At 46.1% G+C, this 115,343-nt stretch carries 113 protein-coding genes, 1 tRNA gene, 1 other RNA gene, 1 pseudogene and 4 other annotated features (1 of these 120 running past the window's edge); of the genes and pseudogenes, 103 read left to right on the top strand and 13 right to left on the bottom strand.

Going from position 1 to position 115,343, the window contains the following annotated elements:
- The first annotated feature begins 15 nt into the window (after positions 1 to 15).
- From rpmI to RIN81_RS09475, 5 genes are all read left to right on the top strand, one after another.
- The gene (gene rpmI, locus RIN81_RS09455; RefSeq protein WP_242233281.1) at positions 16 to 213 is read left to right on the top strand and encodes a 50S ribosomal protein L35; all 198 of its coding nucleotides are present in this window, start codon (positions 16 to 18) and stop codon (positions 211 to 213) included.
- 35 nt (positions 214 to 248) lie between these two features.
- The gene (gene rplT / locus RIN81_RS09460) at positions 249 to 605 is read left to right on the top strand and encodes a 50S ribosomal protein L20 (protein ID WP_242233282.1); all 357 of its coding nucleotides are present in this window, start codon (positions 249 to 251) and stop codon (positions 603 to 605) included.
- A 210-nt stretch (positions 606 to 815) separates the two neighbouring features.
- Complete coding sequence (locus RIN81_RS09465) at positions 816 to 1,079, top strand: DUF1294 domain-containing protein (RefSeq protein WP_242233481.1); 264 nt, start codon at positions 816 to 818, stop codon at positions 1,077 to 1,079.
- Positions 1,076 to 1,561 (top strand): dUTP diphosphatase, encoded by a 486-nt coding sequence (locus tag RIN81_RS09470; protein ID WP_251269633.1) that lies wholly within the window; start codon positions 1,076 to 1,078, stop codon positions 1,559 to 1,561. The genes RIN81_RS09465 and RIN81_RS09470 overlap by 4 nt, the downstream gene beginning before the upstream one ends.
- A gap of 20 nt (positions 1,562 to 1,581) precedes the next feature.
- On the top strand, positions 1,582 to 2,667 hold the full coding sequence (locus RIN81_RS09475; protein WP_309089579.1) for a M42 family metallopeptidase: 1,086 nt from the start codon (positions 1,582 to 1,584) through the stop codon (positions 2,665 to 2,667).
- 39 nt (positions 2,668 to 2,706) lie between these two features.
- On the opposite strand, the gene sspI is transcribed toward RIN81_RS09475, so the two are convergent.
- Positions 2,707 to 2,907: a small acid-soluble spore protein SspI gene (sspI, locus tag RIN81_RS09480; RefSeq protein ID WP_242233285.1), complete on the bottom strand. Its 201-nt coding sequence runs from the start codon at positions 2,905 to 2,907 to the stop codon at positions 2,707 to 2,709.
- A gap of 91 nt (positions 2,908 to 2,998) precedes the next feature.
- Between sspI and RIN81_RS09485 the strand changes: the two genes are divergently transcribed.
- From RIN81_RS09485 to pheT, 3 genes are all read left to right on the top strand, one after another.
- On the top strand, positions 2,999 to 3,754 hold the full coding sequence (locus RIN81_RS09485) for a TrmH family RNA methyltransferase (protein ID WP_309089581.1): 756 nt from the start codon (positions 2,999 to 3,001) through the stop codon (positions 3,752 to 3,754).
- Between the two features lie 48 nt (positions 3,755 to 3,802).
- Positions 3,803 to 4,034 (top strand) — a binding site (T-box leader).
- Positions 4,035 to 4,076: 42 nt separating this feature from the next.
- Entirely contained in the window at positions 4,077 to 5,111 is a 1,035-nt protein-coding gene (gene pheS / locus RIN81_RS09490) for a phenylalanine--tRNA ligase subunit alpha (RefSeq protein WP_309089583.1), read from the top strand.
- A 14-nt stretch (positions 5,112 to 5,125) separates the two neighbouring features.
- Complete coding sequence (pheT, locus tag RIN81_RS09495) at positions 5,126 to 7,540, top strand: phenylalanine--tRNA ligase subunit beta (RefSeq protein WP_309089585.1); 2,415 nt, start codon at positions 5,126 to 5,128, stop codon at positions 7,538 to 7,540.
- Positions 7,541 to 7,703: 163 nt separating this feature from the next.
- On the opposite strand, the gene rnhC is transcribed toward pheT, so the two are convergent.
- The gene (gene rnhC / locus RIN81_RS09500) at positions 7,704 to 8,627 is read right to left on the bottom strand and encodes a ribonuclease HIII (protein ID WP_309089588.1); all 924 of its coding nucleotides are present in this window, start codon (positions 8,625 to 8,627) and stop codon (positions 7,704 to 7,706) included.
- Positions 8,628 to 8,719: 92 nt separating this feature from the next.
- Here rnhC and zapA point away from each other — a divergent pair, with 92 nt between their 5' ends.
- From zapA to uvrC, 10 genes are all read left to right on the top strand, one after another.
- A complete protein-coding gene (gene zapA, locus RIN81_RS09505) occupies positions 8,720 to 8,998 on the top strand; it encodes a cell division protein ZapA (protein ID WP_242233290.1) in 279 nt (92 codons plus the stop codon).
- A 67-nt stretch (positions 8,999 to 9,065) separates the two neighbouring features.
- Complete coding sequence (polX, locus tag RIN81_RS09510) at positions 9,066 to 10,772, top strand: DNA polymerase/3'-5' exonuclease PolX (RefSeq protein ID WP_309089590.1); 1,707 nt, start codon at positions 9,066 to 9,068, stop codon at positions 10,770 to 10,772.
- A 22-nt stretch (positions 10,773 to 10,794) separates the two neighbouring features.
- Entirely contained in the window at positions 10,795 to 13,149 is a 2,355-nt protein-coding gene (locus tag RIN81_RS09515; protein ID WP_309089592.1) for an endonuclease MutS2, read from the top strand.
- 14 nt (positions 13,150 to 13,163) lie between these two features.
- The gene (locus tag RIN81_RS09520; RefSeq protein WP_251269626.1) at positions 13,164 to 13,571 is read left to right on the top strand and encodes a DUF350 domain-containing protein; all 408 of its coding nucleotides are present in this window, start codon (positions 13,164 to 13,166) and stop codon (positions 13,569 to 13,571) included.
- 239 nt (positions 13,572 to 13,810) lie between these two features.
- Positions 13,811 to 15,490: a long-chain-fatty-acid--CoA ligase gene (locus RIN81_RS09525; protein ID WP_309089594.1), complete on the top strand. Its 1,680-nt coding sequence runs from the start codon at positions 13,811 to 13,813 to the stop codon at positions 15,488 to 15,490.
- A 106-nt stretch (positions 15,491 to 15,596) separates the two neighbouring features.
- Positions 15,597 to 16,181, top strand: coding sequence for a fatty acid metabolism transcriptional regulator FadR (locus RIN81_RS09530; protein WP_309089596.1), 585 nt, complete (start codon positions 15,597 to 15,599; stop codon positions 16,179 to 16,181).
- A 26-nt stretch (positions 16,182 to 16,207) separates the two neighbouring features.
- Positions 16,208 to 16,981, top strand: a complete 774-nt coding sequence (locus tag RIN81_RS09535; RefSeq protein ID WP_309089598.1) for an electron transfer flavoprotein subunit beta/FixA family protein — start codon at positions 16,208 to 16,210, stop codon at positions 16,979 to 16,981.
- Positions 16,982 to 17,000: 19 nt separating this feature from the next.
- A complete protein-coding gene (locus RIN81_RS09540; protein ID WP_309089600.1) occupies positions 17,001 to 17,981 on the top strand; it encodes an electron transfer flavoprotein subunit alpha/FixB family protein in 981 nt (326 codons plus the stop codon).
- Positions 17,982 to 18,077: 96 nt separating this feature from the next.
- Positions 18,078 to 18,392, top strand: a complete 315-nt coding sequence (gene trxA / locus RIN81_RS09545) for a thioredoxin (protein ID WP_242233297.1) — start codon at positions 18,078 to 18,080, stop codon at positions 18,390 to 18,392.
- Positions 18,393 to 18,547: 155 nt separating this feature from the next.
- The gene (gene uvrC / locus RIN81_RS09550) at positions 18,548 to 20,323 is read left to right on the top strand and encodes an excinuclease ABC subunit UvrC (RefSeq protein ID WP_309089602.1); all 1,776 of its coding nucleotides are present in this window, start codon (positions 18,548 to 18,550) and stop codon (positions 20,321 to 20,323) included.
- Between the two features lie 17 nt (positions 20,324 to 20,340).
- Here the strand turns inward: uvrC and RIN81_RS09555 are convergent, their stop codons facing one another.
- The gene (locus RIN81_RS09555; RefSeq protein WP_309089604.1) at positions 20,341 to 20,775 is read right to left on the bottom strand and encodes a YslB family protein; all 435 of its coding nucleotides are present in this window, start codon (positions 20,773 to 20,775) and stop codon (positions 20,341 to 20,343) included.
- Between the two features lie 220 nt (positions 20,776 to 20,995).
- Between RIN81_RS09555 and RIN81_RS09560 the strand changes: the two genes are divergently transcribed.
- The 11 genes from RIN81_RS09560 (at position 20,996) to RIN81_RS09610 (ending at position 29,497) form a co-directional block, all read left to right on the top strand.
- The gene (locus RIN81_RS09560) at positions 20,996 to 21,604 is read left to right on the top strand and encodes a succinate dehydrogenase cytochrome b558 subunit (protein ID WP_309089606.1); all 609 of its coding nucleotides are present in this window, start codon (positions 20,996 to 20,998) and stop codon (positions 21,602 to 21,604) included.
- Between the two features lie 68 nt (positions 21,605 to 21,672).
- Positions 21,673 to 23,436 carry a succinate dehydrogenase flavoprotein subunit gene (sdhA, locus tag RIN81_RS09565; protein WP_242233301.1) on the top strand — a complete coding sequence of 588 codons (1,764 nt, stop codon included), beginning with the start codon at positions 21,673 to 21,675 and terminating at the stop codon, positions 23,434 to 23,436.
- A complete protein-coding gene (gene sdhB / locus RIN81_RS09570; protein WP_251269617.1) occupies positions 23,436 to 24,203 on the top strand; it encodes a succinate dehydrogenase iron-sulfur subunit in 768 nt (255 codons plus the stop codon). The genes sdhA and sdhB overlap by 1 nt, the downstream gene beginning before the upstream one ends.
- Positions 24,204 to 24,675: 472 nt before the next feature.
- Positions 24,676 to 24,894 (top strand): helix-turn-helix domain-containing protein, encoded by a 219-nt coding sequence (locus tag RIN81_RS09575; protein WP_242233483.1) that lies wholly within the window; start codon positions 24,676 to 24,678, stop codon positions 24,892 to 24,894.
- A gap of 115 nt (positions 24,895 to 25,009) precedes the next feature.
- Positions 25,010 to 25,459 (top strand): MarR family winged helix-turn-helix transcriptional regulator, encoded by a 450-nt coding sequence (locus RIN81_RS09580; protein WP_242233303.1) that lies wholly within the window; start codon positions 25,010 to 25,012, stop codon positions 25,457 to 25,459.
- 10 nt (positions 25,460 to 25,469) lie between these two features.
- Positions 25,470 to 26,264, top strand: a complete 795-nt coding sequence (gene racE / locus RIN81_RS09585) for a glutamate racemase (protein ID WP_285878401.1) — start codon at positions 25,470 to 25,472, stop codon at positions 26,262 to 26,264.
- A gap of 64 nt (positions 26,265 to 26,328) precedes the next feature.
- A complete protein-coding gene (locus tag RIN81_RS09590; protein WP_309089609.1) occupies positions 26,329 to 27,324 on the top strand; it encodes a GerMN domain-containing protein in 996 nt (331 codons plus the stop codon).
- 68 nt (positions 27,325 to 27,392) lie between these two features.
- Complete coding sequence (gene rph, locus RIN81_RS09595) at positions 27,393 to 28,151, top strand: ribonuclease PH (protein WP_309089611.1); 759 nt, start codon at positions 27,393 to 27,395, stop codon at positions 28,149 to 28,151.
- The gene (locus RIN81_RS09600) at positions 28,144 to 28,752 is read left to right on the top strand and encodes an XTP/dITP diphosphatase (RefSeq protein WP_242233306.1); all 609 of its coding nucleotides are present in this window, start codon (positions 28,144 to 28,146) and stop codon (positions 28,750 to 28,752) included. Before rph ends, RIN81_RS09600 begins: the two co-directional genes overlap by 8 nt.
- Positions 28,749 to 29,258 (top strand): metallophosphoesterase, encoded by a 510-nt coding sequence (locus RIN81_RS09605; protein WP_309089613.1) that lies wholly within the window; start codon positions 28,749 to 28,751, stop codon positions 29,256 to 29,258. The genes RIN81_RS09600 and RIN81_RS09605 overlap by 4 nt, the downstream gene beginning before the upstream one ends.
- Before the next feature lie 165 nt (positions 29,259 to 29,423).
- A tRNA-Arg gene (locus RIN81_RS09610) sits at positions 29,424 to 29,497 on the top strand.
- A 270-nt stretch (positions 29,498 to 29,767) separates the two neighbouring features.
- On the opposite strand, the gene RIN81_RS09615 is transcribed toward RIN81_RS09610, so the two are convergent.
- Entirely contained in the window at positions 29,768 to 30,157 is a 390-nt protein-coding gene (locus RIN81_RS09615) for an SET domain-containing protein (protein WP_309089615.1), read from the bottom strand.
- A gap of 133 nt (positions 30,158 to 30,290) precedes the next feature.
- On the opposite strand from RIN81_RS09615, the gene RIN81_RS09620 reads away from it, so the two are divergent.
- From RIN81_RS09620 to yihA, 5 genes are all read left to right on the top strand, one after another.
- Positions 30,291 to 31,238, top strand: coding sequence for a tetratricopeptide repeat protein (locus tag RIN81_RS09620; RefSeq protein ID WP_309089617.1), 948 nt, complete (start codon positions 30,291 to 30,293; stop codon positions 31,236 to 31,238).
- Positions 31,239 to 31,358: 120 nt separating this feature from the next.
- On the top strand, positions 31,359 to 32,645 hold the full coding sequence (gene tig / locus RIN81_RS09625) for a trigger factor (RefSeq protein ID WP_309089619.1): 1,287 nt from the start codon (positions 31,359 to 31,361) through the stop codon (positions 32,643 to 32,645).
- 198 nt (positions 32,646 to 32,843) lie between these two features.
- Positions 32,844 to 34,109 (top strand): ATP-dependent protease ATP-binding subunit ClpX, encoded by a 1,266-nt coding sequence (gene clpX / locus RIN81_RS09630; RefSeq protein WP_309089621.1) that lies wholly within the window; start codon positions 32,844 to 32,846, stop codon positions 34,107 to 34,109.
- Positions 34,110 to 34,365: 256 nt separating this feature from the next.
- Positions 34,366 to 36,690, top strand: a complete 2,325-nt coding sequence (gene lon / locus RIN81_RS09635; RefSeq protein WP_309089623.1) for an endopeptidase La — start codon at positions 34,366 to 34,368, stop codon at positions 36,688 to 36,690.
- On the top strand, positions 36,687 to 37,325 hold the full coding sequence (gene yihA / locus RIN81_RS09640) for a ribosome biogenesis GTP-binding protein YihA/YsxC (protein ID WP_309089625.1): 639 nt from the start codon (positions 36,687 to 36,689) through the stop codon (positions 37,323 to 37,325). Before lon ends, yihA begins: the two co-directional genes overlap by 4 nt.
- A gap of 31 nt (positions 37,326 to 37,356) precedes the next feature.
- On the opposite strand, the gene RIN81_RS09645 is transcribed toward yihA, so the two are convergent.
- On the bottom strand, positions 37,357 to 37,851 hold the full coding sequence (locus RIN81_RS09645; RefSeq protein WP_309089627.1) for a hypothetical protein: 495 nt from the start codon (positions 37,849 to 37,851) through the stop codon (positions 37,357 to 37,359).
- 540 nt (positions 37,852 to 38,391) lie between these two features.
- Between RIN81_RS09645 and hemA the strand changes: the two genes are divergently transcribed.
- The 7 genes from hemA (at position 38,392) to RIN81_RS09680 (ending at position 45,375) form a co-directional block, all read left to right on the top strand.
- The gene (gene hemA, locus RIN81_RS09650) at positions 38,392 to 39,735 is read left to right on the top strand and encodes a glutamyl-tRNA reductase (protein WP_309089629.1); all 1,344 of its coding nucleotides are present in this window, start codon (positions 38,392 to 38,394) and stop codon (positions 39,733 to 39,735) included.
- Positions 39,736 to 39,748: 13 nt separating this feature from the next.
- A complete protein-coding gene (locus tag RIN81_RS09655) occupies positions 39,749 to 40,582 on the top strand; it encodes a cytochrome C assembly family protein (RefSeq protein WP_309089631.1) in 834 nt (277 codons plus the stop codon).
- A gap of 34 nt (positions 40,583 to 40,616) precedes the next feature.
- Entirely contained in the window at positions 40,617 to 41,543 is a 927-nt protein-coding gene (hemC, locus tag RIN81_RS09660; protein ID WP_309089633.1) for a hydroxymethylbilane synthase, read from the top strand.
- On the top strand, positions 41,540 to 42,295 hold the full coding sequence (locus RIN81_RS09665) for a uroporphyrinogen-III synthase (protein ID WP_309089635.1): 756 nt from the start codon (positions 41,540 to 41,542) through the stop codon (positions 42,293 to 42,295). The genes hemC and RIN81_RS09665 overlap by 4 nt, the downstream gene beginning before the upstream one ends.
- A 5-nt stretch (positions 42,296 to 42,300) precedes the next feature.
- Positions 42,301 to 43,278 carry a porphobilinogen synthase gene (gene hemB / locus RIN81_RS09670; protein WP_309089637.1) on the top strand — a complete coding sequence of 326 codons (978 nt, stop codon included), beginning with the start codon at positions 42,301 to 42,303 and terminating at the stop codon, positions 43,276 to 43,278.
- Positions 43,279 to 43,292: 14 nt separating this feature from the next.
- Positions 43,293 to 44,582, top strand: a complete 1,290-nt coding sequence (hemL, locus tag RIN81_RS09675; RefSeq protein WP_309089639.1) for a glutamate-1-semialdehyde 2,1-aminomutase — start codon at positions 43,293 to 43,295, stop codon at positions 44,580 to 44,582.
- Positions 44,583 to 44,688: 106 nt separating this feature from the next.
- Positions 44,689 to 45,375 (top strand): hypothetical protein, encoded by a 687-nt coding sequence (locus RIN81_RS09680; RefSeq protein WP_309089642.1) that lies wholly within the window; start codon positions 44,689 to 44,691, stop codon positions 45,373 to 45,375.
- Here RIN81_RS09680 and RIN81_RS09685 read toward each other — a convergent pair.
- Positions 45,317 to 45,502 (bottom strand): hypothetical protein, encoded by a 186-nt coding sequence (locus RIN81_RS09685; protein ID WP_245629860.1) that lies wholly within the window; start codon positions 45,500 to 45,502, stop codon positions 45,317 to 45,319. The two genes, RIN81_RS09680 and RIN81_RS09685, sit on opposite strands and share 59 nt — an antisense overlap.
- A 312-nt stretch (positions 45,503 to 45,814) precedes the next feature.
- Between RIN81_RS09685 and RIN81_RS09690 the strand changes: the two genes are divergently transcribed.
- From RIN81_RS09690 to pheA, 20 genes are all read left to right on the top strand, one after another.
- A complete protein-coding gene (locus RIN81_RS09690) occupies positions 45,815 to 48,457 on the top strand; it encodes a valine--tRNA ligase (RefSeq protein WP_309089644.1) in 2,643 nt (880 codons plus the stop codon).
- A gap of 62 nt (positions 48,458 to 48,519) precedes the next feature.
- Entirely contained in the window at positions 48,520 to 49,809 is a 1,290-nt protein-coding gene (locus RIN81_RS09695; protein WP_309089646.1) for a bifunctional folylpolyglutamate synthase/dihydrofolate synthase, read from the top strand.
- A 388-nt stretch (positions 49,810 to 50,197) separates the two neighbouring features.
- Positions 50,198 to 50,944, top strand: a complete 747-nt coding sequence (locus RIN81_RS09700) for a prepilin peptidase (RefSeq protein ID WP_309089648.1) — start codon at positions 50,198 to 50,200, stop codon at positions 50,942 to 50,944.
- A gap of 124 nt (positions 50,945 to 51,068) precedes the next feature.
- A complete protein-coding gene (locus tag RIN81_RS09705) occupies positions 51,069 to 51,662 on the top strand; it encodes a hypothetical protein (RefSeq protein ID WP_309089650.1) in 594 nt (197 codons plus the stop codon).
- A 110-nt stretch (positions 51,663 to 51,772) separates the two neighbouring features.
- Positions 51,773 to 52,357 carry a Maf family protein gene (locus RIN81_RS09710; protein ID WP_309089652.1) on the top strand — a complete coding sequence of 195 codons (585 nt, stop codon included), beginning with the start codon at positions 51,773 to 51,775 and terminating at the stop codon, positions 52,355 to 52,357.
- Between the two features lie 18 nt (positions 52,358 to 52,375).
- Positions 52,376 to 53,083: a RadC family protein gene (gene radC, locus RIN81_RS09715; RefSeq protein WP_309089654.1), complete on the top strand. Its 708-nt coding sequence runs from the start codon at positions 52,376 to 52,378 to the stop codon at positions 53,081 to 53,083.
- 136 nt (positions 53,084 to 53,219) lie between these two features.
- On the top strand, positions 53,220 to 54,230 hold the full coding sequence (locus tag RIN81_RS09720; protein WP_309089656.1) for a rod shape-determining protein: 1,011 nt from the start codon (positions 53,220 to 53,222) through the stop codon (positions 54,228 to 54,230).
- 103 nt (positions 54,231 to 54,333) lie between these two features.
- Positions 54,334 to 55,227: a rod shape-determining protein MreC gene (gene mreC / locus RIN81_RS09725; protein WP_242233329.1), complete on the top strand. Its 894-nt coding sequence runs from the start codon at positions 54,334 to 54,336 to the stop codon at positions 55,225 to 55,227.
- Positions 55,224 to 55,736 carry a rod shape-determining protein MreD gene (gene mreD, locus RIN81_RS09730; protein WP_309089658.1) on the top strand — a complete coding sequence of 171 codons (513 nt, stop codon included), beginning with the start codon at positions 55,224 to 55,226 and terminating at the stop codon, positions 55,734 to 55,736. Before mreC ends, mreD begins: the two co-directional genes overlap by 4 nt.
- A 66-nt stretch (positions 55,737 to 55,802) precedes the next feature.
- Positions 55,803 to 56,480, top strand: coding sequence for a septum site-determining protein MinC (gene minC / locus RIN81_RS09735; protein WP_309089660.1), 678 nt, complete (start codon positions 55,803 to 55,805; stop codon positions 56,478 to 56,480).
- On the top strand, positions 56,481 to 57,287 hold the full coding sequence (minD, locus tag RIN81_RS09740) for a septum site-determining protein MinD (RefSeq protein WP_309089662.1): 807 nt from the start codon (positions 56,481 to 56,483) through the stop codon (positions 57,285 to 57,287).
- Between the two features lie 70 nt (positions 57,288 to 57,357).
- Entirely contained in the window at positions 57,358 to 57,795 is a 438-nt protein-coding gene (locus tag RIN81_RS09745; protein ID WP_309089664.1) for a hypothetical protein, read from the top strand.
- Complete coding sequence (locus RIN81_RS09750) at positions 57,788 to 58,609, top strand: site-2 protease family protein (RefSeq protein WP_309089667.1); 822 nt, start codon at positions 57,788 to 57,790, stop codon at positions 58,607 to 58,609. The genes RIN81_RS09745 and RIN81_RS09750 overlap by 8 nt, the downstream gene beginning before the upstream one ends.
- A gap of 47 nt (positions 58,610 to 58,656) precedes the next feature.
- Positions 58,657 to 58,731, top strand: a sequence feature (ribosomal protein L21 leader region).
- A 12-nt stretch (positions 58,732 to 58,743) separates the two neighbouring features.
- Entirely contained in the window at positions 58,744 to 59,052 is a 309-nt protein-coding gene (gene rplU, locus RIN81_RS09755; protein ID WP_251269559.1) for a 50S ribosomal protein L21, read from the top strand.
- Positions 59,053 to 59,064: 12 nt separating this feature from the next.
- The gene (locus RIN81_RS09760; RefSeq protein ID WP_242233336.1) at positions 59,065 to 59,397 is read left to right on the top strand and encodes a ribosomal-processing cysteine protease Prp; all 333 of its coding nucleotides are present in this window, start codon (positions 59,065 to 59,067) and stop codon (positions 59,395 to 59,397) included.
- Between the two features lie 16 nt (positions 59,398 to 59,413).
- Complete coding sequence (rpmA, locus tag RIN81_RS09765; protein ID WP_309089865.1) at positions 59,414 to 59,698, top strand: 50S ribosomal protein L27; 285 nt, start codon at positions 59,414 to 59,416, stop codon at positions 59,696 to 59,698.
- Positions 59,699 to 59,829: 131 nt separating this feature from the next.
- Entirely contained in the window at positions 59,830 to 60,396 is a 567-nt protein-coding gene (locus RIN81_RS09770; RefSeq protein ID WP_309089669.1) for a Spo0B C-terminal domain-containing protein, read from the top strand.
- Positions 60,397 to 60,410: 14 nt separating this feature from the next.
- Positions 60,411 to 61,700 carry a GTPase ObgE gene (gene obgE / locus RIN81_RS09775; protein ID WP_309089672.1) on the top strand — a complete coding sequence of 430 codons (1,290 nt, stop codon included), beginning with the start codon at positions 60,411 to 60,413 and terminating at the stop codon, positions 61,698 to 61,700.
- 33 nt (positions 61,701 to 61,733) lie between these two features.
- On the top strand, positions 61,734 to 62,189 hold the full coding sequence (locus RIN81_RS09780) for an ACT domain-containing protein (RefSeq protein ID WP_050181236.1): 456 nt from the start codon (positions 61,734 to 61,736) through the stop codon (positions 62,187 to 62,189).
- Between the two features lie 32 nt (positions 62,190 to 62,221).
- Positions 62,222 to 63,091 (top strand): prephenate dehydratase, encoded by an 870-nt coding sequence (pheA, locus tag RIN81_RS09785; RefSeq protein WP_309089675.1) that lies wholly within the window; start codon positions 62,222 to 62,224, stop codon positions 63,089 to 63,091.
- Between the two features lie 34 nt (positions 63,092 to 63,125).
- Here pheA and RIN81_RS09790 read toward each other — a convergent pair whose 3' ends face one another.
- Both RIN81_RS09790 and RIN81_RS09795 read right to left on the bottom strand, forming a co-directional pair.
- Entirely contained in the window at positions 63,126 to 63,659 is a 534-nt protein-coding gene (locus RIN81_RS09790) for a transcription repressor NadR (RefSeq protein ID WP_309089677.1), read from the bottom strand.
- Between the two features lie 22 nt (positions 63,660 to 63,681).
- Positions 63,682 to 64,785 carry an IscS subfamily cysteine desulfurase gene (locus RIN81_RS09795; protein ID WP_309089680.1) on the bottom strand — a complete coding sequence of 368 codons (1,104 nt, stop codon included), beginning with the start codon at positions 64,783 to 64,785 and terminating at the stop codon, positions 63,682 to 63,684.
- Positions 64,786 to 64,881: 96 nt separating this feature from the next.
- Here RIN81_RS09795 and nadB point away from each other — a divergent pair, with 96 nt between their 5' ends.
- From nadB to yajC, 14 genes and pseudogenes are all read left to right on the top strand, one after another.
- Positions 64,882 to 66,468: an L-aspartate oxidase gene (nadB, locus tag RIN81_RS09800; RefSeq protein ID WP_309089682.1), complete on the top strand. Its 1,587-nt coding sequence runs from the start codon at positions 64,882 to 64,884 to the stop codon at positions 66,466 to 66,468.
- Positions 66,422 to 67,291 (top strand): carboxylating nicotinate-nucleotide diphosphorylase, encoded by an 870-nt coding sequence (gene nadC / locus RIN81_RS09805; RefSeq protein WP_309089684.1) that lies wholly within the window; start codon positions 66,422 to 66,424, stop codon positions 67,289 to 67,291. The genes nadB and nadC overlap by 47 nt, the downstream gene beginning before the upstream one ends.
- Positions 67,269 to 68,369 (top strand): quinolinate synthase NadA, encoded by a 1,101-nt coding sequence (gene nadA / locus RIN81_RS09810; RefSeq protein WP_309089686.1) that lies wholly within the window; start codon positions 67,269 to 67,271, stop codon positions 68,367 to 68,369. The genes nadC and nadA overlap by 23 nt, the downstream gene beginning before the upstream one ends.
- Before the next feature lie 65 nt (positions 68,370 to 68,434).
- A pseudogene (locus RIN81_RS15840) lies at positions 68,435 to 68,579 on the top strand (LysM peptidoglycan-binding domain-containing protein); the annotation flags it as partial.
- 747 nt (positions 68,580 to 69,326) lie between these two features.
- Positions 69,327 to 70,079: a DeoR/GlpR family DNA-binding transcription regulator gene (locus RIN81_RS09820; RefSeq protein ID WP_251269549.1), complete on the top strand. Its 753-nt coding sequence runs from the start codon at positions 69,327 to 69,329 to the stop codon at positions 70,077 to 70,079.
- Entirely contained in the window at positions 70,076 to 71,005 is a 930-nt protein-coding gene (pfkB, locus tag RIN81_RS09825; RefSeq protein ID WP_309089690.1) for a 1-phosphofructokinase, read from the top strand. Before RIN81_RS09820 ends, pfkB begins: the two co-directional genes overlap by 4 nt.
- A complete protein-coding gene (locus RIN81_RS09830) occupies positions 71,002 to 72,876 on the top strand; it encodes a PTS fructose transporter subunit IIABC (RefSeq protein WP_309089692.1) in 1,875 nt (624 codons plus the stop codon). The genes pfkB and RIN81_RS09830 overlap by 4 nt, the downstream gene beginning before the upstream one ends.
- Before the next feature lie 99 nt (positions 72,877 to 72,975).
- Positions 72,976 to 73,782, top strand: a complete 807-nt coding sequence (locus RIN81_RS09835; RefSeq protein ID WP_309089694.1) for a uroporphyrinogen-III synthase — start codon at positions 72,976 to 72,978, stop codon at positions 73,780 to 73,782.
- 80 nt (positions 73,783 to 73,862) lie between these two features.
- Complete coding sequence (ruvA, locus tag RIN81_RS09840; protein ID WP_251269545.1) at positions 73,863 to 74,474, top strand: Holliday junction branch migration protein RuvA; 612 nt, start codon at positions 73,863 to 73,865, stop codon at positions 74,472 to 74,474.
- A gap of 15 nt (positions 74,475 to 74,489) precedes the next feature.
- Positions 74,490 to 75,494, top strand: a complete 1,005-nt coding sequence (ruvB, locus tag RIN81_RS09845) for a Holliday junction branch migration DNA helicase RuvB (RefSeq protein WP_309089697.1) — start codon at positions 74,490 to 74,492, stop codon at positions 75,492 to 75,494.
- Positions 75,491 to 75,697 (top strand): DUF2905 domain-containing protein, encoded by a 207-nt coding sequence (locus RIN81_RS09850; protein WP_251269543.1) that lies wholly within the window; start codon positions 75,491 to 75,493, stop codon positions 75,695 to 75,697. Before ruvB ends, RIN81_RS09850 begins: the two co-directional genes overlap by 4 nt.
- 16 nt (positions 75,698 to 75,713) lie before the next feature.
- On the top strand, positions 75,714 to 76,772 hold the full coding sequence (queA, locus tag RIN81_RS09855) for a tRNA preQ1(34) S-adenosylmethionine ribosyltransferase-isomerase QueA (RefSeq protein ID WP_309089700.1): 1,059 nt from the start codon (positions 75,714 to 75,716) through the stop codon (positions 76,770 to 76,772).
- Entirely contained in the window at positions 76,759 to 77,898 is a 1,140-nt protein-coding gene (gene tgt / locus RIN81_RS09860) for a tRNA guanosine(34) transglycosylase Tgt (protein ID WP_242233354.1), read from the top strand. Before queA ends, tgt begins: the two co-directional genes overlap by 14 nt.
- Positions 77,899 to 77,934: 36 nt before the next feature.
- Positions 77,935 to 78,204, top strand: a complete 270-nt coding sequence (yajC, locus tag RIN81_RS09865; RefSeq protein ID WP_242233355.1) for a preprotein translocase subunit YajC — start codon at positions 77,935 to 77,937, stop codon at positions 78,202 to 78,204.
- 33 nt (positions 78,205 to 78,237) lie between these two features.
- On the opposite strand, the gene spoVB is transcribed toward yajC, so the two are convergent.
- Positions 78,238 to 79,752 carry a stage V sporulation protein B gene (spoVB, locus tag RIN81_RS09870; RefSeq protein WP_309089702.1) on the bottom strand — a complete coding sequence of 505 codons (1,515 nt, stop codon included), beginning with the start codon at positions 79,750 to 79,752 and terminating at the stop codon, positions 78,238 to 78,240.
- 94 nt (positions 79,753 to 79,846) lie between these two features.
- Here spoVB and RIN81_RS09875 point away from each other — a divergent pair, with 94 nt between their 5' ends.
- Positions 79,847 to 80,164 (top strand): post-transcriptional regulator, encoded by a 318-nt coding sequence (locus RIN81_RS09875; RefSeq protein ID WP_309089704.1) that lies wholly within the window; start codon positions 79,847 to 79,849, stop codon positions 80,162 to 80,164.
- Positions 80,165 to 80,280: 116 nt separating this feature from the next.
- On the top strand, positions 80,281 to 82,542 hold the full coding sequence (gene secDF, locus RIN81_RS09880) for a protein translocase subunit SecDF (RefSeq protein WP_309089706.1): 2,262 nt from the start codon (positions 80,281 to 80,283) through the stop codon (positions 82,540 to 82,542).
- 43 nt (positions 82,543 to 82,585) lie between these two features.
- Here secDF and RIN81_RS09885 read toward each other — a convergent pair whose 3' ends face one another.
- Together RIN81_RS09885 and RIN81_RS09890 are read right to left on the bottom strand one after the other, a co-directional pair.
- Positions 82,586 to 83,518 (bottom strand): response regulator, encoded by a 933-nt coding sequence (locus RIN81_RS09885; RefSeq protein WP_309089708.1) that lies wholly within the window; start codon positions 83,516 to 83,518, stop codon positions 82,586 to 82,588.
- A gap of 6 nt (positions 83,519 to 83,524) precedes the next feature.
- Positions 83,525 to 84,754 (bottom strand): ATP-binding protein, encoded by a 1,230-nt coding sequence (locus RIN81_RS09890; protein ID WP_309089710.1) that lies wholly within the window; start codon positions 84,752 to 84,754, stop codon positions 83,525 to 83,527.
- A gap of 334 nt (positions 84,755 to 85,088) precedes the next feature.
- Here RIN81_RS09890 and gltP point away from each other — a divergent pair, with 334 nt between their 5' ends.
- Complete coding sequence (gltP, locus tag RIN81_RS09895; RefSeq protein ID WP_309089868.1) at positions 85,089 to 86,369, top strand: glutamate/aspartate:proton symporter GltP; 1,281 nt, start codon at positions 85,089 to 85,091, stop codon at positions 86,367 to 86,369.
- 45 nt (positions 86,370 to 86,414) lie between these two features.
- On the opposite strand, the gene RIN81_RS09900 is transcribed toward gltP, so the two are convergent.
- Positions 86,415 to 87,458 (bottom strand): C45 family peptidase, encoded by a 1,044-nt coding sequence (locus tag RIN81_RS09900; protein ID WP_309089712.1) that lies wholly within the window; start codon positions 87,456 to 87,458, stop codon positions 86,415 to 86,417.
- Between the two features lie 127 nt (positions 87,459 to 87,585).
- On the opposite strand from RIN81_RS09900, the gene RIN81_RS09905 reads away from it, so the two are divergent.
- The 10 genes from RIN81_RS09905 (at position 87,586) to RIN81_RS09950 (ending at position 99,478) form a co-directional block, all read left to right on the top strand.
- A complete protein-coding gene (locus tag RIN81_RS09905) occupies positions 87,586 to 87,921 on the top strand; it encodes a LapA family protein (RefSeq protein ID WP_309089714.1) in 336 nt (111 codons plus the stop codon).
- 104 nt (positions 87,922 to 88,025) lie between these two features.
- Positions 88,026 to 90,362, top strand: a complete 2,337-nt coding sequence (gene recJ, locus RIN81_RS09910) for a single-stranded-DNA-specific exonuclease RecJ (RefSeq protein WP_309089716.1) — start codon at positions 88,026 to 88,028, stop codon at positions 90,360 to 90,362.
- Complete coding sequence (locus RIN81_RS09915; RefSeq protein ID WP_309089718.1) at positions 90,359 to 90,874, top strand: adenine phosphoribosyltransferase; 516 nt, start codon at positions 90,359 to 90,361, stop codon at positions 90,872 to 90,874. Before recJ ends, RIN81_RS09915 begins: the two co-directional genes overlap by 4 nt.
- A gap of 118 nt (positions 90,875 to 90,992) precedes the next feature.
- Positions 90,993 to 93,191, top strand: a complete 2,199-nt coding sequence (locus RIN81_RS09920) for a RelA/SpoT family protein (protein WP_309089720.1) — start codon at positions 90,993 to 90,995, stop codon at positions 93,189 to 93,191.
- Between the two features lie 19 nt (positions 93,192 to 93,210).
- Positions 93,211 to 93,654 carry a D-aminoacyl-tRNA deacylase gene (gene dtd, locus RIN81_RS09925; protein WP_309089722.1) on the top strand — a complete coding sequence of 148 codons (444 nt, stop codon included), beginning with the start codon at positions 93,211 to 93,213 and terminating at the stop codon, positions 93,652 to 93,654.
- A 74-nt stretch (positions 93,655 to 93,728) separates the two neighbouring features.
- Positions 93,729 to 93,939, top strand: a binding site (T-box leader).
- A 57-nt stretch (positions 93,940 to 93,996) separates the two neighbouring features.
- Entirely contained in the window at positions 93,997 to 95,274 is a 1,278-nt protein-coding gene (gene hisS / locus RIN81_RS09930) for a histidine--tRNA ligase (RefSeq protein ID WP_309089724.1), read from the top strand.
- A complete protein-coding gene (aspS, locus tag RIN81_RS09935) occupies positions 95,275 to 97,047 on the top strand; it encodes an aspartate--tRNA ligase (RefSeq protein WP_309089726.1) in 1,773 nt (590 codons plus the stop codon).
- Positions 97,048 to 97,138: 91 nt separating this feature from the next.
- Positions 97,139 to 97,325, top strand: a non-coding RNA gene (gene ssrS / locus RIN81_RS09940) — 6S RNA.
- A 39-nt stretch (positions 97,326 to 97,364) separates the two neighbouring features.
- Positions 97,365 to 98,126, top strand: coding sequence for a tRNA threonylcarbamoyladenosine dehydratase (locus tag RIN81_RS09945; protein ID WP_309089729.1), 762 nt, complete (start codon positions 97,365 to 97,367; stop codon positions 98,124 to 98,126).
- A gap of 104 nt (positions 98,127 to 98,230) precedes the next feature.
- Positions 98,231 to 99,478, top strand: coding sequence for an EAL and HDOD domain-containing protein (locus RIN81_RS09950; RefSeq protein ID WP_309089731.1), 1,248 nt, complete (start codon positions 98,231 to 98,233; stop codon positions 99,476 to 99,478).
- Positions 99,479 to 99,546: 68 nt separating this feature from the next.
- Here the strand turns inward: RIN81_RS09950 and RIN81_RS09955 are convergent, their stop codons facing one another.
- Positions 99,547 to 100,821, bottom strand: coding sequence for a replication-associated recombination protein A (locus tag RIN81_RS09955; protein ID WP_309089869.1), 1,275 nt, complete (start codon positions 100,819 to 100,821; stop codon positions 99,547 to 99,549).
- Between the two features lie 122 nt (positions 100,822 to 100,943).
- Between RIN81_RS09955 and cymR the strand changes: the two genes are divergently transcribed.
- The 15 genes from cymR to udk form a co-directional block, all read left to right on the top strand.
- The gene (gene cymR, locus RIN81_RS09960) at positions 100,944 to 101,363 is read left to right on the top strand and encodes a cysteine metabolism transcriptional regulator CymR (protein ID WP_242233371.1); all 420 of its coding nucleotides are present in this window, start codon (positions 100,944 to 100,946) and stop codon (positions 101,361 to 101,363) included.
- Positions 101,364 to 101,375: 12 nt separating this feature from the next.
- Positions 101,376 to 102,509 carry a cysteine desulfurase family protein gene (locus RIN81_RS09965; protein ID WP_309089733.1) on the top strand — a complete coding sequence of 378 codons (1,134 nt, stop codon included), beginning with the start codon at positions 101,376 to 101,378 and terminating at the stop codon, positions 102,507 to 102,509.
- Positions 102,510 to 102,524: 15 nt separating this feature from the next.
- Positions 102,525 to 103,637, top strand: a complete 1,113-nt coding sequence (mnmA, locus tag RIN81_RS09970; RefSeq protein ID WP_309089735.1) for a tRNA 2-thiouridine(34) synthase MnmA — start codon at positions 102,525 to 102,527, stop codon at positions 103,635 to 103,637.
- Positions 103,638 to 103,706: 69 nt separating this feature from the next.
- Positions 103,707 to 104,363, top strand: coding sequence for a tetratricopeptide repeat protein (locus RIN81_RS09975; protein WP_309089737.1), 657 nt, complete (start codon positions 103,707 to 103,709; stop codon positions 104,361 to 104,363).
- A gap of 18 nt (positions 104,364 to 104,381) precedes the next feature.
- Positions 104,382 to 106,748 carry an SF1B family DNA helicase RecD2 gene (recD2, locus tag RIN81_RS09980; protein ID WP_309089739.1) on the top strand — a complete coding sequence of 789 codons (2,367 nt, stop codon included), beginning with the start codon at positions 104,382 to 104,384 and terminating at the stop codon, positions 106,746 to 106,748.
- 48 nt (positions 106,749 to 106,796) lie between these two features.
- Positions 106,797 to 106,961: a hypothetical protein gene (locus RIN81_RS09985; RefSeq protein ID WP_242233376.1), complete on the top strand. Its 165-nt coding sequence runs from the start codon at positions 106,797 to 106,799 to the stop codon at positions 106,959 to 106,961.
- A gap of 50 nt (positions 106,962 to 107,011) precedes the next feature.
- Positions 107,012 to 107,220: a binding site (T-box leader), on the top strand.
- Between the two features lie 66 nt (positions 107,221 to 107,286).
- Positions 107,287 to 109,917, top strand: coding sequence for an alanine--tRNA ligase (gene alaS / locus RIN81_RS09990; RefSeq protein WP_309089741.1), 2,631 nt, complete (start codon positions 107,287 to 107,289; stop codon positions 109,915 to 109,917).
- 80 nt (positions 109,918 to 109,997) lie between these two features.
- A complete protein-coding gene (locus tag RIN81_RS09995) occupies positions 109,998 to 110,273 on the top strand; it encodes an IreB family regulatory phosphoprotein (protein ID WP_242233378.1) in 276 nt (91 codons plus the stop codon).
- Positions 110,270 to 110,686 (top strand): Holliday junction resolvase RuvX, encoded by a 417-nt coding sequence (gene ruvX / locus RIN81_RS10000; protein WP_251271100.1) that lies wholly within the window; start codon positions 110,270 to 110,272, stop codon positions 110,684 to 110,686. Before RIN81_RS09995 ends, ruvX begins: the two co-directional genes overlap by 4 nt.
- Positions 110,687 to 110,700: 14 nt before the next feature.
- Positions 110,701 to 110,988, top strand: coding sequence for a DUF1292 domain-containing protein (locus tag RIN81_RS10005; RefSeq protein WP_242233380.1), 288 nt, complete (start codon positions 110,701 to 110,703; stop codon positions 110,986 to 110,988).
- Positions 110,989 to 111,086: 98 nt separating this feature from the next.
- A complete protein-coding gene (gene mltG / locus RIN81_RS10010; RefSeq protein WP_309089744.1) occupies positions 111,087 to 112,184 on the top strand; it encodes an endolytic transglycosylase MltG in 1,098 nt (365 codons plus the stop codon).
- 113 nt (positions 112,185 to 112,297) lie between these two features.
- Positions 112,298 to 112,945, top strand: coding sequence for an O-methyltransferase (locus RIN81_RS10015; RefSeq protein WP_309089747.1), 648 nt, complete (start codon positions 112,298 to 112,300; stop codon positions 112,943 to 112,945).
- On the top strand, positions 112,942 to 113,871 hold the full coding sequence (locus RIN81_RS10020; RefSeq protein WP_309089749.1) for a peptidase U32 family protein: 930 nt from the start codon (positions 112,942 to 112,944) through the stop codon (positions 113,869 to 113,871). The genes RIN81_RS10015 and RIN81_RS10020 overlap by 4 nt, the downstream gene beginning before the upstream one ends.
- Before the next feature lie 17 nt (positions 113,872 to 113,888).
- A complete protein-coding gene (locus RIN81_RS10025) occupies positions 113,889 to 115,160 on the top strand; it encodes a peptidase U32 family protein (RefSeq protein ID WP_242233384.1) in 1,272 nt (423 codons plus the stop codon).
- Between the two features lie 5 nt (positions 115,161 to 115,165).
- Positions 115,166 to 115,343 carry the 5' portion of a uridine kinase gene (gene udk, locus RIN81_RS10030; RefSeq protein ID WP_242233385.1) on the top strand. It continues 458 nt past the right edge of the window, so the window shows 178 of its 636 coding nt (coding positions 1-178); the start codon lies at positions 115,166 to 115,168; its stop codon lies off the right edge, out of view.

A 115,343-nucleotide genomic window follows, 5' to 3' on the forward strand; every position in this document is an offset into this window, starting at 1 on the left:
GAGGAGGAAGACGAAATGCCAAAAATGAAAACTCACCGTGGTTCTGCCAAACGTTTCAAGAAAACAGGTTCAGGTAAACTGAAACGTTCACACGGTTACACAAGCCACTTGTTCGCGAACAAATCTCAAAAACAAAAACGTAAATTGCGCAAAGGCGCTCTTGTATCAAAAGGCGATTTCAAACGCATTCGCCACATGCTTGACAATCTGTAAGAAAATTAACGTAACATCATTAGGAGGGAAATAGTATGCCACGCGTAAAAGGCGGTACTGTAACACGCAAACGTCGTAAAAAGGTTCTTAAATTAGCAAAAGGTTATTTCGGTTCGAAACATCGTTTATATAAAGTTGCCAACCAACAAGTTATGAAATCCCTGCAATATGCATACCGGGATCGCCGTAACAAAAAACGTGATTTCCGCAAATTGTGGATCACTCGTATTAACGCAGCTGCTCGTACAAACGGTCTTTCTTACAGCCGTTTAATGCACGGTTTGAAGCTTGCTGGTATCGAAGTAAACCGCAAAATGCTTGCTGATCTTGCTGTTAGCGATGCGCAAGGATTTGCACAGCTTGCAGACGCTGCAAAAAAACAACTAGGTTAATAACCTCAAAACCGTCCTGATCCGTCAGGGCGGTTTTTTTATACCTATTGGTTTAACGGCCTGTAAAAGCAACGAGCCGAATGAACAGTTTTTTACATCATCAGCTTCAGGAAAGCAGCCGGCTGATAAAAAATTTGTTTCGCTTGTTCTCCAAATTAGGCTGTTATGGGAAAAGTTTGTTAAAATAGGGAAGGAGGAGAGCAGATAGTGATGGTCTTCATTTATTTTATTTTTATTAATATGATTGCCTACATAACAATGGCAAATGATAAGAAAAAAGCGCAAAAACGGCTGTACCGAACCCGGGAAAGGACGCTCTGGCTGCTGGCTTTGCTTGGCGGTGCACCGGGCGGATGGGTGGCCATGCAGACGTACCGGCATAAAACGAAGCATGCATCCTTTAAATACGGAATGCCGGTTCTTGCCGTTATGGATTTAATGGTGTTAGCAATGATAGGAGGAACAGCCATTTGAATATGAATACATTGTTTGAAATGCAGCGCGGGCTCGATTCATACATAGAAAAGGAACACAATCTGGAAGGAACGGATTTGTTTAACCAAAAAGTGCTCGCTCTGCTTGTTGAAATTGGTGAACTGGCTAATGAAACGAGATGCTTTAAATTTTGGAGTACAAAAGGGCCGTCAGAGCGGGGAATCATTTTAGAAGAATTTGTAGATGGCGTACATTTTATTCTGTCACTCGGCATTTTAGCTGACCTGACAGATGCAGTGCCGGCGTCCCAGCAGCCTGCAAAAACGGCAACGGACCAGTTTTTGCTTGTCACAGAAGCCGTTCATACCTTCCACCGTGATAAAACAAAAGAAGCGTATCAATCCCTGCTTGACCGTTTCTTTACATTGGGGGATATGCTTGGATTTTCAGCAGAAGAAGTGGAACAGGCGTATATCGCCAAAAATGAAGTAAACTATAAGCGCCAGCAGTCGGGCTACTAAGAAAGGGGACTTTACTTATAATGAAGAAACTCGATGAAACGTTAACGATGCTAAAAGAGCTGACGGATGCAAAAGGGGTTGCCGGGAATGAACGTGAAGCGCGGGAAGTCATGCAAAAATACATTGAGCCATTTGCGGAAGAAGTGACAACAGACGGCCTTGGCAGCTTGATCGCCAAAAAAACCGGGGATGCAAACGGCCCGAAAATCATGGTGGCTGGGCACCTGGATGAAGTCGGCTTTATGGTTACACGCATTGATGACAAAGGGTTTATTCGTTTTCAAACCGTCGGTGGATGGTGGAGCCAGGTAATGCTCGCCCAGCGCGTTACGATCGTGACGCGTAAAGGAGATATTACAGGCGTGATCGGCTCAAAGCCGCCGCACATTTTGCCGGCTGAAGCACGCAAAAAACCGGTTGATATTAAAGACATGTTTATCGATATCGGCGCATCAAGCCGCGAAGAAGCTTCAGAATGGGGCGTGCGTCCTGGCGACATGGTCGTTCCTTACTTTGAATTTACTGTTATGAACAATGAAAAAATGCTGCTGGCTAAAGCTTGGGACAACCGAATCGGCTGTGCGATCGCCATTGATGTGATGAAGTACGTAAAAGACAAACAGCATGCGAATATCGTGTACGGTGTTGGAACGGTACAGGAAGAGGTCGGTCTGCGCGGTGCGAAAACATCCGCTCACCAAATTGGCCCGGATATCGCATTTGGCGTCGATGTTGGCATTGCCGGCGATACACCAGGGGTAACAGAAAAAGAGGCAATGGGAAAAATGGGCAAAGGTCCGCAGATTATTTTGTATGATGCATCAATGGTATCCCACAAAGGACTGCGTGACTTTGTAACGGATGTAGCCGATGAATTAAATATTCCTTACCAGTTTGACGCTATGGCAGGCGGCGGAACAGATTCAGGGGAAATTCATAAAACAGGCAATGGCGTTCCGACGCTGTCTGTTACCATTGCTACACGCTACATCCATTCTCATGCGGCCATGCTTCACCGTGATGATTATGAAAACGCCGTGAAGCTGCTTGGAGAAGTAATCCTTCGCCTTGACCGCGATACGGTTAACACCATTACATTTGATTAAAAATAAAACCGCTCACAGTGCTGTGAGCGGTTTTTTGTGTTACTGAAGAGCAGATGACATGCGTTCTAATACGACTTTTTGCTCTTCTGTTGTGCTTTTTTTCCAGAAAAGTTCAAGCATCACACCAAGACCTGGCAGCGTTTTTTCTTCGCCATTTGAAATCGCGTCTTGAATTACAGCCGATAATTCATTTGGATTTTGTCCGTTTAAATTTTGAATAATAGCGCCTCGTAAATCCATGTTTATCCCTCCTTGTTTTGATTATTTTTACCACTGTAGCGCCCATTATACAGAGAAATGCTATAATGAATACGGCGAAAGGAGAATCACATTGACGTACATTCAATCCGCAAATAATACACATATAAAACAGCTGAATAAACTATGGACAAAAAAAGAACGGGATAAAACAGGTCTTTATATGCTCGAAGGATTTCATCTCGTTGAAGAAGCGCTTCGCTACAAAGAGCAGATAAAGGAACTTCTTTTATCAGAGGAAGCGGCAGTACCGGCATCGTGGAATATAGATGGCCTCGACGTGACCATGATTTCGGCCGAGGTGGCGAAAAAGCTTTCTGATACGGAAAACGGCCAGGGCGTTTTTGCGGTATGCCAAAAACAGGAAGCAGCGGAACTGCCGGCAGGGAAAAGCTTTTTGCTGCTGGATGCCGTGCAGGATCCGGGTAATATCGGCACGATGATCCGGACAGCCGATGCCGCTGGAATTGATGCGGTGCTGCTCAGCCATGGATCTGCTGATCTGTATAATCCAAAAGTGCTTCGTTCGGCACAGGGAAGCCATTTTCACCTGCCTGTTTTAAGCGTAGATTTAACCGAAGCGGTTGAAGAGCTGAAAAAACGAAATATTCCGGTGTACGGAACGGCTTTGGAAGGAGCGTCTGATTACAGAAAGGAACAAGCAGGGCCGTTTGCGCTGCTCGTGGGCAATGAAGGAAACGGCGTACGTCCAGAGCTTCTTGAGAAAACAACCAAAAATGTTTACATTCCAATTTTCGGCCAAAGCGAGTCGCTGAATGTCGCGGTTGCGGCCGGTATCCTTCTTTATCATTTTCGGGAAAACAATTGAATTTCAAAAATGGGTTGTCTATAATAAGAAAGTATAAAATTTGATAATTAAAAGGCAATGACGGAGAAAAGTACGCCATCCCTCTTTTTTTAGGAAGAAAATGCCCCGACTGAAAGCATTTTTAAAAAGAGCTGGCCGAAGTTCACCTCCCGAGCCGGTGCTTGGACCACATTTGTGTAAAGGCATACCGGTTTTTACCGTTATCTGAATGAAGTGAACGCGTGTTTTTCTAGCGCGTTAAAAAGGGTGGTACCGCGATATCAGAAGCCTCGTCCCTTTCCGGGAACGGGGCTTTTTTTGTTGCCAAAAAGGAGGAAAAAACGTGGAAGAACAGTTAAAAGTGCTGCAGGAAGAAGCGATTAAGAAAGCGGCAGCCGCACAGGATTTAAAAGAACTGAATGATGTACGCGTTGCGTACCTTGGCAAAAAAGGACCTGTTACAGAAGTGCTAAAAGGCATGGGCAAGCTGTCTGCAGAAGAACGCCCGAAAATGGGGGCGCTTGTCAATGTTGTGCGTGAAGCCATCACAAAAGCGATTGAATCGAAGCAGGCCTCATTAGAGTCCGAAGCTATTCAAAAGCAGCTGGCAGAAGAATCCGTTGATGTAACCCTGCCGGGCCGCCCGGTCAAACTTGGCGGACATCATCCGCTTACACGTATTACAGAAGAAATTGAAGACTTATTTATTGGCATGGGCTATACAGTGGCTGAAGGGCCCGAAGTGGAACAGGACTACTATAACTTCGAAGCGCTCAACCTGCCAAAAGGCCATCCGGCGCGTGATATGCAGGATACATTTTACATTACACCGGAGCTTTTAATGCGTACACATACCTCACCCGTACAAGTACGAACGATGCTTCAGCATGAAGGCAAAGGGCCGGTTAAAATTATTTGCCCGGGTAAAGTATACCGCCGTGATAGTGATGACGCGACGCACTCCCACCAATTCAACCAAATTGAAGGGCTTGTGGTGGGTGAAAACATCCGCATGAGCGACTTAAAAGGCACGCTGGATGTGTTTGCGAAGAAAATGTTTGGTGCAGAGCGCGAAATCCGCCTTCGTCCAAGTTTCTTCCCATTCACTGAACCGTCTGTTGAAGTAGATGTGAGCTGTATGTGCGGCGGCAAGGGCTGCTCAATTTGTAAAGGTACCGGCTGGATTGAAGTTCTGGGTGCCGGCATGGTGCATCCAAACGTGCTTGAAATGGCCGGATTTGATTCAAATGTTTATTCCGGTTTCGCATTCGGCATGGGGCAGGAGCGCATTGCCATGCTGAAGTACGGCATTGATGATATTCGCCATTTCTACACAAATGATCTTCGTTTCTTAAAGCAATTTTCTGTACACGAATAAGGAGGAATTAACCCATGTTTGTTTCATATAAATGGCTGTCTCAGTACGTGGACATTGCCGATCAAACCCCGGAAGAACTGGCGGAAAAAATCACACGCGCCGGTATTGAAGTGGAAGGCGTTGAAATGCCTGCTTCTGAGATGAAAGGCATCGTAGTCGGGTATGTGCAATCACGTGAACAGCACCCGAATGCTGACAAATTAAGCAAGTGCCTTGTGGATGTAGGCGAGGAAGAGCCCGTGCAAATTATTTGCGGAGCCAAAAATGTAGATGCAGGCCAATTTGTAGCTGTAGCCCGAACAGGTGCGGTTTTGCCTGGCAACTTTAAAATTAAGCGTGCCAAGCTGCGCGGCGAAGAATCAAACGGCATGATCTGCTCGCTGTCCGAACTTGGTATTGAAAGCCGCTTAAATCCGAAAGAATACGCGGAAGGTATTTTTAATTTTCCAAATGACGTTACACCAGGAGAGGATGCGCTCGCTGCCTTGAATCGTGACGACGCCATTTTAGAGCTGTCTCTGACACCAAACCGTTCAGATGCACTCAGCATGATCGGAGTAGCTTATGAAGTAGCGGCCATCCTGGGCCGTGACGTGAAACTGCCGGAGCCAAAGCCGGCTGAAGCGGATGAAAAAGCATCAGACGCTGTTCGCATTCAAATCGACGCGCCTGAAGATAATCCGCTTTATATTGCACGAGTAGTGAAAAACGTAAAAATTGGTCCGTCACCGCTATGGATGCAGACACTGCTTATGAATGCAGGAATCCGCCCGCACAATAACGTGGTTGATATTACGAACTATGTCCTGATGGAATACGGACAGCCGCTTCATGCCTTTGACCTTAACCGGGTTGAAACCGGAGAAATTGTGGTCCGCCATGCCGAGGAAGGTGAAACATTCACCACGCTTGATGACGTAGAACGGACATTATCGGCTGATCAGCTTGTGATTACAAACGGCCAGAAGCCAATCGCCCTTGCCGGCGTAATGGGCGGTGCAAATTCAGAAGTAACAGAGCAAACGGTAAATGTACTCATTGAGTCTGCTTATTTTAATGGCCAAACGGTCCGTGCAGCATCTAAAGCACATGGTCTTCGTTCAGAAGCGAGTGCCCGCTTTGAAAAAGGGGTAGATCCAGCCCGCGTGCAGGCCGCATGTGACCGCGCAGCAGAGCTGATGGCAGAATTGGCAGAAGGCACAGTTTTGTCGGGATCGGTTGTGGCTGGCGAATATGCACCTGAGCCAAAACAAGTATCGATTACACTTGACCGTCTAAATACCCGCCTTGGCACAAGCTTAACAATGGAAAACGTGGAAGAGATCTTCAGCCGTTTGAAATTCGAAACAGAAACAAATGGAGACACGATTACTGTAACGGTTCCAACGCGCCGCGCGGATATTACCATTCCAGAAGATTTAACAGAAGAAGTGGCCCGCCTTTACGGTTATGATCACATCCCGCTTACGCTGCCGGAAGGAGAAGCGCTGCCGGGTGCTTTATCACCGTACCAGCTTGGCCGCCGTACGGTGCGCCGTTATTTGGAAGGAGCCGGATTTAACCAGGCTGTTACGTATTCTTTAACGTCCCAAAAGCGGGCTGCCCAGTTTGCGCTTGAAGTACGCGAGCCGGTCGCACTTGCGATGCCGATGAGTGAAGAGCGTGCGTACTTGCGTGAAAGCCTGCTGCCGCATTTAATCGAAGCGGCTGCTTACAACAACGCCCGTCAAATGGGTTCTGTCGCTCTTTATGAAACAGGCTCTGTTTACTTAAATGAAGGTGAAAACGTGCAGCCGAAAGAAGAAGAACGGCTCGCGGGTATCGTTACAGGCTTATGGCAGGAGCATCTGTGGCAGGGAGAAAAAACAGCCGTTGATTTCTTTGCCCTTAAAGGCGTAATCGAAGGAATCGCTGACCGTCTTGGCTTAACAGACCGTCTTTCTTTCCAAAAAGCTGCGCCGGAAGGCTTCCACCCGGGCCGGACAGCTGCTGTTTTACTTGATGAGCAGCCGGTCGGAGTCATCGGACAGCTTCATCCGTCGCTCGCAAAAGAAGCAGATATAAAAGAAGCGTATTTGTTTGAGTTGAAGCTTGATGTTCTATTGAATACAGATCGTTCAGCACTTGCTTATACGCCAATTCCGCGCTTCCCATCGATCAGCCGTGATATTGCGCTGGTTGTAGATAGTGCAACGGAAGCGGGTTCGCTGGAGGCTGTCATTAAAGAAGCAGGCGGAGCGCTTTTAACGAATGTTCACGTGTTCGATGTGTATGAAGGAGACCGGATGGAGGCAGGCAAGAAATCAGTTGCCTTTGCCCTGACGTATATGAATCCCGAAAAAACACTGACAGATGAAGAAGTCACAGCTGTACACGAAAAAGTGCTTACGGCATTGAAAGAAAAAGCAAACGCTGATTTGCGCGCATAAAAGAAGAAAAGCAGTCCCTCGTATAGCGGGACTGCTTTTTTGATAAAAAATGTACTTTTTAGGCCGGAATCCATTTGTTTAAGCGGTAATTTTCAAGTGGCAGGCCGGATTTTAAAGGAATCCGGCCCTGCTTTTTATATTCCGGCTCTGCAGGCATAAACCATTATAACCCCCGCACGATCCGTCTTGCTTTTTCCGTATTGGCAAAATGAAGCTTGGTAAAATGGCGCAGCACGCTTTCATCATATGTTCGAATGAGGCGAGCGGCCGCTTCATCCACCTTTGGACCGGCCCCCTTGGGAATGGTGAAGCCTGCTTTTTCGGACAGTGTCTCCATTTCTTTCAGGAATGCATAACGCGCTAGAATCGAAGCCGCTGCAACCGCTAAATGAATGCTTTCCCCTTTTGTACTGAAAAAGACATTTTCCTCTATAATCCGTTTTTGTCCTTTTAAGTGCCGGTAATAAATGGATTTTTCGGCGAATTGGTCCACCAGCACCGCTTCTGGTTTTTCGGGTGCCATTTTATCCTGCAGCTTGCCAAGCGCCTGATTATGCAAAATGGCTTTTATTTTTCCCTGCGACATGCCGCTTTCCTGTAAATCATTGTATTTTTCATTGCGTAAAACGAGCAGACTGTATGGAATCGTCCGGAGCAGTTTTTTGGCCACTGATACAATCTCAGGATCTTTCATATCTTTGGAGTCCCGTACACCAAGCGCGGCAAGCTCCGGAATCCGGTCCGCTTCAACGTAGGCGGCCACAACCGTAATCGGCCCAAAATAATCACCTGTGCCGACTTCATCGCTTCCAGCCACCGACATACTCGCAAACCCAGCAGGCAGCTGGCCGCTTGGCGGAGATACCTTCTTCGGTGTTGGGGCGGCTGCCTGACCTTCCCATTTGGCAGACTCTGTTTGAGCCTGCTTTCCTTGAAACAGCACTTTTCCTGACCGGTAGCCTGTCACAGAACAGCCGTCCACCTTTGCTGCAAAAACAGCGCCAGCGGGAAGTTTGGCTGGTATTCCATAATGATCTTTCATTTTTTGCAGTGTAGCTTCGTTTACAATAAGGACAGTATGACTCAATTCGACACGCCTCCAGACTTTCTTCCTTTTCACGGTAAATGACTCATGGTATGATATATAACAGAATTGCAACAGAAATGGGGGCCTTGCATTTGTCAGATCGACAAAAGACTCGCCTAACAGTTGACATTTACGGTTATCAGTACACGATTATCGGAACTGAATCAGAATACCATATTCGCCGTGTAACGGAAATGGTTGATGATAAAATGCGTGAAATCGGCAGCCGCAATGCCTCGCTCGATACGCAGAAAATTGCGGTGCTGACGGCTGTTAATATGGTGAATGATTATTTAAAAATGGAAGAAGAATTGGAACAAATGAAAATGGAAATGAGCCGTATGAAAAGCCGCAATGCGGTGAATGGCTGAAAAACTTCTCTCCTATTTGGTAGAGAAGTTTTTTTCTGCTACTATAAAAGAAAAGCAGGTGACCTGTATGGTAAATAAAAAAGATATCATTCGATTGCTTGAAAAAATCGCTGTTTATATGGAGCTGAAAGGGGACAATCCTTTTAAAATATCCGCGTTTCGAAAAGCGGCTGCGGCACTTGAGCATGATGACCGAAGTTTGTCGGAAATTGATGATGTAACGAAGCTGTCCGGTATCGGTAAAGGAACGGCTGCTGTGATTACCGAGTACATGGAAACAGGCAAATCTACTGTTCTGACCGAGCTCTCCAGCGAGGTGCCGGAAGGGCTTGTGGCACTGCTTGGACTGCCAGGGCTCGGCGGCAAAAAAATTGCCAAGCTGTACAAGGAACTGGGCATCACCAATATGACTGAGCTGAAAGCAGCTTGTGAAGAACATCGTGTCCAGCAGCTTGCCGGGTTTGGCGCTAAAACAGAAGAAAAGATTTTGGCGGCGGTAGCAAAAGCGGGAACGCAGCCTGAACGGCTGCCAATTATGTATGTTATGCCCGTTGCGGAAGGGATTGAAGCTTATCTCGACAGTTTTGAGGAAATCAGCCGCTTTTCACGTGCAGGCAGCTTGCGGCGCCTCCGCGAAACAGTCAAAGATCTTGACTTTATCGTTGCGACCGAACAGCCGGAACGGGTAAAAGAACATCTTTTAGCCATGCCGGACATTAAAGAAGTGATTGCTGCCGGGCCGACAAAGGTATCAGTGGTCATTGGAGGGGAATTTGATCTATCCATTGACTTCCGCATCGTCACACCGGACCAGTTTGCGAGTGCACTCCATCACTTTACCGGTTCTAAAGACCATAACGTGAAGATTCGTCAAATTGCAAAAGAACGGGATGAGAAAGTAAGCGAATACGGCATTGAGCAGCCGGACGGCAGCGTCAAGACATTCGACAGTGAAGCGTCGCTTTATCATCACCTTGGGCTGCCATACTTTCCGCCGGAAATACGCGAGGACGGAACAGAAACGGATAAATATAAAGAAGGCACATTAATCGAGCTGTCTGATATTAAAGGCGATCTGCATATGCACACTGCCTGGTCGGATGGGGCATTTTCCATTGAAGAAATGATTGAAGCATGCCGGGCACGCGGATATGAATACATGGCAATTACAGACCATTCCCAATATTTAAAAGTAGCAAATGGCTTGTCTGTTGACAGGCTGCTCCGACAAAACGAAGAAATTAAAGAGTGGAACGCTAAATACAGCGATATCGAAATCCTCTCTGGCATTGAAATGGATATTTTGCCTGATGGAACACTTGACTATGAGGACGACGTATTAAAACAGCTTGATTTTGTGATTGCATCGATTCATTCAAGCTTTTCACAGACGCAGGAGCAGATTATGGAGCGATTGAAAACAGCTCTGCACAATCCATACGTGAAACTGATTGCTCACCCGACCGGACGGATTATCGGCCGGCGCGACGGCTATTCAGTCGATATGGAAGAATTAATTCGTCTTGCGGCCCAAACGAACACAGCGCTTGAATTAAATGCAAATCCGCATCGGCTCGATTTGTCTGCTGAGCACTTAAGGGCGGCTCAGGAAGCCGGCGTGAAAATTATGATCAATACAGATGCCCATGCCATCGAGCATCTACAATTTATGGAAACTGGCGCGAGCGCTGGCCGAAAAGGGTGGCTGCGGCCGGAAACGGTCGTGAATACATGGCCAAAAGCGGAACTGATGTCATTTATCCGCCGCTTGTAGCTTTTAAAGGAGTCGAAACACGTTGAATAAAAAAGTGCTTGCCACACTTGAATTTGATAAAATTATTGCCAAACTGGCCGAACATGCTTCTTCCGAAGTCGGCCGTTCGTTTGCGGAAGAATTAAAGCCTTCACTGAACCCGGAAGAGGTACAGCAGTGGCTCGATGAAACAGAAGAAGCAGCCGCTGTGATTCGCATTAAAGGAAATGTCCCGCTTGACGGCATTTATGATATCCGTCCGCATGCCAAACGCGCGCAAATCGGCGGCGTACTCAGTGGTACAGAACTAGTGCGGATTGCCAGCACAATCGCTGCAAGCCGCCACATCCGTAATTTTATTGAAGATGTGCGTTCAGAAGGACAGGTGACCCTGCGTATTTTACCGGAAAAAACAGCCGTGATTCCGGTTTTAACAGACCTTGAACATAAAATTAAACATACAGTCGACGAAAATGGCCGCGTCCTTGATTCAGCAAGTGACAGCCTGCGGCATATTCGTCACGGCATGCGTTCGGCGGAATCGCGTATCCGGGCCAAGCTTGAAAGCCTGACACGCGGGCAAAGTGCACAAAAAATGCTGTCGGATGCCATTGTGACTATTCGAAACGACCGCTATGTTATTCCGGTAAAGCAGGAATACCGTTCCCACTATGGCGGTATCGTACATGACCAGTCGTCTTCTGGACAAACCCTGTTTATTGAACCGGCATCGGTTGTCAGCTTAAACAATGAACTGCGAGAGCTGACCGTAAAAGAGCAGTATGAAGTGGAAAAGATTCTGCAGGAGCTGACCGCCCAAACGGCTGAGCACGCACCGGGTCTTTTCACCATGACAAAGATGCTGTCTGAAATTGATTTTATTTTTACAAAAGGAAAGTTTGCCCGCTCGATGAATGCCACAAAGCCTCTTTTAAATGAGGAAGGCTACATTCATTATATTGGCGCGCGGCATCCGCTTTTGCCTGCGGATGAAGCGGTAGCAAGTGACATTGAGATCGGCCGCGAATATACCGCGATTGTGATCACGGGTCCGAATACCGGTGGTAAAACCGTTACGCTAAAGACAACGGGTCTTTCTGTGCTGATGGCGCAGTCCGGGTTGTTTATCCCTGCTAAAGACGGATCCGAAACAGCGGTTTTCCAATCCGTGTTTGCCGATATCGGTGACGAGCAGTCGATTGAACAAAACTTAAGTACCTTTTCTTCTCATATGGTTAATATCGCCGCCATGCTCAAAGAAATTGACCATGAAAGCCTTGTCCTATTCGATGAGCTTGGATCAGGAACGGACCCGCAGGAAGGATCCGCTCTGGCGATTTCGATTTTAGATGAAGTGATCAGCCGAGGGGCACGGGTAATCGCAACAACGCATTATCCAGAGCTAAAAGCCTACGGATATAACCGTGATAGAGTCATTAACGCAAGTGTGGAATTTAATGTGGAAACATTAAGCCCGACATACCGCTTGCTGATTGGCATTCCGGGACGAAGCAACGCATTTGAAATTTCGAAGCGGATTGGGCTTGATCCTGCGCTTATCGAAAATGCCCGGAATTTAATCAGCGCCGATTCGCACGAAGTGGATAATATGATTGCAGCGCTTGATGAGAGCCGCCGCAAAGCTGAACAGCATGAACAGGAAACACGTGCTTATTTGCGTGACACAGAAAAACTTCATCGTGACCTGCAAAAAGAAGTGATTGCTTATCACGAGCAGAAAGAAAAAATGGAAGAAAAAGCGCGTGCGGAAGCAGCCGAGATTGTAGAAAAAGCACGTGCAGAAGCAGAAGAAGTGATGAAAGAGCTTCGCGCACTTCGCCTGGCAGGCGGAGCGAATGTAAAAGAGCACGAGCTGATCGAAGCACGTAAAAGGCTGGAAGGCGCGGTGCCGGAACGCAAAACGAAAAAGCCGGCTATTGAACCAGCGAAACGCCAGTGGAAACCAGGCGATGAAGTCAAAGTGATCAGCTTCGGCCAAAAAGGCAGCATCATTGAAAAAGCCGCCGGCGATGAATGGATCGTTCAGATGGGGATCATCAAAATGAAGGTAGCCCAATCGGATATGGAATTCATTAAATCCGAGAAAAAGAAAGAACCAAAACCAATTGCGACGATCCGGGGCAAAGATTTTCACGTTTCCTCTGAACTGGATTTACGCGGTGAGCGATATGAAGATGCACTGAAGCGAGTGGAAAAGTACCTGGATGACGCGCTTTTAGCGGGGTATCATCAAGTGTCGATTATCCACGGAAAAGGAACGGGTGCGCTTATGAAAGGGGTACGCAGTTACCTGACAAAACACCGGATGGTCAAAAATATACGATTTGGCGGAGCGGGCGAAGGCGGACTGGGTGTCACAATCGCTGAGCTGAAATAAGAGGGGGCCGGGTTATGACAGGTTTTTGGGAAAACCAATATGTGCAGATGGCGGGCTATTACAGCATTGCAACCATCTGTATTATTATCTGCCTGGCTATATTTGAACTGGTCACATCCTATCGGAATTGGGAAGAAATTAAAAAAGGCAATATGGCAGTAGCCATGGCAACTGGAGGCAAAATCTTCGGTATTGCCAACGTTTTTCACCACTCTATTTTGCATAATGATTCTGTTTTAACCATGGCGGGGTGGGGCATTTTCGGCTTTATCCTGCTATTGGCCGGCTATTTTATGTTTGAGTTTCTGACGCCGAGTTTTAACGTAGACAAAGAAATCCAGCGTGATAACCGGGCTGTCGGCTTTATTTCATTTATCATTTCTGCAGGCCTCTCATACATGATTGGCGCTGCGCTTTTGTAAAGAAAAGAGGAGCACAAACATGGAAACATTAGCAAAGATCTTGATGGCCTGCTGTGCAGCTTTTTTGATTGTTGGCATCATTTATATGGTGATGAACTCATAAAATAAAAAAGAAATAAAACCGCTTATGGCGGAAAGAAAAAGCGGCTCAAGAGCTGCTTTTTCTTCTCTTGTAAAATGAATTTCTGTTCATTATACTGAAGGCAGCACCTATTCTTTTTGCAAAGGGGCAGATGAAGATGTCCGAAAAACCGTGGCTGATTCATTATCCGAAGGAAATTCCCGCTGCGCTCGATTACCCGAAGGAGCCGCTGTCATCGTTTCTAACGAAAGCCGCTGCGAAGTATCCCGACAAAACGGCTATTCATTTTCTCGGGAAAGAATTATCCTATAAAGAGCTTCATGAATCCGCACTAAAACTTGCCTCCTATTTAAAAAAACTCGGTATTCAAAAAGGCGATCGTATCGGTATTATGCTTCCCAATACGCCGCAGGCTATGATCAGCTTTTACGCTATTTTGTACACAGGGGCAGTTGTTGTCCAGTTCAATCCGCTTTACAAAGAACGGGAAATTGAGTATCAGTTAAAAGATTGTGGTGCCAAAGTGATGATTGTCCTCGATCTTCTTTATCCACGCGTTCAAAAAATCATTCACCATACAAACGTGCAGCACTTGATTGTAACCGCTATCAAAGACTATCTGCCCTTTCCAAAAAACGTCCTTTATCCCTTCATTCAAAAAAAGCAAACTGGCATCTCGGTAAGTATAGAAAACCGTTATAACAATCACTTTTTCACATCTATCATGGAAGAGATCGAAGCAAAAGAAGAAGCCATGGAAGTGGATATTGAAAACGATCTGGCTGTTTTGCAGTACACAGGAGGTACGACGGGCTTTCCAAAGGGTGTGGTCCTAACTCACCAAAATCTTGTGGCAAACGCTTCGATGTGCGGCGCATGGATGTACAAATACCGCCCTGGCGGGGAAGTGATTTTAGGCGTCATTCCTTTTTTCCATGTATACGGCATGACAACTGTGATGATTTTAGGCGTTATGCAAGGATATAAAATGGTACTGCTGCCGAAGTTTGATGTGAAAACAACCTTAAAAACGATTCATAAGCAAAAGCCGACTATTTTTCCGGGGGCACCGACGATTTACATTGGTCTGCTTAACGCTCCACGCTTACAAAAGTACGATTTATCTTCTATTGATTCATGTATCAGCGGTTCAGCGCCGCTGCCGATTGAGGTGCAGGAAAAGTTTGAGCGGGCCACAGGCGGAAAGCTTGTTGAAGGATATGGGTTAACAGAAACCTCTCCCGTTACCCACGCTAATTTTATTTGGGAAAAGCGTGTAAAAGGAAGTGTCGGCGTTCCATGGCCGGATACAGAAGCAGTGATTTTATCACTGCAAACCGGCAAGCCGGTGGATCAGCCGGGAGAACATGGAGAAATTGCTGTCCGCGGCCCGCAGGTGATGAAAGGATATTGGAACCGGCCGGAAGAAACGGAACAGTGTTTTCAAGACGGCTGGCTGTTAACGGGAGACATTGGCTATATGGATGAAGACGGCTTCTTTTATGTAGTCGATCGAAAAAAAGACATGATTATCGCAGGAGGATTTAATATATATCCGCGCGAAGTAGAAGAAGTACTGTATGAGCACGAAAACGTCCAAGAGGCCGTGGTGGTGGGTGTTCCGGATCCATATCGCGGTGAAACAGTCAAAGCTTTTATCGTCTTGAAAGAAGGACGGCATACAGCTGCAGAAGAGCTCGATAAATACTGCCGGGCACATTTAGCCGCTTTTAAAGTGCCCCGTATTTATGAATTCCGTGACGAGTTGCCGAAAACAGCTGTCGGTAAAATTTTACGCCGCGTGCTCATTGAAGAAGAAAAGCAAAAAACGGACTAAACAAGCTGAAGGGGCTGCCTGCTTGACGAAATCAAAGAATAAGAATAAGATAAATTCATGAATGAATGGTCATTCATTACTGATTTCACAGGAGGCGGCTTGCTTCATGCAGCGAAACAAACCAAAATACCATCAAATCATCGATGCCGCCGTTGTCGCTATTGCAGAGAACGGCTACCATCAAGCACAAGTATCGAAAATAGCCCGGCAGGCCGGTGTCGCGGATGGAACTATCTATTTATACTTTAAAAACAAAGAAGATATTTTAATTTCATTGTTCCAGGAAAAAATGGGGACATTTATCCAAAAAACAAGTGAAATTATTGAAACGAAGCAAACAGCAGCTGAGCAGCTGGAACTGCTTGTCCAAAACCACTTCGGGCTTCTTGCAGAAGACCCCCATCTGGCGGTTGTAACCCAGTTAGAACTGCGCCAGTCCAACAAGGAGCTGCGTTTGAAAATCAACGAAGTGTTAAAATCATACTTGCAGCTGATCGAACAAATTTTACAAAAGGGGGTCCAAAACGGCGAGTTCAACGCGGCCTTAAATATACGCCTGTCCCGGCAAATGGTATTCGGAACTCTCGATGAAATGGTCACTACCTGGGTGATGAATGATCAAAAGTATAGCCTGGCTGCTTCAGCGGAAGAAGTAACCAGGATGCTGTTAAATGGTTTTTCCGGCCGTTAATTGTCTGAACAGAAGGAGGAAATCAAATGAACTTATATGTTTTAATGAAAAGAACATTTGATACAGAAGAAAAAATCTTTATTTCAGACGGAAGTATTCAAGAAGACGGAGCCGAATTTATTATTAATCCATATGATGAATATGCAATTGAAGAAGCCATCAAAATCCGGGATGCGCATGGCGGAGAAGTAACCGTTATAACTGTCGGCACAGACGAAGCCCAAAAACAGCTTCGAACAGCTCTCGCCATGGGTGCAGACAAAGCCGTGCTTATCAATATAGAAGAAGAGGTCGAGGATGGGGATGCCTTTACCACAGCCCGGGTTTTGACCGAGTATTTAAAAAACAAAAAAGCAGATCTTATTTTGGCAGGAAACGTCACGATTGACGGAGGAAGCGGCCAGGTCGGACCACGTGTAGCAGAGAGTCTCGGCATAGTCTGCGTGTCGACCATTATAAAAATAGAAATAAACGGAAGAGAAGTTTTGATCACCCGGGATGTAGAAGGTGATACCGAAAAAGTAAAAACAACACTGCCGCTTCTTGTAACCTGTCAGCAGGGGTTAAACGAGCCCCGTTATCCTTCTTTGCCTGGCATTATGAAAGCGAAAAAAAAGCCGCTTGAAGAATGCGAGCTCGACGACCTTCAACTGGGGGAAGACGATGCAGCGCCCAAAACAAAAACCGTTGAAGTATTTATGCCGCCCCAAAAAACAACCGGACGCATTCTGCAGGGAGATTTAGCCGGACAGGTCAGTGAGCTGGTCACATTGCTCCGCTCTGAAGCACATGTCATTTGATTTCTAGGGAGGGGTTATTATGCCAAAGAAAATCATGGCAGTAGGGGAAATAAGAGAAGGACAGATCCGCCGCGTTTCTTTTGAAACCATTGCCGCTGCAAAAGCCGCTGCAGAGGGCGGGGAAGTGGTCGGTGTTCTGATTGGTAAAGAGGCCGGTGCTCTTGCTGAAGAAATGATTCAATATGGTGCAAACCGGGTGCGGACAGCAGAAGATGAAAAGCTCGGTCACTACACATCAGACGGATTTGCCAGCGCGATGATTGCGGCTGTTGAGCAGGAGCAGCCAGATGGCATTTTCTTCGGGCATACAGCGCTCGGCAAGGATTTAGCTCCCAAAATCGCTGCACAGCTGGATGCAGGGCTCGTTTCGGATGTGACGGCTCTCGAAGTAAGGAGCGGGGAGTTTGTATTTACAAGACCTATTTATGCGGGCAAGGCTTTTCAAAAAGTAACCGTTCCTGAAGGCCTTTTGCTGGCGGCCATCCGGCCGAATAACTTTGAGCCATGCCCAAGGGATCGGACGCGTTCCGGAGATGTTTCCCCTCTTTCTTTTCCGGTTAAAGATATCCGCGTTGTGATCGAGGAGGTCGTTCGAAAATCAGCAGGAAGTGTGGATCTTTCAGAAGCAAAAGTGATTGTAGCCGGCGGACGAGGGGTAAAAAGCGCGGAAGGCTTCCGGCCGCTGCAGGAGCTGGCAGATATTCTGGGCGGAGCGGTTGGTGCTTCAAGGGGAGCCTGTGATGCCGGCTATTGTGACTATTCTCTGCAAATTGGACAGACGGGCAAGGTGGTAACCCCTGATTTATACATTGCCTGTGGCATTTCCGGAGCCATTCAGCATTTGGCCGGAATGTCCAATTCAAAAGTGATTGTAGCGGTCAATAAAGACCCGGATGCAGAGATTTTTAAGGTGGCGGATTACGGAATTGTCGGTGACTTATTTGAGGTAGTCCCGATGCTGACGGAAGAGCTGAAAAAAATAAAGGCGGTGAGCCCCTGAGTTTGGGGCTCTTTTACTTAGGGTAAGCAAAATAATAGCTAACCCCAAAAAACGGTGATATACTTTCCGTACAGAAACTTTAGGAGGTATTTATACATGGCAATTGTAAAAGCGACTGATGCAAACTTCTCGACTGAAACAGGAAGCGGACTTGTTCTCGCGGATTTCTGGGCACCTTGGTGCGGACCGTGCAAAATGATTGCGCCTGTTCTTGAAGAATTAGATTCTGAAATGAGCGACAAAGTAAAAATCGTCAAAATTGACGTTGATGAAAACCAACAAACTGCTGGCGAGTACGGCGTAATGAGTATCCCGACACTGATCTTGTTCAAAGACGGCCAGCCGGTCGATAAAGTGATTGGATTCCAGCCAAAAGAAGCGCTTGAAGAACTAATCAACCGCAACGCGTAAAGAAAGAAAAGGCGTCCCGCATTGACGGGGCGTTTTTTTTACGTTATTTCCTTAAAAAGCTCCTTCGTTTTCCTGCCAGGCAGCCAGCCTTCCGGTAAAGAATGCTGCCTGGCTCGTCCGCCGTATGCTTTTTTATTATAAAAGGAGTGAAAAAGATGAATGAACTGATCCAGCATAAACTGGCTCTCCTGCCGGATGAATCTGGATGCTATTTAATGAAGGACCGGCACGGGACAGTGATTTATGTGGGAAAAGCAAAAGTGCTGAAGAACCGGGTCCGTTCCTATTTTACCGGCTCGCATGATGCGAAAACAACGAGACTGGTCAGTGAAATTGTAGACTTTGAATATATTATTACCTCTTCGGATCTTGAAGCACTTATTTTAGAGCTGAACTTAATTAAAAAATACGATCCAAAGTATAATATCATGCTTAAGGACGACAAAAGTTACCCGTTTATTAAGCTGACTGCAGAGCGGCATCCACGCCTCATTATCACGAGGAAGGTAAAAAAAGACAAAGGGAAGTACTTTGGCCCGTACCCGAATGCGTATGCTGCATCGGAAACAAAAAAGCTCCTGGACCGCTTGTATCCGCTTCGCAAATGCTCAACGCTGCCTGACCGCGTTTGTCTGTATTACCATATGGGGCAGTGTCTCGCTCCTTGTGTAAAAGAAGTTCCAGCTGATACGTATAAAGAAATGGCAGCGGAAATTACCCGCTTTTTAAATGGCGGCCATCAAGAAGTGAAAAAAGCCTTAACCGCAAAAATGGAAGAAGCAGCGGAAAAGCTTGAATTTGAACGCGCAAAAGAATATCGTGATCAAATTTCTCATATCGACACCCTGATGGAAAAGCAAAAAATCAACATGGCCGACCTTACGGATCGTGATGTTTTTGGCTATACAGTCGATAAAGGCTGGATGTGTGTGCAGGTGTTTTTTGTGCGTCAGGGACGCTTAATTGAACGGGATGTGTCCACTTTTCCTATTTATAGTGAGCCTGAAGAAGAATTTTTAACATTTCTTGGCCGCTTTTATGAGGCGCCGGAGCATTTTAAGCCGAAGGAGATTCTTCTTCCAGACGCTGTTGATGCAGATCTTGCCGGCCAGCTGATCGGTGTGCCGGTTACAAAGCCCCAGCGGGGCAAGAAAAAGGAATTGGTGGAGCTTGCAGGCAACAACGCAAAAGCGGCTTTAAAAGAAAAATTTGCGCTAATAGACCGGGACGAAGAAAGAACAATCAAAGCGGCTGAGCAGCTTGGCGAAGTCATGAATATTCATGTTCCCCGTCGAATTGAAGCATTTGATAACTCAAACATCCAGGGAACAGCTCCGGTATCCGCGATGATTGTTTTTATTGATGGGAAGCCCGAAAAAAAAGAATATCGAAAATATAAAATTAAAACCGTAAAAGGGCCTGATGATTACGGCTCTATGCGGGAAGTAGTGCGGCGCCGTTACACGCGTGTGCTGCGAGAAAGCCTGCCGCTGCCTGATTTAATTATTATCGATGGCGGAAAAGGGCAGATAGAAGCAGCGCGCGATGTATTGCTAGATGAGCTTGGGCTTGATATCCCGGTCGCCGGCCTCGCAAAAGACGAGCGTCACCGCACCTCTCAGCTTCTTTATGGAAGCCCGCTACAAATTGTGCCGCTTGCGCACAACAGCCAGGCATTTTATTTACTTCAGCGTATTCAGGATGAAGTGCACCGGTTTGCGATTACCTTCCATCGGCAAATCCGGGGCAAAGGTGCTTTCCAATCTATTTTAGATGACATAGAGGGCGTGGGGCCGCAGCGGAAAAGGCAGCTGTTGAAAGCATTTGGCTCTCTTAAAAAACTAAAAGAAGCCTCAAAAGAAGAAATCATGGCGGCTGGGATTCCAGCCAAAACAGCCGAAGCCGTTATGGCAGCCTTAAATGAAGAATAGACCGCTCAGCGAGCGGTCTATTCCCATTTTACCGTAATTTCGACATGCTTATTTTTCTTATGTAATTGACAAATTGCTTCAGCGTTCGACTCAAAACGGGCTGCTGCCTGTTCCGCAATAAAGCCGCTTTCAAGTGTAAAAGCAGGATTTGCCTGCACGGTAAACCGCCGTTCAACTAAACTTCCAGATAAGCGGTAGACCCATTCTTTTCTCGTTTCTTTTACAAGTTCAATTGTACCCCAGCCGGCTTCTTTGAAAAAAGCTGTCAATTCTTCTGTATTTGCACAAGGAAAGCGCCGCGCCAGCATTTTTCCGCCCCAATATAAGATTTCAGCCGCGTCATTTCCGAGCAGATCGCCAAGTAAAACATCCCGTATCAGTTCATAGCCAAAGACAGAAACGGACGCTTTTGGTGCTTCAACGAGTCCCTGTTCTTCGTTTTCAATAGTCAAAGTGAATTCCTCGCTTTCTCTCTCGTTATTATATACAATTGACCGTCTCAAAAAAAGCATATTCCGCATGAAAAGCCGGACAAAAATGTCCCCACCTTACCTTGACGCTCTTAATTTATGGGAGTAAAATGAATTTGTCACATCGTAAGATTACTAGATGAAGCAATGTGCGAATAAACAAAATATTTGTCGGATGCTTCAAATTTAAGGGGGGAAAATGGTGGCTGACAATCGAGAGTTTTTTTACCGCAGGCTGCACTCATTGCTCGGTGTCATTCCAGTCGGGCTTTTTATGACGCAGCATTTAGTCGTAAATCATTTTGCGACGAAAGGGGAAGAAGCGTTTAACCAGGCGGCAGGCTTTATGGGAAGTTTACCTTTTGTGCTTGTGCTTGAAACGTTAGTGATCTTCCTGCCACTTTTGTTCCACGCGATTTATGGGCTTTACATTGCGTTCACTGCGAAAAACAATCCTGGACGCTTTGGGTACTTCCGCAACTGGATGTTTGTGCTGCAGCGCTGGACAGGCGTGATTACACTGATCTTTGTTGCATGGCACGTATGGGAAACACGGGTTCAAGCTGCGCTTGGTGCAGAAGTGAATTTTCAGATGATGGAGAATATTTTAGATAATCCATTTATGCTCGTTTTTTACATAGTTGGAGTGCTTTCAGCAATTTTCCATTTTGCAAATGGTTTATGGTCGTTTTGCGTGAGCTGGGGAATCGCAGTATCGCCACGTTCACAACGCATTGTTACATACGCAACATTGCTTGTATTTTTAGCTTTATCGTATGTCGGATTAAGCGCTATCTTTGCGTTTGTATAAAACCCGGCAATGAATGGAGTTTTGTCAGATAGATAGAAGGCAGGACTGAAAAGGGAGTGGACCTCACAATGAGTAAAGGTAAAGTTATCGTAGTCGGCGGCGGTTTGGCCGGTTTGATGGCTACGATTAAAGCAGCAGAGTCAGGTACGCCTGTCGAGTTATTTTCGCTCGTTCCGGTAAAGCGTTCTCATTCCGTTTGTGCGCAGGGCGGCATTAATGGAGCAGTTAATACAAAAGGGGAAGGCGATTCTCCGTGGGTACATTTTGATGACACCATTTATGGAGGCGATTTCTTAGCGAATCAGCCGCCGGTAAAAGCGATGGCAGAAGCGGCACCGGGTATTATTCATTTGCTTGACCGTATGGGCGTTATGTTTAACCGGACACCAGAAGGTCTTCTTGATTTCCGCCGTTTCGGAGGCACACAGCATCACCGTACTGCTTTTGCAGGTGCCACTACAGGCCAGCAGCTGCTGTATGCGCTGGATGAGCAGGTGCGCCGCTTTGAAGTAGCAGGTCTTGTGACAAAATATGAAGGCTGGGAATTTCTCGGTGCCGTAGTTGATGACGAAGGAATTTGCCGCGGGATTGTTGGGCAAAACCTGGCAACGATGGAAATTCAATCGTTTCCAGCAGATGCGGTTATTATGGCAACAGGCGGCCCTGGTATTATCTTTGGTAAGTCTACAAACTCGATTATCAACACAGGCTCGGCTGCATCAATTGTGTATCAGCAGGGCGTTCATTACGCAAATGGCGAGTTCATTCAAATTCACCCAACAGCGATTCCAGGGGATGACAAACTTCGCCTAATGAGTGAATCGGCGCGTGGTGAGGGTGGACGTGTTTGGACATATAAAGATGGAAAGCCTTGGTACTTCCTCGAAGAGAAGTATCCGGCTTACGGAAACCTGGTACCGCGGGACATTGCAACACGTGAAATTTTTGACGTTTGTGTAAACCAAAAACTAGGTATCAATGGTGAAAACATGGTATATTTGGATCTGTCCCATAAAGATCCACACGAACTAGACATCAAGCTGGGCGGAATTATTGAAATCTATGAAAAGTTCATGGGTGATGATCCGCGTAAAGTACCGATGAAAATCTTCCCTGCTGTTCATTACTCTATGGGCGGACTATGGGTTGATTATGACCAGCAGACCAATATTCCAGGTCTTTTTGCAGCTGGTGAGTGTGACTATTCACAGCACGGTGCAAACCGTCTTGGGGCGAATTCTCTCCTTTCCGCTATTTATGGCGGTATGGTAGCAGGACCAAACGCAGTACGGTACATTAACGGACTAGAGAAAAGTGCCGAGGCCGTTTCTTCGTCTGTTTTCGACAATCATGTGAAGCAGGAGCAGGCAAAATGGAACGATGTCATGTCCTTAAACAAAGGATCTGAAAATGCCTATGTTCTTCACAAGGAATTGGGCGAATGGATGACTGCTAATGTGACCGTTGTTCGATATAATGATAAGTTGCAGCAGACAGACGATAAAATTGTTGAGTTGATGGAACGCTATAAAAACATCGACATTAACGATACAGCCAAGTGGAGCAATCAGGGTGCGATGTTTACCCGCCAGTTGAAAAACATGCTTCATTTAGCACGCGTCATGACGATTGGTGCTTTGAACCGGAACGAAAGCCGCGGAGCACACTACAAGCCGGACTTCCCGGACCGTAATGACGAAGAATTTATGAAAACAACGATGGCCACGTTCACAGGTGAAAACACGGCGCCTTCTTTCCATTACGAAGACATCGATGTATCGCTCATTCCGCCTCGTAAACGGGACTACTCGAAGAAGAAGGAGGAGAAATAATGAGTGAGCAAAAAACAGTTCGATTTCTCATCACACGTCAAGATGCCGCTGATTCTACTCCGTATGAGGAAGAGTTCGAAATACCCTACCGTCCGAATATGAACGTGATTTCCGCCCTAATGGAAATCCGTCGTAATCCGGTAAATAAAAAAGGTGAAAAAACAACACCGATTACCTGGGACATGAACTGTCTTGAGGAAGTATGCGGTGCCTGCTCTATGAATATCAATGGCAAGCCGCGCCAGTCTTGTACAGCTCTCGTTGACCAATTGGAACAGCCGATTCGCCTGGCTCCAATGAATACGTTCCCAGTTGTACGTGACCTCCAGGTAGACCGCAGCCGTATGTTTGATTCATTGAAGCGTGTTAAAGCGTGGGTGCCAATTGATGGAACCTACGATTTAGGACCTGGACCGCGTATGCCGGAACGGAAGCGCCAATGGGCATATGAACTGTCTAAATGTATGACATGCGGTGTATGCTTGGAAGCTTGTCCGAATGTAAACAGCAAATCAAACTTTATCGGTCCGCAGCCATTATCGCAGGTTCGTTTGTTTAATGCGCACCCAACAGGTGCCATGAACCGTGATGAGCGCCTCGAAACGATTATGGGAGACGGAGGACTTGCCAACTGCGGTAACTCACAAAACTGTGTTCAGTCCTGCCCGAAAGGCATTCCGTTAACGACATCGATCGCTGCGTTAAACCGTGAAGCTACATTCCAGTCGTTCCGTAATTTCTTCGGAAGCGACCACGCAGTAGATTAATAGAAAACCTCCAGCTTATGCTGGAGGTTTTTTTGTATGGAAAGATACCATGACCGTTGTCGGTGAATGAAAGCAGCTGCGTATGTGAGGCTTTGAAAGAATGGGCATGTCTTCGTCATACAGCCGTGTTTATATGTTCTGGAAAAGGTCTCGTTTGCTTTTTGCGGGCGGGCGGCTCTAAAAAAACAATCGTAGACCTCATTACAGCTGTAAAAGCTGATTTATAAGTGACTATAGGGAAAGGTGTTCTATCGTAATGAACTAAAATGTAAGTTTAAACAGCTTCCCTTGTCACTTTCCCGGTGGTTTTTATGGCGAAAAAGTAACGTGACGATGCCCTTGATAAAATCTATGGCCGGTCTGTTTCTTTTACCGATAATACAAAAGAGCTTCTTATGTAAAACCAATTACGTATAGCGCGCATATGATAAGGGTAGTGGCGGCTAACCGACACAGGCTGCTCTTTGAAAGGGTGACGTTGTTTGTGGCAGCTCTGATTTTGACGAAGCGCGAAAAAGACGTATTCAAGAGACTGGTTGACGGAAAATCTACACACGACATTGCAGAAGAATTGGGAATCAGTGAAAAAACGGTCCGGAACCATATTTCAAATGGCATTCAAAAGCTGGGCGTCAAAGGACGGGCGCAAGCCATTGTAGAATTGCTTCGGATCGGGGAGCTTACGTTATAAAGCTAAAGCCGTGCCGAGAAGGGCGCGGCTTTTCCCTTGCTTGCATTTTGTTTGAAAAAAAGCGAAAATAAAAGAAGAATGGCATATTGTTTTACATATGAAAGGGTGCAAAAACATGTCTCTCACACGAAGCAGTTCGGGAGAAGCGGTCGCCGATATTGAACGGAACCTGCGTCATATTGACAGCATTATCAAGCAAAAAGGCCGTGAAATTTTAAATGATTATATGATTACGCCGCCACAATTTATTGCCTTGCATTCATTATATGAAAAAGGGGATACAACTATTGGCGATCTTTCTTCAAGAATGTTTTTGGCATGCAGCACGACAACGGATTTAATTAACCGAATGGAAAAAGCCTCCCTTGTTGCGCGCGTCCGGGACACAAAAGACCGGCGCATTGTCCGGATTCATCTTCTAGAAGAAGGCGAAAAAATTATTAAAGAAGTTATTAAAAGGCGCCGCCAATATGTGGAGGATGTGCTGGATAACTTTTCGGAGGAAGAAACAGCGCAATTAAATGCCCTTTTAAGTAAAATGCACATTGAAATGAAAGTGGAATGAGGCGTCGGTGTTGAACAGACCAATTGGAGTAATTGATTCAGGTGTCGGCGGGCTGACGGTTGCAAAAGAAATGATGCGCCAGCTGCCTAAAGAAACCATTTATTATATAGGGGATACAGCGCGCTGTCCGTACGGCCCGCGGCTGCCCGGAGAGGTACGGCAGTTTACTTGGGAAATGACCCGTTTTTTAGAGCGGTATGATATGAAAATGCTGGTGATTGCCTGCAACACGGCTACCGCCGTTGTGTTAGATGAAATCAAACGCCAGCTTCCTATTCCGGTTGTCGGTGTTATTCAGCCAGGCTCCCGCGCGGCTATTAAACAAACCAAGAACCGTCGTATTGCTGTGCTTGGAACCGCCGGCACGGTGAAAAGCAAAGCTTATGAAAAAGCTATTGCTGCTATTGATCCGGGAGCAGAAGTATATGCTCTTGCCTGCCCGGGGTTTGTCCCGCTTGTTGAAAGTGGAAAATATCGCAGTGAGCGGGCCAAGCAGGTGGTGGCCCATACGCTTGAACCGCTAAAAGAAACGCCGTCTGATACGGTTATACTTGGCTGCACACACTATCCTCTCTTGGAACCGATTATTGCGGATTTTATGGGGGAAGAGGTGTCAGTCATTAGTTCTGGTGATGAAACCGCCCGTGAAGTCAGTGCGATTTTAGAGTTTAATGAGATGCTTTCAGATAGCGAACAGGCGGATCACCGTTTTTTTACAACCGGAAGTGTCCGGGCTTTTAACGCGATTGCAGCAGACTGGCTTGGGGATGTTCCATTAAATACGAAAAAAATTCAGCTGGCATAAATGCCGGCTTTTTTTCATTTGTCTGCATATATTTGTATGAATGCAAATGAAAGGGGCGGTTTAAGTGCAGAAAAAATGTGGCTTGCTGTTGCTGCTTATACTTTCAGGCTGTTCAGCGGAACCAGAGGAAGGACTGCCGGTGAAAGTGGTGTATACCGAAGAAGAGGGAGACAAGCCGGTCGCAGCAGAAGAAAAAGTGATGGCAGAATTGTATGTTGTGGACGAAAATGGACTTCTTGTTCCCCAAATAGCGGCAGTCGAAGGGAACGGGCAGGAAGAGCAAGCTGCGCTTATCGCGCTGGCGGAAGGGAACATTCCAGCCGGCTTCCGTTCTCCATTGCCTGAAGGAACCGTTATTCAAGATGTCGAGCTCGATGGGAAAACGGCCATCGTAAGTGTGGGAGGCGCTTTTGCCAATTATCCGGCAGAGGAAGAGGAACTTGTCGCAGCAGCCATTACGTGGACGGTTACTGGAATGGGCCAGGCAGATCGCGTTCAAATTAAATTTAACGGCGAAACACTGGAGTCCATGCCGAAAGCAGGACTGCCGATTGCAGCCGGAGGCATGAAGCGGGAAGATGGCATCAACTTAAAAGCGGGCTATACCGATCCTGGAGCAACAAAACCGATTACCGTGTATTTTACCGGACAAAATGAACAGGGACCTTATTTAGTGCCGGTTACCCGCCGCATTTCAGAGGATGAAACAGACCTTATTGCTGCTTCTGTAAAAGAGCTTGCGAAGGGACCTGCAGCAGGCAGCGGGCTTATGACAAGCTGGCCGGCTGATGCAAAGCTGACAAAAGAACCAGAAGTAGAAGATGGACGGGCTGTTCTTCAGTTTAACGAGGCCATTTTGGAAAACAACGGAGAAGCTCTTGTTTCAAGCAGTCTGCTAAAGCCGTTATCACTGACGCTGGCTGCTACCGCCCAAATTGAAAGTATAGGGGTTGAAGTGGAAGGCCACCCAGAGGTGAAAATGGAAACAGGGGCCCCTCTGCCGGCTTCCTTGACGACTCCTTTATTTGTAAATGAAGAAAGTCTTCCATCTGCCGAATGAATATTTGACAGACGCGTATAATTTTTGGAAAATGGACAGCGGAAGCAGGAAAAAACGGAGGAATGTATATGCGCACAGATGGACGGACAGAAAAAGAACTTCGGCCGGTTGACATTCAAACCAGCTTTTTAACACATCCGGAAGGGTCCGTGCTGATTTCAGTTGGAAATACAAAAGTAATTTGCACCGCGACGATTGAAGACCGGGTTCCGCCTTTTATGAGAGGGAGCGGAAAAGGCTGGGTTACGGCAGAATACGCGATGATTCCGCGCGCGACCGGCCAGCGCAACATGAGGGAATCAACAAAAGGAAAAGTAACCGGACGGACGATGGAGATTCAGCGGCTGATCGGCCGGGCGCTGCGCGCAGTCGTAGACCTTGATGTCATTGGAGAGCGCACTATCTGGATCGACTGCGATGTGATTCAGGCAGACGGCGGAACCCGGACTGCAGCCATTACAGGCGCATTCGTAGCCATGACCCTGGCTCTGCATGATTTGGCGATCGAAAAGGATTTTTCCGTTTATCCGATTACGGATTTTCTTGCGGCCACAAGTGTCGGCATTGTCAAGGAGCACGGAGTTGTTGTAGATTTAAATTATGAAGAAGACAGCACTGCAGAAGTAGATATGAATGTCGTCATGACAGGGACCGGACAATTTGTTGAAGTGCAGGGAACAGGAGAGGAAGCCACTTTCTCTATGAACGAGCTTCAAGAAATGCTTCAAGCAGCACAAAGCGGCCTGGAAACGTTATTTGATATTCAAGCAGAGGCGCTTGGCGTTGCAGCAGAGTTAATCTACGAAAGGAAGTCAGTCAATGAATGAAGTCATCGTGGCTACACGTAATGCTGGTAAAGCAAAGGAATTTATTCGCATGTTTGAGCCTGTCGGCATCACGGTGAAAACACTGCTTGATTATCCCGATCTTCCGGATGTAGAGGAAACAGGCAAAACCTTTGCGGAAAATGCCTTTTTAAAAGCTGATTTTGCCGCCCGGTCAACAGGCCGGCCGGCGATTGCTGACGATTCAGGCTTGATCATTGATGCGCTTGATGGACGTCCGGGCGTGTATTCAGCACGGTATGCCGGAGAAGAAAAAAACGATCAGGCGAACAATGACAAAGTACTGGCCGAAATGAAAGACGTACCGAGAGAAGACCGGACCGGCCGTTTTATGTGTGTGCTCGCTGTAGCGTTTCCGGATGGGCGTGACCCGATTTATGCAGAAGGGCGCTGTGAAGGAATCATTGGTTTTGAAGAAGCGGGCCAGCATGGGTTCGGGTATGATCCATTGTTTATTCCGGAAGGGTACAATGTGACAATGGCACAGCTTGATCCGGAAGAAAAAAACCGAATCAGCCACCGTGCAAATGCCCTTCAGTCATTACGGGCACAGCTGCCGGAATTGGCAGGTGAACCGGAATGAAGATGCTTGTCGTAAGTGATAACCATGGATGGAACAGCATTTTGTCGGATTTAAAGCAGCGCTATGCAGGTAAAGTTTCGGTGATGATTCATTGCGGAGATTCCGAAATGAGGGCAACAGACCCGGAAGTCGTCGGCTATACGATTGTCCGCGGCAATTGCGATGATGAGGACAAGTTCCCAAACGACATCTTAGAAAGTGTAGAAGACTGCCGTGTATTTGTGACACACGGCCATCGCTACAATATCAAGATGACGTTAACGAACTTAGCTATGAAGGCAAAAGAAACCGGAGCCGATTTTGTTTTTTTCGGTCATTCTCATACCCCGGGTGCTGAAATGGAAGACGGTGTTTTGTATTTGAACCCGGGAAGCATTTCCCTGCCAAGAGGACGCCGTGAAAAAACATATGCTATTGTCGATGTAAGCAAATCGGCGATTTCCGTTCAATTTTATGATGACACACATCAAGAAGTAAAAGAACTAAGCTATACATTCAGCCGTTGAGCGAACAGAACGTCCTGCTGTTCGCGCAGGGCGTTTTTGTTTTAAGTCAAAAATCGAGCGGTATAACAAATAATTTATTTTAAAATGAAACAATTTATTTTAAAATGAAACAAGTGTTGACAGGTGATATATGGAGTGATATTATAGATATTGTCTTCAGAGGAAGTCTCAGTAGCTCAGCTGGATAGAGCAACGGCCTTCTAAGCCGTCGGTCGGGGGTTCGAATCCCTCCTGGGACGTAATAAAAAAAGCGCCGCAGGGCGCTTTTTTGTATTTATAGGAATCTATCTCTATTTTTATTATATTAAGTAAAGCTGCAGATCAAAGCATGGACCAATGCTTTGATTTTTTTTATAGAACGAAAAAAGAAATCTGGCAGTCCAATATATAAAACAAAGCAAAAGCCATACAGGGGATGTATGGCTTTTTTGCAATGCATGATGCAGGACGAGAGGGCTTATTATAAACTGGACATAGAGAGCCGCCCTGAAAGTACGGCAGCTTTGCTCTTATTGCTCCAGGCTGTCATCATTAAACCAAAGCGGAGCGTTGTCATCCACATCACCGTTGTAATTAATTAAAATCTCTTCACCGGCCTGAATATCCCGATATGCATAAAATTTAAAAGAATGACTTTCAAAATGAATGTCATATGTAGCATTAGGGTCATAGGAATGATTAAACAGCATACCATAACCAAGCAGGATAGCTGAGTGATTGATGCCGTATTCAAAAGCATAATCGGCTAACAGGGTCTTTTCGATATGGATGTGCTGGTCGTTCGGGTAGGGAATAACAGGTGCCTCGTGAAGCATCTCTCCCTTTTTTATATCACGGACAGCGAAAACGCCGCGGTTCAGTTCACCGTCGCTTAATGTAGATGTTTTAACTTCGATCATGATTGGATCTCCTTTTCATTGTATTCATACTAACAGCATGACAGTCGGAAGAGGCAAGAGCAACTGTTTTCTCTGTTCAACCGTCCGGTACCATGCTACACTCAACTATTATAAGAGCTGGCGGGTGAGAACGTTGAAGAAAAAAAGAAGAAAAAAATCAGGCAATGTCGTTCAATTCCCCGGCACCTCAGCCCGGCTCCAACAGCAGGGACAGAAGGCGCTGGAGGAAAAGCGGTTTGATGAAGCCATTCGTCTGTATACCGAAGCGCTCCGTTTTGACGAAGGGCACCAGGAAGAAATTAAAACAGCTCTCTTAATTGCTTATCACGAAAGCGGGAACCACGATGAAGGGATAGAGCTTTCACGTGCGATGCTGCATGCAGGAGAAGGCCATTATTTTGACGTGCTTGACCTGCATGTGTTGATGCTCATTCAAAAACGGCGGTATAAAGAAGTCGCGGATACATTATCTGTCCTGCTTGAAGAAGGGCTTCCGCCAGATCGTTACGAGCATTTTGCACACTTAAAAGCACTGGCAGACCGAATGAGTGTAAAAAAAGAAGAAACGCTGTTTAAAACGGACGATTCCTTTCAGGATAGAATGATGAAGCTGGCAGAACTGGCCAAAACGGATGCCGCTCCTTTTGAAAAAGAGCTGATAGACCGAGCGGGCGATCAAACCGAGCATCCTTTCATTCAAACGATGGTTCTTGGGCTGCTGCGGGATATAGGAACTGCCGAAAGGGTGTTGGTGCGTAAATTTCACTTTGAAAAAGAGGTCACTCCTGTGATGGAAGGGGAAGTGTTCAGCCATCCTTTTTTCAGAGGTGTAATACAATACTTAGAAGAAACCGCCGGCCAAAATGACCCCGCCCTGTGCGAGCAGGCTGTAGAGCTGGCCAGACAGTATCAGTTTTTGCTGTATCCTTTTGCTCCCCCTGCGTCTGTAGAGCAGTGGGCGGAGGCATTGGTGCTGAAAATAAGCCGCCTGTACGAGATGAGCAGTACAGAGGAAGGTACTTCAGAAGGCGAAGCAGCGATTCAATTTATGAAAGAACTCGATGAAATTTCAGCCTTTTAGTTGAAACAAAGCGGCTGTATGGTATAATGTAAAAGTCGTATTGTGTCCTTTTTATATCAATCCAGAATATACATAGGACGAACGTTCATATTTATTAATAGATTGTTGGAGGGAATTTTTATGTCAGCAAAGTGGGAAAAACAAGAAGGCAACGAAGGCGTACTAACAGTTGAGGTTGACGCTGAAACCGTTGATAAAGGCCTTAACACAGCATTTCAAAAAGTAGTTAAAACAATTAACGTTCCAGGATTCCGTAAAGGAAAAATGCCGCGTCCGTTGTTTGAACAGCGTTTTGGCGTAGAAGCTCTTTACCAGGATGCGATTGATGCGATTCTTCCTGAAGCATACGGGAAAGCGATCGACGAAACAGGCATTGAGCCAGTTGACCGTCCAGAAATCGATGTAGAGCAATTCGAAAAAGGCAAGCCGTTTATTTTCACTGCGAAAGTTACGGTAAAACCTGAAGTAACACTTGGCGACTACAAAGGCCTTGAAGTAGAAAAAGAAAACACAGAAGTAACAGAAGAAGATGTGCAAAATGAATTAAAAGATCTTCAAAAACGTCATGCTGAGCTTGTTGTAAAAGAAGACGGTACAGTTGAAAACGAGGACACAGTTGTAATCGATTTTGAAGGCTTCGTGAATGGTGAAGCATTCGAAGGCGGCCAAGCTGACAACTATTCAATCGTAATCGGTTCTGGCACATTCATCCCAGGTTTTGAAGATCAATTGATCGGCATGAAAACAGGCGAAGAAAAAGACGTTGAAGTAACATTCCCTGAAGAGTACCATGCAGAAGAGCTTGCGGGTAAACCAGCAACGTTCAAAGTAAAACTTCATGAAATCAAAGCGCAGGAACTTCCTGAGCTGAACGATGAATTCGCAAAAGAAACAGACGAAGAAGTAGAAACATTAGAAGCATTAAAAACAAAAATTCAAGAGCGTCTTGCAGAGCAAAAGAAAAACGCTGCAGAGCAAAAGCTTCGTGACGATCTTGTTGAAAAAGCAGTTGCCAACGCACAAACAGATGTGCCTGAAGCAATGATCAACACGGAAATCGACCGTATGCTTCAAGAATTCACGCAAAACCTTTCTATGCAAGGTATGAATCTTGACTTGTACTATCAATTCTCTGGACAAACAGAAGAAGACCTTCGCAGCCAAATGAAAGAAAATGCTGAAACACGCGTACGTACAAGCTTAACGCTTGAAGCGATCGCAGAAGCAGAAAACCTTGAGCCAACAGACGAAGATGTAGATGCAGAAGTAACAAAAATGTCTGAGCAATTTGGTCTTTCTAAAGAAGACGTTCAAAAAGCACTTGGAAGTCTTGAAGGCATGAAAGCAGACTTGAAAATTCGTAAAGCAGTCGAATTTCTTGTAGAAAACAGCACAGTTGGTGCATAATAAATAAAGAACAAACTGACAGGGCGCGACGTGATCGTGCCTTGTTTTCTACCCAAAAAGAGCTGAGAAACGCTTTTTCGTTTTGGTTTTGTGGCAGATGTGCTACAATGCGATACATAACTTAGTTACGGCGCAGTTAATAAGCGGACTATTAAAAAGGGCTCCCAGCTGCACCAACATAGCATAAGGGGTGAACAGATGTTTAAGTTCAATGAAGAAAAAGGACAATTGAAATGCTCGTTTTGTGGAAAATCACAGGACCAGGTGAGGAAACTCGTCGCGGGACCTGGCGTTTATATTTGCGATGAGTGCATTGAACTATGCACAGAGATCGTGGAAGAAGAACTGGGTACAGAAGAAGAAGTAGAATTTAAAGATGTGCCAAAACCAACTGAAATTCGTGAAATTTTAGGTGAGTACGTTATTGGTCAGGAGCGTGCGAAAAAATCGCTTGCTGTGGCAGTGTATAACCACTATAAACGTATTAATTCAAACAGCAAAATTGATGATGTTGAATTGGCAAAATCAAATATTTGCTTGATTGGCCCGACAGGAAGCGGGAAAACGCTTCTTGCTCAAACGCTGGCGCGTATTTTAAATGTGCCATTTGCCATTGCAGATGCAACATCACTGACAGAAGCTGGTTATGTAGGGGAAGATGTTGAAAATATCCTACTTAAGTTAATTCAAGCGGCTGATTATGATGTGGAAAAAGCTGAAAAAGGGATTATTTACATCGATGAAATTGATAAAGTAGCCCGTAAATCAGAAAATCCATCGATTACACGTGATGTATCCGGTGAAGGTGTTCAACAGGCGCTGTTGAAAATCCTGGAAGGAACAGTAGCGAGCGTACCGCCGCAAGGGGGACGTAAGCATCCGCATCAGGAATTTATTCAAATTGACACAACGAACATCCTATTTATCTGTGGCGGAGCGTTTGACGGCGTCGAACAAATTATTAAACGCCGCCTTGGTCAAAAAGTCATTGGATTTGGCTCCGAGCAGAAAAATGATCAAGGCGAGGAAAAATCCTACCTTGCTCAGCTTGTACCGGAAGACTTGCTTCGTTTTGGATTAATTCCGGAATTTATCGGACGTCTTCCAGTGATTGCAAGCCTGGAGCAGCTAGATGAAGACGCGTTGATTGAAATTTTAACAAAGCCGAAAAATGCGCTGATCAAGCAGTACCAAAAAATGCTTGAGCTTGACAATGTAGATCTTCAATTTGAAGATGCGGCTTTAAGTGAAATTGCGAAAAAAGCGATTGAGCGGAAAACAGGTGCCCGTGGTCTTCGTTCCATTATTGAAAGCATTATGCTCGATGTAATGTATGAATTGCCGACACGTGAAGATATTAAAACATGTGTGATCACGAAGGAAACCGTAACCGACCTTGCGCCGCCGCGTCTTCTTGATGAAAATGGAAACGATGTCGGCTCTGCCGATAAAACGTCTGCATAAAGACGGCTCATTTTAGGAAGGGACAGTGCCTCTCGGGGTGCTGTCCCTTCTTTTCAATCGACATTTTCTGTCCGTTTGCGTTAAGATAGGAAGAAAGAAAGGGAAGAAAAGAGATATTTTGGACGTTATACAGCTTCAGGCGCCGCCGGGGATCCGCTTATGTAAAGCATAAAAGCGCCGCGGTATGATATGGTGGCTTTTGTTTGGATGGATAAACGGGCGCCTTGCGCTTTTCTTACTGGGAGGGAGATTTGTCATGAAGGCAGATACAATTTATACTGTGCCATTGCTTCCGCTGCGCGGAATGCATGTATATCCGACAATGGTTCTGCACTTGGATGTAGGCCGTGATCGGTCGATCGAAGCACTTGAAAAAGCCATGATGAACGATCAGCTTGTTTTTTTATCCGCTCAAAAAGACCCGGATTTAGATGATCCATCTGGGGATGATGTATACGAAGTCGGTACATTAACGAAAGTAAAGCAAATGCTGAAGCTGCCAAATGGAACGATTCGTGTGCTTGTTGAAGGGCTAGACCGGGCAAAGCTGATTTCTGTTGTAGACCAGGGAGCATTTTATGAAGCGGTCGTAGAAGTGCATAAAGAAGATGTGACTAAAGATGCAGAAACAGAAGCACTGATGCGGATGCTGTTAAAGCAGTTTGAGCAATATGTCAAGTTGTCCAAGAAAGGTTCGGCGGAAACGATCAGTTCAGTGGCTGATATTGAAGAACCGGGAAGACTGGCTGATATTGCCACATCTCACATGTCACTAAAAGTAAAAGAAAAGCAGGAGATTTTAGCGACATTCTCTATAAAAGAGCGACTGGAACGATTAATTTCCCTTCTTCACAGTGAACGGGAAGTATTGAATTTAGAAAAGCAAATCGGACAGCGTGTGAAAACATCGATGGAAAAAACGCAGAAAGAATATTATTTGCGTGAGCAGATGAAAGCGATCCAGCTTGAACTTGGCGATAAAGAAGGAAAAACAGGTGAAGTTGAAGAACTAACCACACGCATTATGGCTGCAAATATGCCGGAGCATGTGGAAAAAACAGCGATGAAGGAGCTTGACCGTTACGAAAAAATTCCGCAAAGCGCCGCGGAAAGCGCGGTTATCCGCAACTATCTTGAATGGCTCGTTACACTGCCATGGTCCAAGGCGACCGAAGATGACCTGGATGTATTAAAAGCCGAGGACGTGTTAAACCGCGATCATTACGGTCTTGAAAAAGTAAAAGAGCGGGTGCTTGAATTTTTAGCTGTCCGTCAGTTAACGCAGTCACTGCGCGGGCCGATTCTTTGCCTTGGAGGTCCTCCGGGCGTGGGGAAAACAAGCCTGGTCCGTTCTATCGCGGAATCGCTTGGCCGGAATTTTGTACGCATCTCACTTGGCGGCGTCCGTGATGAATCGGAAATCCGCGGTCATCGCCGCACGTACGTAGGTGCTATGCCGGGCCGGATTATTCAAGGCATGAAAAAAGCAGGTACGATCAACCCCGTTTTCTTGCTTGATGAAATTGATAAAATGTCGAGTGATTTTCGTGGTGATCCATCTGCTGCGCTTTTAGAAGTGCTTGATCCGGAACAAAACCATAACTTCAGTGACCATTACATTGAAGAAACATATGACTTATCGAATGTCATGTTCATTGCAACAGCCAATGATTTGAGCGCTATTCCAGGACCGCTGCGTGACCGCATGGAAGTAATCTCTATCGCCGGCTACACAGAAGTGGAAAAAATCAATATTGCAAAAGACCATTTATTCCCGAAACAAGTAAAAGAAAATGGCCTTTCACGAAATCAGCTTCGTTTAAAAGAAGAAGCGATTCGGGATATCGTCCGCTATTATACTCGTGAAGCCGGCGTGCGGGGTCTTGAACGCCAAATGGCTGCCATCTGCCGCAAAGCCGCTAAAAAAATCGTATCAGGCGAGAAAAAGCGGATTACGGTTACAGACAAAAACTTGCAGGAGTTTCTTGGCAAGCGTATCTTCCGCTATGGGCAGGCTGATACCGAAGATCAGATCGGCGTAGCAAATGGTCTGGCTTATACCTCTGTCGGCGGCGATACGCTGCAAATCGAAGTGTCACTTTCTCCGGGGAAAGGCAAGCTTATTTTAACCGGAAAACTGGGAGACGTGATGAAAGAATCCGCGCAGGCTGCATTCAGCTATGTGCGTTCAAAAGCGGATGAGCTCGGCATTGAAGCAAATTTTCATGAACATCATGACATTCACATTCACGTTCCAGAAGGGGCGGTTCCGAAAGACGGGCCATCTGCAGGGATTACAATGGCGACGGCACTTATTTCGGCTCTTACGGGACGTCCAGTACGCCGGGATGTGGGCATGACGGGAGAAATTACACTGCGCGGCCGTGTATTGCCTATCGGCGGTGTAAAGGAAAAATCGCTCGGTGCGCACCGTGCCGGTTTAACAACGATCATTCTGCCTAAAGACAATGAAAAAGATATCGATGATGTTCCAGAAAGTATCCGTGAAGGCATGACGTTCCTGCCTGTTTCGACCATGGATGAAGTATTGGACATCGCGATCGGAGGAAGCAATTCATGAAAGTAAACAATGTGGAACTGGTGATCAGTGCCGCGAAACCGCACCAATACCCGACGGATGGACTGCCGGAATTTGCACTTGCCGGACGGTCAAACGTGGGAAAATCATCTTTTATTAACCGCATGATCGGCCGTAAAAGCCTGGCCCGTATTTCATCAAAACCCGGCAAAACGCAAACACTGAACTTCTATAAAATTGAAGACACCGTATTTTTTGTCGATGTGCCGGGTTACGGCTATGCAAAAGTGGCTAAAACAGAGCGTGAAGCCTGGGGACGCATGATCGAAACGTATATGACGGACCGGGAGCCGCTTGCTGCCTGCATTCATATTGTCGATTTGCGTCATGCTCCATCTGCTGACGATGTAGCGATGTATGAGTTTCTAAAATATCATGACATTCCAGCTATTGTGATTGCGACAAAAGCAGACAAAATTCCAAAAGGAAAATGGCAAAAGCATTTAAAAGTGGTAAAAGAAACCCTTGATTTCGATCCGCTCGATGATATCATTGTCTTTTCATCAGAGACAGGCCTTGGAAAAGATGAAGTGTGGAAAGCTGTGAAAAAACGGATGCTCGATCAAAAAGAATATCAAACAGAGCTGCGTAAAGAAGAAGAATTCGGAGAAGAATAAAAACAGCCTCCCAATAAGGGAGGCTGTTTTTTTATGTTTTTTTGCGGGCCGGTCCGCTGTTTTTTTTTACAAACAGCAGGTATCCGCCCACCACAATTAAAATCAGCGGCCAAAACTGCCAAAAGGAACCCACCGGTCCCAGCCATTGTTTCACAGTCCCATAAAAAAGCATGACGGCTGCTAAAGCCAAAAATAAAACACCGTTTAAAAGGCCGCGGCCGGTCTGCTGATGCTGCAGCAAAAAGCCTACGGCAATAATGAGAAGAAAAACACCGGTATCATTGGCCCACCAGCCGAGGTAGTCGACTACATAAAAATGAAAGCCAAATCCCGAAAGTACGACACCGGGAACTAGTCCGCTTCCATCACCTTTAAACCCTTGGGCAAGAAAAGCAAGACCTGTAATAAAGAGCAGAGCCGGCCAGCCAAGATAAGGCTTAACCCACGTAAAAGCTGATTGGTGGAGAAAAAAGTACAAACCAAAGCCAATTAATAAAACTCCTGGGAAGATACGCTGTTCATTCATATCGATTAAGCCCCCCGCTTTCCAACACATTTAATAGAACGCCCACAGGAAGTGGGCTATGAAGATGGTCTGACAAGACGCCACATTCTTAGTCTTTATACAATGATTTCAACCCATTGCTAAAATAATTTTTATTTGAGGCCCACAGGAAGTGGGTCACGAAGACGTTGTGACAGGACGTCACGTTCTTAGTCTTTGTACAATGATTTCAAGCTATTGCTAAAATGATTTTTATTTGATAATATTTATAAACAAGAAACCAAACAAAACGTCGTTTGAAAAAATACGGCTCCGAACTTATATCATTTTACCTGTTGTTCAGCGCATTAGCTCATGCGTTATAACGGTGATCGGTGACGCCGTAGTTTTAGCATTGGAGTTTCTGTCTAAAGTACAAACAGAAACAGGAATACGTGGACATATGTGTTAAAAGCATGACTGTCTTTTATGTTAGCATATGTTCACAATTTATAAAAAATAAAAACGTTACATTATGGTATAATGAAACCTACAATGAATCGTTTTCGGGGGTGCAGTGACGTGCATATCATCACGGTGGGATTAAATTATAAAACAGCCCCGGTAGAAATTCGTGAGCGCCTTTCATTTAGAGAAGAAACGCTCGCGGCAGCGATGGCGGAGCTCCAAAAACAAAAAAGTGTGCTTGAAAATGTCATCGTATCGACGTGTAACCGTACAGAAATTTACGCGGTTGTTGATCAGCTGCATACCGGCCGTTACTATATAAAAGAATTTTTGTCGAAATGGTTCGATATTCCTCAGGCAGACTTTACGCCGTTTTTGTTTATTTATGAGCAAGAGGCCGCGGTTGAACATCTTTTTCGTGTGTCTGCCGGATTAAATTCAATGGTTCTGGGCGAAACACAAATCCTAGGACAGGTCCGCCAAAGCTTTTTGCAATCACAAGAAGTAAAAGCGGCAGGTACCGTTTTTAACCATTTATTTAAACAGGCGATTACATTGGCTAAACGGGCGCATGCCGAAACAGATATTGGCGCGAATGCAGTATCTGTCAGCTATGCAGCAGTGGAACTTGCCAAAAAGATTTTTGGCCGCTTGTCCGGCCGTCATGTTTTAGTTCTGGGGGCTGGTAAAATGGGCGAACTGGCCATCCAGAACCTGCATGGCAGCGGTGCGACAAAAGTGACTGTCGTAAACCGGACGTTCGAAAAAGCAGAAGCGCTTGCTGAGCGGTTCCAGGGCCGGGCTAAAACAATGGACGAGCTGCAAGGCGCATTGGTTGAAGCGGATATCTTAATTAGCTCAACCGGCTCAAAGGATTACGTCATCACAAAAGAAATAATCGAGGGTGTTCAAAAGCTGCGCAAAGGGCGTCCTTTGTTTATGGTCGATATTGCAGTTCCTCGTGATATTGCTCCTGAGGTTGCAGATTTGGACAGCATTTTCTTATATGATATCGATGATTTGGAAGGCATTGTCGAAGCGAACCTGGCTGAACGAGAAAAAGCCGCTGCAAAAATAGGCCTTATGATTGAAGGGGAAATCGTCGCGTTTAATGAGTGGATTAATTTGCTTGGTGTTGTGCCGGTTATTTCGGCTTTGCGCCAAAAAGCACTTTCGATTCAAGCGGACACGATGGAGAGCCTCAACCGGAAACTTCCGCATTTATCAGAGCGTGACCGGAAAGTATTAAGTAAACACACAAAAAGTATTGTCAATCAGATGCTGAAAGATCCGATCTTGCAGGCAAAAGAATTAGCCGGTGACAAGCGGGCAGCTGAAAAGCTTGAGCTTTTTATGCACATTTTCAATATTGAGGAAGACGTTCAAGAACTGAAACGTGCACAGGAAGAGGAAGAGTGTGTTCAGAGGGTTCAAACAAAGCCTTTACTCCAGTTTTAAGTGAGGTTACGTGATGTTGGAGCAAGGAATGATCCGCCTTCATGAACTTATGATTATTTTGTACGCTGTAAGCGTATTGCTTTATTTTCTTGATTTTGTTCAAAAAAACCAGCGGGCGAATCGAATCGCCTTCTGGATTTTAACACTGGTTTGGAGCCTTCAAACTATTTTTTTAGGCTTGTATATGTATAATACAGGCCGATTTCCTGTATTGACTCTTTTTGAGGGTCTTTATTTTTATGCATGGGTGCTAGTTACGTTTTCTCTTGTTTTAAATAAGCTGCTTCGGATGGATTTCACGGTTTTCTTTACGAATGTGATAGGATTTATGATCATGACGATCCATACCTTTGCGCCGGTTCAGGTAGAGTCGCAGGCGGCAGCGGAAAAACTGGTATCGGAACTTTTGCTTCTTCATATCACGACAGCGATTTTGTCGTATGGAGCGTTCTCGCTGTCGTTTATTTTTTCAGCCCTATACCTGCTTCAATACCGGCTTTTAAAAATGAAAAAGTGGAATGAACGCCTCTGGAGGCTTGGAGATCTTGGCCAGCTTGAAAAGCTGTCAGTCATCTGGAATGCAATAGGTGTTCCGCTTTTGCTGCTGAGCTTAATTTTAGGACTGGTTTGGAAAACGATTAAACTGCCGGATGTAAGCTGGTTTGATTTGAAAATTGTTACTTCTTTTGTTTTACTGTTTATATATAGTGCTTTTTTGTATGTGAAAGTGCGAAAAGGAGTCTCGGGAAAAACCCTTGCATCGATCAATGCAGCGGCTTTTCTCATCATCTTAATGAACTTTTTCCTCGGAAGCCGGCTGTCCACATTCCATTTCTGGTATTCGTGACACCGGCTTTCGGGCGGTTATGGAGGGAATCATCTTGCGGAAAATTATTGTCGGATCGAGAAGAAGCCGCCTGGCGCTCACACAAACGAATCAAGTGATCGATCAGCTGAAGGCATTGTTGCCGGGAACAGAATTTGAAGTAAAAGAAATCGTGACAAAAGGCGACCGTATTCTGGATGTGACGTTATCAAAAGTGGGCGGTAAAGGCTTGTTTGTAAAAGAAATCGAACAGGCACTGCTTGATGGCGAGATTGATATGGCTGTTCACAGCATGAAAGATATGCCGGCTGTCCTGCCGGAAGGTCTGGTAATTGGCGCCGTGCCGGAGCGGGAAGATCATCGCGACGCGCTTATTTCAAATGGGCATGTGAAGTTTCATGAATTGCCGGCCGGCTCCATTGTTGGTACGAGCAGTCTTCGCCGGAGCGCCCAGATTTTGGCGGCAAGACCGGATCTTGAAATCAAATGGATTCGGGGCAATATTGACACGCGGCTGACCAAGCTCCAGAACGAAGAATATGATGCGATTATTCTTGCTGCCGCAGGTCTGGCACGTATGGGCTGGTCTGCAGATACCGTAACAGAATTTTTGAGTGAAGAACTGTCTGTTTCTGCTGTCGGTCAAGGGGCTCTAGCGATTGAGTGCCGTGAAGATGACAAAGAATTACGGAATTTGCTGGACCAATTTACTTGTGACAACACGAAACGAGCCGTTACGGCAGAGCGTGCTTTTTTAGGAGCAGTAGAGGGTGGATGTCAGGTACCGGTAGCTGGTTTTGCTACAATAAAAGGTGAAGAGCTGTCTTTAACAGCACTCGTTGCTTCACCGGATGGAAAAACCATTTTAAAAGAAACCGTCTCCGGAAGTAACGCTGAAAAAGTGGGCTTAGAAGCGGCGCATCTTTTAAAGGACCGGGGTGCGCTCGAATTAATCCAGGCGGCGAGGGCGGCAGCCGAATGAAGCCTCTCGCTGGTAAACGAATCGTTGTAACCCGTCCGAGGGGACAGGCAGCACCGTTTATTGGTAAAATAGAAGAAGCGGGCGGCACAGCATACGCAGTGCCGCTTATCGCATTCCGGGTGTTTGAAGACGGGCAGGAAGAGGCCATTTTGGCCAGCTTGCATACATATGATTGGATTTTGTTTACAAGCAAAAACGGCGTTGATTTTTTTATGCAAAAAGCCGGTCATCTTTTGCACAGAATAAGGGCAAAATGGGCGGCGATCGGCACACAGACGGCTAAAGCAGCAGCATCCTACGGACTTTCTGTTTCTTATATGCCCAGACGGTTTTCCGCGGAGGATGTTGCCGAAGACATACGAAAAGGATGTTTTTTGCCCGAAAAAGTGCTGATTCCAAAAGGCAGCATGGCGCGCAGCTTAATAGCGGATACCGTTCGTAAGGCAGGCAGACAGGCAGACGAATGGCTTGTTTATGAAACCTACTTTCCAGCCGATGAGCGGGCACACTTATTAAAGCTGATTCGGACGGAAAAAGTAGATATGATTACATTCACAAGCCCATCTGCTGTCCGGCATTTTATGCAGATTCTGAAGCAGGCACAAGAGCCGCTGCCAAGAACAGATTACGGAGTGATTGGCCGGGTAACAGAAAAAGAAGCAGCCGCATGCGGCATACCGGTTTCGGTCTGTCCAACCGTCTTTACCATTGATGCGCTTGTAAAGGAAATGAGCAGATTTTATAAGGAGTGATACAAATGGAATTGAATTTTGAACGTCACCGCCGTTTACGTCAAACTGCAAATATGCGGGCACTTGTGCGGGAAACACATCTTCATGTGAATGATTTTATATACCCGCTTTTCATAGCAGAAGGGGAGGGAATCCGTAACGAGGTTCCATCTATGCCGGGCGTTTTTCAATTGTCTATTGATCAATTAAACGAGGAAATCGAAGAGGTAATCGGGCTTGGCATTAAATCGGTTATTTTATTCGGTCTGCCTGATGTAAAAGATGCAGTTGGAACAGGCGCTTATCATAATGATGGCATTGTCCAGAAAGCCACACGCCATATTAAGAACCACTATCCAGACCTTATTGTGATTGCGGATACATGTTTATGTGAATATACCGATCACGGTCATTGCGGCGTTATCGAAGGAAGCCGCATATTAAACGACCCGTCTCTTGACCTTTTGGCCAAAGCGGCAATCAGCCAGGCAGAGGCAGGTGCCGACATCATCGCGCCATCAAACATGATGGACGGGTTTGTCGCAGCAATCCGCAAAGGGCTGGATGAAGCGGGCTTTACAGAAGTGCCAATCATGTCTTACGCGGTAAAATATTCTTCTGCTTATTATGGACCATTCCGTGATGCGGCGGATTCTACACCGCAGTTTGGCGACCGGAAAACGTATCAAATGGATCCGGCAAACCGGCGTGAAGCGATTCGGGAAGCGCGGGCTGACATTGAACAGGGTGCGGACTTTTTAATCGTTAAGCCGGCTCTTTCCTATTTGGACATTGTCCGGGACGTACGGAACGAATTTGATGCACCAGTTGTGGCCTACAACGTAAGCGGTGAATATGCCATGGTGAAAGCCGCTGCTTTAAATGGATGGGTTGATGAAAGGGCGATTGTTCTTGAAACATTAACCGGCATGAAGCGCGCAGGTGCAGATTTAATTATGACGTATCATGCAAAAGATGCGGCACGCTGGCTAAACGAACAATAAGAGGAGGCTTTTTCATGCGTTCATTCGAAAAATCAAAAGATGCTTTTAAAGAAGCGGTACAAATGATGCCGGGCGGCGTAAACAGTCCGGTTCGTGCGTTTAAATCGGTCAATATCGATCCTATTTTCATGGAGCGGGGTAAAGGGTCAAAAATTTACGATATTGATGGGAATGAGTACATTGATTATGTGCTGTCATGGGGTCCGCTTATTTTGGGCCATTCAAATGACCAGGTAGTCGAAGCATTGAAAAAAACGGCGGAAACGGGTACGAGCTTCGGCGCTTCTACGCTGCTTGAAAATGAAATGGCAAAGCTCGTCATTGAACGCGTACCGTCGATTGAAGTCGTTCGAATGGTATCAAGCGGTACGGAAGCTACAATGAGTGCGCTTCGGCTGGCACGGGGGTATACAGGACGCAACAAAATCCTTAAGTTTGAAGGGTGCTACCATGGACATGGAGATTCACTGCTCATTAAAGCCGGTTCCGGTGTTGCAACGCTCGGACTGCCGGACAGCCCGGGTGTGCCGGAGAGTGTTGCCAAAAACACCATTACGGTTCCATACAATGATTTGGAAAGTGTTCGTTTTGCATTTGAACAATATGGTGAGGATATTGCCTGTATAATTGTCGAGCCGGTTGCCGGCAATATGGGCGTTGTTCCTCCGCTGCCGGGCTTTTTAGAAGATCTGCGTGAAATTACGAAGCAAAATGGTTCACTGCTTATTTTTGATGAAGTGATGACGGGTTTCCGTGTCGGTTACAACTGTGCACAGGGGCACTTCGGCGTTACGCCGGATCTTACCTGTCTTGGCAAGGTGATCGGCGGCGGTCTTCCGGTTGGTGCTTACGGCGGCAAAGCGGAAATTATGAATAATGTGGCGCCGGCGGGAACCATTTATCAGGCGGGCACGCTGTCCGGAAACCCAATGGCTATGACTGCCGGAATCGAAACACTTCGTCAATTGACGCCGGCATCCTACGAGGAGTTTGGACGCAAAGCGGATATGCTTGAAAAAGGGCTGACGGATGCGGCACGTAAATATGGGATTCCAATTACGTTTAACCGTGCTGGCTCGATGGTCGGCTGCTTCTTCCATGAAGGACCTGTTCAAAACTACGAAGATGCAAAAGGATCAGACCTTGCTCTGTTCGCTGATTATTTCCGCGAAATGGCGCTTGAAGGTGTTTTCTTGCCTCCGTCCCAATTTGAAGGGCTGTTTTTATCAACAGCGCATTCAGATGAGGATATTGATCAAACCATTCAAGCAGCCGGAAAAGCGTTTAGCCGCTTGGCAAAATAAAACGATGTGGTGTCTATAACAAAGCATTCAAGGCTATGTTATAGACACCTTTTTTTCATGTTTCCGTTTCTGCGCGCATACACTAGCGCGAAAGGGAGGGGTGTGCATGGAAGAGTTATTTTTCGTTGCGCTTCAGGAGGACGTTGTATTTCCAGAAGGAGAAGAAGTGGATGAACTGCTGTCCATTTCCCTTGATCCGCAAGTTGCGATTCAAGGAGCAAGTGTGCAGGGCTCTATTGAGGTAACAGGCGAGTATCGTATACACGATTATTTTGGTCTGGAAGAAGATTCTATCCGCCAGTTTTTCCGTCATATTCCGGTGCAGGCCGTCTTGCCTCCGGACCAGCGTGCGGCGGAGGGGGCAGATATTGAAATTCACACCTTTGATTATACAGTAGAAAAGCCGGACCGGCTTATTTTAGAAGCGGAGCTTGCTATTGCAGTGTCCACTGTCAGAAAAATAGAGGAAGAACCAGCGCCAATCGTGGCAGCTGCATACGAGTACGAGCCAGAAAGAAGCTTAGAAGGCGACGCAGAAGAGCTTGGGGAGAGTGAAGCAGAAGAAAGCGCAGAAGCCGAAGAAGAGCAGGAAACAGCCGAAATGGAATCAGAAGATGCCGCTGTTCAAGTTCAGAAACGGGCGGAAGACGATGCTTCCGTTTTTAGCTGGCTTGAAGAGCGGCCTGCACAAAAAGCAAAATGGCGGTTCCAGGTATCCTCCGGCAATGTGGAACTTATAACCACTCAAGATGAAGAGCAGCCGCAAGAAGAATCAAGAGAGACAACAGAATAACATCAAACGTCGTCGGCAAAAAAAGCGTGCGCAGCCCTTGAAAGCAGCAAAGCGGAATAATAATCCGGCAGCACATAAAGCGGCAGCGGCGCAGCCACGGCGGCCACCTGTCGTAATGGCGCATCATGGAAAACACTCCTTTTTGACATCATATGAATTGCACGAAAAAAGGTGCGTAAGGTTGACGCATTGAAGCATTTTCGGCTAAGATAATGGTATTGAAAAGAAACGTGTGGACCGGGAAAAGGTGGTACCGCAAGCAGCCTCTTCGTCCTTTTCAGACGGTGGGGCTTTTTTTTATGATGTCCAAGCTCCAGGCGCCATCAGCAAGGGCGTAAGCCGGTTCCTTCAGGAGGTACAAAACGTCTCTGTGAGAGGTTGTCTTAGGCTTGCCGCTGAAAAACGTGTGCCCTGCGCTTTTTTACAAGGAGGAAAAACAATGTCACAACAAGAAACAACGATGCCGACAAAATATGATCCACAGGCGATCGAGAAAGGCCGATACGATTGGTGGACAGCCGGCAAATTTTTCGAAGCAAAAAACGATGAATCCAAAACCCCTTATACGATTGTTATTCCGCCCCCGAATGTTACAGGTAAGCTTCATCTTGGGCATGCATGGGATACAACACTGCAGGATATTTTAACGCGCATGAAGCGCATGCAGGGCTTTGACGTTCTATGGCTTCCAGGAATGGACCATGCCGGTATCGCGACACAGGCAAAAGTAGAACAGAAGTTAAAAGAAGAAGGCAAGACCCGCTATGATCTTGGCCGTGAGAAATTCCTTGAAGAATCATGGAAATGGAAAGAAGAATACGCCGGGCATATCCGTGCCCAGTGGGCAAAGCTTGGTCTTGGCCTTGATTACAGCCGGGAACGCTTTACGCTGGATGAAGGGTTGTCAAAAGCCGTTCGTGAAGTATTCGTAAAGCTGTATGAAAAAGGGCTCATCTACCGTGGTGAGTACATTATCAACTGGGATCCGTCTACTAAAACGGCGCTGTCAGATATTGAAGTTATCTATAAAGATGTACAAGGTGCTTTTTATCATATGAAATATCCGCTTGAGGACGGGTCGGGCTCTATTAAAGTTGCCACAACACGCCCGGAGACGATGCTTGGTGATACGGCCGTAGCGGTTCATCCGGAAGATGAGCGTTACAAACATTTAATCGGCAAAAATGTTGTCCTGCCAATTGTCGGCCGGGTAATTCCAATTATCGCTGATGAGTATGTAGATCCAGAATTCGGAAGCGGTGTTGTAAAAATTACGCCAGCGCATGATCCGAACGATTTTGAAGTCGGAAACCGTCATGATCTTCCGCGTATCCTTGTGATGAACGAAGACGGAACAATGAACAAAGAAGCCGGTACATACAGCGGCATGGACCGTTTTGAATGCCGCAAGCAGATTGTCAAAGATCTTCAGGAACAAGGTGTTCTATTTAAGATTGAAGACCATTTACATTCAGTCGGCCATTCGGAAAGAAGCGGCGCTGTTGTCGAGCCGTACTTGTCTACCCAGTGGTTTGTTAAGATGGGTCCTTTGGCTGAACAAGCCGTTGAGCTTCAAAAAAATGAAAACAAAGTAAACTTTGTACCGGATCGTTTTGAAAAAACATACCTGCATTGGATGGAGAACATCCGTGACTGGTGTATTTCCCGTCAGCTTTGGTGGGGGCACCGCATTCCAGCCTGGTACCATAAAGAAACAGGTGAAGTTTATGTAGGGCAGGAAGCGCCTCAGGATGCAGAAAACTGGGAGCAGGATACCGACGTACTCGATACCTGGTTCTCATCAGCTCTGTGGCCGTTTTCAACGCTGGGCTGGCCGGATGTAGATTCTGCTGAATTCAAGCGCTATTACCCGACCGCAGCCCTTGTAACGGGGTATGATATTATTTTCTTCTGGGTATCCCGAATGATTTTCCAGGGGCTTGAATTTACAGGTGAACGCCCGTTTGAAGATGTTTTAATCCACGGTCTTGTTCGCGACGCAGAAGGACGCAAAATGTCGAAGTCTCTTGGCAACGGTGTGGACCCGATGGAAGTCATTGACCAGTACGGTGCTGATTCACTTCGCTACTTCCTTGCAACGGGAAGCTCGCCTGGACAGGACTTGCGCTATACAACCGAGAAAGTAGAAGCAACATGGAACTTTGCCAATAAAATTTGGAATGCGTCTCGATTCGCCCTGATGAATATGGGCGGCATGACATATGATCAAATTAATTTGACGGGCAAAAAATCAGTTGCAGATGAATGGATTTTAACACGCTTAAATGAAACGATTGAAAGTGTGACACACTTATCGGATAAATACGAATTCGGGGAAGTCGGCCGGACGCTGTATAACTTTATTTGGGACGATTTCTGTGACTGGTATATTGAAATGGCGAAACTGCCGCTGTACGGGGAAGATGAACAGGCGAAGCAAATGACCCGTTCGGTTCTTGCTTATGTGCTCGACAACACAATGCGTCTTCTGCATCCGTTTATGCCGTTTATTACCGAAGAAATTTGGCAGAACCTGCCGCACGAAGGAGAAACGATTGTCGAAGCATCATGGCCAACCGCAGATGATTCTTTAACAAACAAAGAAGCAGCAGCCAGCATGAAGCTGCTCGTTGATATTATCCGTGCTGTCCGCAACATTCGTTCAGAAGTGAACACGCCGATGAGCAAGAAAGTACCGCTTGTTTTAAAAGCAAAAGACGAAGCAGTTCTTTCTACTTTAACAGAAAACCGCTACTACATTGAGCGATTCTGTAACCCGGATGAGCTTGTGATTGATGCAAATCCGGCAGTACCTGAAAAAGCGATGACAGCTGTTGTAACGGGAGCCGAGCTCTTTATGCCGCTTGCAGGCCTATTAAATATTGATGAAGAAATTGCCCGTCTTGAAAAAGAAAAATCGAAGTGGCAGTCCGAAGTAGACCGCGTACTGAAAAAGTTGTCTAATGAGCGGTTTATCTCAAAAGCACCGCAAAAAGTCGTTGATGAAGAACGCGCGAAAGAAGCGGATTACCGTGAAAAACTCGCTGCTGTTGAAGCACGCATCGAAGATTTAAAGAATTAATCGAGAAGACGAACCCGCCTCAAGGCGGTTCGTCTTTTTCGTACATAAGGAGAAGAAATGGCATGAATACGTACGAAGAAGCACTTGCCTGGATTCATGGACGTCTGCGCGTAGGCATTAAGCCGGGTCTGATGCGAATGGAATATATGATGGAACGGCTTGATCATCCCGAGCGCCGCCTGCGTGCAGTCCATATTGGCGGAACAAACGGAAAAGGCTCGACTACCGCTATGCTGCGGTCGATTTTAACGGAAGCCGGCTTTGAAACAGGGACGTTTACATCACCTTACATTGAACAATTCAATGAGCGGATCAGCGTTAATGGGACGCCTATTTCAGATGAAGAGATTACAGCTTTGGCAGTGAAAATTAAAACGATTGCAGATGAAATGGAAGAGCTGGAAATGGGCGGGCCGAGTGAATTTGAAATCATTACGGCTATGGCTTTTTATTATTTTGCTTATATGCACCCGGTTGACCTTGTTTTATTTGAAGTCGGTCTTGGCGGCCGCCTGGATTCAACAAACATTGTTCATCCGCTGCTATCGGTGATCACCACGATTGGCATGGATCACCTTCAATTCCTTGGTGATACGCTGGAAGAAATTGCGCGGGAAAAAGCAGGCATTATTAAAAGCGGTGTGCCCGTTGTAACAGCGGTTCATCAGCCGGAAGCTCTTGCTGTGATTGCCGAGACGGCAAAGCAAAAACGTTCAGCACTTTACCAGTACGGCCGGGATTTCACGGGCAGCTGGACCGCTTCAACGGAAAAAGGGGAACAATTTGACTTCACGTCTCTTTACAGCAGCCGTTCTGCTCTCGAAACGGGACTTGCCGGGCTGCACCAGGTGCAAAACGCGGCGACAGCTGTGATGGCAGCTGACTTTTTACGTGTATTTTACTCATTTTTAATCGAAGAACACCATATTGAGCAGGGGCTCCAAAAAGCTGTATGGCCGGGCCGGTTTGAAACACTGTCGGACGATCCGCTGATTATTGCAGACGGCGCTCATAATGAAGAAGGGGTAGAAGCACTTGTGCGGACAGCCGGCCAGCGTTTTCCGAATAAAAATATAACGGTCCTGTTTGCGGCAATGAAAGATAAACCGCTGGATGGAATGATTACACGTTTAAATCAAATGGCAGATCAGCTGTACCTGACTTCGTTTGACTTTCCAAGAGCCGCAGGGGCAAAAGAATATGCACCGTTTCAAAGCGCGTCAGTTATATTTGACCCAGATTATATGAGGGTTATTCGAGAATTCCAGCAAAATTCTGCGGTTCAAGATATTCTTATTGTTACGGGTTCTCTTTATTTTATTTCTATGATAAAACAAGAACTAACCATTTAAATGGTTAGTTCAAAGTGGAAAAAAGGAGCAAAAGGATTATTTGCTCACTAATTTACATCGTTTTAATGTTCTCCAAAAGATATTACTACCAGTGTTATTATCTTCTTTTCTTTTTTTGGATTAAAGACCAACTGTATAAGTTCTTTAGATAGAGAGAGGGAAATGGTAAATATATGGGTGGAAATACGCCATTTCTATATTTCATCACCAGAAAAATTTAAAGTATAGTGAGCATAAAGTAAAAGAGGTGGAGGAAGAACATTAGAATGATTAGGTTAATCAAATATAAACAAAATAAGAATTTCATGTATCCGTTCATTTTTCAGAAGAAGGCCAACAGATCAAAAGTTTACAATAAGTCTATGCATGTTTCTAATGATCAAGTTTAATGACAAATTCTTTAGTGATTTTTCTATATGGAGTTGTTTTCAGTTCGTTTTATAATGTAATAGGTATTCGTGTTCCAGCCGGAAAGTCAATTCTTTACCCGCCAAGCACATGCACTCACTGTCAGTATCGCTTAACTTTTGCTGACTTATTGCCTCTTATATCCTATATCCTGTTAAGAGGCAGGTGTAGAAAGTGTAAAAAGAGTATTTCTTCTCTTTATTTTATAATGGAGCTTGTTACACCACTGCTTTTTGTATTTGCCTATCAAACTTTTGGCTGGTCGTTATCTTTTTTATACGCCTTTCTGCTTATTTCGTTACTTAGTATTCTTATTGTTTCAGATCTTGTTTATATGCTTATCCCAAATAAAATCTTACTGATCTTTGGAAGTATCATATTTCCTATATGGCTTATTAAGCCTCTAGAATCTTGGGGAAACTCTTTATTAGCCACTTTTTTCACTTTTGGTGTATTAGCAGTATTTGCTGTGTTATCAAAGGGAGGAATTGGCGGAGGAGATATTAAATTGTTTGCGCTGCTTGGATTTATATTAGGATTTAAATTGATTCTACTAGCTTTTTTCCTTGCTTGTTTCTTTGGAGCCGTCATAAGTCTTATTCTTTTATTTTTTGGGATAATAAAAAGAAAAGAACCTGTCCCTTTCGCTCCATTTATTTCGATGGGTGCATTGCTAGCTTATTTTAAAGGTAATTTATTTATTGATTGGTACTTAAGTTTCTTTTGAAAAACAAGTGTAAAGAAACGTATCTAGTGATCATCTTGTCTATTAAAAATTTAAGAACAGAATAGTATTTATTCTGTTCTTTTTGCTTTCTATAAGCCGTATGTTTAAGAGAGGAGGGATAAACATGGAAGAGCCGGACTGGACACGCCGGGATGGAGAAGTATTGATTTGGCAGCTTCCCGGTGAAGAAACGGTGCTGCCGAAGCCGAAGAAAAAGCCTGCTTTAAAAGCAGGGACGGGAATTTTAATTATTTTTGCTGCTCTTTTAACAGGCAGTGTGTTCGGGCTGTTAATGATGAGCGCGGTTCCGGATCAAAAATCAGCCAAACAAGTACAGGCATCGGGTACGCCTTCTGAGCAAGCGGCGCCGTCAGCAGAGGAGCCAGCCGAAAAAGGAACAGCCGCTTCCGAAAAAAACATTTCGCTGTTTGTTCTTCAAGGAGGGCTTTATTCTACAAAATCGGCGGCAGACGAAGCAGCTGCTGCATCAGAAGAGCGGGCTGCTGTTCTTTCATCGGAGAAGCAATACAGCATGATCTACGGTGTTTTTTTCTCCAAACCCGAAGCAGATCAAGCCGAGCAGCAATTGGAAGCGGGCGGAACAGCCGCTTATGTAAAAGAAACGAAAGTCACTGTTTCAAGCGAAGAAGAAAAAGCGTTAAAAAAAGCGGCAGAGGATCAGCAGCTGGAAGAAGCTGCCTCGATTCTGTCGCCCTAGCCTGCCCCCATCCGGCGGGTTTTTATTGTTTGCCGGTACGTTGTCTGATATGATAAACGCGTAACTCCCAATGACTCTTTATATCCAACTAAAAGGAAAGGTGATCCTCTTTGACCCACATTATTTTGGCTTCATCATCGCCCCGCAGAAAAGAATTGCTTGCTCATGTAAACATTCCTTTTACCGTTCATGCGGCCAATACGGACGAAACCATCGTACCTGGAACGCATCCGGCTCAGGCAGTTGAACAGCTTGCTCTTCGGAAAGCAGAAGCTGTTTTGGCGGCGTACCCGGATAAAGTAGTGATCGGTGCGGATACTGTTGTAGCAGTTGACGATCGTATTCTTGGAAAGCCGGAAACCGAGCAGGAGGCGATGGATATGCTTTGTATGCTTTCCGGCCGTCATCATGCCGTTTATACCGGTGTTGCCATTCTCTCGAGAAATGAAAAAGTGGTCTTTCATGAAAAAACCGACGTTGAATTTTGGGACCTGACAAAAGCGGAGATTGCGGCTTATATCAAGACAGGCGACCCGTTTGATAAGGCAGGCAGCTATGGAATTCAAACAGCTGGCGCGCTTTTTGTTAAAGCGATTCACGGTGATTACTTTAATGTAGTGGGACTGCCGGTTTCCTCACTTCACCGCCGATTGAATCAATCGGGCCTTCTTGAGGACGGGCCGGTCCGCGATTAAAAGAAGGGAAGAATCCAAATGACCCATGATAAAACAATCCCGTCTCAGCCGCTGATGATACGGGATGTCCCGCCGCACGACCGCCCGCGTGAAAGAATGATTGCGAGCGGTCCGCACAGTTTATCCAACCATGAACTCCTCGCTATTTTACTTCGTACCGGTTCAAAAGAAGAATCGGTTCTGCAGCTGTCCAACCGTATTTTAATCCACTTTGAAGGCCTTCGCCTGCTCAAGGATGCCTCACTTGAAGAAATTACGTCCATCAAAGGAATAGGGAGCGCTAAAGCGATTCAGCTGATGGCGGCCGTTGAAATAGGGCGGCGTATAGAACGCTTAAAGTATGATGAGCGTTTTACCATCCGCTCTCCGGAAGATGCCGCTAATTATATGATGGAAGAAATGCGCTTCTTAAGCCAGGAGCATTTTGTCGCGCTTTACTTAAACACAAAAAACCAGGTGATGCACAAACAAACCCTGTTTATTGGCAGCTTAAATGCCTCGATTGTCCATCCGCGCGAGGTTTTTAAAGAAGCATTCCGCCGCTCCGCCGCCTCGATTGTCTGCCTGCATAATCATCCATCGGGCGACCCGTCTCCGAGCCGTGAAGACATCGAGGTAACTAAACGGCTGGTGGAGTGCGGAAAAATATTAGGCATTGATATCCTCGACCATTTGATTATAGGTGAGAAGAAATATGTGAGTTTGAAAGAAAAAGGTTATTTATAACGCTATGCTTTTTTTTTTCGTTCCGCTATAATATAAGTTATGGTTTTTGAGAAGCTTTTCACACATTTTGAAACAGCCATATCTAGTGAAATGATCACGATAAAAAGGGTCTATTGAGGAAAGGGAGATACACTACATGTTTGGAATTGGGAGCCGTGACCTTGGCATCGACCTTGGAACAGCGAATACACTTGTTTATGCAAAAGGAAAAGGTGTTATTGTACGGGAGCCATCTGTTGTTGCATTGCAGACAGATACAAAACAGATCGTGGCAGTTGGAAATGATGCACGCAACATGATCGGCCGGACGCCGGGTAATATCATTGCCACACGCCCGATGAAAGACGGTGTTATTGCCGACTATGAAACAACAGCCACGATGATTAAGTACTACATTAAGCAGGCGACAAAAGGTGCAAGCGGCTTCCTATCAAGCAAGCCGTACGTAATGGTTTGTGTGCCATCTGGTATTACAGCCGTTGAACGCCGCGCGGTGATTGATGCAACACGCCAGGCCGGGGCACGGGATGCTTATCCGATTGAAGAGCCGTTTGCAGCAGCCATCGGGGCCAATCTTCCTGTATGGGAACCAACGGGAAGCATGGTAGTAGATATTGGCGGCGGTACGACAGAAGTCGCGATTATTTCGCTTGGCGGTATTGTGACAAGCGAATCACTTCGGGTTGCCGGTGATGAAATGGATGATGCGATTATCGCGTATATCCGCAAGCAGTACAATTTGCTGATTGGAGACCGGACAGCAGAAATGATTAAAATGGAGATCGGGTCAGCCGGCGATGCGGAAAGCATTCCAAACTTGGAAATCCGCGGCCGTGATTTGTTGACAGGATTGCCGAAAACGATTGAAATTACCGCACAAGAAATAGCAGATGCGCTAAAAGACACAGTTTACGCCATTGTAGAAACGGTAAAAAGCACCTTGGAAAAAACGCCTCCGGAATTAGCAGCCGATATTATGGACCGCGGTATTGTACTAACGGGCGGCGGTGCGTTGCTGCGCAATTTAGACAAGGTGATCAGCAAGGAAACCAATATGCCAGTTATTATTGCTGAAAATCCACTTGACTGTGTTGCAGTAGGAACGGGTCTTGCATTGGATCACATTCATCTGTTTAAAAACAAATAATCCTTGACGATGAGGCCGGTTCTCCGCGCGTCTTAACCGGTTTTCCGGTGCGCGTTGAACCAGCCTCACCGTTTTGAATGCTTAGAAAACTGAGGTGGAATTCATGCCGCACTTTTTAACAAACAAGCGGTTGATTATATTGCTCGGCAGTATTATTCTTCTTGTTGCTATGATTGGTTTTTCCATGCGGGACCGGGAGAACATCACTTGGCCGGAAAAATTTATTAAAGACGTAACAGGTTTCGGGCAGAATATTGTGTCGAAGCCCGCGGGTGCTGTGGAGTCTTTTTTTGACGATGTAAGCAGGTTGCGCCATACATATGAAGAAAATGAAAAGCTTCGCACTCACTTGGAAGAGCTTGCCCAGCTGGAAAGTGATGTGGCGCGTCTTGAAAAAGATAATGCCGAACTCCGTAAAGTGCTTGAGAAAGAAGACAGCCTGGCTGATTACGAGCCCGTGCAGGCAACGGTCATTGCCCGCAATCCTGACCGCTGGTATGAGTTGATTACCATCGATCAAGGAGAATCAAATGGGATTGAGCCGGATATGGCAGTGATGACAGCGAGCGGCTTGGTTGGAAAAGTACAGAGTACGTCAAAGTTCACGTCTACTGTGCAGCTTTTGTCGGCTCACGATTCAAACAACCGCGTTTCGGCGCTTGTCCAAGGCGACAAAACCGTTTATGGGCTTATTGAAGGATATGATGAAGAAAAACAAATGCTTCAATTAACGAAGATTCCATCCGATGCGAAAGTAAAAAAAGGACAAGCTGTCACAACATCCGGCCTTGGCGGCGTTTTCCCGAAAGGCCTGGTGATTGGAAAGGTATCAGAGCTTGTTCCGGATGAGTTTGGTTTAACGCAGACAGCACTTGTCAAACCGGCCGCAAGCTTTTACGATTTGGAACACGTTATGGTGTCCAAGCGTAAAATGACAAAAGTACTGCCTGAAGAAGAAGACCGCCAACAGGTAGTGGTTGAGGAGGAAGGAATGTGAAAAAAGCGCTCCTTCCTCTTTTAATGACCGCCCTGTTTTATAGTGATAGTGTGTTTATGATCTTTTTTTCAGAACAGGCCTTTGACGGGGCTTACATGCCGGTTCCGCGTTTTTTTATCATTGGCCTTTTGTTTATGTCTGTTTTCTTTGACAGGAATACAGCTATAAAATATGGCTTTTTCTTCGGCTTTTTATTTGATATGTTTTATACAGGGCTTCTAGGCGCCTATTTCTTTTTCCTGCCGCTTATGGTTTACATAACATCCATGCTGACGAAATGGCTTCATGGTACGCTGCCTGTTTTTCTCGTTATCGTGCTGTTTGATATTGCCCTGCTTGAATTGGTCATGTACGGATTGAATGTGCTCGTACAGCGGACAACCTTTTCATTTGAGCAGTTCACCTATATGCGGCTTTTGGCAACGCTTGTGTTAAACGCTCTTTTCTACATTCTGTTTGCCATCCCGCTTCGAGGTGCTTTTTTGAAATTGAAAAAAGTGTTCGATTAAGAGAGAAAAAAGGAATATCGGATAGCGCTGTCGAATACTGAGACGTACAGAGGTGGGATACTTTCTATGAAACAAAGTCAAAATGTCGTCATTAAAGGGACGAAAGACGGCCTGACTCTTCAGTTAAGTGATAAATGTTCCTATAGTGAATTAATAGAGGAATTAACCGAAAAATTAGATGCCGTTACAAAAGACGGCGAAAATGCACTCATTACAGTCACGGTTCAAACGGGGAACCGATATTTGACTGAAGAAGAAAAAGAAGAACTGCGTCAGCTGATCAGGCAGCGCCGTCATCTAGTTGTCGAAGATATCAAGTCCAACGTGCTGACAATTGACGAAGCTATACAATGGAAAGAAGAAAATGAAATTGTTTCATATACAGGCCGTATCCGTTCCGGTCAGGTGCTGGAAGTGCCAGGAGATTTACTGCTGATTGGGGATGTAAATCCTGGCGGTGCTGTGATGGCAGGAGGAAGCATTTTTATCATGGGGGCGCTAAAAGGCATGGCGCACGCGGGCTGCTATGGAAATGACAATGCGGTGATTGCCGCCGGGAAAATGATGCCGTCCCAGCTGCGGATCAGCAGTCATTTAACCCGTTCACCAGACCGATATGATGAAGAAGACATTACAGAGTCGGAATGCGCGTTTATTAATGAAGCACAACAATTGGTGATTGATCGGCTGCAGGTATTGAAATATTTGCGTCCTGATTTATCGACGTTTAAAGGGGGCTTTTAAGTGGGGGAAGCAATTGTCATTACTTCTGGAAAAGGCGGAGTCGGCAAAACAACAACGACCGCCAATCTCGGTACAGCGCTTGCGCTGCAGGAGAAAAAAGTATGTCTCGTTGACACAGATATCGGTCTTCGTAACCTGGATGTAGTCATGGGACTTGAAAATCGGATTATTTATGACCTTGTTGATGTAGTGGAGGAGCGGTGCAAAACGCACCAGGCTCTTGTAAAGGACAAGCGTTTTAATGATCTCCTCTATTTGCTGCCGGCTGCCCAAACGACCGATAAGTCTGCTGTTACGCCTGAGCAAATGAAAAAATTGGTCGATGAATTAAAACAAGATTACGATTATATTTTAATTGACTGCCCCGCTGGAATAGAGCAGGGATATAAAAATGCTGTAGCTGGCGCAGACCGCGCCATTGTCGTGACTACACCGGAAAAATCATCCGTCCGGGATGCAGACCGTGTAATCGGTCTTTTGGAAAAAGAAGAAGGCATGGCACCGCCAAAGCTTGTGGTGAACCGGATCCGCAATCATATGGTCAAAGAAGGTGACATGCTGGATGTGGATGAAGTAGCTGCTCATTTGTCGATTGAGCTGATCGGGATTGTAGCCGATGATGATGAGGTCATTAAATCGTCTCATAACGGAGAGCCGGTTGCTCATAACCCAAATAACCGTGCTTCCATCGCATATCGGAACATCGCCCGCCGTATACTCGGCGAGTCGGTTCCGCTTCAGCCGCTTGAGCAGGAAAAAGATACGTTCTTCACGAAGTTCAAACGATTTATCGGCATGAGCCGATAAAAAAGCCGCTTTTTTAAAGCGGCTTTTTTTCTTTAGACGGCATATACATAAGCAGGCGGGAGGGATTCTGATGATCAAGAAAGTCCTCGTTTCTGTTTGCTTATTTGCGGCCGTATATGTTAATCAGCATACCCCCTTTGTGCAAACCATCTTTACCCGTGACTTTTCGTTTGCCGTTTTTTCGGCCGCATATGAGGAACAATTCGGTCCTTTATTGCCGGCTATGCATCAAACAAATGACAGGCAGACTTTCGTTGCCAGCACAAACAGCCTGCTCGCCGCGGAACAAAACGGCGTAGTGGTACGGGTTGGCGCTGAATATATCGTCATTCAGCAGGAAGATGGTTCAGAAATGGAGGTGAAGGGACTGCGTCCTCATTCGTATCGTCTTTTTGAACGCATTAAACAAGGAGAGCCGGTTGGAGCCGCTTCTGGAAAATCCGTTGAATTCATCGAACGAAAAAACGGCCAGGTTCTTTCTTCCAGAAAAGTGAATGTAAATGAATAAGGTTTGCATTCATCCAATCACCTGGCTGTTTGGGGCTGTTGCTGCTGCCACAGGTCTTTTTTTAGAAGGGCTTTGTGTCGCCCTCATTCTGTTTGTCCATGAAATGGGGCATGCTGCTGCCGCTAAAGCAGCAGGCTGGCGCATCATCAAAGTGGAGTTCCTGCCATTTGGCGGAAAGCTTGAAACAGATGAGCATGCGGGACGGCCGCTTGTCGAGGAATGGCTCGTTGTCATCTCTGGTCCTTTTATGCATGTCCCCATGCTTGCGGCAAGCACACTTATGCAAAAAGCCGGCTGGATCAGCGCAGATGTGTCGCAATTGCTGTTTCAATTAAATGCTTTTATTTTTTTGTTTAATCTGCTTCCGGTCCTGCCGCTTGACGGGGGAAAAATGATTCAGCTCCTTCTATGTACACTTCACCCTTACTACAAAGCGTACAAGCAGTCGATCTTTTTTTCATTTGCATCACTTGCTTTGCTAATGGGGGCAGCTGTTGTTCTTCTTCCCTTTTACGTCCAGCTCGTTTTAACGGCTTCCTACGTGGCCGTCCAGCTTCTTGTCATGTGGAAAGAAAAAGAGGTAATGTTTATCCGGTTTTTAACGGCCCGCTATTATGAGCCGGTTTCACTGCGCCTGCTTGATCTGCGGGTATTGAAATCAGACCGCCTGCTTTACACGGTCAGAAGGTTTAAACGAAACCGGACGCACACGCTTAAAGTGAAAGGCGGCGGGGACATGACAGAAGAACAGCTGCTTCAATCCTTTTTTGCCGGAAAAAAATACATCCGGGAAGTTGATGAAAATATGGATTGACACTTCTTTTAAAAGATGATAGAATTCATATGTTATTGTTTGTAGCACCCGTGCTACAACCGCGCACAGCAGGTTTTAAGTATCGATCGATCACCTGTTAAGTGGCGAGTCTGAGTAAACAGGGAGGTGCAGAAATGTACGCAATTATTGAAACAGGCGGCAAGCAGGTTAAAGTTGAAGAAGGTCAAGCAATCTACATCGAAAAATTGAACGCACAAGATGGTGACACTGTCACTTTTGATAAAGTTCTTTTCGTTGGTGGCAATGACGTGAAAGTCGGCAGCCCAGTCGTAGAAGGCGCAACTGTAACGGCGAAGGTTGAAAAGCAAGGACGCGCGAAGAAAATCATCGTTTTCAAATTCAAAGCGAAGAAAAACTACCGCAAAAAGCAAGGACACCGTCAGCCTTACACGAAAGTAGTCATTGAAAAAATCAACGCATAAGGCGATGATGCAATGATCTATGTAGATGTGAATAAAAACGAGGCCGGGCTCATTCAGTCATTTACGATGAAGGGACATGCCGGCTTTGATGAAAGCGGCAAAGATCTTGTCTGCGCCGGTGCATCAGCTGTTTCGTTCGGCGCCATTAATGCAGTACAGGCATTGACCGGTATCACACCTCATATCGAACTGGGGGAAGATGGCGGCCTGCTTTACTGCAAGGTGCCGGACGGACTGCCTGAAGACAAGCGCAGCCAGATTCAGCTTCTGCTCGAAGGCATGGTCGTTTCACTGCAGACGATTGAAGAAGGGCACGGACAGTATATTAAGATAAATTTTCTATAGGAGGTGAAATCACATGTTGTTGAAATTGGATCTTCAATTTTTCGCATCCAAAAAAGGGGTAGGTTCTACAAAGAACGGACGTGACTCTGAAGCAAAACGCCTTGGCGCTAAACGTGCTGACGGTCAATTCGTTACAGGTGGTTCAATCCTTTACCGTCAACGCGGTACAAAAGTTCACCCAGGTGAAAACGTTGGCCGTGGCGGCGATGATACATTGTTTGCGAAAACAGACGGTATCGTTCGTTTCGAGCGCGTTGGACGCGATCGTAAAAAAGTAAGTGTTTATCCTGCTGCTCAATAATTGGATGAACGAATGGAGGCGTTCTGAAAGTCAACCTTTCGGAGCGCCTCTATTTTTTTATGTGCAGGCTTTGAGGTTTTCCCGTTCAATTGGGACATTTTTCTGCTATACTAAAAAAGAATGTGTGAACGTTGGAACAAGCGGGGGGTGTGATCAGCCAAGTGGAAAATGAAAAATGGACGTTGTTAAAAACGCTTCGTCATGCGCGTCATGACTGGATGAATGATATACAGATTGTCAAAGGGTATCTTTCTCTTAATAACATTGATGCCGCAGCCCGAGCTGCAGATCATATCATTTTAAAGGCTGTACAGGAGTCGAGGCTGTGTAATCTTGGCATGCCGGGGATGGCGGAGCTGTTTATGACGTTTAACTGGTCGCAGCACTTATTCCGGCTTGAATATGAACTGGATGAATCCGTTGCAGCCGGCACGGCGGACGACCAAAAAGCGTGCCGTTTCTTTAATCGGTTATTTTCGCTGCTGGAGCAGCATATAAAAGAATTTAACGAGCACGAGCTGTTTGTTCATTTATCTGAAAAACAAGGCTCCCTTGCTGCAGAGATGGAATGGATGGGAGAAGTGGCTAACCGGCCGCTGCTTCTGAAGAAAATAAAGGAATTTGCGCATAGTCTTGAGCTTAAAAGTGCTGTGTGGGAAACGGATTCCGGGGATATACTAATGGAAGTGACATTTTAGGAGGAACAGACAATATGTTTGTAGATCAGGTTAAAATATATGTTAAAGGCGGCGACGGAGGTAACGGGATGGTCGCATTCCGCCGTGAAAAATACGTACCGAACGGCGGACCGGCCGGCGGCGATGGAGGAAACGGCGCGAATGTAGTGTTTGAAGTGGAAGAAGGACTCCGCACATTAATGGACTTCCGTTACCAGCGCCATTTCAAAGCGCCGCGCGGCGAGCACGGCATGAGCAAAAACATGCACGGCCGTAATTCAAAAGATATGATTATCAAGGTTCCGCCGGGCACAGTCGTAACAGATGATGAAACGGGAGAAGTGATTGCGGATCTGGTAGAACATGGACAGCAGGCCATTATTGCACGCGGCGGCCGCGGCGGCCGTGGAAACAGCCGCTTTGCGACACCGGCTAATCCGGCACCGGAAATCTCTGAAAACGGGGAGCCGGGTATCGAGCGTAATGTTACGTTAGAATTAAAGCTTTTGGCAGATGTAGGACTTGTCGGTTTTCCAAGTGTGGGTAAATCCACTCTTCTTTCAGTCGTAACGGCGGCTAAGCCGAAAATCGCGGCCTACCACTTTACAACGCTCGTTCCAAATCTCGGCATGGTTGAGACCGAAGACGGCCGCAGTTTTGTTATGGCAGATCTGCCAGGATTAATTGAAGGTGCGCATGAAGGAACCGGACTTGGCCATCAATTCCTGCGTCATATCGAGCGGACGCGCGTCATTGTTCACGTACTTGACATGTCTGCGATGGAAGGCCGTGATCCGTATGAGGATTACGTAACCATTAACAATGAGTTAAAAGAATATAATCTTCGGCTGACAGAGCGTCCGGAAATTATTGTAGCCAATAAAATGGATATGCCGGAAGCAGAAGAAAATTTAAAAGAGTTCAAGGAAAAAGTAGGAGAAGATGCGGTTATTTTCCCAATTTCTGCGCTGACACGCAGCGGGCTGCGCGACTTGCTGTTTGCTATTGCCGATAAAGTGGAAGAGACGCCCGAATTCCCGCTTGATCACGAGGAAGAAGATTTGTCTGTAAACCGGGTGATGTACCGCCATGACAAGCAAGCCGCTGAGTTTGTGATTACACGTGGTCCAGATGGAGCGTTTGAGCTGACAGGCAGCAAAATTGAAAAATTGTTTAAAATGACGGACTTCTCGCGGGAACCATCCGTTCAACGCTTTGCCCGCCAGCTACGTTCAATGGGGGTAGATGAAGCGCTGCGTGAACGGGGTGCTGAAAACGGCGACATCGTCCGTCTGCTTGATTACGAATTTGAATTTGTCGATTAAAAGCTGCAGCCGGCGGTTTTGAGGGGGAGCGACATGGGGAAGAAAGAACAGAATGAAAAATTTTATCTTGTCCGCGAAGATGTACTTCCGGAAGCGATGAAAAAAACGCTTGATGCAAAAGAATTAATCGAACGGAAACGAGCAGACTCTGTCTGGGACGCGGTTCAACAAGTGGATTTGAGCCGCAGTGCTTTTTATAAATACCGCGATACGGTGTTTCCGTTTCACACCGTTGTCAAAGAGCGGATCATTACTTTATTTTTTCACCTGGAAGACCGATCGGGTACCTTATCTGAACTGCTGGCCGTTGTCGCGAGCTGCGGCGGAAACGTGTTGACGATTCACCAGACGATTCCGCTTCAGGGACGCGCAAACGTGACGCTGTCCTTGAATGTGACCGGCATGATCACCGGGCTGGACGAGCTATTATCTCAATTAAAAAAATTGGAATTTGTTGATACAGTAGAAGTGCTCGGTTCGGGCGCATAAGTTGTTTGAAGAGAAGACTGGAGTGAACTGTTTTGAGGAAAATTGCTTTTTTAGGTCCCGCGGCTACATTCACTGATATTGCGGTATCAGAAGCATTCCCGAATGACGAGCGGATTCCATGTGTAACCATTCCGGAATGCATGGACTATGTTATTGAAGGAAAAGCAGATCTGGCTGTTGTACCGATTGAAAACGCCTTAGAAGGCACGGTCAATATGACTATCGATCATTTGTTTCATGAAGCGGATCTAACCATTGTCGGCGAACTAACGGCTCCGATTCAGCAGCACCTGCTTGTTCATCCGGACAATGCCGATAAATGGACAGAAGCTAAAAGAGTTTTGTCGCATCCGCATGCCATTGCGCAATGCCACAAATTTTTGCACCGTCATTTTTATGGCATTCCATCGCAGCAAATGACTTCGACGGCGGCCGCAGCGAAATATGTAAGTGAGCATCCGGAAGAATGCATTGCAGCCATAGCCAATTCACTTTCAGCAAGAGAATATGGCCTGTATACAGCAAAAACAGATATTCATGATTTTGCGTTTAATCATACTCGTTTTCTTGTTTTATCTAAAACACACGAAGAGTTATCGTTTTCACTTCCTAAAACAGGCGGTAAAACAACCATTGTTGTTACGCTGCCGACAGACCGGCCAGGGACGCTTCATCAAGTACTGGCAACGTTCGCTTGGCGAAATCTGAACCTTGCGAAAATTGAGTCTCGCCCTCTTAAAACAGGTCTGGGCAATTATTTTTTCATTATTGATGTTGCGCAGCGCATTGACGATGTGTTAGTGCCGGGCGCTTTTGCTGAGATGGAAGCACTCGGATGCAAGGTGCAGGTGCTCGGAAGTTATTACGGCTATGAAGTAGGACAAGCCGCGGAAAAAGCATAAAAAAGAAGCCTGTTTCAAAACGGGCTTCTTTTTTTTATTGAAGCAAAAATCCGGCTTCACGCAAAGCTTGCTCAGCTTCATCAAGTACCGCGGCTTCTTTGGCGGACAATGTATGCAAATGAACGCCTTCTGTCAGCTCAGACAAGTAAGCCGCACTTGTTTGATTGATTTTATCCAAAAACTGCATCGCTTCTTTTCGATTTGATACCATAATGGACGCGGTTAAATCACCATAAACCGGATGTTCAATTTTAACGTCTTTAACAAGAACACCAAGGTCTACGAGGAGAAGAAGCTCTTCTTTTGTTTGACCGGGCAGATGCGAGCAGGCAACGACCCGTTCCACTTGTCCGCTCTGAGGTGAATCCATATATACATACCCTTGGCTTGTCGCCACAATTGGAATGCCGCGGGCTTTAAGCAGCGTAATATCTCCGACTACAACCTGACGGCTCACTTGTGCCCGTTCGGCCAGCTCACTCCCGGTCAGTGGATTCTGGCTCGATTGAAGCCAGTGCAAAATCTGCTCACGCCGATTTTCGCCGATCAGTTTTCTTTTATCTATCATGATGCAATCCCTCCACCGGTAATCATAGCACAACCGCTTGTTTTGCAACATGAATAAGTGCCTGTCCGAGCTGCCGGACTTCGTCTTCTGTCGTCTCGGAACCAAATGAAACACGGAAAAACTGCCGTGCTTCTTCCATGGACATTCCCATCGCAAGTGCTGCTTTCATGCCTGATGCAGAAGAAGCGTCACAAGCACTCCCGGTTGAGATATACATATTCCGGGCATTTAAAGCCAGCATCACCAGCTGCCCTTCCACGCCGGGAATACACATACCAATTACACCCGGGTACTGCTTGCTGTCTGGCCCTTCAATCCACCGAATCGAAGAGTTCTTCAGCTCCTGTTTCAGCAGACGACGCAGGGAGGAAAGTTTCTCAAGACATGAATTCGTTTGGGCAGCTTCTGCAAAAGCCGCAGCAGCCGGTGAATCCACTGTACCGCCGCGGACGCCTTTTTCATGCGTTAAACCGGGAAACACAGGCTTTAACGCATGAAACGGAGACAGATAAATTGCTCCGCAGCCTTTTGGGCCGCCGACTTTGTGAGCTGAAAAAGTCATGGCATCGGCGTGAATGGAATGAAGAGGCATTTTGCCAAACGATTGAACACAGTCTGTATGAAAAAAAATCCCTCGCTTCTTTGCCTCCACAGCCAGTTCTTCCACCGGCTGAATCGTGCCGATTTCCGGGTTAATATGCTGAATTGAAATGAGCCCGGTTTGGGGGGTGATCGATGCTTTTACCGCTTCTGCAGCAACAATTCCTTCCCTGGTCATTGGCAGCTTCGTCACAGAGAATCCTTCTGATTGCAGAACAGACATCGCAGAATGCACAGATGTATGCTCTGCCATAGATGTAATGATATGTTTTTTACCGCTGCTTCGCGCTAAAGAGAGAATCGCCAGCAAGTTCCCTTCCGTTCCGCTGCCTGTAAAGTAAATCCCCTCTTTTTGCACACCAGCCCGTTCGGCAATAAGAGCTCGGCTTCTTTCAAGCAGGAGGGAGGCGCGTGTTCCTTCATCATGCGGACTGGAACTGTTTCCCCAAAAACGACTTGCTGCTTCTATATATATATCGAGTGCCTCTTTTTTCATTGGAGAGGTGGCTGCATAATCAAAATACATATTATCCCTGCTTTCTGAGCAAAAAATTAAGGCTTGTCTTTCTTTTTATTTTATGTAAAGATAGGTGTCAAGACAACTGTAAAGTGAGGGTGGGCAATGAAAAAAATGCCACAGGCGGTCATTATCGGCTCCGGGATTGCGGCGCTGCAGGCCGCTAGACATTTAGCGCTGCATATGAATGTGATTGTTATCACAAAGACGACGATTCGGCAAAGCAACTCTTACTATGCGCAAGGCGGTATTGCAGCCGTTTTGTCTTTATCTGATACAAATGAATCTCACATACAAGATACTCTCGCGGCGGGTGAATACCACCACAATAAAGAAGCCGTCAGAGAGCTGGTTGTAAAAGGAGCTCGTGAAGTAAACAGCTTATTAAGGGAAGGGTTCCCGGCCGATCGGCAAGCAGATGGAAGTCTCTCATTCGGTTTAGAAGGAGCACACAGCACAAGCCGGATTATTCATGCGGGCGGCGATGCAACCGGGAAGTGGACAATTGAGCATTTAATCGCACACCTGCCGGAGCAGGTCACGATCCGTGAAGAAGAAATGGCGATTGAACTCATCGTTCATGATGGTATCTGCACGGGTGTTAAAACAAAATCAAGTCAAGGGGCTTTGTATCACTATGATGCAGACCATATTGTGCTGGCAACGGGCGGGGCCGGAGCTCTTTATTCGTTTACCTCTAACCAGGAGACGATTACGGGTGACGGGATTGCTTTGGCCTGCCGGGCTGGAGCCGCAGTAACCGATATGGAATTTATGCAATTTCACCCGACTCTTTTATTTATAAATGGCGAAACGAAAGGACTCGTTTCAGAAGCGGTCAGGGGAGTGGGGGCTGTACTGGTCGATGAGCAGGGCCGCAAAATAATGAAGGATATACATCCGCTCGAAGATTTAGCACCCCGTCATGTGACAGCTTTTGAGATTTACAAAGCCCGGCAGCAGGGAAGAGATGTTTTTTTGGATATATCGATGATCGAACAGTTTGACCGCCGCTTCCCATCCATTGCCGCGTTATGCCGCCGGCACGGCGTAGACGTCACAAAAGGACGCATCCCTGTTGCACCGGGAAGCCACTTTTTAATGGGCGGCGTAAAAACAGACACATGCGGCCGTACAAGCGTAAAAGGGCTGTATGCAATTGGAGAAACAGCCTGTACAGGTGTGCATGGGGCAAATCGTTTGGCAAGCAATTCTCTTCTTGAAGGCCTTGCTTTCGGAAAACGTTTTGTTGAAGCGGTACTTCACGACGAAGAAGAGAAAACAAGTATTTATGAACCGGGACCGGTGATGCCGGCTTCCCCTCCGCCGCTCTTACAAAAAGAAGAGCTTCAGGCGGCTATGATGGAGGGAGCCGGTATTATCCGGACAAAGAAAACGCTTCAAGAACTCGAAGACTGCTTAAAGCAGGCAAGAATACAAAAAGGGGACATCAGCGGCTGGCCGATCGAGAAAATCGAGCGTTTCTTTATGCATATAACCGCTTATTTGATTGTTTCTGCTGCGTTAAAACGTACTGAGTCACGCGGCGCTCATATTCGGGCTGATTACCCGGAAAAAAATGAGCAATGGGCAAAAACATGGATTACCTTTCAAAATAAATGGCTGTATACAAGGAGTGAAGAACATGAATGGCATGAAACTGGACGATATGCTGAAAGCTTTTTTTATTGAGGATATAGGAGATCGCGACCTGACAGGGGAGAGCATTTTTAGTGAACACGAAGCAGGGACGTTTTCTTTTTGGGCAAAAGAAGCCGGTATTTTTTGCGGAAGAGCTGTGATTGAACGGGGGTTCCGTCTCGTAGACGAAACCATTTCAACAAGTGTACTGAAACAAGACGGCGACCGGGTGAAAAAAGGAGAATGCCTTGCAAGAATTACAGGGCCGTATCGATCGCTTTTAGCAGGAGAGCGGGTCATTTTAAATTTGGCTCAGCGAATGAGCGGGATTGCCACGGCTGCGGCAGCCGCGGTAAAAGAAACAAAAGGAACAAGGGCGAGAATATGTGATACAAGAAAAACGGTTCCCGGCCTTCGTATGCTTGAAAAGTATGCAGTTCGGACAGGCGGTGCATTCAATCACCGCAATGGGCTCTATGATGCCATTATGCTAAAAGATAACCATATTGCATTTGCAGGCGGGATTAAGCAGGCTGTTACAAAAGCGAAGCAGTCATGCGGACACACCATCAAAATTGAAGTGGAAATTGAATCGGAAGAACAGCTCAAAGAAGCTGTGCAGGCAGGCGCGGATATTATTATGTTTGATAACTGCACGCCGGCCCAGATCGAAGCGTGGCTGCCTCTTGTACCGGCGCATATTGAAACAGAAGCATCAGGAGGCATTGAGCTTGAAACAATCCGTGACTACGCGTTAACGGGAATCGGATGGATTTCGCTTGGCGCATTAACACATTCCGTTCAAGCACTTGATATTAGCGCAAGAGTAGAAATGAAGGGAGAGGTTTTGCATGGCATTAACTGGACTGGTTAAAGGGATGCTGCCGAATCAGTATCGGCAAATGGCGCAGGAGGATATGGAAGCACGGGTGCGGGAAATTAAAAAGGAAATGGGCAAATCGTTATTTATTCCTGGCCACCATTATCAAAAAGATGAAGTCATTCAATTCGCAGATGCAGTAGGAGATTCTCTTCAACTTGCACAGGTCTCAGCAGCGAACCGTGAAGCAGAACATATTGTGTTTTGTGGCGTTCATTTTATGGCGGAAACAGCCGACATTTTAACAAGTGAAAAACAAACGGTTTACCTGCCGGATATGCGTGCAGGATGCTCCATGGCGGATATGGCTGATATTTATCAGACAGAGCGCGCGTGGACAGCCCTTCAGGCGTTGTTCGGTGACACGATGATTCCTCTGACTTATGTCAATTCAACCGCAGCGATAAAAGCTTTTACCGGACGCAATGGCGGGTCGTGTGTCACTTCATCAAATGCAAGGTCAATGGTAGAATGGGCATTTACGGAAAAGCCGCGTATTTTGTTTCTGCCGGATCAGCACCTTGGGCGCAATACAGCCTTCGACATTGGTGTGCCGCTTGAAGAAATGGCGGTCTGGAACCCGATTACCGATACATTGGAATATGAAGGAGATATAGAAAAAGTCCGGGTTATTTTATGGAAGGGACACTGCTCGGTTCACGAAAATTTCACGGTCGCTAATATTGAAGAACTGCGCCGCACACGGCCGGACATGAAGATTATCGTTCATCCGGAATGCCGTAGAGAAGTAGTGGCCCTGGCAGATGATAACGGCTCCACCAAGTATATTATCGATGTGATTGAGCAGGCAGAGCCTGGTACACTCTGGGCTATCGGAACAGAAATGAACCTTGTCAAACGGATTATGGCGCAGCATCCGGACAAAGAAATCGTCTCGTTAAATCCGAATATGTGTCCGTGCCTAACCATGAATCGGATTGATCTGCCACACCTGCTTTGGTCACTGGAAACCATTGCAGAAGGAAAGAGCGGAAACGTTATTCAAGTGGATGCACGCACGGCCCAAGAAGCCAAATGGTCGCTTGACCGTATGCTGGCACGAGCATACTGATTTTTTCGCACACCGGCCTACCGGGCGCATACAATATGGGTGAATGATCATTGAGGAGGGACACAATGAAGATCCATATTGTGCAGCGCGGTGATACGCTATGGTCGATTGCCGAGAAACATGGAGTGACGTTTGAAGAAGTACAAAAACTAAATGCCCATTTGGCCAATCCGGATATGATCGTTCCGGGTATGAAAATTAAATTACCCGACACGGCTGCGATTATGGAAAAAAGCCATCCATATGCAAACAACAAGCCATTTGCATATCCACCTTTAATGGAAGAAACAAAAGGAATGGAAGAAGCAAAGGGAATGGAAGAAACAAAAGGAATGGAAGAAGACATGAAATCTGAACCTGAACTGACCATGCCGGAAGACTGGATGACAGAGCCGGTACCGGCACCAACGGCAGAACCAGTACCAACGCCAGCACCAACACCATCGATGCCGTCTGTGCCGCCGATACAGTCTATGCCATCGATGCCATCTGTACCGCAGGTGCCATCGATGCCATCCGCACCGCCACAGCTTGAACACGAGATGATGATGCCTTGTCCGCCAATACCATGTTACTTTGTGCCGGTGCCTTGCCCAGTGCCGTATATGCATCAGCCTTACGGGTTGATGCCAGAGATGGAAGATGAGGAAGAACAAGAGCATCATGATAACATGCATTATCCGGAAATGATGATGCCAAAATGCCCATACTGTCATCGTTGACTGAAAAGACGTGCGTTTTCGCACGTCTTTTTTTGTATGGATGGAAAAAAGTAGGTTTTTGTATATTCACATAATTTTCAGATAAAATAGTGCGGAAATTGCCCGTTTTTTTCATGAATCAGTCACAAATAATCAAAGTATGAATGTTTTTGAGAAATAATGATTGAAAATGATTGTTTTTATATGAAAGCGGTTATATAATGAGAGTAACAAAAACAAAGGAGGGATGCAGCCAGTGCTGACAGAAGAACGCCACGCCACGATTTTAAATCTTTTAAAAGAAAAAGAAGTGGTTAAGATTCAAGAACTAACGGAAGCAACAGGGGCGTCAGAATCTACCATCCGCCGCGATTTAACGGATCTGGAAGAATCAGGGCTCCTTAGGCGGGTTCACGGCGGCGCTGCAAAAGTATCCAGGAAACGTATTGAACCATCGATGGGTGAAAAAAGTAATCGTTTCTCAGAAGAAAAACGTGCGGCCGGACGCCTGGCTGCATCCCTTATTGAAGACAATGACTGCGTGTTTATTGATGCGGGAACAACAACACTTGCTCTTATTCCATATATTCAAGCGAAAAACATTGTCGCCGTCACGAGCGGTTTTGATCATTTGCGTCTCTTAGCTGAACAGGGAATTGAAGCGTACGGAACCGGCGGCCGGTTAAAGAAGTCTACGGAAGCTTTAACGGGAACTGGAGCGGTACACGGCCTTCAGCAATATTGGTTTGACAAAGCATTTCTTGGTGTAAACGGGATTCATTTAAAAGCAGGGTATACTACACCGGATCCGGAAGAAGCAGCTGTGAAAACAGAGGCCATAAAGCGTGCACAGCAGCCGTTTATTTTAGCGGATGCGTCGAAGTTTCAGGAAAGCACGTTTGCTCATATTGCTAATCTTGAAGACGCAGTCATTATTACGGGCAAAATCCCAGAGAAAACAAGACGGATGTTCGAGAAAGTAACGGACATCAAGGAGGCACTATCATGATTTACACATGCACACTAAACCCGGCCATTGATTACGTGATACGGGTCGATCAATTTCAAGCAGGCGGATTAAACCGCTCTGAAAGCGCCGATATGTATGCCGGAGGAAAAGGAATTAACGTATCGCGTGTTCTGAAGCGCCTTGAAAGCGACACGTGCGCGATTGGTTTTGCAGGAGGATTTACAGGAGAGTTTATCAAAAGCGAACTGGATCGCGAAGGGGTATCTCACCGCTTTACACCTGTTGAAGGCGCCACGCGTATTAATGTAAAACTGAAATCAAATAGCGAAACAGAAATCAATGGTCCATCACCCCTTATTTCAGACGAGAATGCGAATCAGCTGGTTCAGCTAACGAGCGAATTAACGGATCGGGACTGGCTTCACATCGGCGGAAGCGTACCGTCTTCACTGCCAGCAGACTATGCAGGAACATTAATTGATGCGGCAAGAGCAAAAGGGGCGCGGGTTGTCGTTGATACAAGCGGCGCAGCTCTCAAAGCACTTCTACCATACAAGCCGTTTTTCGTGAAACCGAACCATCATGAGCTTGGTGAATTGTTCGATACAAAAGTAGAAACAAAAGAACAAGCCGCTTCTATTGCGAAAAAACTCGTAGATGAAGGCGCTCAAAACGTGATCGTTTCAATGGGCGGCGATGGTGCTGTTCTTGTTCATAAAGAAGGCGTTTATTTCGCTTCTTCACCAAAAGGCACAGTGAAAAACACAGTCGGATCCGGTGACTCCATGGTAGCAGCATTCATGGCTAAAATCGATGCGGGTCTAGCACCTCATGAAGCGTTCCGCTGGGCGGTTGCAGCAGGAAGCGCAACAGCGTTTTCCGATGATCTGTGCACAAAAGAAGAAGTAGAAGACGTGTACAGCCGTGTGACGATTGTAAAATCAGAGCAGGAGGGATTAGTATGAAAATCACAGACTTACTGAAAAAAGACACAGTCATCATGGACTTGTCTGCAACAGATAAAGCGTCTGTTATTGATGAATTGGTTGCGAAACTAGATCAAGCCGGCCGTTTAAACGACCGTGCTGCCTATAAAGAAGCCATTTTAGCCCGTGAAGCACAAAGCACAACAGGTGTTGGAGAAGGCATTGCGATTCCGCATGCGAAAACAGCAGCAGTTAAAACACCGGCTGTAGCATTTGGCCGTGCGAAAAATGGAATTGATTATGAATCATTAGATGGACAGCCAGCTACACTTTTCTTCATGATCGCGGCTCCAGATGGCGCAAACGAAGCGCACTTAGAAACACTTTCAAGCTTGTCCGGCTTTTTAATGGATCCTGGCTTCCGGGATGAGCTAATGAACGCTAAAAATGAAGACGAAATTATTCAAGCGTTTGACCTGCGTGAAAATGTAGAAGAAAAAGAAGAAACAACTGCTCCTGCTGAGGCGGATGCACCGCTTGTACTAGCGGTAACAGCCTGCCCGACAGGGATTGCGCATACGTATATGGCAGCAGACTCACTGAAAGCAAAAGCGAAAGAAAAAGGCTTAAACTTTAAAGTGGAAACAAACGGTTCAAGCGGCGTGAAAAACGCGCTTACAGCCGATGAAATTGCGAAAGCGTCAGCCATTATTGTCGCAGCGGACAAGCAGGTAGAAATGGAGCGCTTTAAAGGCAAGCATGTGATTCAAGTGCCGGTGGCACAAGGGATTCGCAACCCGGATGGACTGCTTGACCGTGCCGTAAAACAGGATGCACCTGTATTCCAGGGCGGCGGTGGTGCTGCAGCGTCTTCATCGAAGAGCGATTCTTCAGCTGGCAACGCATTCTATAAGCACTTAATGAGCGGTGTATCCGCAATGCTTCCACTTGTAGTCGGCGGCGGTATTTTAATCGCGATTTCATTCTTCTTTGGTATTAATGCAGTAAATCCTGATGATCCAACATACAATCCGTTTGCAAAAGCATTAATGGATATCGGCGGCGGCAGTGCATTTGCTCTTATGATTCCGATTCTTGCTGGATTCATTGCAATGAGTATTGCGGATCGTCCTGGCCTTGCTCCTGGTTTAGTTGGTGGTATGCTGGCTGCGAATGGCGGCTCTGGTTTCCTTGGTGGTTTAATCGCCGGTTTCCTTGCTGGATATGCAGTTGTATTGTTGAAAAAAGTCTTTGCTGGCCTTCCGCAGGCATTGGATGGAATTAAGCCAGTTCTGTTGTACCCGCTATTCGGTATCTTTATTACCGGTATGGCAATGGTTTATGTGATTAATGGTCCTGTAAGTGCCCTGAACCAATGGCTTGTAGATGCCCTTGGCGGAATGGGAACAAGCAATCTTGTTCTTCTTGGTGTGATTCTTGGCGGTATGATGGCTGTTGATATGGGTGGTCCGATTAACAAAGCCGCTTTCACATTCGGTATTGCCATGATTGATGCCGGCAACTTTGCACCGCACGCAGCGGTTATGGCTGGTGGTATGGTTCCGCCGCTTGGTATCGCGCTTGCGACAACATTCTTTAAAAATCGTTTTACTGTACAAGAACGCGATGCAGGTAAAACAAACTACATTATGGGTCTTTCTTTTATCACGGAAGGAGCGATTCCGTTCGCTGCAAAAGATCCGGCACGCGTAATTCCAGCGGCAGTAGCCGGTTCAGCAGTAGCCGGTGCGCTGACAATGATTTTTGGCGTTAAATTGCCTGCACCACACGGCGGAATCTTCGTTTTCCCTGTTGTACAAGGCAACCCGCTTCTTTACCTGGTAGCAGTCCTGGTAGGCGCAGCTGTAACAGCTCTCCTTCTTGCTGTTTTGAAAAAGCCAGTTAAATAAGAAACTAAGGCGGTTCAACCGAGGTTGAACCGCCTTTTTCTATGGAAAAAAGTCGGGGAAACGGATAGTATTAAAAGAAAAGAGAAACGGAGAGATAAAATGGGAAACTTGCATGGGAAAAAAATTGCCATTACTGGCTCACGGAAAATGGCAGAAATGAGCATGATGGTTCAAAAAAAAGGCGGCACGGCTTACGAACGGCCACTTCAGGAAACAATAAAATGTAAGCCGGAGGATATGCAGGGAATTCTTGAAGCTGTGATCGCAAGCGGAACAGATTGGAGTGTTTTTACAACGGGTGTCGGCACAGCGGCTCTTTTTGAAGCAGCTGCCTCGCTTGGCCTGAGTGAGCCGCTTCAAAAAGCGGTAGGGGCTTCCCGAATTGCAACGCGCGGCTACAAAACTGTGCAGGAGTTAAAAAAACATGGGTTAGCTCCGGAAATTATTGATGGTGACGGCACAAACGCCGGCTTGCTTGGGGCGCTTGAAGAAGTGGATTTAGCTGGACAGCGCGTGTTCTTGCAGCTTCATGGAGAGCGGGTGCCGGCTCTTGAGCAGGGGATTGCAGAAAAAGGAGCAGATTTAACATGTATTATGCCGTACGAAACGACGGTTCCATATCCTGAAGTAGTTACGAAACTGGTCCATGAAATCATTGACGGTGACATCGATGCTGTTTTATTTACGGCGACACCACAAGTGCGTGTTTTGTTTAAAGAAGCGGAAAAACAAGGGCTGGCCGGGCAGCTGGCGCAAGCTTTTAATGAAAAAGCGGTTGCCGGCTCGATTGGCAGGATTACAACTGGAACGCTAAGCGAATATGGCGTCACCCGGGTGGTAGCACCGGAACATGAGCGAATGGGAGCGCTTGTTGTAGCAGTTGATGAGTTTTTTAAAGGTGACTGAATATTCAGGGAACAAATGTTTCTTTTTTAGCGCTGATATGATATGATACAATGAACAAGCGTATAAAAGGAGACAGGAATTTGTACGAGTATATTAAAGGATTTATTACATTTGTAGGGCCAGAGTATATTGTTGTTGAAAACAATGGTATCGGCTACCGGGTGCTTACACCGAACCCATTTGCTTTTTCAAAACATGAGCAGGAAGAAAAAACGGTTTATTTGTATCAGCATGTTCGTGAAGATGCTCATGTTCTATTTGGATTTGCAACGATGGAAGAAAAAAGGCTATTTGAAAAGCTGATTAGTGTGTCCGGCATTGGTCCAAAAGGAGCGCTGGCGGTTCTGGCTTCTGGAACACCATCACACGTTGTCAGTGCAATCGAGCGCGAAGATGAGCCCTATTTGGTGAAATTCCCGGGGATCGGCAAAAAAACGGCGCGCCAAATGATTTTAGATTTAAAAGGAAAACTGGATCACGTTGTATCGGATTCTTTGACCGGTTTATTTGCTCCAAAACAGCCGGAACCTGCTTCATCGGGGAATGCTGCGCTTGATGAAGCGCTGCTTGCGCTTGAGGCGCTGGGCTATTCAGCGCGGGAAATCAAGCGCATTACGGGCCGGCTTGAGAAAGAAGCAGCCATGTCTACTGATGAATACATCCGAAAAGGACTGCAGCTGCTGCTTGGATAAGAAGGAGGGACTGGATTGGAAGATCAGCGGGTATTATCAGGCGGAGCCGGAGCAGAAGAACGATTTGAAGAGCAGTCGCTCCGGCCGCAAACGTTACGTCAATATATTGGGCAGGAGCAAGTTAAACAAAACTTGTCTATTTTTATTGAAGCAGCATTGAAACGGGAAGAAACACTGGATCACGTGCTTCTGTATGGGCCTCCCGGACTTGGCAAAACAACGATGGCAGCGGTCATTGCCAACGAAATGGGGTCCGGATTCCGGACAACATCCGGTCCTGCCATTGAACGTCCAGGAGATTTAGCCGCAGTATTAACAGCCCTTTCCCCGGGCGATGTGCTGTTTATTGATGAGATTCACCGGCTGCCACGCTCGATTGAAGAAGTCCTTTATCCGGCAATGGAAGACTTCTGTCTTGATATTGTGATTGGAAAAGGGCCGGAAGCAAGGTCAGTGCGGCTTGACTTGCCTCCGTTTACGCTTATTGGCGCAACCACACGGGCCGGGGCACTTTCTGCGCCGCTTCGTGACCGGTTTGGCGTCCACTCCCGGTTAGAGTACTATACGCCTGATCAGCTCAAGGAAGTAGTCGTGCGGACGGCCGATATACTTGGCACTTCAATTGATGCAGAAGGAGCCGGTGAGCTGGCGCGCCGCTCACGCGGTACACCCCGTATTGCCAATCGATTATTAAAACGGGTGCGCGATTATGCGGAAGTCCGTGGAGAAGGGCACATTACGATCGAAAAAGCGAACGAAGCGCTTGAGCTTCTGCAGGTCGACCGCCTTGGCCTTGATCATATTGACCATAAATTGCTCAACACGATATTAAGCCGTTTTAAAGGCGGTCCGGTGGGGCTTGATACGCTGGCTGCCAGCATTGGCGAAGAATCTGCTACAATAGAAGACGTATATGAACCTTATTTATTGCAAATTGGTTTTCTGCAGCGGACGCCGCGTGGAAGAATCGCCCTGCCGGCTGCTTATGAGCATTTTGGAATGGAGCTGCCTGCATTATGACAAGTATGGGCAAAATGCTGATGGCAGCTGGGGCCGTTTTATTCCTCATTGGGCTTCTTGTCCAATTTGGAAAGCTCGGCCGGCTGCCGGGCGATATTGTAATTAAAAAAGAAAACGCAACCTTTTATTTTCCGATTGTAACATCGATCGTGGCAAGCATTGTGCTGTCGCTTCTTTTTTATGTAATTGGAAAATGGAGATAAATTAGAGGTGTAAGAAATGAAAGTAGAAGATTTTGATTTTGAGCTTCCTGAAGAGTTAATTGCACAGACACCGCTGAAAGAGCGGGCTAAGAGTCGTTTGATGGTGCTCGATAAGGGCACGGGAAGCGTCACTCATGAAACGTTTCAAAATGTCACAAACTATTTGCAGCCGGGCGACTTACTTGTGTTAAATGACACGAAAGTGCTGCCGGCTCGTCTGCATGGCGTCAAAGAAGAAACAGGCGCTAATATTGAAGTGCTTCTTTTAAAGCAGGATGAAACGGATGTATGGGAAACATTGGTGAAGCCGGCCAAGCGTATTAAAGAAGGCAGTGTCATCTCATTCGGAGACGGTAAACTAAAAGCGGTCTGTGTCGGAGAAAAAGAGCAGGGCGGACGGATGCTTCGCTTTAAATACGAAGGAATCTTTTATGAAGTGCTTGACGAGCTTGGTGAAATGCCCCTCCCTCCGTATATTAAAGAACAGCTTGAAGAACGGGATCGCTACCAGACCGTATATGCGAAAGAGCGCGGCTCTGCGGCTGCACCGACAGCGGGTCTTCATTTTACTGAGCCGCTTTTAGCCGAGTTAAAAGAAAAAGGGGTGCGAATCGAGTTTATTACGCTCCATGTCGGCCTTGGGACATTCCGTCCGGTTTCGGTTGAGTCAATCGAAGACCATGACATGCATGCGGAGTACTATACCATTTCTGCCGAAACGGAAGAAGCGATTCGCGAAACAAAACGGGCAGGCGGCCGGGTTATTGCGGTCGGAACAACTTCAGTTCGTACGCTTGAAACGGCTGCACGCGACCACGGGGAAGTGAAACAATCAAGCGGCTGGACCGATATTTTTATTTATCCGGGATTTGAATTCCGGGCGATAGACGGCATGATTACGAATTTTCACTTGCCAAAGTCTACGCTCATTATGTTAATCAGTGCCCTGGCCGGACAGCAGCGTGTCCTCGCAGCTTATGAAGAAGCCGTAAAGGAAAAATACCGCTTTTTCAGTTTTGGAGATGCGATGCTTATTATCGATGTGAAAGGTGACAAAACGAATGACAGCCATTAAATATGAACACATTAAAACATGTAAACAAACAGGAGCGCGTCTTGGCCGTGTACATACACCGCATGGCAGCTTTGAGACGCCGGTTTTTATGCCGGTTGGAACGCTTGCCACTGTTAAAACAATGGCGCCGGAAGATATTAAGGCAATGGGCGCGAACATTTTGCTCAGCAATACGTACCACCTGTGGCTCCGCCCTGGGCACGATATTGTGAAGGAGGCAGGCGGCCTTCATAAATTCATGAATTGGGATGGCGCTATTTTAACGGATTCCGGCGGGTTCCAGGTATTTTCGTTAAGTGAATTCCGGAAAATTGAAGAAGAAGGCGTTCATTTCCGTAATCATATTAATGGCGACAAACTGTTTTTATCTCCAGAAAAAGCAATGGAGATTCAAAATGCGCTCGGTTCTGATATTATGATGGCATTTGACGAGTGCCCGCCGTATCCGGCAGAGTATGAATATATGAAAAAATCTGTAGAGCGCACATCCCGCTGGGCAGAACGCTGCCTTACTGCACACCAACGGCCGCAGGATCAGGGGCTGTTTGGTATTGTACAGGGCGGTGAGTATGAAGATCTTCGTAAACAAAGCGCTCGTGACCTCGTGTCGCTTGACTTCCCGGGTTATGCCATTGGCGGCTTATCGGTCGGCGAGCCAAAAGATGTCATGAATCGTGTACTTGAGTTTACAACGCCTCATTTGCCAGCAGACAAGCCGCGCTATTTAATGGGGGTAGGATCGCCAGACTCGTTAATTGATGGAGCAATACGCGGAATCGACATGTTCGACTGCGTACTGCCGACACGCATTGCCCGCAACGGCACCCTAATGACAAGTGAAGGAAGACTTGTCGTGAAAAACGCCAAGTATGCCCGTGATTTTGGGCCGCTTGATCCAAATTGCAGCTGCTATGCATGTAAAAATTATTCTCGTGCGTATGTCCGCCACTTGCTTCACTGTAATGAAACATTTGGAATTAGACTTACGACTTACCATAACCTACATTTTCTGATAAAATTAATGGAAAACGTACGTCAAGCGATCCGAGAGGACCGGCTTGGTGATTTCCGCGAGGAGTTCTTTGAGCAATACGGGTTCAATCGTCCGGATGCAAAAAACTTTTGACGTTGTTTGTTTTTTTGAAAGGAGTGAAGAATACGAATGGAAGCATTAGCTCAGTTTCTCCCTTTGATTATTATGTTTGCACTGTTTTATTTCCTATTGATCCGTCCACAGCGAAAGCGTCAGCGCACGGTGATGGAAATGCAGAACAATTTGCAAAAAGGAGACAAAATCGTTACAATTGGCGGTCTTCACGGTATGATTGAATCAACCGACGAAACAACGATCACTATTGTAGTCGGCGATGGTACACGTTTAACATTTGACCGCTCGGCGGTACGTGATGTAGTAAACAAAACGAATGCCTAACATGCAAAAGCCCGGATAAGAATCCGGGCTTTTTTATGTGCGCCAAAAAAGAAGCGTGGACAAGTCGTCTTTTTTAAAGATACCAAGTACAACAGCACCAGCCACATAAACGAGCAGGCAGCCGGCCATTCCGCCTCCTACATAAAGGAAGGTACTCTCTTTAAGAAAGGGAAGAAACGCCTGGGCGCTGAAAAAGGTAAAGAGAAGCAGCAAACCGATTTTTGCGTATAAGCCATATTGAAGGGAAAATGGTACGGCTTTTAGCATAGACGCTGTGTGAAGAAGTGTAACAATCACGATGCCGGCCGCTATAGCAATAGCTGTGCCGCGAATACCAAACACAGGCTGGCTTGATAAAAGAAAGATGATGAGAAGCTTTACCACAGCGCCATAAAAGCTGTTCAGCATGGCAGCACGTGACAAGTTAAGTGCCTGAAGAACTGCCTGGAGCGGTCCCTGGCAATAATAAAGAAGGAAAAAGGGTGCCATAAGCTGAATTAAATCGGCTCCTTTTTGGGTATGATACATCACCAGCATAAAAGGCTCCGCAAATAAAAACAGAATAATCGTAGCGAATCCGCCTGAAAACAAGCAAAAGCGGATGGATTCATTTACCCGCCAGGCAATAGTGCTGAATCTTTTTTTACTGAAAGACTCGCTAATATCTGGAACGAGCGAAGAGGAAAGAGCAACCGTTAAAAAAGACGGCAGGAACATGAGCGGCAGCGCGTAGCCCGTCAACACTCCGTATTCTTTCATCGCTTCACTTGAAGCAAGACCTGCAATGGCCAGGCTCTTCACGACGACAATCGGCTCTAAAAACCAGGCACCAGACCCAATCAGCCGGCTTCCAACAGCAGGAAGGGCCGTTTCCGCCAATTCGCCAAAAAGAGGCCGGCTTGTCCGCCTGCCGGGATACTTCTGGACTTTCCGCCACTCCGAACGAAAGGAGCCGAGAAGATAAAAGAGGGAAATCAGCTCTCCGGCTGAAGCAGCTGCCATAGCACCTGCTGCAGCATACTCGATTCCATAAGGCAGAAGAAGCCGCCCTGATACGATAATCAACCCGATTCGGATGATCTGCTCAATCAGCTGTGAAAGAGCAGCCGGCTTCATATTCATCTTTCCTTGAAAATAGCCGCGCACAATAGATGAAACGGCGATAATTGGAACGGATGGTGCTATTGCATAAAGCGGCAGGACTGCCCGTTTATCATGAAATAAGTTTTCAGCAAGATAAGGTGCCAGCAAACAAAATAAAGGTGTTAAAACGGCTGCCAGTGAAAGGGTAATAAAAAGCGATGTGCAGAAAATATGCTTTCGCTGTGCATCATTTTCTGCAGCGGCAACGCTTCGTGTAACAGCCACCGGCAGTCCGAACTGGACGGCTGTAATTGTTAATATAAAAGCTGGAAATACAGCCATATACAAGCCGACGCCTTCTTCGCCAATTAACCGGGCAATGACCATCCGATTGACGAAGCCAAGGATTTTAACAAGGAAAATAGCGCCTGCAAGCCACATCGTTCCTTTTATAAATGATGACAATCTGCCACCGCCTTTTCTAAGAAAGTAATTGTGAGAAAAGTATTGTATAATGAGATATATGTACAAAGATGGACGAGCATGACAGGGGGCATTCATGATGGGAAATCATCCGTACGATGTGTATTACGACAAGCTGCTGCCAGCACTAATCAGCAAGGTGGAAGAGCTTCGGCTGCTTCACTATGAAACTGCAGAAACGGGTATGCTATGGCGGTTTTTGAAAGAAAAAAGGTGGAAATCAATGGACACAGAGCGTCCGCTTTCCCGTTTAGTAGGAGATATCTTATCAGTGAAGCCAGGGGAATATATGAATTACACGCAGCTGACGGCCTTTAAAGCGCCGGAATGGAGTGAACCGCTGTCTGATAAGGAAATAGCTGATTTGTTTGCTCCGCCAAAAGAAAGGGAGTAAATTGACAGCCTGTTTGTTCTCATTCATAATGTAGAGGGCTGAGGGATTCTGGTATTCGTTACCGGAATTTTTTTTATCAACTGGTTTTTATATATCATAAGGAGTGGGAATGTAGAATGGTAAAACGGAGCCGGATCGTTGCTTTTTTGCTCGTGGTCCTCGTTTTGTTAGGAGCGATGAGTACAACGGCAAAAAACATCGTCCAGGATATTAAGCTGGGACTTGATTTGCAGGGTGGTTTTGAAGTGCTGTATGAAGTACAGCCTGCAAAAGAAGGCCAGAAAATAACAGAAAGTGTAGTAGCGGATACCGCTGAAGCGCTGGATAAGCGAATTAACGCTCTCGGTGTCAGCGAGCCAAGCATTCAAGTGGAGGAAGGCAATCGGATTCGTGTACAGCTGGCTGGTATAGAGGATCAGGAGCAGGCACGAAGCATGCTGTCTACACAGGCAAATTTATCTTTTCGCGATGTAAACGACAAGTTGATGATGGATGGAAGCGATCTTGTCGAAGGTGGAGCTGAGCAGTCCTTTACGGAAACAGGGCAGCCCAACGTCGCTGTTAAGTTAAAAGACAAGGATAAATTCAAAGAAGTAACGGAAAAAATTGTTTCCATGGCACCAAATAATCAACTGGTCATCTGGCTTGATTTTGAAGAGGGCAAAGATTCCTTTGCCAAGGAAGTTCAAAAAGAAAATCCGAAGTTTTTGTCGGCACCAAATGTTGACGAGGTATTCAATACAACAGAAGTCACCATTCAAGGGGATTTTACAGTAGAAGAGGCACAGGAACTTGCAGCACTGCTGGATGCAGGGGCTCTTCCTGTCAAGCTGAAAGAAATATATTCAACGTCTGTTGGGGCGCAGTTTGGTGAACAAGCACTCAATGAAACGATGCTTGCCGGTATTGTTGGTATCGGGATCATCTTCTTATTTATGATTCTATATTACCGCTTGCCGGGATTCGTAGCAGTCATTACACTGACAGCCTTTCTTTACTTAACACTGCTTATTTTTGATTTGCTTGGTGCAGTCATGACGCTGCCGGGTATCGCGGCTCTTATACTTGGGGTTGGGATGGCAGTAGATGCGAACATCATTACCGCAGAGCGGATTAAGGAAGAAATTAAGATCGGCCGGCCGATCAAAGCCGCTTTCAAGACAGGAAGCAGCAACGCCTTCCTGACCGTCGTTGACGCAAACTTAACGACACTGCTGGCAGGCGGCGTTTTATTTTACTTTGGGACAAGCTCTGTAAAAGGCTTTGCGACAACTTTGATTATCAGTATTCTTGTCAGCTTTATTACCGCTATTTGGGGTGCAAGGGTGCTGATGAGCATTCTTGTGAAAAGCAACTGGCTGAATAATAAACCGGGATGGTTTGGCGTGAAAAAAGCAGATATTCATCCGATCAGTGAAGGATATGATGCACTGGATCTGCCAACTAAATTTGACAAGCTGGATTTTGTTAAACCGCATAAAAAGCTATTTGCATTGTCGGCTGTGGCGATTATTGCCGGCATGATTGTACTGGCTGTGTTCCGTTTAAACCTGGGTATTGATTTCTCCAGCGGCTCCCGGATGGAATTGCTGTCCGAGAAACCGTTAACCGAGGAGGCGGTTGAAGCAGAGCTCGACAAGCTTGGTTATGACGTAAATGTAACGCTTGGCGGGGACAATCAAACCATCGCTTCTGCCCGGTTTGATGAAGCGCTGACGCAGCAGGAAATTGCTAAAGTCAAAGCAGGCATGAATGAAAAATTTGGATCTGAGCCAAATATCAGCACCGTTTCGCCGGTCGTTGGAAAAGAGCTGGCGAAAAATGCAATGAAGGCACTTGCCATTGCCACAATAGGAATTATTTTATATGTGGCGTTCCGCTTTGAATTTTATATGGGCCTTGCTGCCGTTCTGGCACTTTTGCATGACGTATTCTTCATCATTGCGTTTTTCAGTTTAACGCGTCTTGAAGTCGATATTACCTTTATCGCGGCTGTATTGACGATTGTCGGGTATTCGATTAACGATACGATCGTTACATTTGACCGGATTCGCGAAAATATGACGAAAGCCAAGAAAATCACGGTACCGGAGCAACTGGACGTTATTGTCAATAAAAGTATCCGGCAGACGCTGGCCCGTTCTATCAATACGGTTTTAACTGTCGTCATTGCCGTTATCGCGTTGATTATGCTTGGAAGCCCGTCGATCTTAAACTTCTCTATTGCGCTTTTGGTCGGCTTGATTGGTGGGGCATACTCCTCTATCTTTATTGCTTCCCAGCTATGGCTGATTTGGAAAAAGAAAGAATTAAAGAAAAAAGGCAAGTTAATTACGTACAAAGAAAAAGCAGCAAACAAAGACGAATTACAAGTATAAAGGCAAAAAACCTGCAGACGCATCAGTCTGCAGGTTTTTTCTGTTAATATGGATGGTTCGTTTCGGTTCTTAAGCGTTTCGCTTCGAAAAAGAACATTTGGATAAATTTTTTCATATTCACTTTAACGGGAGCAGAAGCGGCATTTGGGTCTTTTTGCAGTTCCATCATTTTTTGGCGGACGGTCATAAAGTCAAAAAACTTGGCCGCATAAAACTCAAATTTAGGATTGGTGTAATCAGTCAGCCCGAGTGAAGCGAAATGAACGATGGAGTGAATAATAGCGCGGCGGACCCGCTGTTCCGAAGCTTTTATTTCCCTGTTAACCGCCTGGGCGGAAGCAGATTCACTCAGTCTTTTTTGAATCGTCTTTTCAAAAATGGTTTTTAAAGAAGGGAAGTTTTGATCAAAAGCCGCTTCCTCGTCTGAAAATAAAAAAGAAAGAATATCAAGCAAATCCTTCGCGCCGTTATGGCCGACAATCCCCAGTTCAGCCAGCAGGTATTCTCCTGTGTCGATTAAGCTCGTTTCGCTTTGTACGGTGCGTTTGTCCGCTTCTTCGGGCGGCAGCAGGCTGTTTAAGGATGTTTTAATCGTCTGGATTGATTTTTCAAGCTGAATCCGCTCTTTTACTTTTCGAATAACGGTAATGATTTCAATTCGGTTGATCGGTTTCATAACGTAGTATTCTACACCGAGGGCGTATGCTTCACCGATCAGCTCCTTCGTTTCCACTTGTGAAATCATAATCACTTTGCCGTTGTACCCTGCCAGGTCACGAATTGTTTCCAGGCCGTCTTTGATCGGCATCAGCAAATCAATAAAAAGGATATCAATTTTTTGCATGTTCAAAAACGCGCCGGTTAATCCATCGCCATCTGCTTGTTCTCCGGTTACTTCTCCCAAATCCTCATCTTCAATAATTTTCGTCAGCGTAAGACGAATCGCATCATCATCATCTAAAAGAAAAAAACGCATATGTAATCAACCTTTCTGCATAAACGCCTGGACCGGAATGTTAATTTGAAACAAAACACTGCCCGGTTCATTTTTTAATTGAATACTGCCATGAAAGCCATTCACGATCTCCTTTACATGGGTAAGCCCAATGCCTGTTGAAGGATTTCCTTGTTCGTCATACTTTGTTGTAAAGCCCGGCTCGAAAATCACCTTCTGATATTTATCGGAAATAGGAAGACCGCTATTGCGCACCTGAAGCTCAATATGCTCCTGCTGCGATAAAAGTTTGATTTGGACAAATCCTTCCCTCGGTATGGCCTCGACGGCATTTGAAACCAAATTATTGAGAAGGGACAGGAACGTATAAGCATGATATGGAGGATGCTCCCCCGATACTGCAGATAAAAAGGTCACCTTCTTTTTTAGTGCAACAGCATACTTTTCATTGATCTGGACTGTTAATTGAAGAAGTTCCTCAGCACTCATGGAGTCTTTCGGGCTTTCGTTTGTAATCACATTGGAAAGCCCGGCATAAATCCGCTGATTATCTTTTTTAATATCGTGAATTTTACCTGCCAGCTTCAATGCCTCCTGGCTTGCCGGATGATCTTCCTGTTTTAGAGAGCGATAGAGATGATAGGATTCTTTTGTCGCTTCTTCTGCATCAGTGAGTGTTTTTTTTAAATAAACGGTTTCTTCATATAAGCTGGAAACAAGCATGAGCATATACTCATTTCGCTCCGTGATATGCTTTTCTTTTGTATACGCTTCATTTAGTTTCAGCATGTTCAGCAAACTAACAACGATAAAACTGCGTGCAAGTGCAATAAAAACAATTTCTTTTATGTCGTCGAAAGAAAGAGAAATCTCAAACAGCAGATAATCAACAAACAGCTCAATAGAATTGGAAGCCAAGTCAATTCCAAGCATGGCAAATCCGACGCCAAGCAGATGATGTCGATGACTTTTTACGTAAAAAAGGCGGAACAAACATGCGTGTGAAAAATAATAAATAAAAGCTGGAACATGGTGTGAAAAAGAAAGGATGAGATCTTGTTCGTGTAAAGAGGCTGTCTCAAGTCCGGTGCGAAATAAAAAGACCGCTGCAGCGGTAAGCAGGCCGGCCCATATGATTCGTTCTTTCCTTAAATATAACAAAAAGAAAAACATAACCGGCGGACCCAGGCCAATCCGGAACACCTCTCCAAATGGATAAATCTTCAGCTCTCCTGCTGCTGGAACCGCCAAAATCATGATGAGTATCAGGAGCCGCTCATTTTTCAAAAAAGCGCGGGAAGGAAAAATAAAAAACCCCTCCTTTTGTTTCCATTCATGAAGAATAGTATACAATTGGGCGATGCGTAATACAACATAACGTTTTTTTTATAAAAAAAAAACGCTCCCTTTGTAGGTAATTGTATGATTTTGTAGGTAGTGAAATATAGTTATACACATGGAAGTATACCTGTCATCTGGATGTAAACAAAAAAGCGCGGCTGACAGCTGTTTTTGAGGGAATAACCAGCCGTATTTGGCGGACAGCTGAATGCAGCGATGGATGATGAAGAAGGGGAAGGGGATTGATGAAATGAAAAAAATAGGTTTAGCATGGCAGATTTTAATTGGTTTAATTCTTGGTATAGCAGTCGGAGCCATGTTTTATGGAAACCCGCATGTTGCCACGTATCTGCAGCCAATTGGCGACATTTTTCTGCGTCTCATTAAAATGATTGTTATTCCGATTGTCATTTCCAGCATTATTGTCGGGGTAGCCGGTGTTGGCGATACGAAAAAGCTTGGAAGACTGGGCGGTAAAACCATTCTTTACTTTGAAATTATTACAACAATCGCAATTTTGGTTGGTCTTGCTGCCGCCAATATTTTTCAGCCGGGTGCTGGAGTTGATATGTCCAATTTGGATAAAACCGATATCAGCAGCTACGTAGACACAACAGAAGAAACATCCAGCCATGGGTTTGCGGAAACGTTTGTTAATATTGTGCCGTCAAACTTATTCACGTCTCTTGCAGAGGGTGATATGCTGGCCATCATCTTTTTCTCTGTTGTATTTGGTCTTGGTATTGCCGCAATCGGTGAAAAAGGAAAGCCGGTTCTGCAATTTTTCCAGGGAACGGCAGAAGCAATGTTTTATATTACAAACCAAATCATGAAATTTGCACCGTTTGGTGTATTTGCCTTGATTGGTGTAACCGTATCTAAATTCGGGGTTGAGTCACTGATCCCGCTAAGCAAACTGGTTATTCTTGTATACGTGTCAATGATTTTCTTTATCCTTGTTGTATTGGGAATTACAGCGAAAATCGCTGGAGTAAACATTTTTAACGTATTTAGAATTTTAAAAGACGAAATGATTCTTGCGTATACAACGTCAAGTTCGGAGACGGTGCTGCCGAAACTAATTGAAAAAATGGAGAAGTTCGGCTGCCCGAAAGCAATCGTTTCATTCGTTATTCCAACGGGTTATTCATTCAACCTTGATGGATCTACCCTTTACCAAGCGATTGCAGCTTTGTTTATCGCGCAAATGTATGGAATCGACTTGTCGATGGCAGAACAAATCTCACTTGTACTTGTGTTAATGGTTACTTCTAAAGGGATTGCAGGAGTTCCAGGTGTTTCCTTCGTCGTGCTTCTTGCTACACTTGGAAGCGTGGGAATCCCGGTTGAAGGCTTGGCATTCATCGCGGGAATTGACCGGATCATGGACATGGCCCGTACAGTGGTTAACGTTGTAGGTAACTCTCTTGCTGCTATTGTAATGTCTAAATGGGAAGGACAGTACAATGAAGTGAAAGGGAGACAATACCTCGAGGAAGTGCGTCAAATGCAGCAATCAAAATCTGCATAATAAGAAAAGACAGGCTGAAAAAGCCTGTCTTTTTTTATGCGCTCATTACATATGCAAAAACGACTCCTTCGAATCAATTTTTCCAAACAAACGGGTAATGGGAAGCCGCTCTCCAGCCAGCCAGCGGCCGAAGTCAATGGGAAGAGGATGGGCGCTTTCGCCGACGCCAAGAAGCATCCGGAGAGAAGCCGGTTCATATACGGTTGTATGAAGTGTTCCCGCCCAGCTGGCGTATTTCTTTTTGAAAACCCCATAAGCGGGGTCGTTAAAAAGCATGTATCGTTCAATGGAGCTTTGTGAGGTTTCAGAAAAGTGCTGCAGCGTCTGCAGCCGTTCTTTAGACTCAGCTGTATGGTGGCGGTTTTCGGACGATAAGGTGTCCGAGAGAAAATGATTCGCGCACGCTGCAGCTTGCTTGTGCACTTGTACCCCTCGTGGTGACGCTTCGACAACTGCACTATGCATGGAGGCATCGTAAAGAGAGTAATTAAATGCATGGCGATGCGGAATAGAACGAAGCAGGTCGATCGCCTGGTCTGTTGTCGCACACGAGTCCAGCACCATGCGAGCGATAACACTGCAAGTAAATCCATCTTCAGCACGGCGCCGGTTTACAAAGTGAAAGCCAATCACAAGCCCTTTTTCATTCATGCCGTCAATACGCCCAATCATCCTGCCGCTTATACCGACTGAAGCGTAGCCGTGATCAGGCTGCCACAATAAAAGTCTGCCTTCATAGGTTTTCGGGTGATAATCATAGTTTCTTGCGAAAACGCCATTGTTCATCAGGGCAGAACAGCCGCTGTTTACATCATCGGCTTGAAAACCGCTGTATTCGTGAACCACCTCATATAAAGACCAGCCAAGGGACTCTGCAAGGCCCTCAAGCTCTTCCCATATAAGAGGAAGAAAGGATTGAAAGTAGGCTTTTACCTTTTTGAAATCAATATCATAAGAACGAAGAGACTTTTGGCGCCGTTTTTGATGAGCCGCAAAAAGCGGCGATTCCTTTAATTTTTCGCCGGCAAGCAGCCCGAGCTCATAATAACTCCCTCTTCCTTGGAGAATGTCGATATAAAAACGCTGCATGCTACTCCTGCTTTCTTTTTCTCTTATCGTGCCTGTTTTGGAAAAAGAATTCAAGAGAGAAACGGCCGGCCGATGTTTGAAGTGAATTCGAAAAAGGAAAAGTAAGGACATGTAGGGAGGGGAAAAGATGAAAACACAAACAGCTCTTATTTTAGGATTGATTTTTGCACTTGTTATCGCTGTTTTTGCTGTCATTAATGTAAATCCGGTAACGGTAAATTACCTATTTGGTTCTGCACAATGGCCGCTTATTCTTGTTATTTTGTTTTCTGTGCTGCTTGGCGGACTCGCTATCTTTATGTTTAGTTTGTTTCGTACATTGGCGCTTAAGCGGCAGCGTAAGGAGCTGGTCCGGCAAAATGATCAGCTAAAAAAAGAATTGCACGAATTAAAGCTTGAGCACCGGGAGCAGAGAACACCCGCTGCTACGTCAACCCGGCTGGCGCCGGACGGTGATTCATAAAAGAAAAAGGGGAGCTGAGTGAAATCCACTCAGCTCTCTTCTTTTGAATCATATTGTCATTTGTTCAATTGACCCGTATAATAAGTACGTTATGGGGTGAAATTATGCTGAAACCAAAAATGCGCTGGTCCTTGAAAGAAGTGGACCGCAAAAAAAGTGAAGCGTTTGCGGAGGAAGTTGGAACAAGCCCTCTCGCTGCATCGCTTTTATTGGGACGGGGAATCACAGAAAAAGAAGAAGCACGTGCATTTTTGTTTGATGAAGGTGTCGCTTTTCACGATCCTTTTTTGTTAAAAGATATGAACAAAGCAATCGACCGCATTCGTCAGGCGAAAGAGCGGGAAGAAGCTGTCCTTGTTTTTGGTGACTATGACGCTGACGGTGTCAGCAGTACGTCGCTGCTTTTAACAGCGCTTCGCGATTATGGTGTTCTCGCTGATTATTATATTCCGAACCGGTTCACTGAAGGCTATGGTCCGAATGAGCCGGCTTTTCGTCATGCGAAAGAAAGTGGCTTTGGTTTAATTATTACGGTTGATACCGGAATTTCAGGCGTTCATGAAGCACAGGTAGCCAAGGAGATTGGCATTGACTTAATTATTACCGATCACCACGAACCCGGGCCTGTACTGCCGGAGGCATTAGCGATTATCCACCCGAAGCATCCAGAGGGCACGTATCCATTTGGATATCTTGCCGGTGCAGGGGTGGCGCTGAAGGTGGCACATGCGTTATATGGGAAAGTGCCGGAACATCTGCTTGATTTGGCTGCGATTGGCACCATTGCCGACCTGGTGCCGCTGTACGGAGAGAACCGGCTTATTGCCAAAAAAGGTCTATCCGCCCTGCGCCAGACAGAGCGGCCGGGTATTGTCGCGCTTTGCAAACAGACCGGCACAGAGCAGTCATCTATTGATGAAGAAACGGTTGGATTTATGATCGGACCGCGTATTAATGCAGCCGGCCGCCTTGATGATGCGGGCCCTGCTGCAGAATTAATGTTAACGGAAGACATAGAAGAAGCGATGATGCTTGCAGAAGAAATCGACGCGATGAATAAACAACGGCAGTCTATCGTCAACGACATGGCAAAAGAAGCAATTGACATGGTAAACCAGGAGTTTCCATCGGATGAGTACCCGGTCATTGTGGTAGGCAAGGAAGGGTGGAATCCCGGCGTTGTCGGAATTGTTGCGTCCCGTTTGACTGACACATTTTATCGGCCGGCTATCGTGCTTGGTTTTGATTCTGAGAAAGGCATTGCGAAAGGCTCAGCGAGAAGTATTAAAGGCTTTGATTTGTTTCAAAGCCTGTCAACGTGCAGGGATATTTTGCCACATTTCGGCGGTCATCCAATGGCTGCCGGCATGACCCTGTCGATTCATGATGTAGATGAGCTGCGCAGACGTATGGTTCGTATCGCTAAGGATACACTTACGGAAGAGGATTTTACGCCGATTGTTCAAGTCGATGCGCAGGCCTCGGTGTCTGATATTACAGTGCAGGGGATTGAGGAGCTGAATAAGCTGGCGCCGTTTGGCATGAACAACCCAAAACCGCTTTTTGTGATCCGGGATACTAAAATTGCTTCGATGAAAAAGATTGGCGCCAACCAAACGCACTTAAAAGCAGCGTTTGAACAAAACGGACAGACTATTGACGGAGTCGGTTTTGGCATGGGAGAGTACGTCGATCAAATAGCGAAAACATCAGACATTTCGGTGATTGGCGAACTGTCTATTAATGAATGGAATAATATGCGCCGCCCGCAGCTTATGCTTCGCGACCTTCGAGTGGACGAATGCCAGCTGTTTGATATGCGCGGCGGAAGAAATATTTCAAGCTGGTACAAGAACGTACCCGATGTAAAGGTCGCTGTGTCCTTCAGCCGTGCATCAGGGGATCCTAATGTCGTATTTGTTCAAAACGAACAGGATGCCCAAGCCGTTGAAATGGATGGCAAAAATGTAGTACTGTTAGATTTGCCGGAAAGGGAAGAAGTGATCAAGTCACTCCTAGGTGGAAAGTCGCCGGCACGTATTTATGCCCATTTCAGCACGCAGGAGAATCATTTCTTCAGTTCGATGCCAACACGGGATCATTTCAAATGGTACTACGCGTTTTTATTGAAAAGAGGCTCATTTGACGTGAAACAGCATGGCGAGCTGCTGGCAAAAAAGCAGGGCTGGTCTTATGCTGCTGTTCGTTTTATGTCAAACGTGTTTTTAGAGCTTGGATTTGTTAAACTAGAGAATGGAAAGATTGAAGTGCAAAGAGAAGCGGACAAGCGTGATTTGAGCGAGTCGCCTGCCTACATACGAAAGCAGACGCAATTTAACCTTGAACAAAAGCTGCTGTACTCATCCTACCGTGAATTAAAAATGATTCTGGATGAATGGATGAAGCAACCCGCTAGACACTGGGAGGAACGATTAACATGAATTTAAAAGAGTATATTAAAATTGTGCCGGATTGGCCAAAGCCGGGCATTCAGTTTAAAGATATCACACCACTTATGGACAATGGCGAGGCATTCCGTTATGCAACGGATCAAATTGTCACGTATGCAAAAGAGAAACAAGTAGATTTAATTGTAGGTCCGGAAGCGCGTGGCTTTATTGTAGGCTGCCCGGTTGCCTACTCTCTTGGTGTTGGCTTTGCGCCCGTCCGTAAAGAAGGCAAGCTGCCGCGTGAGACGATCAAAGTACAATATGGGCTTGAGTATGGAAAAGACGTGCTGACGATCCATAAAGACGCTGTTAAGCCGGGTCAGCGTGTTCTTATTACAGATGACCTGCTGGCAACAGGCGGTACGATTGAAGCGACAATCAAGCTTGTAGAGCAGCTTGGCGGTATTGTAGTAGGTATTGCATTTTTAATTGAATTAAATTACTTGAACGGGCGCGAAAAATTGGACGGATATGATATATTAACCATCATTCCGTACGACTGATTCGACAAAAATCGCCTAATTCACAAAAAAAGTGCAGGATGACTTTACATCCTGCACTTTTTTTTCGATAATAAGAACAATCAGTTTTTTTCGGAAAGGGCGAAGGTGAACAAAACATATGGCGAAAGACCAGATATTAACCGCCGACCAGGTCATCGACCGGACCCGTGCCTACCTGAACGAAGAGCATGTCGGATTTGTCCGGCGTGCGTTTGAGTACGCAAAAGAAGCGCATAAGCACCAGTTTCGTAAATCGGGCGAGCCGTACATCATTCATCCTATCCAGGTTGCGGGCATATTGGCTGATCTTGAAATGGACCCGGCAACGGTCGCATCCGGTTTTCTGCATGATGTGGTAGAAGACACGGATGTGACACTGCAGGATTTGGCGAATGAATTTAATGCGGAAGTAGCAATGCTGGTAGACGGTGTCACAAAGCTTGGGAAAATTAAATATAAGTCAAAAGAAGAACAGCAGGCGGAGAATCACCGGAAAATGTTTGTCGCAATGGCACAGGATATTCGTGTGATTTTAATCAAGCTGGCAGACCGTCTGCACAATATGAGAACGTTGAAACACCTGCCGCAGGAAAAGCAGCGCCGTATTTCCAACGAAACGCTGGAAATTTTTGCGCCTCTTGCCCATCGTCTTGGAATGTCGAAGATTAAATGGGAGCTGGAAGATACAGCACTTCGTTATTTAAATCCACAGCAGTATTACCGGATTGTCAACTTGATGAAACGTAAGCGCGAGGAGCGGGAACAGTATTTAGATGACGTCATTGATTTAATGAGAACACGGCTCGATGAGATGGATATCAGCGCGGAAATTTCCGGCCGTCCTAAACATATTTATAGTATTTATCGAAAAATGGCCATGCAGCACAAGCAGTTTAATGAAATTTACGACTTATTAGCGGTTCGTATTGTCGTGGACAGCATCAAAGACTGTTATGCAGCGCTCGGCATTATTCATACATGCTGGAAACCAATGCCAGGACGTTTTAAAGACTATATAGCGATGCCAAAAACGAACATGTACCAGTCTCTTCACACGACAGTTATCGGCCCGAAAGGCGATCCGCTTGAAGTGCAGATTCGCACAGAAGAGATGCACCGAATTGCCGAGTACGGGGTTGCGGCGCACTGGGCCTATAAAGAAGGGCGAACGGTAGACGAAAATGCTTCGTTTGAAAAGAAAATGACATGGTTTCGTGAAATTTTGGATTTCCAAAATGAATCGCAGGATGCAGAAGAGTTTATGGAATCATTAAAGCTCGATTTATTTTCGGATATGGTGTTTGTGTTTACGCCAAAAGGTGATGTGCTGGAGCTGCCGGCCGGTTCTGTCCCGATTGATTTCGCCTACCGTATTCACTCGGAAATCGGCAATAAAACCATTGGCGCAAAAGTAAATGGGAAGATGGTTACGCTTGATTATAAATTAAAAACAGGCGATATTTTAGAAATTTTGACGTCAAAGCATTCATACGGCCCGAGTAAAGACTGGATCAAAATGGCGCAGACGTCGCAGGCGAAAAACAAAATCCGCCAATTCTTCAAAAAGCAAAATCGTGAAGAAAACGTGGAAAAAGGCCAGGAAATGGTCGAGAATGAAATTAAAAATATGGAATTCGATATAAAAGAAGTGTTGACGCAGCAGAACTTAAAGCGCGTGGCGGAAAAGTTCAACTTCTTGAATGAAGAAGACATGTATGCAGCAGTCGGTTATAACGGAGTCACCGCTCTTCAAGTAGCCAACCGGCTGACTGAAAAGCTTCGCAAGCAGCGTGATCAGGAAGCGGCGCTGAGTGAAGTGGTGAAGGAAATTAAAACGCCGCCAAATCCAGCCGCTCAAAAGAAAAATGCCGGTGTTACGGTTAAAGGCATCGACAACTTGCTGATTCGGCTGTCCCGCTGCTGTAACCCTGTACCGGGTGACGATATCGTCGGCTATATTACAAAAGGGCGCGGTGTCTCTGTTCACCGAGAAGACTGTCCGAACGTGACGGCGGATGACGATGCAGAAAATCGCTTGATCCCGGTTGAGTGGGAGTCAGGCGGTGCAAATCAAAAAGAGTATTTGGTTGATATTGAGATTTCCGGCTACGACCGTCAAGGTCTCTTAAATGAAGTGCTACACGTAGTCAGTGAAACAAAAACAAATATTTCCGCGGTATCTGGACGTTCAGACCGAAATAAAATGGCCAAAATCGATATGTCTATTTTTATTCGTAATGTGAATCACCTGCAAAAAGTGGTGGAACGGGTTAAACAAATTCCGGACATTTATGCAGTCCGCCGCATTATGAATTAACGTTGGCAGGTGTAGAAGAATGAGAGTGGTTTTACAAAGAAGCAAACAAGCAAGCGTGACGGTGGACGGAGCAATCAAAGGGGCCATTGACTCAGGCCTTGTCCTTCTAGTCGGTGTGACACATGAGGATACGGAGCAGGATGCAGCCTGGCTCGCCGAAAAAATTGTGCATCTGCGTATTTTTGAAGATGAGTCGGGAAAAATGAATGAATCACTGCTTGAGCGGGGCGGATCGATTTTATCGGTTTCCCAGTTTACCTTGTACGGTGACTGCAAAAAAGGGCGGCGTCCGAATTTCATGAAGGCAGCATCCGGTGTCCAGGCAGAAGGGCTATATGATACCTTTAACCGCCTCATCCGCGAAAAAGGTGTACAGGTGGAAACAGGTGTGTTTGGCGCCATGATGGATGTGTCGCTTGTGAACGACGGTCCGGTTACCTTAATTCTTGATACAAAAGATTAAGGTTGAAATCAGGAGAAAAGTTTTTTATAATCTTTTCATCGGCTGGATATCCAGTCCATCATAAAAGAACATATGAAAAGCCATAGACGAAGAAAAGTAGTGAAGCCCGTGCCCGGACAGAGAAAAATGCCGCGACTGAGAGCATTTACGGTGCACCTTCATGAACAGACACTTCTGAGGCGTTTTTCTGAAACAATAGTAGGAAAAACCGCGTATTGCGTTATCAAAAAAGGGAAAGCTTCGGCTTTAACGAGGGTGGTACCGCGGAAAACTTCCGTCCCTGCGCGCAGTGCAGGGATGGAGGTTTTTTTATGTGCTTTTACAAATAAAGGAGGAACGACCATGTCAGTGAATATTCCACGTGGTACGCAGGATATTTTGCCAGGACAGTCAGAAAAATGGCAGTACATAGAATCCATTGCTAAAGACGTCTGCCGCCGTTATCACTATAAAGAAATTCGCACACCGATTTTTGAGCATACCGAATTGTTCAAGCGCAGCGTCGGCGATACAACCGATATCGTTCAAAAAGAAATGTACACGTTCGAAGACAGAGGAGAGCGCAGTTTAACCCTTCGCCCAGAAGGAACAGCCGCGGTTGTCCGTTCATTTGTGGAAAACAAAATGTTTGGCCACCCGGATCAGCCGGTCAAGCTGTTTTACACAGGCCCGATGTTCCGGTATGAACGCCCTCAGGCGGGCCGCTACCGCCAGTTTGTCCAGTTTGGTGTAGAAGCGATTGGCAGCGAAGATCCGGCAATTGACGCGGAAGTGATTGCACTAGTAATGGATATTTACAAAGCAGCAGGGCTTCAAAAGTTAAATCTCGTCATTAATTCTCTTGGCGATGCTGACAGCCGAAATGCACACCGGGAAGCGCTCATCGGTCATTTCGAGCCGTGTATTGAGGAATTCTGCAGCGACTGCCAGACGCGTTTGCAGCAAAATCCGCTCCGGATTTTAGATTGCAAAAAAGACCGGAATCATGAGCTGATGCAGACAGCACCTTCTATTCTGGACTACTTAAACGGGGAATCAAAAGCGTACTTTGAGAAAGTAACCGACTATTTAGATGCAATTGGCATTTCATATACCGTAGATCCAAAGCTCGTCCGCGGGCTTGATTACTACAACCACACAGCTTTTGAAGTGATGAGCGAGGCAGAGGGCTTCGGGGCCATCACGACGCTGTGCGGAGGAGGACGCTACAACGGTCTTGTCCAGCAGCTTGGCGGTCCGGAATCACCGGGAATCGGCTTTGCTTTCAGTATTGAGCGGTTTATTGCCGCGATGGAGGCAGAAGGCGTAGAATGGCCGATCGATCAAGGAATTGACTGTTTTGTAGTAGCGCTTGGAGATGCAGCGAAAGACCGGTCCGTCTCGCTTGTTCATGAGCTGCGTACAGCGGGTCTTTCAGCAGACCGTGATTATCAGGACCGGAAAATGAAAGCTCAGCTTAAAGCATCTGACCGTCAACATGCCCGCTTTACAGCGATTTTGGGCGAAAATGAACTGGCGGAAAACCGGATTACCGTCAAAGACATGGCAGCAGGTTCCCAGGAACAGGTGTCACTGGATACGCTGGCTGGTTATATTAAAACAAAAATGGAGGCGAAGTAAATGTTTGGACGCACGTTTTATAACGGTGAAATGACCGAAGAACATATTGGAAAAGAAGTATCATTAAAAGGTTGGGTGCAGCGCCGCCGTGACCTTGGGAGCGTCATTTTTATTGATTTGCGCGACCGTACAGGCATCATGCAAATCGTGTTTAACCCGGAAATTTCAGCAGAAGCACTTGCTGTGGCAGAAAAAGTCCGCAATGAATATGTACTTGATGTCAAAGGGACAATTGTAAAGCGTGACGCGGAAACCGTAAATGAAAACATCCCGACTGGTACGATTGAAGTACACGTAACGGAAATCAACGTACTGAGCGAAGCGAAAACACCGCCGTTCATGATTGAAGACGGAACAGAAGTAAACGAAGACGTCCGCTTAAAGTATCGTTACATGGATCTTCGCCGTCCAGTGATGTTTGAAACACTGAAAATGCGCAGCGATGTAACAAAAACGATTCGTGATTATTTAGACGAAAATCGTTTTCTTGATGTGGAAACACCGATTTTAACAAAATCAACACCGGAAGGCGCACGTGATTATCTGGTTCCAAGCCGTGTTCACCCAGGCGAGTTTTACGCGCTGCCACAGTCACCGCAAATTTTCAAACAGCTGCTTATGGTGTCTGGTGTAGACCGTTACTATCAAATTGCCCGCTGCTTCCGTGATGAAGATTTGCGTGCAGACCGTCAGCCTGAATTCACACAAGTCGATATTGAAACAAGCTTTATGAGTCAGGAAGACATCATGCAAATGACAGAAGAAATGCTGAAAAAAGTGATGAAGCGCGTGAAAAACCTCGACATCAATGGATCTTTTGAACGCATGACATATGAAGACGCGATGAACCGTTTTGGTTCTGACAAGCCGGATACACGCTTTGGTCTTGAATTGATCGATATGGCCGATGTAGTTCGCGGATCTGGATTTAAAGTATTCGCGCAGGTTGTCGAGTCAGGCGGACAAGTTAAAGCGCTTTGTGTACCGGGCGGTGCTGAAAAGTATTCTCGTAAAGATATTGATCATCTAACAGAGTTTGCAGCGATTTATGGTGCGAAAGGCCTTGCTTGGCTGAAAGTCGAAGAAGATGGCATAAAAGGTCCAATTATTAAGTTCTTCACGGACGAAGAACAAGCGAAGATGCTGCAAACAGCCGGAGCAAAAACAGGCGATTTAATCATGTTCGTCGCAGACAAAAAGCAGGTTGTAGCCGATGCATTAGGTGCGCTTCGCTTAAAACTTGGTAAAGAGCTTGGCATGATCGATGAATCTAAGTACAATTTCCTTTGGGTAACAGACTGGCCGCTGCTCGAGTATGACGAAGAAGAAGGACGTTACTACGCAGCGCACCATCCATTTACAATGCCATTCCGTGAAGATATCGAGAAAATGGAATCAGACCCGGGCGCGGTACGTGCACAAGCCTATGACATAGTGTTAAACGGCTATGAACTCGGCGGCGGCTCGATTCGTATTTTCGAACGTGATGTGCAGGAAAAAATGTTCAAGCTGCTTGGTTTCACAGAAGAGCAGGCGAAAGAACAGTTCGGCTTCCTTTTGGATGCATTTGAATATGGTACGCCTCCACACGGCGGTATTGCGCTTGGCTTAGACCGTTTGGTTATGCTTCTTGCCGGCCGTACAAATCTGCGTGATACCATTGCTTTCCCGAAAACAGCAAGTGCAGCAGACGTATTAACAGATGCGCCGGGTGAAGTGTCCAATGCCCAGCTTGAAGAGCTGCATCTGCGTATCAGCCAAACAGCGAAATAAGAAAAAAGTAGTGTTTTTAATCTTCTGATAAATTAACAGTAATCATTAGTTGATTTTCAAAAAAACGTATGATAATATGATTCCAATGAGGCGGATCCTGATGTGTACGTTAGTTACACATTCTGTTTTGACCGAACACTATATGTTAGGGAGTCTGAGTTTTTGGACAGCGCACATGCCCTTTGCGGGGACTTGCAACGCCCAGAACAGGGCACCCACCTGCTGTAGAGCGGGTTCAAAACATATGTTATTACGACGACGGCACGATTGGGATTCGCCGTCTTTTTTTATGCTTAAAAACAGGAGTGATCGTTTAAATGCTTCACCAATTTTCCCGTAATGAACTTGCCTTCGGAAAAGAAGGGCTTGACCTATTAAAAAATGCAACCGTTGCCGTTTTGGGCATTGGCGGAGTGGGCTCATTTGCAGCGGAAGCACTTGCCCGTTCGGGAGTCGGCCGCTTAATTTTGGTTGATAAAGATGTAATCGATATTACAAATATTAATCGCCAGCTGCCGGCACTTTTATCAACAGTCGGACAGCCAAAAGCGGATTTGATGAAAGACCGGATTGCGGATATCAATCCTGAATGTGAAGTGATTGCACTGAAAATGTTTTATACAGAAGAAACATATGAGCAGTTTTTCAGCTACGGACTCGATTACGTTGTAGATGCGTCCGATACGATCTCTTACAAAATTCACTTAATGAAAGAATGTTTAAACCGAAATATTCCGATTATCTCCAGCATGGGGGCGGCGAATAAGTTAGACCCGACACGGTTTACCATTGCCGATATTTCTAAAACCCATACGGATCCTATTGCAAAGGTGATTCGGACGCGCCTGCGCAAAGAAGGCATTCGAAAAGGCATTCCCGTTATTTTCTCGGATGAAAGCCCAATTGTGATCCGGGAAGATGTACGTCAGGTCGTCGGCAACGATGAGGCGGAAATTCGCAAAGCGAAAATGCCTCCCGCTTCAAACGCTTTTGTTCCATCTGTTGCGGGCTTAATCGCAGCAAGCTATGTTGTTCGCGATATTTTAAAAGATGTGAAAATCACCCGTGTAAACGACTAAAAAGTCATCCTTTTCCAAGGATGACTTTTTTTGCATGAAAAAGGGACTTTTTATCTATATTTTGCTATAATACCATAGATTAATAACGATCGGAGTGCAAAAAGATGAATTTATTTATGGCCCGCCAGCCCATTTTCAACGTTCATGAGCACGTATTTGGTTATGAACTGCTGTACCGAAACAGCGAAGCCAATACTTTTCCGGATGTGTCTCCGGATCAGGCAACAATTGAAGTGTTAATTCATTCATTTGTAACGGTTGGAGTAGAAAAAATAGCACACGGGCACCCTTGTTTTATTAACTTCACAGAAACGCTGTTAAAAGAAAGAGTAGCTGAAAACTTTCCTCCGGAGCATGTTATTATTGAAGTGCTAGAGGATATTCCGATTACAGCCCAGTTAATTGACGTTCTTCGGCGGCTGAAACGAAAAGGATACTCAATTGCTTTAGATGATTTTATTCTGCGCGGGCAGACGGACCTGTATAATGAGCTGTTTAACCTGACTACATACATAAAGATAGATTTTTTACATACAACACCCGCTGAGCGGCTGGCCGTCGAACAAAAAGTGAAAAATAATTTTCCGCATATTGTGCTTCTGGCAGAAAAGGTCGAGACACATGAAGAATTCGAGAGGGCAAAAAGTGCAGGTTATGAGCTGTTTCAAGGCTACTTTTTCGCGAAGCCGCAGCTGATTCAGTCAGCAGATCTGCCGATCAATGCAGTCACTTATTTTCATTTGATTAGGCTTTTGCAGGAAGAGGAAATCGATATTGAAAACATTACTGGCCTGATTGAGCGGGATGTGTCACTGTCGTACCATTTATTAAAGCTGGTCAACTCACCTGCATTGCGCACAAGAGCCAAGATCAAATCTATTAAACAAGCGATCATGATGCTTGGGTTTACTGAACTGACGAAATGGCTGTATATGCTGGCTCTGCGGGAAATTCAAAAGGACATGCCGGCCACAACAAAAGAATTAATGGAATCTGCGCTGTTTCGCGCAAAAGCATGTGAGGAGCTGGCTAAGGAGACGCAAACTGGGAATGCGGCTGAGTTTTTTCTGGCAGGTATGTTTTCACTCGTGGATGTACTGCTTGGCTGCGCCATTTCAGACATTTTAGCGCAAATTTCATTATCTGATCAGGTAAATGAAACGTTAAGAGGAACTATCACGCCTATCACTCCTTATTTAGAGCTTGTGGTCGGGATGGATATTGTAGATTGGAAGGTCATTGAAACAAAAGCGCAAGAGCTTGGGCTGAATGCGCAAACGGTGAAAATGATTTATGAAGAGGCCCGGCAGTGGGCGGGAGAAATGAGCCAGGTCAGTGAGGCAATGAACTGATAGCAAATGGAAAACACCAGCTCCTCTAGAGAGAGGCTGGTGTTTTTGTTTGCCTGTACACCGGCATATTATGTTTTGCTTTTTTCAATTTTTTCGTATATACCGGCCAATGTCTTTTCGAATTTACCGGTTGCTTTCGGTTCAAAATAACGCTTGCGCTTTAAGGTATCCGGCAGATAAGACTGTGCGACCCACCCGCCGTCAAAATCATGCGGGTACTGATAGCCCACTCCATGGCCCAGTTTGGCCGCACTTTTATAGTGAGCGTCTTTTAAATGGTCAGGCACTGTACCTGACCGCCCAGCCCGCACATCGGCCAGTGCGGCATCAATCGCTTTGTAAGCGGAATTGGATTTCGGCGATAAGCAAAGCTCCACTACTGCATTGGCAAGGGGGATGCGCGCTTCCGGGAATCCGAGCCGTTCGGCCGCTTCGACAGCGGCCAGTGTACGTTCACCAGCCTGCGGGCTTGCAAGGCCGATATCCTCATACGCAATCACAACAAGGCGCCGGGCGATGCTGACAAGGTCGCCAGCTTCAATCAAGCGGGCCAGATAATGAAGTGCAGCATTCACATCACTGCCGCGGATTGATTTTTGGAAAGCGCTCAAAACATCATAATGGGCATCGCCATCCTTATCATGGGCAAAACTTTTTTGCTGAAGACATTCTTCGGCTGTTTCAAGCGAGATACGAATGATCCCGTCTGCATCCGGCTTGGTGGACGATACAGCCAGTTCAAGCGCGTTTAATGAACTGCGTACATCACCGCCGGAACCTTGGGCAAAATGAGAAAGTGCTTCGTCTGTAATCTCCGTTTTGAACATGCCAAGCCCGCGCTCTTCGTCTCGCAGCCCTTCCCTTAACAGCCGTTTGACCGAATCGGGCTGGAGCGGCTTTACTTCAAAAATCTGGCAGCGACTTCGGGTCGCCGGATTTATCGCATGATACGGATTGCTTGTTGTTGCGCCGATTAAAATGATCATGCCGTTTTCAAGAAAAGGCAGCAAATAATCCTGCTTGGCTTTATCAAGGCGGTGAACCTCGTCTAAAAGCAAAATGACGGTCCCGGACATTTTAGCTTCCGCAGCAACAATTTCCATATCTTTTTTGTTGCTGGTAACAGCATTAAGCATGCGAAACGCATACTGTGTTGTGCCCGCAATGGCACTGGCAATCGATGTTTTGCCGGTTCCAGGGGGACCGTATAAAATCATAGAAGATAATTTTTTGGCTTCAGTCATTCGTCTGATGATTTTGCCTTCACCTGTTAAGTGTTCCTGTCCGGCTACCTCATCAATGGTACGCGGTCTCATTCGGTAGGCGAGCGGCTTCATATGAATCCCTCTTTCTCATTTGGTAGATTCACTGTATCATATCCCAAGTATTCCGGCATGTTTTTTGTACCTATAAAATGATATACTGTAGGGATCATTGGATTAAAAAAGAAATGAGGCACAAATAAATGAGAATCTCAACTAAAGGAAGATACGGACTGACCATTATGATTGAATTGGCTAAGCGCCACGGTGATGGGCCAACTTCTCTTCGTGTAATTGCTGGAGCCCATGATTTGTCGGAACACTACCTTGAGCAGCTGATTGCGCCGCTCCGCAATGCCGGGTTTGTCCGCAGTATTCGTGGCGCCTATGGCGGCTATGTGCTTGGACACGAGCCGCAGGACATTACAGCAGGCGATATTATACGGGTGCTCGAAGGTCCAATCACGCTTGTGGAGGGAATTGAAGACGAAGAGCCGGCGAAACGGGAGCTATGGATCCGGATTAGCGAAGCGATCAAGGGTGTTTTGGAAAATACAACACTCGATGACCTGGCGAATCACACCGTAACCGGTGAATCTGACGCATATATGTTTTACATTTAACGAGGTGTCAATATGGAACGAATTTATTTAGACCACGCAGCCACGTCGCCTGTTCATCCAGAAGCGGCCGCAGCGATGGCAGAAGTTTTAACCGAAACTTATGGAAACCCATCAAGCATTCATTCGTTTGGACGGGAATCGCGCCGGATTGTCGATGAAGCAAGAACCGTGATTGCTGCTACGATAAATGCCGGCTTTAACGATATCGTTTTTACGGGGAGCGGTACAGAAGCAGATAATCTGGCCATTTTGGGTACCGCGCGTTCAAAAGGGTCGGGTCATATTATTACTACCACTATTGAACATCACGCGGTTTTGCATGCATGTGAAGCACTTGAGAGGGAAGGATTTGAAGTAACGTATCTGCCTGTGAATGAAGAAGGAATTGTATCTCTTTCAGCAGTAGAAGATGCGCTGCAGGAGGATACCATTCTTGTTTCTATCATGTTTGGCAACAACGAAACAGGTGCTCTTCAGCCAATCGAGGCTATCGGACAGCTGCTTTCGGGCCATTCCGCTCTTTTTCACACAGATGCTGTCCAGGCATATGGTATCCTGCCAATTAATGTGCAAAAATTGAACGTCGACTTTCTTTCCGTCTCAGGACATAAAATTAACGGCCCAAAAGGTATCGGCGCTCTTTATGTTAAACCGGGAATAGCGCTTGCGCCGCTTTTATACGGAGGAGAGCAGGAGCGTAAACGCCGTGCAGGAACGGAAAACACAGCGGCCATTGCTGGTATAGCGCAAGCCGCCAAAATCGCGGAACAAACACGGGAAGAACGAGCTGCCCGTTATATGGAAATGAAAAAGCTTTTTATCGATACACTTTCCGAGCAGGGCGCTTCGTTTTCAGTAAACGGCAAAGTTGAACATTCCCTGCCGCATGTGCTAAACTTGTTTTTTCCCGAAACAGATGTAGAAGCTTTTTTGGTGAACCTGGATATGGCTGGTATCGCCGCATCAAGCGGGTCGGCTTGTACAGCTGGTTCCATTGAGCCGTCGCATGTTTTAACGGCGATGTTTGGGGAGAATTCACCTAAACTTCGGTCGTCAATCCGCTTTAGCTTTGGGTTTAATAATACAACGAAACAAATTGAACAAGCCGCTCTTGAAACAGCGAACATCGCGAAGCGGCTTCAATAGAAAGAGGATGAAGCAATGAAAGCACCGAAAGACACCCGTGTTGTCGTCGGTATGTCAGGAGGCGTTGATTCTTCGGTAGCGGCGCTTTTATTAAAAGAACAAGGGTATGATGTAGTCGGCATTTTTATGAAAAACTGGGATGATACAGACGAATTTGGTGTCTGCACGGCGACTGAAGACTATGAGGACGTTATTCGCGTCTGCAACCAAATTGGTATTCCGTATTACGCGGTTAACTTTGAAAAACAGTACTGGGATAAAGTATTTACCTACTTTTTAGATGAATATAAAGCGGGCCGGACCCCTAATCCGGACGTGATGTGCAACAAAGAAATAAAATTTAAAGCTTTTCTTGATCATGCGATGAAGCTGGGGGCTGATTACTTGGCAACTGGCCACTACGCGCGTATTGACCGTTCCGGGGGTGAAGTGAAAATGCTTCGCGGTGTGGATGATAACAAGGATCAGACCTACTTTTTAAACCAGTTGTCTCAAAGCCAGTTGGAAAAAGTAATGTTCCCTATCGGAGAGCTTGAGAAAAAACGGGTGCGGGAGCTGGCAGCAGAAGCCGGACTCGCCACTGCGACGAAAAAAGACTCGACTGGTATTTGTTTTATCGGCGAGCGCAATTTTAAAGAATTTTTAGGTCAGTATTTGCCTGCTCAGCCGGGTGATATGGTTACATTCGATGGCCGTAAAATGGGCCGTCATGACGGACTCATGTACTATACAATCGGACAGCGGCACGGTCTTGGGATCGGCGGAAGCGGTGAGCCATGGTTTGTTGGCGGGAAAAATTTAAAAACAAACGAACTGTATGTTGTACAAGGCTTCCATCATGAATCCCTGTACTCCGATTCGCTTGACGCTGTGCAAGTGGGCTTTACAACAAAAGAACCAATGCCGGAGACGTTCCATTGTACAGCGAAATTCCGTTACCGCCAGGCAGATACCGGCGTGACGGTAACACAAACCGGAGACGGAACAGCGCGGGTCGTTTTTGATGAACCGGTTCGTGCCATTACCCCGGGTCAGGCGGTTGTACTGTATGATGGAGATGTTTGTCTTGGCGGCGGAACAATTGATAAAGTATATAAAGAAAACAAACAGCTCGATTATGTCGGCTGAATGCAGTCCGCTCCTCTCTACGTGGAGCGGTTTTCTTTGTTATAATAAAGAAAAACTGGGAGGCTTCACATGGATAAAAATCAGCAGGGTATTGAATTGTTACAAGAAGGAAAATGGGAAGAAGCACTTAAGCTTTTCACCGAGCAAATTGAAGAAAAGCCGGAAGAACCAGCTGCATATATTAATTTTGGCCATGTACTGGCTGAGATGAATGATGGGGAACGGGCATTAAGATTTTATCAAAAAGCGGTTGAGGTCGCTCCTGACTCGAGTTCAGCTCAATACGCGCTTGGCTCTTTTTATTTTACGAATGAGCGTTTTGAAGAAGCCGTGCAGCGCTTTGAAAAGGCCATCCGGAGCGGAATGGAGGAAGCGGATGCTTACTTTATGCTGGGGCTGTCTTTTTTATATTTGGATCAAACTGTGATGGCGCTGCCGTATTTAATGCGGGCGGTGGAATTGGATGAAGACGATGTGGAAGCGCGCTTTCAATATGCGCTTGCTCTGGCAAAAACAGAGCAGTATGAAGAAGCAGAGAAAAACATGCAAAAAGTCGTCGAGCAGGACCCGGAGCACGCCGATGCTTTTTATAACCTCGGTGTTTTATATGCCGGTCATTACGAACAGGCTGACAAAGCAGCTCAATTTTTTGATCGGGCGTTAGAGATTCAGCCGGACCACATGCTGGCAGGGTACGGCAAAAAAATGCTGGAAAAAGCAGAATAAAAAGAGGTGGTCAGCACCGTGCAGGAAAAACGGGATTTATTCACAGAAGGAGAGCAGTTTTTAAAAGGACGGCATATTGTCACGATTTTCCGAAACGATGAAAACTTTTATACCGTTCTGCGTGTCCGTGTGACCGAAACGGACGGGACATATGATGAAAAAGAAGCGGTGGTAACCGGTTATTTCCCTGCTGTCCATGAGCATGAGATGTATGAGTTTCGCGGTCATTTCAAAGATCATCCAAGGTTTGGGCGGCAGTTTATTGCCCGCACGGCTCAAAAAGAAATGCCGCAGACGAAGCAGGGGCTTGTGGCTTATTTATCTGGGGACTTATTTAAAGGCATCGGCAAAAAAACGGCTGAATCGATTGTAGAGATTCTCGGCGAGCAGGCGATCTCCAAAATTATTGCGGATAAAAGCTGCCTGCAAAACGTACCGCGCCTCCCGGCTGAAAAAGCGGATGTACTGTACGATACGCTGATGAAGCACCAAGGGCTTGAGCAGATTATGGTGGCTCTGAATGAATTTGGCTTCGGGCCGCAGCTGTCTATGAAAATTTATCAAATGTATTACGAAGAGTCATTGAACGTCATTCAAGAAAACCCATACCGGCTTGTGGAAAACATCGAAGGAATTGGTTTCGTGCGGGCTGATGAAATCGGTGCTCAAATTGGCATTAGCGGAGGGCATCCCGATCGCCTGAAAGCTGCGATTCTATATTCTCTTGAACAGCAGTGTCTTCAAGATGGCCACTGCTATATAGAAGCAGAAGAACTGCTGAAAAACGTAAAGGAGCTGCTCGATAAAAGCGCAAATGGCACAGCGGAATTCGAGGCGATCGCCAAACGGCTGATTGAGCTGGAGGAAGAAGGGAAAGTAGCCGGAGAAGAGCAGCGGGTTTATATGCCGTCTCTTTATTTTTCGGAAAAAGGGCTCGTCACCAACGTGCAGCGTGTAATGGAGCAGGAGCCTCATTCGTTTCCGGAGTCGGAGTTTTTGCTTGCGCTCGGCGAGCTCGAAGACCGTACCGGCATTTCTTACGCGCCTTCCCAGAAGGAAGCCATTCAAACCGCGCTTACTTCACCGGTGATGATTTTAACGGGAGGACCTGGAACGGGGAAAACAACTGTTATAAAAGGGATTGTTGAGTTGTACGGTGAACTTCATGGCTTATCGCTCGATCCGAAAAAATATGACAAAGACGAGCCTTTTCCAATCAAGCTTTGCGCGCCGACGGGCCGCGCGGCAAAGCGGATGATGGAGTCAACCGGGCTTCCTGCTGTGACCATCCATCGGCTTCTTGGATTCAATGGACAGGAAGATCCGGAGGAAGAAGGCAATGCAGTTGGAGGACGGCTGTTGATTGTCGATGAAACGTCGATGGTAGATATATGGCTTGCCCATCAGCTGTTTAAAGCGATACCGGACGATATGCAGGTCATACTAGTGGGAGATGAAGACCAGCTTCCATCGGTTGGACCGGGGCAGGTATTAAAAGATATGCTTGCCTCAGGCGTCATTCCGTCCGTGCGGCTGACGGATATTTACCGCCAGGAAGAAGGCTCTTCCATCATCAGCCTGGCCCACAGTATCAAAGACGGCGTGGTTCCGGAAACACTCACGGCTCCCCAGAAAGACCGTTCTTTTCTCCGGTGCGGAACCGGACAAATTGCGGATGTCATCGAAAAAGTCGTGAAAAATGCTGCGGGGAAAGGATATGAGCCGCGGGACATTCAAGTGCTCGCTCCCATGTACAAAGGACCGGCAGGCATCGATAAGCTCAACGAGGTGCTTCAGCAGGTACTCAACCCAAACGAAGACGGCCAGCGGAAAGAAATTGCGTTTGGCCCGGTTAAATATCGAATTGGCGACAAGGTGCTACAGCTTGTAAATCAGCCGGAGCAAAATGTATTTAATGGAGATATCGGAGAGATTGTCGCCATTTTTTATGCAAAAGAAAACACAGAAAAAGAAGACATGGTCATTGTTTCATACGAAGGCAATGAAGTAACCTATACACGCAATGACTTAAACCAAATTACACATGCGTTTTGCTGCTCAATTCATAAGTCGCAGGGAAGTGAATTCCCGATCGTGATTTTGCCGGTCGTTAAAAGCTATTACCGCATGCTGAGGCGGAATCTTCTGTATACAGCTATTACGAGAAGCCGGCAGTTTTTAATCCTGTGCGGTGAAGAAGAAGCGTTTCGAATCGGTATTGCCCGCAACGATGACCTGGTACGAAAAACAGGCCTTGCGGACCGGCTCTCCGGTCAAGAAGCCCCCGAAAAAGAAGCAGAAGCACTGACAGAAGAAACATGGATGTCGATCGATCCAATGATTGGCATGGAGGGTATTACGCCCTTCGATTTTATGGTGGTATAAGAAAGAGCCGTTTCGGACATACTGATGGCAAAAACAGGAGGGATCATCGTGCAATCATGTCCGAACTGTGGAAGCCGGGAAGTAGGTCGTATCGGCTCCGACCATTATTACTGTCATGACTGCTGTGTGGAAATGTCCGAGCTTGAAGGCGGCCTTGTGATTCACCAAGTAGAGGAAGACGGGACACTTGTTCAGATTGATGAGTGGTCTTGAGTCATTGACAAACGTCCCATTCCTTTTTATAATTCGGGTATATGAATTGTGACAAATCGAAGAAGGACAGGAGTACATCATAGCCCATTCAAAGAGAGAAATATTCATGGCTGAGAAATATTTCGGATGAAGAATGATGGAAAGCTGGGTCCTGAGTGCAGCAAACACTGCCGTCTGCCGCGTTAAGGCATTTGAGAGGCGAATTCCAGTGAAGGAATTGGCAATCAGGGTGGTACCGCGAACAAGCTTCGTCCCTGTTAGGGGGATGGGGCTTTTTTTGTTGTCTTTTTTCGGTTGTGTACATACGATAAGGAGGATTTTGATCATGAAAACATTAACAGGTGCGGAGATCCGCCGCCTTTATCTAGACTTTTTCCAGGAAAAAGGACACCGTGTTGAACCGAGCGCGCCGCTTGTGCCGATTGACGATCCAAGTCTGCTCTGGATTAACAGCGGGGTGGCAACACTAAAAAAATATTTTGACGGGCGTATTATTCCGGACAATCCGCGTATCACAAACGCGCAAAAGTCGATCCGGACGAATGATATTGAAAATGTCGGTAAAACGGCGCGTCATCATACATTTTTTGAGATGCTTGGCAACTTTTCGATCGGTGAATATTTTAAAACGGAAGCGATTCACTGGGCATGGGAGTTTTTAACAGACGAAAAATGGATCGGTTTTGATCCGGAGAAACTGTCTGTTACGATTCATCCAGAAGATGAAGAAGCGTATCTTATTTGGAAAAACGAAGTGGGTGTGCCGGACGAACGAATTATCCGTTTAGAAGGAAACTTCTGGGATATTGGCGAAGGCCCATCCGGTCCGAACACGGAAATCTTTTATGACCGCGGTGCCGAATATGGAGACGACGAAAACGATCCCGAGTTATATCCCGGCGGCGAAAATGACCGTTATTTAGAAGTATGGAATCTTGTATTCTCTGAATTTAACCATAATCCAGACGGTACTTACACACCGCTTCCAAAGAAAAATATTGATACAGGTATGGGTCTTGAGCGCATGGCTTCTGTTGTGCAAAATGTGCCGACCAACTTCGATACCGATCTTTTTATGCCGATTATTCGTGAAACAGAGCGGGTTTCGGGTGAACAATACGGGGTGGATCCGGAGAAAGACACAGCATTTAAAGTGATTGCCGACCATATCCGTACGGTTGCATTTGCAATTGGCGATGGTGCGCTGCCATCAAACGAAGGCCGCGGCTACGTGCTTCGCCGTCTTCTTCGCCGTGCTGTACGTTATGCAAAGCAAATTGGCATTAACCGTCCATTTATGTATGAACTGGTACCGGTTGTCGGTGAAGTGATGAATGATTATTACCCGGAAGTATCAGAAAAATCGGCGTTCATTCAAAAAGTCATCAAAAATGAAGAAGAACGTTTCCATGAAACGCTTAACGAAGGGCTTGCCATTCTTTCAGCTGTCATCGAAAAAGCGAAAGCGGCCGGTTCGAATACCATTGAAGGCGCGGATGTTTTTCGTTTATACGACACGTATGGCTTCCCGGTTGAATTGACGGAAGAATATGCGGAAGAAGAAGGCATGAAAGCGGACCACGCCGGTTTTGAGCGTGAGATGCAGCAGCAGCGTGAGCGTGCACGTGCCGCTCGTCAGGATACCGAGTCTATGCAGGTGCAGGGCGGTGTGCTGTCCTCTGTGAAAGAAGAAAGCACCTTTACGTATGACCGATTGACCGTCGATACAACTGTAGCGGTTTTAATCAAAGACGGTGTTCTTGTTGAGGAAGCGCACGAAGGGGAAGAAATTCAATTTATTCTAAAAGAAACGCCATTTTACGCAGAAAGCGGCGGTCAAATTGCCGATAAAGGAACTATAGAATCGGAAACAGCCCGTGTTGTGGTAAAAGATGTGCAAAAAGCACCGAACGGCCAAAACGTTCACAGTGCGGTCGTGGAAAGCGGAACATTGTCAGCGGGAAGTGCGGTTACAGCAAAAGTAGATGTACTGTCGCGCGGCAAAATTATTAAAAACCACACAGCTACACACTTAATGCACCAAGCATTAAAAGATGTACTTGGCACGCACGTAAACCAAGCGGGATCTCTCGTTGAACCAGACCGCCTTCGCTTTGACTTTTCACATTTTGGCCAGGTAACAGCAGATGAGATTGCCCAGGTAGAAGCGATTGTCAACGAAAAGATCTGGCAGGGGATCGCGGTGGAAACAGCGTTTAAGCCAATCGCAGAAGCAAAAGCGATGGGAGCAATGGCCCTGTTCGGCGAGAAATACGGCGATATTGTCCGGGTCGTTTCAGTTGGGGATTACAGCCTTGAGCTTTGCGGTGGCTGCCACGTAGTGAACACAGCGGAAATCGGCTTGTTTAAGGTTTTGTCGGAAAGCGGCATTGGTGCAGGGACACGCCGGATCGAAGCGGTAACAGGCGAAGGCGCATTCCGCTATTTGAATGAGCAGGCAGCTGTATTAAAAGAAGCAGCGTCAAAACTAAAATCCAATCCGAAAGATATTTTAACGAAAGTGGATAGCCTACAGACAGAAATGCGTGAACTGCAGCGTGAAAATGAATCACTTTCAAAGAAATTGTCAAACATAGAAGCAGGCAGCCTCACCGATAACATCGAAACAGTGAATGGGGTACAGCTTCTCGCGGCAAAAGTGCAGGCGGCTGATATGAATGCTCTTCGGACAATGGCGGATGAGTTAAAGCAAAAAGTCACACCAGGTGTCATTGTGCTGGTTGCTGAAGCAGATGGCAAAGTAAACGTCGTCACAGCGGTGACAGGTGATTTAACCGAAAAAGGCTTCCATGCTGGAAAACTAGTGAAGGAAGTGGCTGGATGCCTTGGCGGAGGCGGTGGAGGCCGTCCAGATATGGCACAGGCAGGTGGAAAAGACCCATCGAAAATTGACGAAGCACTGCAAATTGCCATTGAATGGGTGAAATCCATTTGAATATGTTGTCATTTGTTGTACAATGAAACATATCGTACAGAAGCGGGCATGTAAGATCCGCCTGAAGTGAGGTGCTGACAGTGAGTTCTTTTGACAAGACGATGCGGTTTAATTTTCCAGAAGAGCCGTATGAAGAAAATGTAAAAGAAGTGCTGCTAAAGGTTCATGGCGCACTGGAGGAAAAAGGGTACAATCCGATCAATCAAATTGTCGGCTATTTGCTTTCCGGAGATCCGGCTTACATTCCGCGCCACAATGACGCCCGGAATTTAATCCGCCGGCTTGAGCGGGATGAAATTATTGAGGAGCTTGTCAAAACGTACCTGAAAGAACAGCAGGAGGAACCTACATCATGAGAACTATGGGCCTTGACGCCGGCACAAAAACAATCGGCATTGCCGTCAGCGACGCACTTGGCTGGACAGCGCAAGGCATTGAAACGATAAAGATTGATGAGGCGGCAGGCGAATTTGGTCTTGATCGGATCGGCGAGCTTGTGCGGGAGCACGAAGTGAGCAAATTTGTTGTCGGCTTTCCGAAAAACATGAATAATACAGTAGGGCCGAGAGGAGAAGCTGCAAAGATGTTTGCAGGTCTTCTTGAGGAATCCTTTAACCTTCCGGCTGTACTGTGGGATGAGCGGCTGACAACAATGGCAGCAGAACGAATGCTTATTGACGCAGATGTAAGCCGGAAAAAACGAAAAAAAGTAATTGATAAAATGGCTGCGGTGATGATTCTGCAAGGATATCTCGACAGCCAAAAATGATGAGGTGACCATTGATGGAACATGGTGAAAAGCAAATCACAGTAATTGACGAAAACGGTAATGAACAGCTTTGTGAAGTTTTATTTACTTTCCACAACGATGAATTTGACAAGTCCTACGTGCTTTACTTCCCAGTAGGCGCAGAAGAAGATGATAACGAGGAAATTGAAATTCATGCTTCTTCTTTTACGCCGGGTGACGAAGGAGAAGACGGAGAGCTTCAGCCGATCGAGTCGGACGAAGAGTGGAACATGATCGAAGAAATGCTTAACACATTTCTTGATGATGAAGAACAAGAATAATTAGCAGGAACAGGCGCTAAAATAAGCGCCTGTTCTTTTTCTTTTGGGCATCATTCTTGTATACTATAAAAAGAAAATGGTGTCGAAAGGAGATTTTTATGTCGAATGATATTTTTCTGCCGCCTTCAGGGCGTAAAAGGCGGTTGAAAAGAGCAGTTTTAATCGTGTTTTTTTTACTACTTCTGCTGGCAGCAGGGCTTGCGGCGGGAGCTTATTACGTCTGGAAAAGCGCATCAGACCCTGCGGATGCAGGAAATGATAAACAAGTGAATGTTTCTATTCCGCTTGGTTCAAGCCTGTCTTCTATTTCACAAACGCTTGAAGACAAAGGCATTGTAAAAAATGCAATGCTGTTTAAATATTACGTAAAGTATAAAGGCGAAGGTGATTTTCAGGCGGGAGAATATGTGTTGTCTCCTTCCATGACCCCTGACGCCATTATGGCTTCCTTAAAAGAAGGGAAAGTACTGGGAGACGGCAGCTTAGCCATTCCGGAAGGCTATCAGCTGGCTCAGATTGCGGAGCTGATCGCTGCTCAAACGAACCGGGAAGCGGAAGACGTGCTGGCTGTGCTGAACAGCGAAGCATTTATTCAAAAAATGATGACAAACCACCCTGCGCTTGTCACAAACGCAGTGATGAATGAAAATATTCGCTATCCGCTCGAAGGCTATTTGTATCCGGCGACCTATGATATAGAAAATCCGGAAAAGCCGGTTGAAGAGATCGCAGAAGAAATGATTGCCAAAATGGATGAAGTCGTACAAGGCTATTCCGCTCAAATTAAAGCATCCGGCATGACCGTTCACGAATTTTTAACATTTGCTTCACTCGTCGAGGAGGAAGCAACCGGTAAAACGGACCGCAGAAAAATTGCCAGCGTCTTTTATAATCGAATGAAAGCAAACATGCCGCTGCAAACAGACCCGACAGTGCTGTACGCGAAAGGAGAGCACAAAGATCGAGTTCTATACGAAGACCTCGAGGTGGATTCTCCATATAATACGTACCAAGTCAAGGGCTTAACACCAGGGCCGATCGGCAACAGCGGCATTGATTCGATGGAAGCGGTGCTGTCACCTGAGCAAACAGATTTCCTTTACTTCCTTGCTTCACCGGCAGGAGATGTTTACTACTCAAAAACACTCGAGGAACACAATAAATTAAAAGCAAAATATATCACAAACGCCGAGTAAAAAAGCGCACATAGATTTTCCGCGCTTTCTATGATAAAATAGTTCGGGCGCAAAAAGACACGGGAAAGCTTTCATAGCTTTCTCTTTTTCTTAGAAAAGAGGGTATTATTACCATGAACGACAATATACATGGCTACATTGAGTCATTGCTTCAGCCGCGGACGGGTTTGCTCGCAGAAATGGAGCAATATGCGGCCGAGCACCGCGTTCCGATTATGGAACCGGTCGGCATGGACACACTGCTGGCTGTCATGAAGCTTCAAAAGCCTGAGCGTCTGCTTGAGATTGGCACGGCAATCGGGTATTCGGCTCTTCGGATGGCAGAGGCGGTTCCGGGGCTGCACATTACAACGCTTGAGCGTGACGAGGAACGATTTAACAAAGCTACTCAATACATCAGCCAGTCAGGCGAGCAAAACCGGATCCGAATCCTGTTAGGCGATGCGCTTGAACTAGCGGAACAGGCAGCGGAAGACGGACCTTTTGACGCCATCTTTATTGATGCGGCAAAAGGACAATATCGCCGCTTTTTTGAATTATACGAACCGATGTTAAAGCCGGGCGGCGTTATTTATTCAGACAATGTGTTGTTTAAAGGGTACGCTGCTGGAATAGATGCACCGTCGAAACGTCTTGAGAAAATGGCAAAAAAAATTATGGATTACAATCAATGGCTGATGATGCATCCCGGCTATGATACATCTATTATCCCAGCCGGTGATGGCATTGCTATCAGCACAAAACGGAGTGAAGAAAAATGAAAAAACCAGAATTGCTTGTGACACCGGGCAGTGTTGATGAACTGATCAAACAAATAGAAGCAGGTGCTGACGCTTTTCTTATTGGAGAGCAGCGGTATGGCCTGCGCCTTGCGGGTGAGTTTACCCGTGAAGAGGTAAAGGAAGCCATTCGCATTGCGCATAAGCATGGCAAAAAAGTATATGTGGCAGTTAATGCCCTTTTTCATAACAATATCGCGAACGAACTTGATGAATACGTAACGTTTGTTGAACAAGCAGGTGCTGATGCTATCGTATTCGGTGATCCGGCTGTTATTATGTCCGTTCGGGAAACAGGCGCGGCGATTCCACTGCATTGGAATCCGGAAACAACGGCGACCAATTACTACACAGCGAACTACTGGGGCAAACGCGGAGCTGTTCGTGCCGTACTTGCCCGGGAACTCAGCATGGATGCGGTTATTGAAACAAAAGAACAGGCGAATGTTCAAATTGAAGTGCAGGTTCATGGGATGACATGCATGTTCCAGTCAAAGCGTCCTCTTCTAGGTCATTACTTTGAATACATGGGAAAAAATATGGAAATCGAAAAGCGGCAGGGTGCGAAAAACATGCTGCTTCACGATCCAGAACGCAGCAACAAATACCCTATTTATGAAGATGCAAATGGCACTCATATTATGAGCCCGAATGATATGTGCATTATTGATGAACTGCAGGAACTTGTGGAAGCAGGTATTGATTCATTTAAAATTGACGGTGTGCTGCAAACAGAAGAATATCGTCTTGAAACAACGAAATTGTATCGGAAAGCGATTGACCTTTGCGTAGATCAGCCAGATCAGTATGAAGATGAAAAAGAGGACTTGCTTGAAGCTGCGGAAGCACTTCAGCCCGAGCACCGTCCGCTTGATTCAGGCTTTTTCTTTAAAGAAACGGTTTATTAATAAAGGAGGAAACGGAAATGAACGGATTGATAAACGATGCGATCTCCGAGATCGTCGACGGCAAACGGGTCATTGTGAAAAAGCCGGAGCTTTTGGCGCCGGCCGGAACACTTGAAAAGCTGAAAATCGCCGTCCGTTACGGAGCGGATGCGGTATATATCGGCGGTCAGGAGTATGGCCTCCGCTCAAATGCCGGCAACTTTACATTTGAAGAAATGAAAGAAGGCGTTGAGTTTGCTAAAGCCTACGGAGCAAAAGTGTATGTAACGACCAACATTTTTGCGCATAATGAAAACATCGACGGCCTGGAAGACTATTTGCGTGGAGTGGGTGAAGCTGGTGTTACGGGTATTATCGTAGCGGATCCGCTTATTATTGAAACATGCCGCCGTGTAGCGCCGAACGTGGAAGTTCACTTGAGCACACAGCAGTCTCTTTCAAACTGGCGTGCAGTGAAATACTGGAAAGATGAAGGTCTTGACCGCGTTGTTCTTGCCCGGGAAACAACTGGGGAAGAAATGCGCTTAATGAAAGAAAAAGTCGATATTGAAATTGAAACGTTTATTCACGGAGCGATGTGTATTGCTTATTCAGGCCGCTGCGTACTGAGTAACCATATGACTGCGCGTGACTCCAACCGTGGCGGCTGCTGTCAGTCATGCCGCTGGGATTATAACCTGGTAGAGATGGAAGACGGTGTTGAAACAGCAATCACGCAAGAAGGCGATTCACCGTTTGCGATGAGTCCAAAAGATTTGCGTCTGCTGCAGTCTATTCCGGGACTGATTGAACTGGGCATTGACAGCTTAAAAATCGAAGGCCGCATGAAATCGATTCACTATGTAGCAACAGTAGTTGGTGTATATCGGAAAGTAATTGACGCATACTGTGCAGACCCTGAAAACTTCACCATCAAAGATGAGTGGCTTGAAGAACTGGAGAAGTGTGCTAACCGGCCGGCAGCACCAGCATTCTTTGCAGGAACACCAGGAGCTGACGAACAGCTTTTCGGCGTTCATGGCAAAAAAGCGTCCCACGATTTTACAGGTCTTGTTGTAGATTACGATGAAGAAACACAAATCGTTACACTGCAGCAGCGTAATTTCTTCCGTCCAGGCGATACAGTGGAGTTTTTCGGGCCAAAGATGGAAACCTTCCAGCAAGTAATTGGCACGGTTGTGGACGAAGACGGAAATGAACTGGATGCAGCGCGCCACCCGCTTCAAATTGTCCGTTTCAAAGTAGACCGTCCTGTTTCAAAAGATGATATGATGCGGAAAGGGCTGTGACATTGATGAGTAAAAAGCCGATTGTCATCGGCGTCGCGGGTGGATCAGGCTCCGGTAAAACCAGCGTTGCCCGTGCGATACATGATTATTTTCAAGATGGCTCGATTATGATGATCGAGCAGGATTACTATTATAAAGACCAATCACATCTAACGTTTGAAGAGCGGTTACAAACAAATTACG

The organism is Domibacillus sp., assembly GCF_031181085.1.
Taxonomy (GTDB): domain Bacteria; phylum Bacillota; class Bacilli; order Bacillales; family Domibacillaceae; genus Domibacillus.

Coding starts and splice junctions, on each gene's coding strand:
- RIN81_RS09920 (WP_309089720.1), top strand. CDS start 90,993: ATGGCGAAAGACCAGATATTAACCGCCGACCAGGTCATCGACCGGACC.
- RIN81_RS09615 (WP_309089615.1), bottom strand. CDS start 30,157: ATGATCGAAGTTAAAACATCTACATTAAGCGACGGTGAACTGAACCGC.
- nadA (WP_309089686.1), top strand. CDS start 67,269: ATGGCATTAACTGGACTGGTTAAAGGGATGCTGCCGAATCAGTATCGG.
- RIN81_RS09530 (WP_309089596.1), top strand. CDS start 15,597: ATGCAGCGAAACAAACCAAAATACCATCAAATCATCGATGCCGCCGTT.
- mreC (WP_242233329.1), top strand. CDS start 54,334: ATGCCGCACTTTTTAACAAACAAGCGGTTGATTATATTGCTCGGCAGT.
- RIN81_RS09665 (WP_309089635.1), top strand. CDS start 41,540: ATGAAGCCTCTCGCTGGTAAACGAATCGTTGTAACCCGTCCGAGGGGA.
- RIN81_RS09850 (WP_251269543.1), top strand. CDS start 75,491: ATGACAAGTATGGGCAAAATGCTGATGGCAGCTGGGGCCGTTTTATTC.
- RIN81_RS09690 (WP_309089644.1), top strand. CDS start 45,815: ATGTCACAACAAGAAACAACGATGCCGACAAAATATGATCCACAGGCG.
- queA (WP_309089700.1), top strand. CDS start 75,714: ATGAAAGTAGAAGATTTTGATTTTGAGCTTCCTGAAGAGTTAATTGCA.
- RIN81_RS10015 (WP_309089747.1), top strand. CDS start 112,298: ATGAACGACAATATACATGGCTACATTGAGTCATTGCTTCAGCCGCGG.
- clpX (WP_309089621.1), top strand. CDS start 32,844: ATGTTTAAGTTCAATGAAGAAAAAGGACAATTGAAATGCTCGTTTTGT.
- RIN81_RS09900 (WP_309089712.1), bottom strand. CDS start 87,458: ATGCAGCGTTTTTATATCGACATTCTCCAAGGAAGAGGGAGTTATTAT.
- sdhA (WP_242233301.1), top strand. CDS start 21,673: ATGAGTAAAGGTAAAGTTATCGTAGTCGGCGGCGGTTTGGCCGGTTTG.
- RIN81_RS09965 (WP_309089733.1), top strand. CDS start 101,376: ATGGAACGAATTTATTTAGACCACGCAGCCACGTCGCCTGTTCATCCA.
- polX (WP_309089590.1), top strand. CDS start 9,066: ATGGTAAATAAAAAAGATATCATTCGATTGCTTGAAAAAATCGCTGTT.
- RIN81_RS09580 (WP_242233303.1), top strand. CDS start 25,010: ATGTCTCTCACACGAAGCAGTTCGGGAGAAGCGGTCGCCGATATTGAA.
- RIN81_RS09750 (WP_309089667.1), top strand. CDS start 57,788: ATGAATAAGGTTTGCATTCATCCAATCACCTGGCTGTTTGGGGCTGTT.
- uvrC (WP_309089602.1), top strand. CDS start 18,548: ATGAATGAACTGATCCAGCATAAACTGGCTCTCCTGCCGGATGAATCT.
- mnmA (WP_309089735.1), top strand. CDS start 102,525: ATGAAAGCACCGAAAGACACCCGTGTTGTCGTCGGTATGTCAGGAGGC.
- RIN81_RS09915 (WP_309089718.1), top strand. CDS start 90,359: ATGAATTTAAAAGAGTATATTAAAATTGTGCCGGATTGGCCAAAGCCG.
- RIN81_RS09600 (WP_242233306.1), top strand. CDS start 28,144: ATGAATGAAGTCATCGTGGCTACACGTAATGCTGGTAAAGCAAAGGAA.
- trxA (WP_242233297.1), top strand. CDS start 18,078: ATGGCAATTGTAAAAGCGACTGATGCAAACTTCTCGACTGAAACAGGA.
- RIN81_RS09720 (WP_309089656.1), top strand. CDS start 53,220: ATGTTTGGAATTGGGAGCCGTGACCTTGGCATCGACCTTGGAACAGCG.
- RIN81_RS09795 (WP_309089680.1), bottom strand. CDS start 64,785: ATGTATTTTGATTATGCAGCCACCTCTCCAATGAAAAAAGAGGCACTC.
- rplU (WP_251269559.1), top strand. CDS start 58,744: ATGTACGCAATTATTGAAACAGGCGGCAAGCAGGTTAAAGTTGAAGAA.
- RIN81_RS09705 (WP_309089650.1), top strand. CDS start 51,069: ATGGAAGAGCCGGACTGGACACGCCGGGATGGAGAAGTATTGATTTGG.
- RIN81_RS09540 (WP_309089600.1), top strand. CDS start 17,001: ATGCCAAAGAAAATCATGGCAGTAGGGGAAATAAGAGAAGGACAGATC.
- secDF (WP_309089706.1), top strand. CDS start 80,281: ATGGTAAAACGGAGCCGGATCGTTGCTTTTTTGCTCGTGGTCCTCGTT.
- minC (WP_309089660.1), top strand. CDS start 55,803: ATGAAACAAAGTCAAAATGTCGTCATTAAAGGGACGAAAGACGGCCTG.
- RIN81_RS09790 (WP_309089677.1), bottom strand. CDS start 63,659: ATGATAGATAAAAGAAAACTGATCGGCGAAAATCGGCGTGAGCAGATT.
- RIN81_RS09520 (WP_251269626.1), top strand. CDS start 13,164: ATGACAGGTTTTTGGGAAAACCAATATGTGCAGATGGCGGGCTATTAC.
- nadC (WP_309089684.1), top strand. CDS start 66,422: ATGAATGGCATGAAACTGGACGATATGCTGAAAGCTTTTTTTATTGAG.
- RIN81_RS09645 (WP_309089627.1), bottom strand. CDS start 37,851: ATGAATGAACAGCGTATCTTCCCAGGAGTTTTATTAATTGGCTTTGGT.
- RIN81_RS09655 (WP_309089631.1), top strand. CDS start 39,749: ATGTTGGAGCAAGGAATGATCCGCCTTCATGAACTTATGATTATTTTG.
- RIN81_RS09745 (WP_309089664.1), top strand. CDS start 57,358: ATGATCAAGAAAGTCCTCGTTTCTGTTTGCTTATTTGCGGCCGTATAT.
- yajC (WP_242233355.1), top strand. CDS start 77,935: ATGGAAGCATTAGCTCAGTTTCTCCCTTTGATTATTATGTTTGCACTG.
- RIN81_RS09885 (WP_309089708.1), bottom strand. CDS start 83,518: ATGCGTTTTTTTCTTTTAGATGATGATGATGCGATTCGTCTTACGCTG.
- aspS (WP_309089726.1), top strand. CDS start 95,275: ATGTTTGGACGCACGTTTTATAACGGTGAAATGACCGAAGAACATATT.
- RIN81_RS09680 (WP_309089642.1), top strand. CDS start 44,689: ATGGAAGAGTTATTTTTCGTTGCGCTTCAGGAGGACGTTGTATTTCCA.
- RIN81_RS09905 (WP_309089714.1), top strand. CDS start 87,586: ATGAAAACACAAACAGCTCTTATTTTAGGATTGATTTTTGCACTTGTT.
- RIN81_RS09535 (WP_309089598.1), top strand. CDS start 16,208: ATGAACTTATATGTTTTAATGAAAAGAACATTTGATACAGAAGAAAAA.
- lon (WP_309089623.1), top strand. CDS start 34,366: ATGAAGGCAGATACAATTTATACTGTGCCATTGCTTCCGCTGCGCGGA.
- RIN81_RS09700 (WP_309089648.1), top strand. CDS start 50,198: ATGACAAATTCTTTAGTGATTTTTCTATATGGAGTTGTTTTCAGTTCG.
- RIN81_RS09975 (WP_309089737.1), top strand. CDS start 103,707: ATGGATAAAAATCAGCAGGGTATTGAATTGTTACAAGAAGGAAAATGG.
- RIN81_RS09525 (WP_309089594.1), top strand. CDS start 13,811: ATGTCCGAAAAACCGTGGCTGATTCATTATCCGAAGGAAATTCCCGCT.
- RIN81_RS09760 (WP_242233336.1), top strand. CDS start 59,065: ATGATCTATGTAGATGTGAATAAAAACGAGGCCGGGCTCATTCAGTCA.
- rph (WP_309089611.1), top strand. CDS start 27,393: ATGCGCACAGATGGACGGACAGAAAAAGAACTTCGGCCGGTTGACATT.
- RIN81_RS09780 (WP_050181236.1), top strand. CDS start 61,734: ATGGGGAAGAAAGAACAGAATGAAAAATTTTATCTTGTCCGCGAAGAT.
- hemB (WP_309089637.1), top strand. CDS start 42,301: ATGGAATTGAATTTTGAACGTCACCGCCGTTTACGTCAAACTGCAAAT.
- pfkB (WP_309089690.1), top strand. CDS start 70,076: ATGATTTACACATGCACACTAAACCCGGCCATTGATTACGTGATACGG.
- RIN81_RS10025 (WP_242233384.1), top strand. CDS start 113,889: ATGAACGGATTGATAAACGATGCGATCTCCGAGATCGTCGACGGCAAA.
- RIN81_RS09695 (WP_309089646.1), top strand. CDS start 48,520: ATGAATACGTACGAAGAAGCACTTGCCTGGATTCATGGACGTCTGCGC.
- yihA (WP_309089625.1), top strand. CDS start 36,687: ATGAAAGTAAACAATGTGGAACTGGTGATCAGTGCCGCGAAACCGCAC.
- mltG (WP_309089744.1), top strand. CDS start 111,087: ATGTCGAATGATATTTTTCTGCCGCCTTCAGGGCGTAAAAGGCGGTTG.
- RIN81_RS10020 (WP_309089749.1), top strand. CDS start 112,942: ATGAAAAAACCAGAATTGCTTGTGACACCGGGCAGTGTTGATGAACTG.
- RIN81_RS09835 (WP_309089694.1), top strand. CDS start 72,976: ATGGGAAACTTGCATGGGAAAAAAATTGCCATTACTGGCTCACGGAAA.
- rplT (WP_242233282.1), top strand. CDS start 249: ATGCCACGCGTAAAAGGCGGTACTGTAACACGCAAACGTCGTAAAAAG.
- alaS (WP_309089741.1), top strand. CDS start 107,287: ATGAAAACATTAACAGGTGCGGAGATCCGCCGCCTTTATCTAGACTTT.
- recJ (WP_309089716.1), top strand. CDS start 88,026: ATGCTGAAACCAAAAATGCGCTGGTCCTTGAAAGAAGTGGACCGCAAA.
- RIN81_RS09465 (WP_242233481.1), top strand. CDS start 816: ATGGTCTTCATTTATTTTATTTTTATTAATATGATTGCCTACATAACA.
- obgE (WP_309089672.1), top strand. CDS start 60,411: ATGTTTGTAGATCAGGTTAAAATATATGTTAAAGGCGGCGACGGAGGT.
- RIN81_RS09475 (WP_309089579.1), top strand. CDS start 1,582: ATGAAGAAACTCGATGAAACGTTAACGATGCTAAAAGAGCTGACGGAT.
- RIN81_RS09950 (WP_309089731.1), top strand. CDS start 98,231: ATGAATTTATTTATGGCCCGCCAGCCCATTTTCAACGTTCATGAGCAC.
- sspI (WP_242233285.1), bottom strand. CDS start 2,907: ATGGATTTACGAGGCGCTATTATTCAAAATTTAAACGGACAAAATCCA.
- RIN81_RS09875 (WP_309089704.1), top strand. CDS start 79,847: ATGATGGGAAATCATCCGTACGATGTGTATTACGACAAGCTGCTGCCA.
- nadB (WP_309089682.1), top strand. CDS start 64,882: ATGAAAAAAATGCCACAGGCGGTCATTATCGGCTCCGGGATTGCGGCG.
- radC (WP_309089654.1), top strand. CDS start 52,376: ATGACCCATGATAAAACAATCCCGTCTCAGCCGCTGATGATACGGGAT.
- RIN81_RS09890 (WP_309089710.1), bottom strand. CDS start 84,754: ATGATTTTGGCGGTTCCAGCAGCAGGAGAGCTGAAGATTTATCCATTT.
- RIN81_RS09685 (WP_245629860.1), bottom strand. CDS start 45,502: ATGATGCGCCATTACGACAGGTGGCCGCCGTGGCTGCGCCGCTGCCGC.
- pheT (WP_309089585.1), top strand. CDS start 5,126: ATGTTTGTTTCATATAAATGGCTGTCTCAGTACGTGGACATTGCCGAT.
- hemL (WP_309089639.1), top strand. CDS start 43,293: ATGCGTTCATTCGAAAAATCAAAAGATGCTTTTAAAGAAGCGGTACAA.
- RIN81_RS10005 (WP_242233380.1), top strand. CDS start 110,701: ATGGAACATGGTGAAAAGCAAATCACAGTAATTGACGAAAACGGTAAT.
- dtd (WP_309089722.1), top strand. CDS start 93,211: ATGAGAGTGGTTTTACAAAGAAGCAAACAAGCAAGCGTGACGGTGGAC.
- tig (WP_309089619.1), top strand. CDS start 31,359: ATGTCAGCAAAGTGGGAAAAACAAGAAGGCAACGAAGGCGTACTAACA.
- cymR (WP_242233371.1), top strand. CDS start 100,944: ATGAGAATCTCAACTAAAGGAAGATACGGACTGACCATTATGATTGAA.
- RIN81_RS09945 (WP_309089729.1), top strand. CDS start 97,365: ATGCTTCACCAATTTTCCCGTAATGAACTTGCCTTCGGAAAAGAAGGG.
- rpmI (WP_242233281.1), top strand. CDS start 16: ATGCCAAAAATGAAAACTCACCGTGGTTCTGCCAAACGTTTCAAGAAA.
- gltP (WP_309089868.1), top strand. CDS start 85,089: ATGAAAAAAATAGGTTTAGCATGGCAGATTTTAATTGGTTTAATTCTT.
- hisS (WP_309089724.1), top strand. CDS start 93,997: ATGTCAGTGAATATTCCACGTGGTACGCAGGATATTTTGCCAGGACAG.
- RIN81_RS09830 (WP_309089692.1), top strand. CDS start 71,002: ATGAAAATCACAGACTTACTGAAAAAAGACACAGTCATCATGGACTTG.
- ruvX (WP_251271100.1), top strand. CDS start 110,270: ATGAGAACTATGGGCCTTGACGCCGGCACAAAAACAATCGGCATTGCC.
- tgt (WP_242233354.1), top strand. CDS start 76,759: ATGACAGCCATTAAATATGAACACATTAAAACATGTAAACAAACAGGA.
- sdhB (WP_251269617.1), top strand. CDS start 23,436: ATGAGTGAGCAAAAAACAGTTCGATTTCTCATCACACGTCAAGATGCC.
- RIN81_RS09605 (WP_309089613.1), top strand. CDS start 28,749: ATGAAGATGCTTGTCGTAAGTGATAACCATGGATGGAACAGCATTTTG.